The organism is Nonomuraea sp. NPDC047897, assembly GCF_043204415.1.
In the GTDB taxonomy this organism is placed as follows: domain Bacteria; phylum Actinomycetota; class Actinomycetes; order Streptosporangiales; family Streptosporangiaceae; genus Nonomuraea.
In genome coordinates this window covers 1-111243 of the sequence record NZ_JBIDCC010000004.1, presented here as the reverse complement: position 1 = coordinate 111243, position 111243 = coordinate 1, and the positions used below count along the sequence as shown (strand labels likewise).

The window sequence follows — 111243 nt, the reverse complement described above, 5'->3', positions numbered from 1 at the left end:
TTCGCGGTGCCGTTCGCCGAGATCGGCCAGATCCTCGGCAGGTCCGCCGACGCCACCAAGATGATCGCCAGCCGCGCTCGCAGGAAGGTGCGGGCGACCGAGCGACCGGCGACCGTCGGGCGGGAACAACGACAGGCCATCCAAGCCTTCCGCGCGGCCGCGACCCGCGGCGATTTCGAGGCGCTGCTGCGCGTGCTCGACCCGGACGTGAAGCTGACGGTCGACACCCCGGACGGGGTGGTCGTCACCCTCGGCGCCACCGCCGTCGCCGCCGGTGCGCGGATGTTCTCCGGCGCAGTCGCGCGACATCGCGCGGTGCTCGTCAACGGCCTTCCCGGGTACGTGTCGTGGCGCGAGGACGGAACCCCGCTGTCGATCATCTCGTTCACGGTCGCCGACGGCCGGATCGCCGCCATCGCGATCGTGGCCGACCCCGTCAGGCTCGCCTCGATGCGCCTGCCGGACCCTGCTTTAGTCACCACGTCGCGGGCGGAATGACTGTGACAACCCCCGCGCCGCCGAGATCGTGTGCCCGGCAGGCGGAGTACTGACCTTGGCGAGTCGTGATCAGTACGCTGATCGTCATGGGCACCGGAGAGGCATCTTTACGGTTGGCGGACGTGACATCGGCGTTGGAAACGGCTCTCACCGCCTTGCGGGCCGCGGGGTTCGACCCGGAGTACCGCGTGGGTGGCACAGGCGCCGCCCTGCTCCAAGGTGTTCGGCTTCCTGTCGGAGATGTCGATCTCCTGGTGTCCCGGCGGGAGGACGTGGACGCGTTCGCAGCCGCCCTTTCGTCCTTTCCCTGCCTGTACGCGGCCTCCTGGCTCCCCGCAAGTTCGCAGTATTTCGCCAGGTACGAGGTGAACGGGGTCCATCTGGAAATCAGCACGGTCGAGCAGGAGACCGACTCCGACGAGATGGAGTGCATCGGCCGTGGCCCGTGGCGGCACCACGTCATGATCACGTGTGGCTCGCATCGCGTTCCCGTGGTCCGCCTGGAGCTGCGGTTGGCCACAGAGCTCCTGCGCGATCGGCCAGATCGATACGAACCTCTCCTCGACCACCTGGCGGCACGGGGATTCGATGCCGATCTGCTGCGTAGAGCCATGACCGCTCGTGGTCTCTCGACCGAACGACAACGCCTCGTCAACAACCGCCTGACCCACTCCTCTCCCCGCCCCCGGCAGCCGCCACCGCGCGGATCGCGGTGATCGACCCGCTCCGCCACGTCGTCAAGGGCCTGCGACCCGCCTCAGATGGCCGCCCGTACTGCCCGACACCATCAGAACCGGTCCACGGACTGCGGTGACGATCACGCGATCACGCCGCAAGCCGCCGACAGCACGACGATCACGCGCGCGACCTCAGCCGCTGCCACCATGAGGGCTTGACGGTACGGGCCGTGGTTCCGTGCGGCGTCTGACCCGTGACGGCGTACTCGTAGAACGCCGCAAGGTCGTGCCCGGGCCCGTCATGCATGCACTTGGCGACCTTGTTGTGCGGGTAGCCGCGAAGACCCTCGGCGCTCTCGACGGCGGCGGCGTTCTGGTCCGTGCAGTACACCCACGTCCAGTCGCTGTTGCGGACGATCATCTCGCCCAGGTACGCCCCAGCTCCCATGATCACACTGTGGACCGCCTCGGGGGACGGCCGCGAAGCGGTGACCTCCGAGCAGTAGTTGTCAAGGTGATGGATGAACGCCGGATCCCAGTCGAAGGAGTGGCCCTCCTCGCGCGTGTGCTCGACGAAGAGTTCGGCCAGGGAGCGCATGTACTCAGCCGTCTCAGCGTCGCTTGGGCGCGGGTCCTGCCGTGCTTTGCGGCGCAGCATCCATCTAATCCTCTGTCCCGCTCTGGATCGGCATCGCAGCTTCCCACGTCATGCGCGGCAGCGAAAGATCTTCACAACGCATCGCCGGCACGCCGAGGTTCCTGACCACCCGGCCCGCCACGATCGCCCTCAGCCCTCGACGATGGCCACGGGAGTCGTCACGGCGAATCACCCTTGATTACCGGAAATCCAGGTATATCCTGCCCCGCACCTAGGTGAGTGCGACATGGAGGCCTGGCATGGGCGAGTTCGATGGGATAGACGTGAATTTCGCGGCACCTATGGGCGCCGCCGAAGACTCGGCAGCCCTGCGGGCAGGATTCAAGCTGGCCGCCGACGACCTGTCCGTCGCCAAGCTGCCCCCAGTGGGGATGGGGGTGGTCGGTGAGCTGTTCCGCTGGAAATATAATGAGGTGGTCGAATCGGACTTCGATAACGCCTTGCGTGGCCTGCACGCGGCCCACAGGATGGGTGTCACGTTCTACAACAACGGTGTCATCTATATGGACGTCGAGAAGCTCACCGACGCCCGGATAACCAACCTCAAGCGCGGTGTCGGCGAACTATTCGAAACGAACCCGTCCGCCACATACCAACCCGCTGAGCCTTCATGGATCAAGTCGAACCGCCATGAGGGCCATTTCGAGGGAAGAAACCCCTTTCGCACCATGGCCACATCCGCCGCAACCCTCACCCTGATGGACCTGAACAAGATCAAAGGACCGGTGTCACAACTGGCCAGATCGAGCGCAGGAATATACACCTTGGGCACACTCGCCTCGAGGATGACCATGCAAGGCCTCATGATCATGGCACTGGCCGGTCTCTTCGTCGTCCCCTCCGACGAGCCGATCGACAAGGCGCTCTACGCCTACGACGACGCTCGCTCGAAGGTCAAGGGTCTCAGGGATGCCGCGTCGGCGATTCCCGGCCGATTCGAGAGGTGGAAAGGGGCGGCCAGCAGGGCGGCCGGAGATCGTCTGGAGGACTTCAACGTGGCCCTCAAGAGGTTTGAGGCATATCTGATCATGCGCGCCGACACTTTCCGCGTCACGGTCAAGGCGCTGGACACGGCGTATGCCGTGATGCTCGGCCTGGTGGGCGCCCAGGTGCTGCGAATCTTGGCCCTCACCGCTCTCTCGACATACAACCCGACGCTCATTGCGGCGAAGGAGGCGTCCGCCGCGCAACTCGCCGCGTCGCTCGCCGATTTCACTAAGCGGGTGAAGGGGGTGTTCTTGTCCGCAGGGATCGCCATGGGTGCGGCAGGTTCGCTGGGCCTCATGGGAGAGTTCGACACGGAAGTCATCCGTTACGGGGAGCAGCAGCCGCTGCCGGGCCGATAGACACGACGACGCCCCCCGGAGGCGAGTGTCGGCCGCGTAGGACATCCACGCCTGTCCAGGTTCGCCTTCCCCAGGATTCCTGTCACATATCTCGTCGCCCATGCCGTCGCTCACCCGTAGGGTGGAGCCATGGCAGGGCGGCTGGTGGTCGTCATCGGTTTCGACGGCATCGAGCTCGTCGACGTCGCGTGTGTGACGACCGGTTTCGACTACGCCAACCGGCAGGGTGCCGACCCGACGTACCGGGTCGTGTTCGCGACTCCGATGGGCCGGCCCGTACGCTGCGACTCCGGTCTTGAGCTGCCCGGGCAGGGCCGGATCGACACGATGGACGGTCCGATCGACACCCTGATCGTGTCGGGTGGCCAGGGGCACGAGATCGCCGCCGCCAACCGCCGGTTCGTCAGCCAGGTCGTGCGGCTCGCCCGGCTGTCGCGGCGGGTCGCGTCCGTGTGCACCGGGGCGACCGTGCTGGCCGCCGCCGGGTTGCTCGACAACCGCCGGGCCACCACGCACTGGTACGAGGCCGGACGGCTCGCCACCCGTTTCCCGCAGGTGCGGGTCGATCCCGCGCCGATCTTCGTCCGGGACGGCACGGTCGCGACATCAGGCGGGGTCACGGCCTCTCTGGATCTCACGCTGTCGTTCATCGAGGAGGACCACGGGGCCGAGCTCGCCCGTCGGGTGGCCATGGGCATGGTCACCTACCTCAAACGTCCCGGGAACCAGGCGCAGGTGAGCCTGTTCAACCAGATTCCGCACGCCGACCAGGTCCTGGTCCGGCGGGTCATCGACCACGTGGTCAGCCACTTGGACGAGGATCTCGGCGTCACCCGCCTGGCCGCGCTCGCCGGGGTGAGCGAGCGGCATCTGAGCAGGCTGTTCGTCGAGTGTGTCGGCCGGACCCCTTCGCGGCTGGTCCGCGACGCGCGCCTCGAAGCGGCCGCCCAGCTCCTCACCGGGACCCGCGAGCCGGTCGCCGCCATCGCCCGGCGGTGCGGGTTCGCCTCCGCCGAGTCCTTACGGCAGGCGTTCGTGGCCTGGGCCGGGGTCTCGCCGTCACGGTTCCGTGGGCGATCATGACGTTCGCGTTCGTTGTCGCGGACGTCCGGTCGCCTCGTGGTCGCGGTGAACGACACGGAGCGCCGGCCCGGGAGCACCCGGGCCGGCGCCGTCTCCCGCCCGGTGTCAGCCGCCGGCGCTGAAGGACTTCGCGCCGTTACCGAAGACGGTCATGTCCACCCAGGGGTGGGACTCCTGAATGCAACTGAGGTACGGGACAAGGCAGAAGACGCCCTGGGTCCGCTTGCGCCACTGGGTCGATCCCCGGCCGCCGTTGGTCGCCAGCGACTCGTGGTTCTTGAACGTCCAGCCCACCATGTAGACCTCGGGCCACCTGTGGTAGAAGTGCGCACTGGTGATCCGGACGCCGTCGCGGCAGTAGTCCATCCGCTGGAAATACTTCCAGAGCCATTGGCCGGCGCGGTTCTTGCCTCCGCGGTAACCGGTCCAGATCCAGCAGGAACTCGCCATGATCTCGGCCCGTTCCTCCGCGGAGACCATGACGTCGTTCTGGGCGAGCTTCGCGAGATACTCCTCGCTGGAGATGGCGTCCAGCGGTTCCTCGCCGTTCTCCGTGGTGGCCAGTTCGGTGTCCGGATCCGCCGGGGACGACGAGACCCTCAGGGACATCGTGCTCGACGCTCCCGCTGCGGGCGCGAGCGTCAGGCAGGCGAGCGCCGCCGCCAGCAGCACGACAAAAGCATGTCGCACGAGCGGAATACGCCTTCGCAGGCTTCTCATGGCTGTCCTTTTCCGCGATCGCGAAGAATCGCATATCGGCCTGAGCGAATGAACCTTTCACTAGTAGTACGGCCCTGGGCGAGAAGCTCGACAGAATTCATTTCCGATTTCCGGCCGCGCGGCCGACGGCCCGCCGCACGGGGGCCGTCGCACGGCGATAGCGCATCTCGACGGCGGCGGCCGATTCACCGCGCGCGACACCGATCTGCGCCCAGGTGGCGCCCTCCATCCGCAGGCGCAGCAGGCGGTGGATCTCGGGGTCGAGCAGCGCGATCAGGGTTGCCGCACGCCGGGCCTCGTCCCAGTCGGCCACGGCGTCCTCGAAGCCGCTGGGGCGCGGCATCAGCGCCGCGTGGCGGCGTAACACCTGCTCGCGGGTCGTTCGGCGGTGGTGGTCGACCACGAGTCGCGCCGTGACGGTGGCCAGGAAGGGCCACGCCCGCTCCTCCTCCAGGCCGGCGAAGGTGGCGGTGCGCAGGAGCGCGTCCTGGACGACGTCCTCCGCGTCCGCACCCGCCCCCATGCGCGCGGCCAGGGCCAGCAGTCGCGGCCGATGCGCCATCAGGACATGCCAGCGTCGTTCTGTGACATTCATGCCACGGCCCTCTCCGTTTTCGTCCAGGCGATGGAGGCCGAACAAAGTCGCATGCCTCGGCCGCCTCGTTGGATGAGTTCATTCGTGACGGGCGGACCGGGCACCACCAGGAGCGCCGCCGGACATTTCGGAGCCGTCCCGGGAATGGCCGGACAATCGATACCGGTCCGCTTCATCGCACGCGCCGAGTGGTCACCCCTCCGGCCACCGGCTCGCACACCGGACACGCACCGGCGCCCTCGCCGTCGGCCTCCGAGTGGACCAGCGGGCCACCGTCACCTCCCCGACCCGCGGCCCGAGCACACGCCGGCCGTTCCCTCCTCCGTTCAGGACACCGGGCTGCTCCAGATCGGCCTGCACCGCGTTGAGCGCGTCCGCTCTCGGTTCTGATCAGGATCGAAGCAGTTGGAGGCCATCGTCGGAATGAGCCCGGGCGCGCCCTGTCCGGATCCATGGGGTTCCCGTCCGGTTGCCAGGGCACAGGAAGTCGATTTCAGCGACCGAAGAGGCAAGCTCCTTACGTCGGCACGTTCGTACAAGTGCTGCCGTGATCCGCCGGAGCATCCTGGGGACGGACGACGCGTTCCGACGAGAGGAGCACGATGCTCAACCTGTCGATCGTTCTGGAAGACAGCGCCCGCAACGCGCCGGACCGGACCGCCCTGGTCCTCGGTGACCTGCGCCTGTCGTACGCCGTGGTGGACTCCGTCGCCAACCAAGTGGCCAACCTGCTGGTAGCGCGGGGGCTCGGCAGGGGCGACAAGGTGGCGCTGCTCTGCCCGAACCTGCCCTACTTCCCGTTCGTCTACTTCGGCATTCTCAAGGCCGGGGCGACCGTGGTCCCGCTCAGCGTGCTGCTGCCGCCGCGCGAGATCATCTATCACCTGACCGACAGCGACGCCAAGGCACTCTTCTGCTTCGAGGGCACCGATGAGCTGCCCATGGGGGCGCGTGGGCGGGAGGGTTTCGACGGCACGCAGGGCTGTGAGCACTTCTTCGTCCTGCCCGCCACGCCGCTGGCCACCGAGTCGGAGTACGGCGAGTCGTTCTGGGCAGCGCTGGACGGGATGCCCGGGGAATTCGAGACGATACAAACCGGGCCGGAGGACATCGCGGCCATCCTCTACACCTCCGGCACCACCGGCCGGCCCAAGGGCGCCGAGCTCACTCACGCGAACCTCCTGATCAACGCCATGGTCAGCGACCAGATGTTCCCCGCCGATCCCGAGGGTGACGTCACGCTCGCCGTACTGCCTCTCTTCCACTCCTTCGGCCAGACCTCGGTCATGAACGTGAGCCTGCGCCGCCGCGCCACCCTGGTGCTCCTGCCGCGCTTCGAGCCCGGCCAAGCGCTGGAACTCATGCGCAGGGAGAAGGTGACCATGTTCGCCGGGGTGCCCACCATGTACTGGGCGATGCTGTCGAAGATTCACGCGGACGAGGCCGAGGTGCCCCCGACGCTGCAGGTGGCGGTGTCGGGGGCGGCCGCCTGCCCGGTCGGGGTGCTCAAGGACTTCGAGGCCACGTTCGGCACCGCGATCCTGGAGGGTTACGGCCTGTCGGAGACGTCGCCCGCGGCCTGCTTCAACCAGCTCAGCCGACCCACCAAGCCCGGCACCATCGGCTTCCCCCTCTGGGGGGTGGAGATGCGGCTGGTGGACAGCGACTGGAACACCATCCAGGGCGAGGGGCCTGGCGAGATCGCCATCCGCGGTCACAACGTCATGAAGGGCTACCACGGGCGGCCCGAGGAAACCGCAGAGGTCCTGCGAGACGGGTGGTTCCGCACCGGCGACATCGCCACCCGCGACCAGGACGGCTACTACGCCATCGTCGACCGCACCAAGGACATGATCATCCGGGGTGGGTTCAACGTCTACCCGCGCGAGGTGGAGGAGGTGCTGATGACGCATCCGGCGGTCTCGCTGGCGGCGGTGGTCGGCGTGCCGCACGGCTCGTACGGGGAGGAGGTCAAGGCGTACGTCGTCCCGTCGACCGGCGCGACGGCGAGTGAGACCGAGCTCGTCGCCTGGTGCCGGGAGAACATGGCGGCCTACAAGTACCCGCGGACCATCGAGTTCCGTGAGAGCCTGCCGATGACCGCGACCGGCAAGATCCTCAAGCGTGAGCTGCGCTAGGGACGCGCCGGAATCAGGGTAACCAGTCGATCGCGGCGGCGAGCTCGGAGGGCGCGTTGCCGAAGGTGCGCCGGAAGGCCCGGGTGAAGTGCGGGCCGTCGGTGAACCCCGCCGTGTGCGCGGCCGCCGTCAACGTCTCCCCGGCGGCCACCCGGTCGATGGCCCGCCGCAGGCGCAGCCACCCCACGTACGGCCGTAGCGGGATCCCCACGTGCGCGCTGAACACGTGCGCGAGCCGGCTCGGCGACAGGTGGACCGCGTCCGCGACCGCCCGCAGCCTTACGGGTCCTCCTGCCAGGAGCGCGGGAATGACGGAGATCGCCGCCTCCACCGCCGGGTGCGGCGGGACGCCGCTGGTGCCGCCGGGGCCGACGAGGCCGCTCCACGCCTCGACGGCACGCAGCGCGCTCGCAGCCTCGGCCGAGCGCGCGTGACCGACCGGCGGCTCGGTGAACATGAGCGGCCGCGTTCCCACGCGGCTCGCCGGCTGCGAGCTCCCGGCGGCGATCGGCAGAGGGCCCTGACCGGTCCGCGCGGCGGACGGCGACCAGGACGAAGCCCCCGGCCCGGTGCCGGAGCGCGCGAGCAGGGACCGGCCCGGCAGACTGCGCGGATCCAGGTGGGCGAGCAGGGCGTCGCGAGCGCCGGTCAGCACCGTGTGACCGGTGTCGGGCGGGATGACGGCGATGCTCGTGGTCAGCCGCCCGCCGTGGGCGTCAGCCATGGTGAAGGGCTCGGTGGCGACGATGAGCTGGACCGCGTGATGCGCATGCAGGTCGTTGCCGCCGACCGCGCCGCCGTACAACATGAGACCGGGCCGAAGGAGACACCAGCCGCGCCAGGTGTGCGACATCACTCCACCCTTCTTCCCAAGGGTCAGTAGGCTGCGCCCGGCCACCGCCGTACCGCTCGATCTTCCCCTACAAGACGGCTGGCCGGCTACGGGAAGAAATCCCGGGGTCACTCGCGGTACGACTCGATACGCGAGCCCCTGAACTCGAAATGTCGTTTACACGGCTTCCTCATCTTGCCGGCGCGTAGCCGGTAGGTGCCGCCGGGGAAGCTGGCGGTGAGCTCAAGCCGTCCGCCAATGGCCTCCACATAACGGGCCACCACGTCCACTGACGAGACTTCGCCACGCTCGATCTGCGAGACAAGCGCCTTGGTCACACCCATCAGGACGGCAACCTCGCCCTGCGTCAGAGCGACGCTCTTGCGGCGCTGGGCAAGCTGCCAGGCATCGAGGAAATCGTCAATCACGCGCCGGGTCTCCGCAGGGACTCTCCCCCTCCGGCCTGCTCAACGTGCTTGGCGCGGTTCCACTTCTTGAACCGTCAAGCCGTGGTCCGTCGACGAGGCACGGACCTTCCTGGAGTCGGCGCGCGCAACCGCGAAGACCCGATGTACCCGGCCTACGTCCTGGTCCTCGTCCTCGGCCTCCGCCTCGGCGAAGCACTCGGGCTGCGCTGGGAGGACGTCGACCTCGACCAGGCCGAGATGACGATCGGCTGGCAACTCCAGCGGGTCGCCGGCAAGCTGCTACACCGCCGCACCAGGACCGACGCCTCCGACGCCACGCTCCCCTTCCCCGAGATCGTCACGACAGCGCTCCGTACCCGTCAACGGGCACGCGACGCCGCCCGCGAAGCAGCGGGCCAGAACTGGCACGAGACCGGCCTCGTCTTCACCACCGCCAGCGGCCGACCGGTGGAGCCGTCGAACCTCCGGCGCAGCTTCGCGAACGCCTGCGGCAAGGCCGAAGTTCGCAAGGTCCACGTCCACGCGACCCGCAAGACCTGCGCGTCCTTGCTCGTCGCCCTCGACGTCCACCCGCGCGTGGCCATGCAGATCCTCCGCCACTCACAGATCTCCGTGACCATGAACGTGTACAGCGAAGTCTCGACTGTCAACGACACGCGCCAAGCGCTGAAGAAGCTCGGTGATCAGTTGGAGTCTTAGCAGTGTCCAGCACAGACGAAGGTTAAGCAGGCCATTCCCTCGATCACAGGGCATGGCCTTCAACGTGTGAGGAGGACTGAAGGCTTCCCCTGCCACCGCCACACGAGGACGGCTGACGTGCCAATGCTGCTTGTGACTCGTAGCCGGTCCAGCGAAAAAGAAGGACGAGCACGCCGACAAAGGCCGTGGCCACACCAGAGAAAAGGGCAAAGAGCGCCATGCCGAACTCGCCGTCTGGATCACCAACCCCGGAAGGTCGTCCGTCGAGCCAGTTCATCGTGGCCCAAGCCTGCGTTGCGACCATCACGCCGAACGCGGTCGTGATCGCACCCAGGACATAGCCAGGTGTGCGCGTCCACGATCGCGTGGCGGACAGCACGATGCCGACCAGCAACCCAAGCAGAACGGTTACGACCTGCCCAACAACCAGCGCCATCAGGGCTGCGAGCCGTGCGTGCTCGAAGGTGTCGCCACGCTGAATCCAGAAGAAGGGCAGCGCTGCGACTCCGCTGAGAAGGCCTAGCGCCAGCAACCTGAGTAGTGCCACGTACATCATGATCGTGGTTTTGTTTGGCCTTGCGCGACCCCGGCTGAACGCGTAGCTGTACTTCGCTGCTGTACGAGAGCGAAAAGGCCACTTCCCGATCATGGGAAGTGGCCTTTGACCTGCGGTGGAGCCTAGCGGATTCGAACCGCTGACATCCTGCTTGCAAAGCAGGCGCTCTGCCAGCTGAGCTAAGGCCCCTTCGATCGAAGATAGCTTACCCGGCCGGAGCGGTTGTGTGGTGCGGGGCCACGTCGTCGCTGAGGATCAGGCTGGGGAGGTCGGCGATCGAGTCGAGGATGTGGGTGGCGCCGCCTTTGAGGAGGCGTTCGCGGCTGTGGACGCCGGTCAGAACGCCGGCCACGATGGAGGCGCCGGAGCGGCGGCCGCAGAGCATGTCGCTCTCCGAGTCGCCGATGACGGCCACCTGGTGGACGTCCTCGATGCCGAGGCGGAGGACGGCGTGCAGGACCATGTCGGGCCAGGGGCGGCCGCGGCCGCCCGCGTCTTCGGGGGAGATGGCCAGGTCGATCTTGTCGTCCCAGCCGAGGACGCTCAGGACGCGGCTCAGGGTGGTGCGGCTGAAGCCGGTGATGAGGGCGAGCCGGATGCCGGAGCCGCGAAGTTTGTCGAGGACTTCGATGACTCCGGGCATGGCGACGAGACCTGCTCGTTCGAGGGCGCCTTCGTAGGAGCGTTCGAACGTGAGGTTCGCCGCTTGGGCCTGGACCTCGTTGTCGGGGAAGATCCCCCGGAAGACATCGATCTTGGGACAGCCCCGGGACCGGTGCACGTGAACCATCGCACGCGCGTACGCTCCGGTCCCGGGGACTATGCCCTGCGTGGCGATCGCCTCAGCGAACGCGCGCTCGACCATGGCGATGTCACCGACTGTTGTGCCGGCCAGGTCCAGGCACGCCAGCTTGATGGGGACGACGTCACTCATCGCCTCGCCAGGCGGTCAGTTGTCGCTGCCGGTGGCCTCGGTCCAGAGATCGAGCTCGGCGCGATCAGCCTGCACCTTGCGCCAGATCAGCAGCCCCCCGAGGGCGACCAGCGCCAGAACAAGCAGCTTCTTCACGGTGTGACCCCACTTCTCGACGGTCTCACCTGCCGGGGTGAGACCCAACGGTTGACATGCAGCCTAGCAAGGTATGGCTGCGGTCCTTGTGTTGCGCACGAGCCAGATGTACGGAATGTGCAAAGCATGGCCAGGCAGCCGCAGGTGAGAGGTGGTGTGCCCGTCGCCTTCAGGACTTCCATCGGGTCGGGGCGGGCGGGCCCTGCGGCCGGCTTTATACCCTAGGTGGGTACGGTGTAGCCTGGTGTTCTTGGCGTGAGCTGGAAGGAGAGCTTCATGAGCACCGCAACCTACACCGTCAAAGGCATGACCTGCGGCCATTGCGTGAGTTCCGTCAAGGAGGAGGTCTCGGAGGTGGCCGGCGTGACCTCCGTCGAGGTGGATCTGTCCACGGGGCTGCTCACCGTGGCGAGCGACGGGCCGGTCCAGGAGGCCGACGTCGTGGCGGCGGTCGAGGAGGCCGGGTACGAGGTGGTCAGGTAGGGCGGGCCCGACGGACCGCGGGCGCCATGGCGGCTCCGGCCACCAGGAACACCACCCCGACCACCAGCCAGCCGGCCGCGCCCCACCCGATGATCACCGTGGTGAGCGACGCCGGGCCCAGGGCGCGGGCCACGGCGGCTCCGCTGCCGAAGAACCCCTGGTACTGCCCCTGCCGGCCCTCCGACGCCAGGCCGAAGGAGATCTCCCAGGACCCGGCGGCCAGCAGCATCTCGGCCAGCACCTGCGGCACGACGGCGGCCACGATGACCGCGCCGGCGAGCCAGGCGGGCAGGCCGGCCCCCGACACGGCGAACGCCGCGCAGGCCAGCAGCATGAGGGCGCCCGCGCGCCGTACCGACCGGGCGGCGTCCGGCAGGCCGCGTACCCGCCTGGCGACGCGCACCTGGAACAGCAGCACCCCAGCCGTGTTCACCACGAACAGCGCGGAGACCAGCCAGGCCGGCGCCGGCGTGCGCAGCGTGATCCAGAGTGGCACCACCACGCTGAGCAGCGGCAGGTAGCCGAGCAGCACCGTGTTGATCAGCGTGACCAGCACGTACGACCGGTCCCGCAGCACGGCGAGGCGGGGCCCCGTGGCGGCCGGCGCGGAGGTCACGGCCGGCAGCCGGAGCAGGACGAGCCCGGCGAGGAGGAAGCCCGCCACGTCCACGGCGAACACCGCCAGGTACGCCTCCCGGGTGCCGGCGTGCAGCGCCAGCCCGCCCAGGCCGGCGCCCGCGGCGAGGCCGCCGTTCAGTGTGGCCTGCAGCGCGGCCCGTACCCGGGTCCGGCGGGCGGGTTCGACGAGGGCGGCGAGCAGGGCCTGCCGGGCGGCCGACAGGCCGGTCTGCGCGGCGCCGTAGAGGCAGGCCACCACCAGGAACAGGCCGAACGACCGGACGAACACGAACGACCCGACCGCCGTGGCCGTGGCGACGGCGAGCAGCACGGCGACGCCGCGCGGTCCGCGCCGGTCGGCGAGGTGGCCCAGCGGCACGCCGGCGAGCGCCCCCACGGCCCAGCCGAGCGTCAGTCCGAGGCCGATCTGCGTGGGCGGCAGCCCGATCACGTGGTTGAAGTAGAGGGCCGAGGTGACGAGGTAGCCGCCGTCGCCGACGGAGTTCGCGAGCTGGGCGAGGGTGAGGGTCCGTTCCACGCCCGCCGGGACCGCGGGCGGCGCGGTGGCGCCGCTGGGCGCGCCGGACACGGGTCAGGCCTTGTACGACTCGGGGGTCATGCGGGTGGCGACGCCCATCCGGTTCCAGGCGTTGATGGTGGCGACGGCCACGACGAGCGCGGCGAGCCCGGCCTCGTCGAAGTGCTCGGCCGCCTCCCGCCAGATCTCGTCGGTGACGTCGTGGGTGGACAGCCGGGTGGCGGCCTCGGTGAAGGCCAGGGCGGCGCGCTCCTGGGGGGTGAAGAAGGGCGCCTCGCGCCACACGGACACGGCGTGCAACCTGGCGTCGCTCTCGCCGGCCCGCTTGGCGTCGGAGCTGTGCATGTCCACGCAGTAGACGCAGCCGTTGATCTGGCTGGCGCGCAGCCGGACGAGTTCGAGGAGAGGCGCGGGCAGCGCGCTGGCGGCGACGTAACGGTCCAGGCCGGCCATGGCCCGGTAGGCGTCGGCGGCGAGGTCGCCGAGGTTCAGACGTTCGGTCATGGGGGCCAACCTAGGGGGCAATTTGTCCCGTTATAAGCTCCAATTTCCGGCGAAACGATTGGGCCAAGCATGGACGTGCACGTGACCCTGTCCGGGCGCGGCGACCTGGCGGCACAGGTCTACCGGCAACTGCTGGAGGCGATCCTCGACGGGCGGATCCGGTCGGGCGAGCGGCTGCCGCCGACCCGGGAGCTGGCGCGGCGGCTGGAGATCTCCCGCAACACGGTCGCCGTGGCCTACGACCGGCTGGTGGCCGACGGGTTCCTGGTGGGGCGGGCGGGCGCGGGGACGTTCGTGGCCGCCGAGCCGGTACGGGACCGTGCGGCGCCGCGCGGGGTGGTGCAGCCGCGTGCCCTGTGGCGTTCGCTGCCCCCGGCGCAGCCGCCGGGGGCTCCGGCGGCGTACGACTTCCGGGCGGGCGTGCCGGACCCGCTGCTGTTCCCGATGGAGGCGTGGCGCCGGCTGCTCGCCCGCGAGCTGCGGGTGAGCGCGGTGACCGGCGGATACGGCGACCCGGCGGGGCACGAGGGCCTGCGCGAGGCGATCGCCAGGCACGCCGGGGTCAGCCGTTCGGTACGGGCGGGCGCCGGTGACGTGCTCATCACCAGCGGCGCGCAGCAGGCGCTCGACCTGGTGGGGCGGGTGCTGATCGAGCCGGGCGCCTGCGTGGCCGTCGAGGAGCCCGGCTACCCGCCGGCGCGGCTGTTGTTCCGCTCGCTCGGCGCGCGGGTCGCCGGGGTGCCGGTGGACGACGAGGGCATCGACGTCTCCGCCCTGCCGAACGCCGCCCGGCTGGTGTACGTCACGCCGTCCCACCAGTTCCCGCTGGGCACGCCGATGTCGCCGGCGCGCCGGGCGGCGCTGCTGGCCTGGGCCGAGCGGCGGCAGGCGGTGATCGTCGAGGACGACTACGACAGCGAGTTCCGCTTCGGCGCCCGGCCGCTGGAGCCGTTGCAGAGCCTGGACCGGGCCGGCCGGGTGGTCTACGTCGGGTCGTTCTCGAAGACGCTGCTGCCGGCGCTGCGCCTCGGTTTCCTGGTGGCGCCGGCGTCGCTGGCGCCCGCGCTGCGCGCCGCCAAGCAGCTCACTGACTGGCACGGGGTGGTGCCGACGCAGGCGGCCCTGGCCAGGTTCATCGACGAGGGCCTGCTCTCGCGGCACATCAGGAAGGCCACCCGCGAGTACGCCGCCAGGCGCGCGCTGATCAGCGAGACGCTGTCCGAGGACGACCGCCTGCGCCCGGTGCCCTCGGTCGCGGGCCTCCACCTGTGCGCGCACCTGGCTCCCGGCGTGTCCGTACGGCCCGCGCCCGGCCTGGCGGTGGAACCGCTCGCCGCGTACCACGCAGGGACGCCGGCCGGCTCCGGGCTGATCATCGGGTATGGCGCGATCGGGCGGCAGGCGATCCCCGCGGGGCTGCGGCTGCTGCTGGGGTCGCTACGGCTGGGGGTGCCTGCGGCCCCAGAAGCGCCTGGCTCGCTCGCCTGAGTGCTCGGGGTCGTCGGGCGGCGAGGGCTGCCGCACGATGACGAGCGTGGCATTGGCGTGGCGCGCGCAGTACATGCTGGTGGAGGGCAGCAGCAGGCGGCTGAGCAGCCCGCGCCTGCTGCGGCCGAGCACGAGGAGGTCACCCTCGCGGGCCAGGTCCACGAGGTGGTAGCCGGGGTCGCCGACCTTGCCGACCACGACCGTGGTGAGGTCGTCGGGCATTCCGCCCGCCACCTCGTCGAACACGCCCGCGATGATCTCGTTGCAGCGCGCCTCCTCCCCCGCGCGCAGGGCGTTCTGCACGGGCAGCGCCTCGGGGAACGGATGCGCAGGCGCCCTGCTGACGTGCACGGCGACGAGCGGCATGCGGTGCAGCCTGGCGGCTCCGATGGCCCAGGCCAGGGCCCAGCGCGAGGCGGGGGTCTCGTCGACCCCGACGATCAGTCTCGCTCCGCTGGGCAGGTCACGTTCCACGGCACCCTCCTCACAGGGGTACTCGACCATAGTGCTCCTTGCCGCTGGTTACCTGAAGGTGGCAATTTGCGAACTTTGGGATCCCCGAGAGGGGTGACGCGCAGAGTCACCACTTTGCTGGCCGCCGCGGGCGACGGCAACCCCAACGGGCGGATCTTCAGACCAACCTGAGAAGTCCTTCGAACAGCGTCTCACGTTCGTCGCCGCTGAGCCGGTCGTAGGCCTGGGCGGCCCGGCGGTTGGTGTCGTCCTCGATCGCGTCGCGGACCGGGCCCGCCTGCAGGTCCGCGATCGTCCCCGCGGTCAGGCCGGCCGCCGCCCAGGCCGCGGCGTGCGCGTCCGCCCGGTGGTAGCGCAGCACGGCGACCCGGTTGAACAGCAGCACCCCCACGGGCGTGCCCGCCGGCTCGTACGGCGGCGCCATCACCTCCAGGGCTCCCCCCGGATCGCGTCCGGCGCGGTCGAGGACCCGGCCGGCGAGGTCGGCGACGGGCTTCAGGTCGTGGGCGGCCCAGACGCGCCGGGTGGCGGCGGCGTGCGCCGCGTACAGGCCGTCGATGAACGCCAGTCCCCTGGCCGTGACCCGCAGCGTGCCGTCCCCGTCCTCGGCCAGGGTGCCCTGGGCCTGGTGCTCGCGGACCTCGGCGGCCAGCTCGGCGGCGCTGCCGTACCGGTAGACGGCGGACAGCGCGGCTCGGGTGAGCGGGCGCAGCGGCAGAACATAGCGCAGGTCGAGCAGGAGGCCTGGGGTCAGACCGACGGATTCGGCGTGGGCGGTGACCGCCCGGCGGGCCGAGGCGTGCACATTCACGTGGACCGCGTTGATGACCGGAGCGATCGCCGCGGCATACGTCGACAGATCCTGAATTATCGGCATTGTGGGCCATTATGCCCGCGTTTATGCCCGCGTTGCGGGCAATCTCCAGCCGATTCCCGGCGAATCATCACGGACCCGCTCCAGGGTCTTCGAAGGGGAGCTCAACCGGACGGACCGGTCCGGTGTTCCTGCACCGCCGTTCCCTCTTCCCCTGCCTGGAGTACCCCCATGTCACCGAGCCGCTGGTGGGCTCTGCCCGTGGTGCTGGTCGCCGTCTTCATGACCACGCTGGACTTCTTCGTGGCCAACCTGGCGATCCCGTCGATCCGGGCGGAGCTGGCCGCCGGCGGCTCCGACGCGCAGCTCGTGATCGCGGCGTACGGCCTGGCGTACGCGGCCGGGCTCGTGGTCTCGGGCCGGCTGGGCGACCTGTACGGGCCGCGCCGGGTCTTCGTCGCGGGGCTCGCGGTGTTCACGCTGGCCTCGGCCGCGTGCGGGTCCGCCCCGTCGCCGGGGGCGCTGGTGGGGGCGCGGGCCACGCAGGGGCTGGCGGCGGCGTTGCTCGCGCCGCAGGTCCTCACCCTGCTCGGTGCGCTGTACCGGGGCGCGGACCGGCCACGGGCCTTCGGCTGGTACGGCACCGCCGTGGGCCTGGCGGGGGTGGGCGGGCAGGCGATCGGCGGGCTGCTGGTCGCGGCGGACCCGATGGGGCTGGGCTGGCGGGCCTGCTTCCTGGTGAACGTACCCCTCGGGCTGACCGCCCTGGCCCTGACGCCGTGGCTGGTCCCCGCCCCGCCCACCGCCGTACCCGCCCCGCGCACCGCCGTACCCGCTGTACCCGCCGTACCCGCTGTACCCGCCGCGGCCGCCGTGGCCGCCGTGCCCGCCGCGGCCCCGGACAGGACGGCCGGGCCGGGCGAGCGCGGGGACGGCGGGCTCGACGTGGCGGGAGCGGCGCTGGTCGCGGCCGGGCTGGTGGCGCTCGTGCTGCCGCTGGTCCAGGGCCGCGAACACGGCTGGCCGGCGTGGACGTGGCCGTGCCTGGCCGCCTCGGCCCCGCTGCTCGCCGCCTTCACCCGCCGTCAGCGGCGGCTCACGGCCATCGGGCGGCAGCCGCTGCTCGACCTCGACGTCTTCGCTGCGAAGGGGTTCGCGGCGGGGCTGGTGGCCGTGGCGCTGCTGTTCGGCAGCTCGGCGGGCGTGTCGTTCGTGCTGGCGCTCTACCTGCAGGAGGGGCTGCGGCTGGGCCCCCTGGGCGCCGGGCTGGTGTGCACGGCGTTGAACGCGGGATTCTTCGCCGCCTCCCTGCGCACCGGATCGCTGGCGGGGCGGCTCGGGCACCGGTTGCCGCTGGCCGGGGCGGTGACGCTGGTGCTGGGGCTGGCGTCGCTGCACCACGCGGTCGGGAGCGCGGTCGGGAGCGCGGGTGCGGCGCCCTACCGGGTGGCGGGGGCGCTGCTCGTGGCAGGCGCCGGGATGGGGCTGGTGATGTCGCCGCTCATCTCCGCCGTCCTGGCCCGCGTCCAGCCCGCCAGAGCCGGGGCGGCCGCGGGCGTGCTCGGTACCGTGCAGGAGACCGGCGGCGTGCTGGGCGGCACGGTGACGGGGACCGTGCTGCTCGGCTCGCTCGGCACCGGCTGGCCGGCCGGTGCGCAGGCGGCGCTGACCGTGCCCGTCGTCTGCGCGCTGGGCGTGCTGGCCGTCCTCGCCCTGACCAAGCCCGCCCTCTGCCGCGCACCCACCTGCGCGTGAGATCCCGCGACAATCGCGGAACGAAACCTTCCGCAATGCTTCCTACCGTGGGGACATGGCGAACGACGGCGACATCCACCCCTTCCGCATCCACATCCCTCAAGCCGACCTGGACGACCTCAGGTCCCGCCTGACCGGCACGCGCTGGCCCGCCCAGCCGGGTGCGGACGACTGGAGCCGCGGCGTCCCCACCGGCTACCTCAGGAAGCTGGCCGACTACTGGGCCACCGGCTTCGACTGGCGAGCGTGGGAGGCGACGCTGAACGAGGTGCCGCAGTTCACGACGGTCATCGACGGACAGACGATCCACTTCTGCCACGTGCGCTCCCCCGAACCCGGCGCGGTGCCGCTGCTCCTCACCCACGGGTGGCCGAGCTCGCCGGTGGAGTACCTGAAGCTCCTGGGCCCGCTGACCGATCCCGGCGCCCACGGCGGCGACCCCGCAGACGCCTTCCACCTGGTGATTCCCTCGCTGCCGGGCTACGGCTTCTCGAACCCGATCGGCCCCGGCGGCTTCAACCTCTTCGGCGTGGCACGCGCCTGGGCGGAACTGATGCGCCGGCTCGGCTACGACCGGTACGCGGCCCACGGCACCGACGTCGGCTCGGGCGTGACCGGCATGCTGCCGATGGTGGACCCGGGGCGGGTGCTCGGCGCCCACCTGAGCGGCACGGTGGCGGCACATCCGTTCGGCCCGGCGATCGAGCTGGACGGGCTGACGGGCGCCGACCGGGCGCGGGCCGAGCGGTTCAACGCCCTGCGCGAGGACGGCGTCGGCTACCTGGCGATGCAGGCCACCCGGCCGCAGACCCTCGCGTACGGACTGAACGACTCGCCGGCCGGGCAGCTCGCCTGGATCGTGGAGAAGTTCCGGGAGTGGACCGACCCGGCCGCCCCGCTGCCCGAGGACGCGGTCGATCTCGACCAGCTCCTGGCCAACGTCAGCATCTTCTGGTTCACCGGCTCGGGGGCGTCCACCGCGCACGCGGTGTACGAGGGAATGCGGGCCTGGCGCGCCTTCGCCGCCCAGCAGGAGCAGGCGCAACCGGCCGCCGACCCCGGGCAGCGGCAGGGCCCGCCGACCGGGGTGGCCGTCTTCGCCGCGGACACCACGATCCGCTCGATCATGGACCCGGCCGGCCTCGTCACGCACTGGTCGGAGTACGACCGGGGCGGCCACTTCGCCGCCATGGAGACGCCCGACCTGCTCGCCCGCGACATCCGCGCCTTCTTCCGCCGCCTGCGCTGACGCCCGGTCAGGTGACCGACCGGCCCGATCGGCTGCCGGGCGGGGGATCCAGGGGTTCGGCAGGAGGGATGGCGCAAAGCGTGGGATGATGGCGGCACTGTGTCCGCGTCCGTGCCGTTCCGCCTGCTGCGCACCTCGGTGTTCGCCGTGGTGTGTCTCGCGCTTGGTCTGGGGGCGCACCTGTTCGGCGGGGGCACGGTGTCCGCGGGCACCCTGGCCGGTGGGCTGGTGGCGGCGTTCGCGGTGGCGTACCCGCTGTCGGGCCGCGAGCGGGCGTTCGGCGCCATCCTGCCGCTGCTGGGCGGTCTGCAGGTGGTCATGCACGTGGCGTTCTCGCTCGCGCATGCCGCCTCGCCGGTCGAGGTGGTGGCACACGTCCACTCGGGCCTGATGCCGGGGCTCGGCATGCTGGTGGCGCACGCGTGGGCGACCGGGCTGACGGCGTTGTGGCTGGCCCGGGGCGAGGCGTTGTTCTGGGCGGTGCTGCGGCGACTGGCGGTGCGGCTGCTGGTGCTGTTCCGGCCCGTCGCGTTCACGCCCTTCCTGCCCGCCTGTACGGCTGAGCCGCCCGTGCTGCGGTCGGCTGTGCTGCGGTACGTGGTCAGCAGGCGGGGACCGCCTGTGCTCGTCGATTTCGGCTGACATTTCCTGATTTCGACGACATTTGCCCGGACGGGTGGCTTCGCCATGCCCGTACCCGGGTGGAAAGGCATCCCCATGTTCTCCCGTCCCGCTCTGACCCTGGCCGCCGTCCTCGCCCTGGGCGCGTGCGGCGCACAGCCCGCCCAGGACGCCGCCGCGCCGGCCTCCCAGCCGCCCGCCGCCACCACGACCGCCGGAGCCGGCGCGTCCGCCGGAGCCGCCGAAGGGGCGGCTCTCAGCATCACCGACCCGTGGGTGAAGACCGTGCGGAAGGGGATGACCGCCGCCTTCGGCACCCTGGTCAACAACACCGACGCCGACATCGCGGTCGTCGCCGGCACCTCACCCCTGTCGCCGAAGATCGAGCTGCACGAGGTCGTCGAGGCGGACGGCAAGATGGTCATGCGGCCCAAGGAGGGCGGCTTCGTCGTGCCGGCACGAGGCACCCACGAGCTGAAGCCCGGCGGCGATCACATCATGCTGATGGACGTCACCGGCGAGGTGCAGCCGGGAGCCCGCGTCCCGTTCACGCTCACGGTCAAGGACGGCGCACCGCTGGAGTTCACCGCGGTGGGCAAGGACTTCGCCGGGGCGAAGGAGGACTACCAGCCCGGGGCCGGACACTGATGGCGTCCGGGATCAGCAGGCGGGCGCTGCTGGCCGGCGGCGCCGCCGCGCTGCCGCTCACGGTGGCGGGCACGGGCGACCGCGCCTCCGCCACGACGGACGACGCCGCCACGGCCCACAGCCCCACCGTGGAGCCGTTCGACGGCGTCCACCAGGCGGGCATCGCCACCCGGCCACAGGCCCACGCCGTCTTCCTCGGGCTCGACCTGAAGCCGGGCAGCGGCCGCGACGCGATCTCCCGGCTCATGCAGCTGCTCACCGACGACGCCCGCCGCCTCACCCAGGGGCGGCCGGCCCTCGCCGACACCGAGCCCGAGCTGGCCACCGACCCCGCCCGGCTGACCGTGACGTTCGGATTCGGCCCCGGGCTGTTCAGGGCGGCCAAGGTGGACTCGCCGGTGGCGCCGCTGCCGCCGTTCACCGTCGACAAGCTGGACGACCGGTGGAGCGGCGGCGACCTGCTGGTGCAGATCTGCGCCGACGACCCGATCACCGTGGCCCACGCGCTGCGGATGGTGGTCAAGGACGCGCGGTCCTTCACCAGGGTCCGCTGGACCCAGCGCGGCTTCCGGCGGCGGGCGGGCGTGGGCTCCACCGGTGAGACGCAGCGCAACCTGATGGGCCAGCTCGACGGCACGGTCAACCCGACGGACCTCGACCGCGCAGTGTGGATCGGACAGGGACCCGAGGGGATGCGCGGCGGCACCACCATGGTGCTGCGCCGTATCCGGATGAACCTGGAGACCTGGGACGCCGCCGACCGGCCGGCCAGAGAGTTCACCATCGGCCGCCGCCTGAACACCGGTGCCCCGCTGACCGGGAGGGCCGAGCGGGACGAGCCCGACTTCGCCCGGCTGAACACCCTGGGCTTCCCGGTCATCCCCGAGTACGCCCACATCAGGCGGGCGCGGGTGGACGATCCGGGGCAGCGCATCCTGCGAAGGCCGTACAACTACGACGACGGGCTGACGGCCGGCGGGACGTCCGACTCGGGGTTGCTCTTCGCCGCCTACCAGGCGGACGTCGAGCGGCAGTTCGTCCCGGTGCAGCGCAGGATCGCGGAGGGCGACCTGCTCAACGAGTGGATCACGCCGATCGGCTCGGCGGTCTTCGCCATTCCGCCGGGGTGCGCGGCCGACGGCTGGATCGGCGACCGGCTGCTCGGCTGACAGCGAGGGCGGGCGCGTCCGCTCACCCGAACCGCCGGTCCGGCAGGCAGGACGGCGGCCGGTCCGAGGGCGGCCAGACGTAGGGAAGGTCGTCGGGCTCGGGGCCGAAGAGCGGCGTGAAGAGGGGGCCGTAGAAGTCCGGGGCCTTGCGCAGGAGGGCGGAGCGGTGGCTGCGGTGGAGAGCGGCGTCGCCGAGCCAGGGCGGCAGCTCGCCCGCGGCCGCCAGAACGGGCTGGCTGCGGACGGTGTGCCGGTCGCAGCGGGCGGCCAGGTCGCGGGCGATGGTGTCGGCGCAGGTGTCGGAGCGGCCGGTGGAGCACCAGTGGCGGCACACGTCGAGGCCGTAGCAGGCCAGCGCCTCCTCGTAACCCGCCCACATGCGGACGGCCGGGTGGTGGCGCCAGCCGTAGCCGGGGACGGTGAGGGCGCGCAGGATCTGCAGGGCCTCGACCCGCTGCTTACCGAGGCGCAGCGGGTCGAGGGACTCGGCGCAGCGGGTGAAGTCGGAGAAGGGCAGGAATGTTTGCATCGGCTCGCCGTCTCGCCGTCGTGGGGCCGTCCACCGGCAGGTCTCATCCGGGCCCTGCCCGCAGGCCGGGCCCGGATAACGTCCCTGCTCACGGACGCCGTGCCGCCACGCCCCGCGCAGCGGCGTCCGGCCAGGCGCGCGCGGCGCGGCGGTGTCCGGCCAGGCGCGCGCGGCGCGGCGGTGTCCGGCCAGGCGCGCCCGGTGCGGTGGCTGGACGACGCGGCGCGCCCGGTGCGGTGGCTGGACGGCGCGGTCGTCAGGCGCCGAGCAGGGCCGCGACTGCCGCGGCCGCGCCGGGGTGGCGGGACAGCAGTTCGCCGGCCGCGCCGGAGGCGGGCGCCGCCCCGGCGGCACCCCAGCCTTCCTCGCAGCCGAGAAGCGCGGCGACGGCGTCGCACGCGACCGGATGGGCGGCCAGCAGCGTGTTGGCCGGCCCCGTCGTCACGGCCCGGGCCGGGACGGACGCCGGCGCGGACCCCGCCGTCCAGGGCGGGGTCCAGGCGTCGAGGTCGGCCAGCGCGGCGGGGAACGTCCGGCCCGCCTCGCGCACCAGGATGGGCACCAGCTCGGCCGCCTCCTTGCGGAGCGTGGTGATGAGCTTGGGCAGCCACGGCAGCAGCACCGGGTCGGGCAGTCGCGCGAACGCCTTGGAGATCACCTCCACCACGAACGGCCCCAAGGACGGCACCGACTCCAACGCCTGCACGAAACCCGTGATGTAGAGCGGGAACGACGGGATGACCAGCGGGTTGGAGAGCAGCTCGTCGCAGCGGGCACGCAGCTCGGCGAGCGGGAGCAGCCCGAGCTGCGACCGGGCCGCCCACAGCAGCGCCACCTTGGCGGGCGCCTCGGGGTGCGACTGCTGGACGGCCAGTTCGAGCTGGGCGCGATCGCAGCCGAGCGACAGCGCCAGGCCCTCCATCGTGAACAGGAACCCCAGCATGGCGCCCACCTGCCGCACCCCGGTGTCGTCGGCCACGAAAGCGGACGGCAGCAGGGTGCAGTAGTGGGCGTAACCGCCGGTCACGAACGCCTCGCACCAGGCGGGCAGCTCCGGCTCGGTGGCCCGGTAGTGGGCGAGCAGCCGCCGGATGCGGCGCAGCACCTCGGGCGCGTCGTCCACGCTCCGCTCGGCCGCCAGCAGCTCCACGGCCCGCGCGCCCAGCTCGTCGGTGAACCGGCGGCTGCCGAGGAAGAGGATCGAGTCCTCGACGGCCGCCAGCGCGGCGGCCGCGGTCGCCTTCGGGTCCCATACGGCGCGGCGCAGCCGCTGCTCCAGCACCTGTTCGACGGTGACGCCCTCGTAGCCCAGCTCGATCACGGCCCGCTGGTGCTGTCCGATCGTCAGGTCCCAGCTCTCCTGGATGGAACGCTCGCCGAGCCGCCGCGAGCCCATGATGGGCCGCACGGCTCCGTCGGGCAGCAGGTAGCGCAGCATCCACAGCAGGTGGGAGCAGGGCTGGAGGTGGGGGTCGGCGTTGAGGTCGAGCAGCGCCCGCTGGACGGTGCGCTTGCTCAGGTCGAGGCCGAGCGGCTCCAGCCGGTCGTAGACGTTGCGGGCCAGCGGCGGCAGCGCGTCGTAGCCGACCTGGCCGATCCGGTCGCCGCCGAGCAGGATCTCGCACAGGTGACGCACGTCGCGACGGCCGGGGACGCTGTCCTTCTCGATGCAGGTGACGGCCGCGTCCTGGAAGTCGTACGGGGTGGGCCGGACCCGGTTGCGCATGCCGGCGAGCAGGATGGACGTCTCGTACACGGCGATGGCGTCGGCGGTGCTGGCCAGGTAGCCGTTGCGGCGCGCCAGCCGGACGATGTCCACGCACCAGCCGAGCAGCTCGGCCTCGTCGACGCCGTCCAGCTCGGGCGGGCTGGACAGGAAACCCGTCAGCTTGTCGGTGACGGGCCGTGCCGCCGGGGCGGGCGGCGCGGCCTTGGCCTTCTTCTTGCGGCCGCCCTGCTGGCCGTCCAGCCGGTACGGCTGGACGCCGCCGCGGGAGACGGCCTTGGCCCAGGTGGCGGTGGCGATCGACACCGAGCCGGAGGCCAGCCCGAACTGGGCCTCGATGGCCGAGTGGCTGGACGGGATGAGCCCGTACAGCCAGCGGGTGGCCGTGCGCGGGGTGATCTCGTAGCCCGCCGTGCCGGACAGGCCGAACTCCGCCACCCGGCTGGCGGCGTGGAAGGCGCCGCACACGTACAGGCAGTCGGCGGGGTCGGCGCCGGTGGCGGCGAGATGCTCGCGCATGCGGGTCCACATGTGGCGCTCGCGTTCCTCGTCGCGGGCCAGCCGGTCACCCTCGGGCGTCAGGCGCCGGAAGAGGCTGCCGATCAGCACCATGACCTGGCGGTAGGTGTCGTAGTCGGCGCCGGCGAGCGGCTGCTCGACGTACTGGTCCCACCATTCGGACCAGTGGCGGACCTTGCCGTGGTGGAGCAGGTGCTCCTCCAGCTCGGCGAAGCGGGGGCGCAGGTCGCCGATCTCGATGCCGACGGCGTCGCCGTGCAGGCCGGCCTCCTCGCCGGCGGCGCGGGCGGGCTCCTCCTCGCGCGGCCGGCTCTGGAAGACGTGGTCGGACGAGCGGTCCACCAGCACCAGCTCGACGCCCGGCGTCTCAAGGGCGTACGCGATGGCCTGGTATTCGGCCGACGCCTCCGTGATGGGCGCCACCACGCTGAGCGGCCCCCAGCCCGCGGGGAAGCCGTCGAGCTCGGTCGCGAACGCCTGCAACGCCACCGGCAGGCGGCAGTTGCGCAGCTCACCGAGCAGCGGCCCGAGGTCCTCGCACAGCTCAAGGTAGATGACCTTCGGCTGTTTGTCGCGCAGCCGCCTGGCCATGGCCAGGGCCGAGGCGGGCGAGTGGTGGCAGACCGGGAAGATCTCCAGCTCCTCGCGCAGCGCCCGGTCGACGTCGTCCACCAGGCCGGCGAGGATCTCCGGCACGGCGGCGGGGGCGGCGGCGAAGTCGGCCGCCGCGCCGAGGAGCTGTGCGCGCAGGGCGCCGAACGGGCTCATGAGAGCGTGGAGATCGCCTGGCGGCCGCCTTCGAGGAAGCCGGGCCACTCACCGCCGTCCTTCTTGCTGCGGGGCTCGACGACGCCGTGCCAGTACTTGTTGAGGATGGCCAGGTCCTCGGGGCTGCGCCGGGCCAGCGAGCCGACCAGGGAGCCGCCGAGGGTGTGGGCGGTCAGCGCGCGGTCGCCGAAGAACTGGCTGTGCAGGATGGCGTCCTCCAGCACGCCGATCTGCTCGGCGGTGGACAGCGCCGACTCCAGCCGCTCGTCGTCGCTGGAGGCCGAGGCGGACGCGGCCCGCAGGTCGGCGAAGCTCTGCAGCAGGATGTCGAGCAGGGTCGGGGGGACGTCCAGCTCGATGCGGTGACGGCGCAGCAGCTCGGTGGTGCGGAACCGGACGATCTCCGCTTCGCTTCGCTTGTTGGTCACGACGGGGATGCGGACGAAGTTGAAGCGCCGCTTCAGCGCCGACGACAGGTCGTTGACGCCACGGTCGCGGCTGTTGGCGGTGGCGATGATGGAGAAGCCGGGCTGGGCGAAGACGATGTTGTCGTCGTCGAGCTCGGGGATGGAGACGTACTTCTCCGACAGGATGGAGATGAGGGCGTCCTGCACGTCGCTGGTGGAGCGGGTCAGCTCCTCGAACCGGCCGATGACGCCGTTCTCCATCGCCGTCATGATGGGCGAGGGGATCATCGACTCGCGCGACTGCCCCTTGGCGATGACCATGGAGACGTTCCACGAGTACTTGATGTGGTCCTCGGTGGTGCCGGCCGTGCCCTGGACGACGAGGGTGGAGTTGCGGCAGATGGCGGCGGCGAGCAGCTCGGCCAGCCAGCTCTTGCCGGTGCCCGGGTCGCCGATCAGCAGCAGGCCGCGGTCGGAGGCGAGGGTGACGATGCTGCGCTCGACGAAGCTGCGGTCACCGAACCACTTCTGCGGGATCTCCCGGTCGAGCCCGTCGGCACGCTCGGACCCGAGGATGAACAGCCGCACCATGCGGGGGCTGAGCCGCCACGAGAACGGCTTGGGGCCGTCGTCGATCGACTCCAGCCAGTCGAGCTCGTCGGCGTACTTCACCTCTGCGGGGGCACGCAGCATCTCGGTCATTCGCGGGTTCTCCTGGAGTGGTTAGGCGAGGAAGCTCTTGAGCTCGAACACGAGTTTGCGGATGTGGCCGGAGATCACGGGCGTGCCCAGGTCCTTCAGCTTCTGCCGGAACCATGGGTCCACGCTGGCGCCGCCGGAGCTGTTGACCGAGCCGACCGGGATGAACTTCACCCCGGAGCGGTGCACCGCCTCGAAGTCGGTGAGCAGCTCGCGGTTGTCGTAGAAGTCGGAGATCCAGACCAGCACGGTGTTGCGCGGTTCGGCGATCTTGGGCCGGGCGAGCGCCATCGCGACCGTGCCGTCGGTGCCGCCGCCGAGCGTGGTGCGCAGCAGCACCTCGAACGGGTCGCTCACCCACGGGGTCAGGTCGAGCGCCCGGGTGTCGTAGGCGATGAGGTGCACGTCGACCTTGGGCAGGCCGGTGAAGATCGAGGCGAGGATGGTGCAGTTGACCATCGCGTCCACCATCGAGCCCGACTGGTCGACGACCACGATGAGCCGCTGCGGGGTGGTCTTGCGGGCGGTGTGCCGGTAGAAGAGGCGGTCGACGTAGAGCCGCTGGTCGTCGGCGTTCCAGTTGGTGAGGTTCTTCCAGATGGTGCGCTGGACGTCGAGGTTGCGGAAGACGCGCTTGGGCGGTACGGACCGGTCGAGCTTGCCGACGCTGGTCTTCTCGACCTGGGTGCGCAGCACCTCGGCGACCTCGTCGACGAACCGGCGGATCAGCGCCTTGGCGTTGGCCAGCGCGATGCCCGACAGGTTGGCCTTGTCGCGCAGGAGCTGCTCGATGAGCGACATGCTCGGGGTGAGCTGCTTGGCCAGGGCGGGGTCGGCCAGCACCTCGCGCAGCCGCATGCGGCGGACGAGGTCGCCTTCGAGGCCGGCCAGGACGCCGCCGAGCTCGGTGTCGCCGGGGCGGCCGCGCAGCGCGCCGCGCTCGCAGCCGAGCGCCTCCTCGAACCAGCCGGCGTCCTGCTGCCAGCGGGACAGGTCGGTCGCGGTGACGTTGCCGGTGCCGGTGGAGAAGACGTTCAGCAGGAGCTTGGAGACCAGCGCCGCGCGGCGCACCTCGTCGGCGCCGACCTCCGCCGGCCCCTCCTCCTCCTGGGCCTGGTCCTCCTGGGCCTGGTCCTCCTGGGCCTGGTCCTCGGCGAGCAGGCCCCTCAGCTCGGCGCCGAGGTCGGGGAAGCGCTGCACCAGGTTGTCGACGGACACGCCGGGGTCGAGCAGCGCGGGCGGGAGACCCAGGTCGTCGACGACGGCGACGCTGGCCGCCTCCAGGGTGGGCTGCTCGTCGGCGCTGAACAGCCGCGCCATGAGGCGCCAGTAGAGGACCTGGCGGCGGTTGGCGTCGGCGGACACGCCGGAGCCGGTGAGGGAGTCGTCGGTCATTTGCGCAGCAGCCGTCCGGCTCGCTCACGCAGCACGGCCACCACGTCGCCGGCCTTGGCCTCGGCCTTGACCACCTTGGGGTCGGTGGGGCCGAGCGCCCAGTCGCCGGTGTGGGCGGTGACGGGCTTGCGCTTGACCGTCGCCTGGACGGCGAGCGGCTGCACCGACCAGCGGCCGGCGTCCCAGCGCACCAGGCCGACGCACGCCGTGGAGGCCGCCACCAGCTCGGGGGTGAGCGGGCCGCACCCCGGCAGGCGGTCGAGCTCGACGGCGAGCCGGTGGCCGTCGAGGACCAGCCCGTCGCCGTCGACCGTGTAGCCCTCCAGCAGGACGGGCTCGGCAATGCGCGCGGGGTGGCGGTCGAGCGGCGTGACGGCGGGGGCGAGGGCGTCGGCGAGCTGGACGCGGGCGACGGCGAACGGGTCGGCGGGCTCGCCCGCCGACGCCCGGTCGTCGTGCCACAGCAGGTCGCCGCCCGCGAGCAGCGGCATGTCGGTCAGGTCGAGGCTGCGCCGCTCGGCGAGCGCGCCGAGCAGCACGGGATGCGCGTGCAGCAGCCGCCACACGGCCGGGCCGGTGATGGTGTCGACCTTGGCGGCGGAGACGCTCGCGCGGACCAGCCGGGCGACGCCGCCGCCGGTCGGCTCCAGCAGGCCGTGCACCTGGACCTGGACGGCGGTGCCGTGCTCGTGCACGTCGGTGCCGAGGACGAGCAGCCGGCCGGACACCGGCTCGGGGGCGGGCTCGTCGGGCAGGCCCTGTGCCAGCAGGACGGCCCGGCCCCACAGGTCGGCCCACCGGCGGGCCGGCACGCGGGGCGCGGTGGCGATCGGGCAGCACGCGGCCAGCTCGGCGGCCAGGCCGTCGAGCAGGACCGCGACGCGGCGCAGGCGGGGCTCGGCGAGCAGCGCCTCCACGGTCTGGCTGGAGGCGGAGACGAGGTCGTGGTCGACGCCGCGCCAGCCGGCGATGGCCAGCTCGTGCAGCCAGGAGCGGGCGGCGGCGAGCAGGTGGTCGGCGGCGGGCGCCGGAGCGGCCGGCGCCTCCCAGGTGGCCCGGGTGCGGCCGAGCGCGGTGTCGAGCCGGCCGAGCAGCGCGTCGTGCACGGCGCCGAGCAGGGCGGTGCGCGCGCCGGCCAGCGCGGTCAGGTGGTCGCCGGCGACGGACCCGGCGGTGATCTTGTCGGCGGCCTCGCCGGCCCGGTCGCCGAGGGGCGAGGCCGACACGGCGCCGGCCAGGGCGACCAGCGCCGCGGCCCGCTCCTCGCCGAGCCGGGCGAGCCCGTGGGTGAGCGCGTCGTCGAATCCGGTGACCAGGTCGAGCGTCTCGGCGACGCCCGGCGTATCGCCGTCGAGCAGGGCGGCCAGCTGCACTCCGAGCATCAGCGCACCGCCCCCGCCGGGAACCAGTGGAGCTCGGGCAGCGGGGCCGTGGCGCCGGGCAGCTCCAGGTAGGCCAGGTGGCGCAGGAACCTGCTGAACACCATGGCCACCGGCGTGCGCTCGACCCCGCCGCCGAGGGCGCCGATCAGGTCGCCGTCGTCGCCGACGTCGGCCCGCAGGTAGCCGGCGACCCGGTCGAGGCCGTACTGGGTGACCGCCTCGTCCACGAGCAGTCGCAGGTGCTTGCACGGCGCGCCGTACAGGCCGCCGCACGGGCGGTTGTTGTTGGTGCTGCAGTCATAGGTGTGGGTGCCGGCGGCGACGGACGAGACGTAGACCCGCTCGATGTCCGATCCGCTCGACACGACGCCCTGCAGCCGCCCGTCCGCCAGCTCGACGAAGGGCACCTTCGCCAGCTTGCGCGGGCGGACGGGCGACACGACCCGTGCCGTGCTCCGCTGCTCCCACGCGGGTGAGTCCGCGCTCACGACTCTCGACCTCCCCGGCCGGACGGCTCGCGGGACGCCGGAAAAAGGGGTGGCACCAACGCGAACGGCTGATCAATGAGTCGGTAATGTATCCCATCGCTCCGACAGAATCGGGGACGAATTGACGATCTTGCCGGCCCCGCCCGGTCAGCGCAGGTAGCCGTGCAGGAAGGCCCGGACGCCGGACGTCACCGTCTCGTCGAGCTCCCGTTCGTCCGGCACGCCCGTCCGGTGGGCCGGGTTGCCGGCGGAGATCAGCAGCATCAGGTGCAGGGCGGCCCGGTCGGGGTCGTGGACGCGCAGCAGCCCCCGGTCGACCCACTGCCGCAGGTGGCCGGCCAGCTCGCGGCGGACCCGGAGCGGCCCCGTCTCCTGCCAGGCGTCGATCACGGCCTGCGGGATGTGCCCGGCCTCGGCATTGACCTGCCTGACCAGGGCGAAGTGCTCGGCGTGCTCGGCGGTCGTCGGCCTGGCCAGGGCGCGGCCGAACTCGATCAGGTCCGCCTCCAGATCGGTGATCTTGCGCAGGTGGCGGTCGATGACGGCGATCTGGGCCTCGGCTGCACGGCCCGCGCTCTCCTGGATGACGGTCTGGAAGAGCTCCGTCTTGTCGGTGAAGTGGTTGTAGATCGTGCGCGTGGACACGCCCGCGGCGGCGGCGATGGCGTCGATGCCGGCGCGGGTGTAGCCGTCGCGCGCGAACACCGTCAGGGCGCCGGCGAGGATCGCCCGCCGTTTGTCGGCCAGCCCGCCGCGTGGGCGTGCCGTCTTCGTTCTTTCGCTGGTCACCGCGATCCTCCCGGCAGTTTTTACAATGAACGTTTTACTTCTTGCCATGGTCGTTGTACCTTACCGTCCATGACCAGAATCGCTATCATCATCGGAAGCACCCGTCCCCGTCGCAGGTCGGCGGTCGTGGCCCGTTGGGTCGCCGACGTCGCCGCCCGGCACCCCGCCGTCACGGCCGGCGAGGCGTCCTTCGAACTCGTGGACCTGGCCGCGTACGGGCTCCCGGTGCTGGACGAGCCCCTTCCCGCGCTGTTCGGCGACTACCGCAACGAGCACACCGCCGCGTGGGCCGAGACGGTCGCCTCGTTCGACGGGTTCGTCTTCGTCACCCCGGAGTACAACCACTCCGTCCCCGCCGCGCTGAAGAACGCCGTCGACTTCCTGTACGCCGAGTGGAACAACAAGGCGGCCGGGTTCGTCAGCCACGGCGTGCACGGCGGCACCCGGGCCGTGGAGCACCTGCGGCTCGTCATGACCGAGCTGCAGGTCGCCAACGTGCGCACCCAGGTGGCCCTGTCGGCGTACACCGACTTCGAGCTCACCGACCCGGCAGAGCCCGGCGTGATCGCGCCCGGACCGCACCAGGAGCCGACCCTGATGGAGCTGTTCGACGAGGTCATCGCCTGGTCGCGGGCGCTCCGGCCGCTGCGCGACGCCGCCGTCGCCGCCTGACCGTCCGCGAGACGCTCATGAGATATCGGCTGCTGGGCCGCACCGGCCTGCGCGTCTCCGAGGTCTTCCTCGGCTCGATGACCTTCGGCGAGGAAGGCATCGGCGCGTCCGACGAGGACGCCCGCCGCATCCTCGACCTGTACGACGAGGCCGGCGGCAACGTCGTCGACACCGCGAACTTCTACGGCGACGGCCGGAGCGAGAGCATGCTCGGCGAGCTCCTGCGCGGCCGCCGTGACCGGTTCGTCGTCGCCACCAAGTACACCGTCACGCGCGACGGGAGCGATCCGAACGCCGCGGGCAGCCACCGCAAGAACCTCACGCTCTCCCTTGAGCAGAGCCTGCGCCGGCTGCGCACCGACCACCTCGACCTGTACTGGGTCAACCTGTGGGACCGGCACACGCCGATCGAGGAGACGATGCGAGCGCTGGACGACGCCGTGCGCGCCGGGAAGATCCTCTACATCGGCATCTCCGACGCGCCCGCCTGGCTGGTCGCCCAGGCCGACACGCTGGCCGACTGGCGCGGCTGGACCCCGTTCGCCGCGGTGCAGGCCCCCTACAGCGTGCTCGACCGCGACGTCGAACGGGAGCTGCTGCCGATGGCCGAGGCGTTCGGGCTGACGGTCGCCGCGTGGGGGCCGCTCGCCCACGGCGTCCTTTCGGGATCGTTCACCCGTCCAGAAGGCCCCCGGACGCGGACCCGCGTCGCGCCCGAGTCGCTCGGCCCTCGCGAGCGGGCCGCCGCGCGGGCCGTGCAGGCGGTGGCCGACGAGCTGGGCGCCACACCCGCCCAGGTGGCGATCGCCTGGACGCGGGCGCGCTCGCGGGCGGTGCACCCGCTCGTCGGCGCCAGGTCCCCCGAGCAGCTCCACGACACCCTCGGCGCCCTCGACCTGGCGCTCCCGGCCGACGCGGTGCGGCGGCTGGACGAGAGCACCGGCTTCGTCCTGGGCTTCCCCGGCGACTTCCTGGCCCGGACCGGGTCGGTGTTCGGCGAGGTCGCCGCCCTCGTGGACGGCAGGCGGACGTGACCGGACGGCCCGGCACGCCGCCGACGCGCGAGGACGGCGTCGCGATCGAGCACCGCGCCGTGAGGGCGCAGTCGTGATCAGCCGCTCCGCGGGGGCAGGTCCAGGGCGCGGCGCAGGAAGCCGAGCTGGTGGAGCAGCAGGTTCTCGGCGACCGACTCCTGGGACGGCAGGTGCGTGGTGCGGGGCAGCGGCAGCACCTCGTGCGGCCGGCCGGCCTCCAGCAGCGCCTGCGAGAACCTCAGGGTGTGCGCGGGCACCACGTTGTCGTCGGCCAGGCCGTGGATGAGCAGCAGCGGGCGGGTCAGCGACGCGGCCTCCCGGATCGGGGAGCAGCGGTCGTACGCCTCCGGGTGCTCGTCGGGGTGGCCGAGATGGCGTTCGCGCCAGTGGGTGTCGTACAGGCGCTGGTCGGTGACGGGGGCGCCGGCCACGGCAGCGTGGAAGACGTCGGGGCGGCGCAGCACCGCGAGCGCGGCCAGATAGCCGCCGAACGACCAGCCGCGGATCCCCACCCTGCCCAGGTCGAGGACGGGGCGGCGGGCCGCCGCCGCGCGCAGGCCGTCCACCTGGTCGGCCAGCACCGGACCGGCCAGGTCGAGGTGGACCGCGCGTTCCCAGGCCGGGCCGCGGCCGGGGGTGCCGCGGCCGTCCACCGCGAGCACGGCGAAACCCTCCTCGGCGAACCACTGCGAGACGTACGTCCACCACGCCTGCTCGTCCGTCACCTTGCGCAGGGCCGGACCGCCGTACGGGTCCATGAGCACGGGCAGCGGGCCGTGGCCGGGGGTGTGCCAGGACGGCAGGAACAGCGCGGCGCGCAGTTCCCGCGGGCCGAGCGTCAGCAGTTCCACGCGCGGGTCGAGAACGGGTCGTTCGGCGTGGGAGGCGATCTCCAGCGAGCCGACGCGGACCTTCGTGCCGGGGCGGGTCAGCGTGCGGGACTGGAGGATCGTGGTGCCGCCCCGGCGTAGGCCGGTGTGGACGCCGGGCTCGTCGCTCACCCGCCGGAGGCCGCCGGCCGGGTCGTGGGCCCACAGGTGGGTCTGCGTCGACTCGTCCGAGGCGGTGAACAGGACCGTCTCGCCGTCCACCGCGACGACCGCGCCGAGCTGGAGGCCGGGGGGCGTGACCGGCTCGCCGGCCACCAGGAGGCGGCGCGTGTCGTCCAGGTCGGCGCCCGTCAGCAGCCGCCCCGCCGCGTCACGGGCGGGCAGGCCGGGGACCAGCTCGACCCAGGCGTCGTCGCGCTGCTCGGCGAGCACGCGGGTGGCGCCCGTGGCGGGATCGATTCCGAGGACGAGCAGGCGCCGCTGGTCACGGCTCTGCACGGCGGCGTACGGGCCGGCGGCGTCCCAGCCGGCGCGGGTGAGGTACTCGAAGGAGGAGGCGTCCCAGCGGACCCGGACGGCAGGGGCGCCGGGGGCGGCGATCCACAGGCTGACGTCGGCGTTGGGCGTGCCGGCCGCCGGATAGGGGAAGCTCACCGGCGGGGCGGCCGGGTCGGACGGGTCGGCCAGGTGCCAGCGCCGCACCGGGGCCGTGTCCACCCGGGCGACCAGCAGCCGCCGTCCGTCGGGAGCCCACCAGTAGCCGCGGTGGCGACCCATGGACTCGGCGGCGACGTGCTCGGCCAGCCCGTACGTGATCTCCGGGCCGTCGGGCGCGAGCACCACCTCGTCCGTGCCGCCGTCGGCGGTCACCACGCGCAGCGCGCCGCCGCTGACGTAGGCGACGCGCCGGCCGGTGGGGTCGGGGCGGGGGTCGAGCACCGGCTCCGCCGCGGGGATCCGGCGCACGGTCCCGTCGGCGGGCCGGACCGTCCACAGGCGGCCGGACAGCGCGCAGGCGAGCAGCTCGCAGGCGTCGTCGGCGGCGTAGCCGACGATGCCGGAGGACAGCTCGCCGGCGCGCAGGCGGCGGGTCCGTTCCTCGGGCGACAGCTCCTCCTCGGCCTCGGACAGCAGGGTGAGCAGGTCGGCGAGCAGGCGTTCGCGGCCGGAGGCGAGGTCGAGCGACCACAGGCAGGAGACAGGGTCGTCCCCGGCGCGGCTGCGCAGGAAGAAGACGGTCGCGCCGTCGGGCGAGAGCGTGAACGCGCCGGGCGCGCCGAGGGTGAAGCGCCGGGTGCGGGCGAGTTGGCGGGGAAGTGACGTGGTCAAGGCTGCTCCTCGGGTGATACGGCTCCACGAAGCAGCGTGGCCGCCTCCGGAAGCGGAGCGCGGCCTGACCCGAGGGACACTACAGCATCCGTGGCCCGTCGTACCGGCCGGGCTCGGCGCCCCGCGCGGCACCGACCCCGGCCCGGCCGGTGCCCTCGCGCTGCCGGCGGTCGCCCCGGCCGGCGCCGGTGGCGTCAGGACCAGGCGCCCGCCTCGGCGGCGCGGGCCACGTAGGTCTCGAACGCCAGCGGGTCCCGGCCGAGCACCCGGCGGACGCCGTCCACCGGTTCGGCGGTGTGGCCGGCTCGGTGCAGCGCGAACAGGGTGTTGAGCGCGTCGGCCGCGACCTCCGGATACCCGGCGGCGAGCAGTTCGGCGCGGTACGCCTCCGGCGTCAGCTCCTCGTAGGCGACGGCACGGCCCGCCGCCCGCGCGATCGTCTCCACGGCCTCGGCGAACGTCAGCCCGCGCGGTCCCGACAGCTCGTATACCCGGCCGGCGTGCCCGTCGCGGGTGAGCACGGCCGCGGCCACCTCGGCCACGTCCTCCACGTCCACGAACGGCTCCGGCACGGCGCCGATGGGCAGGGCCAGCCGGCCCGACCGCAGCGGCTCGTGCCACAGGTCCTCGTCGAAGTTCTGGTTGAAGTTGTTGGCCCGCAGGATCGTCCACTCCGCCCCGGAGCCGCGCACGGCGTCCTCGGCGGCCGCCATTCCTTCGCCGAAGCCGCTCTGGACGTGCTCCATCCCGCGCCCCGACAGGACCGCGAACCGGCCCACGCCCGCCTCCACCGCCTGCTTGACGAAGTCGTGCACCGGGGTGGGGTCGTCCGGTGCCACCAGGTACACCGCCGAGGCGCCCGTCACGGCCGCCCGCCAGGTGTCCGGGCGGGTCCAGTCGAAGCGCAGTTCGCCGGAGCGGGAGGCGGCCCGCACGGTCTCGCCCGCCGCGCGGAGCCGCGGCACCAGGCGGCGTCCCGTCTTGCCCGTCGCCGCGAGGACCAGGATGTCGTTCGCATGTGTCGTCATGGCTTCGAGTCAACCGGCGGCCCCGCCGCGCGGCCATGGCCGTCCGTTCGCGCTCCATGTCTGATCGTCCGGGGCCTGAGCGGCCGGGGTCCGATCGTCCGGGACCCGAGCCTTCGGGGGTGCGGCTCGCTCGGGTGGGCCGGTGTCCGAGGCGGCGGCCTATCGTGGAGGCGTGGACCCGTTCGACGATCTGTTGCGTGGTGTGCGGGCCGACGGGGCGATCTTCGGCCGGTCGGTGCTGACGCCGCCGTGGGCACTGCGGTTCGCCGACGAGGCGTCCCTGACGTTGTGCGTGCCGTTGCGCGGCGAGGGCTGGATCGTCGGTGAGGGGGGCGGGGAGCCCCGGCGGCTGCGGACGGGCGAGGCGGCGATCGTGCGGGGGCCCGAGCCGTTCGTCTTCTCCACCGAGCCGCCGAGGGCGGGCTCGCCGGTGCGGGACGTCCGCGGCGGCCGGGTGCCCGGTGACGGCGGTGGGCCGGGCGATCACGGCGTGGACCTGGCGGGGCCCACCGTGCTGCTGGCCGGGGCCTACCACATGCGCGGGCAGGTGCCGCGGCGGCTGCTCCGCGTGCTGCCGCCGCTGCTGCTCGTGCCGGACGAGCACGACTGCGCGGCCATGACCGACTACCTGGAGGCCCAGCTCATCGGGGCGCGGCCGGGCCGGCAGGTCGTCCTGGACCGGCTGCTCGACTGGTTGCTGGTGTGCACGCTGCGCGACTGGTTCGATCGGCCGGAGGCGGTGCGTCCGGGGTGGTACCACGCGCTGGGCGACGACGTGGTCGGCCCGGTGCTCCGAGCCATGCACGAGTTCCACGGCCGGCCGTGGACGCTCGCGTCGCTGGCCGCCGAGTCGGGGGTGTCGCGCACCACGCTGGCCAAGCGGTTCACGGAGCTGGTGGGCGAGCCGCCGCTGGCCTACCTGACGGAGTGGCGGATGGCGCTGGCCGCTGACATGCTGGCGGACTCGGCCGAGACGGTGGCGGCGGTGGCCCGCCGGGTGGGCTACGCGGACGCGTTCGGTTTCAGCGCGGCCTTCAAGCGGGTCCAGGGGATGAGCCCGAGCGGGTACCGGCGACACCGGGAGAGCCTGCGGGAGGCTCCGGCCCGGAGTTCGGGGCCGGGAGACGGGCGGTCGGCGTCAGGGTGACGGCCGGGCAGGCCGAGGGGATCACGGGCGGCACGTACCTGGGGTCGTGGTCCGCGGTCGCGGCCGGGATGACGGCGTCAGCTCGGACAGCGCCGCCCCGTCTCCGTGGCTTCCCGTGACGATCCCGTGTGCCCGGCGCTCTCCGTGTTGCCTCGCCGCTGGTGGGGAGCATATCCGTGGACACGGTCGGTGACGCCCGGGCGTGTCGGGGGCCGGTGGAGGATCGAAGGCGGCGGCGATGGGTAGAGGGCCTGATGTCGCCCCCCCCGATCACCACTGAAGGGGACCACCTACGTGACTCCTCCGCTCCCTGAAGGAAGCGGCTTCTCGCTAAGCCGCTTGCGTAGCCTGGCGAAGGGCAAGCCCTGCCCTGAGGATGTTGATCGCCGCGTTCACATCGGCGTGCGCGGTGTGCCCGCACGCCGTACAGGCGAACGCGGCCTGGGTGAGACGGTTCTCCTTCGCCACGTGCCCGCAGCGCGAGCACGTGCGGGAGGTGTTGCGGGGATCGACTGCGATCAGCTCTCGACCGGCGCTTTCAGCCTTGTGCGACAGGATCGTCAGAAACACCCCCCAACCCGCGTCCAGAATGCTCCGGTTCAGGCCGGACTTGGCGGCGACGTTACGGCCGGGCGCCTCGATCGTGCCGGACGCCGAACGGGTCATGTTCGCGATCCGCAGGTCCTCGTGCACGATCACGTCGTAGCCACGGACCAGCGCCAACGCGGCCTTGTGCGCGCCGTCCACCCGCTGGCGGCGGACCTTGGCGTGCAACGCCGCCACCCGGGCCACGGCCTTACGCCGGCGCTTGGACCCGCGCTTCTTCCTGGCGAGATCGCGCTGGGCCGATGCCAGACGGCCGGCGCAGGCGGCCAGGTGCCGCTGGTTGTCGATGCGGTGGCCCTCGCTGGTCGTGACCAGCGAGGCGAGGCCCAGGTCGATCCCCGCGACCAGACCGGTCGCGGGCAGCGGCTGCGCGGGCACGTCGTCACACGACAGCACCACGTACCAGCGGCGGCCTTCACGCTTGACGCTGATCGTCTTCACCCGGCCCTTGACCGGGCGGTGCCGATGCACCCGCACATGGCCGATGCCGAGCAGATAAACCCGTGTCACCGGTTCATGCGGCTGGGAGTCCCAGGTCGCGCCGTTTCTGGTCGCGGGCCACTCGACCGTGTCGAACCAGCCCCGGCCCTTGAACCGCGGGTATCCGGGCTTCGCGCCGTTCTTGATGCGGCGGAAGAACGCGGCGAACGCCTTGTCCAGACGGCGAAGCGTCTGCTGCTGCGAGCCCGCCGACCAGCGGCCCTGACCATCCAGATCGTCGGCGCGGATGTGCTTCAACTCCGCCGACTGATCGCCATAGCGGATCGTGACACCCGCCTTGGCGTAGGCGGTGCGCCGATGCTCCAGCGCGGCGTTGTAGAGCTGCCGGTGATCCTCCAGGCAAGCGGCGAGCGCGGCCGCTTGGCGAGCCGTGGGGCGCAGCAGGAACTTGAACGACCTGCGCACACCCACCTCCCACGCTCGGTAACGACGCGACCACGGTATCGGCAGGCACCGACAAACCCGGAAAGGGGATCTGCGATGCCCAGACCTGGCAGGTCAGAGCACGCTCGGACCTTGGCGGCCCTCCCGCTCCCGATTCCCCCGACGGCCGAAGCCGCCGGTCCCCTCGGGAGGATCTGATGGTTGCCGCCGATCCCTCCGACCCTTCGCCGCGGGCGCTCCGGCCGGGTCGCATGGACCCGCTGGAGGACGCCCTGGAGACGCTGAACCGCGCGTACACCGAGGCCGTCGCCGCGATCACCTCGGTCGCCGACCCGCAGGCGGCCTTCGCGGGCGCCGCCCGCGTGGGCGAGGTGCTGCGGGAGCTGGACGAGGACCTCGCCGCCAGACGGGCCAGGCTGTCCGCGGAGATCCGAATGGGCCTGATCCAGTCGGCGGTGCGGTGAGCGGGGCGTTTTCGGCGGGTGCACACCGGGGACACTGCGCACAGTGACAGAAAGTTACTGTTCGTGACGCAACGGGAAGTGCACCATGATCAAGACAATCCTCGTGCTCGGCGCTGTCGTCGCGGTCGCGACGGCGGTGACGTTCGGCTTCATGACGTTCCGCGAGGGCCCGCGGCCGGCTCACGCGAAGGCCCGCCGCTCCTGACGGCGTCTCGGAAGGCGATCGCGAGGGAGATCCACAGCCCTTCGATCACACCGGCGGGGGCGCGCGGCTTTCGAGTATGGTGACGCTTGCGCGCCCGCGCGGATCTTCCCGTGGGCACCAGGGGCGACTCCGGTGGAGGGGTGTGATGGCAGGGCTTTCTCTCCAGTATCGGGCGTTGGAGGACGGCGAAGCCGCCGCCAACAGGTTGTCGAAGCAGTTCAGGGAGCTGGGGCTGGCCTATCCGGCCGGCACCACCGACTCCTCGGCCTTCGGCGAGCTCGGCGACTCCTCCGCGCTGGCCGGACTCGTCGACGAGATGGAGACCGAGGTCGGCGAGGAGATGGGGGCGGCGCAGAGCAAGCTCTCCGGCGTCGGGTCCGCCTTGGACACGGTGTGGACCTACGTCCACAGAGCCGACACAGCGGACGCCTGATGGACGTCAGCAAGGAACTTGCGGCGTTACCCGGCGGCGACGAGCTGGCCGGCATCCTGAAGAGCGTCAACGGTGATCCGGCGGCCATCCGCGGCGTCGCCAAGCGGTGGCAGGGCACGGCGAAGAGCGTCGGAGAGCACACCGGCACCTTGCGCAGAGCCGTCAAGACCATCGACGCCGCCTGGGAGGGCGGTTCCGCCGACGACTTCGTGTCGCACATGGAGGACTACCACACGGCCGGCGACGGGTTGCGCGACGCGCTGAACAACTCCGCCACCGCCCTGGAGGCGGCGGCCACCGCGCTGGAGACGGCCGAGTCCCGGGTACGCACCCTGTGCGGCAACATCCTGGCCCAGGCCAACGCCTTCCGCCTGAACAATCCCCGCGCGACGCAGAAGCAGTTCGAGGACGCCGTGGCGCCCCTGGTGCGCCAGGCGGTCTCCGAGGCCAAGCTGTCTCTCACGTCGGCGAAAACGGAGGTCGGCAAGGCCAGGACGACGATCAGGTCCCAGCTCGACGGCCGGCGGAAGACCTTCGTGGCCCTCACGCCGCCGCAGGCCGGCCGAGACTGGCAGCCGACGCCCGTCCCCAACTGGTCGAAGACCACGCTGGCGAGCACGAACGGCGGCGGCGGCCGCAACGGCGTCGCCGTCGCGCCGTCCGGTTCCAGCGGCTACTCCGGCTACGCGGGGGCCGGGGGCCCCGGTGGTGACGGCGGCGCGCAGGCCATCCCGTACGTGCAGGGCAACGGCACGGGGGCCGACATCGTCTCGGCCGCCCGCCAGCACATCGGCAAGCCGTACATCTGGGGCGCCAACGGGCCGTCGGCCTTCGACTGCAGCGGCCTGGTCTACTACACGCTGAACCAGGCGGGCATCAAGATCGGCGACACGACCGCGGCCGGCTACCAGAAGAGCGGCCAGCCGGTCACGGACCCGCAGCCCGGCGACATCGTCTTCTTCGGTCAGCCGGCCAGCCACGTCGGCATCTACGTGGGCAACGGGGAGATGATCCACGCGCCGCGCCCGGGAGCCGACGTGACGCTGGCCCGCGTGTCCGGGCAGTCGCCGATCATGTTCCGCCGCTTCACCTGAGCCGCCGCCCTCGGAAGCGCGGGCGCCGCGCGGCACGCGAGCGGCGGACGGCGGCTCTTGGTCGCGCCGGTGCCGCGGAAAGCCACCTCCTCGGGCGCGTCACGCCGGATACGCTCGTGCTGAGGCCGTGCGTTCGGCGCGCGGCCGCGAACCCTTATTTTCCTACCAACTGTGTGGGACACTCAGGTCATGAGTCGGGACGAGAACCGCCCGCGAGGCGAGGCCGCCGAGTCGCCGCTGTCGGCGGCGATCCTGGCCGGCCGGTGGATCAGATCCGCCGCGGTCGACGACGAGCGCGGACGGTGGTGGCAGGCCAACCCCGATCCGCGCGGCAGGTCGGCCGTCACCCCGCAGCCCTGGTCGCTCTACTCCGGAGCCGCCGGGATCGTGCTGTTCTTCCTGGAACTGGCCACCGCGACCGGCCACGAGGCGTACCTCGACGACGCGCGGGCGGGCGCGCGCCGGCTGGCCGCGACCTGGCGGGACCAGCACGACCTGTCCCTCTACCACGGCCTGACCGGCGTCATGATCGCCCTCATGGAGGCCGGCTGGGCACTCGGCGAGGAGTCCTTCGAGGTCGAGGCGCGGGCGATCGCGGACATGATCGTCGCGCGCGGGCACGAGATGGACGGCGGCATCGGCTGGTCGCCCGACCCGGCGCAGCGCGGTGACGGCGGCATCGTGCTCGGCCTGCTGCGCGCCGCCGCCCACCTCGGCGTTCCCGCCTACGAGGAGACCGCCGTGCGGGCGGGCCTGCGCATCGCACGGCTGCCCGTCCCCGGCCACCGCTTCGGCGACTGCGCCGACCTGCCCGTCGACGCGGTCACCCCGGGCTTCCTGGCCGGCACGGCCGGCACGGCGTTCCTGCTGGCCCGCCTGTACGGCCTCACCGGCGATGCGCGTTTCCTGCGGGCGGCGCGCAGCGGCGCCGGCTTCGTAGCCGAGATCAGCACCGTCGCCGGGGCGTGCGCCGTCGTCCCGCACCACGTCCCGCAGGCGCGCACCCTGCACTACCTGGGCTTCTGCTCCGGTTCGGCCGGGGTCGCCCGGATGTTCTACGAGCTGCACCAGGTGGCCGGCGACCCGCGCGACCTCGACTGGGCCGAACGGCTGGCGCGCGGCATCGTCCGGGCGGGCGTGCCGCACCGCCACAGCGAGGGCTTCTGGAACACCGCCTGCCAGTGCTGCGGCACCGCCGGGCTGATCGAGCTGTTCGTCGGCCTGTGGGCGGCCACCGGCCGCGAGAGCCATCTCGACTTCGCCCGCGCCCTGGCCGGGCACCTGGCCGGCCGGGCCAGCGGCCACGACGGGCGCGGCTACCGCTGGTACCAGGCCTACCGGCGGCTACGCCCCGAGGAGGTCAGCGCCGACACCGGCTACATGGTCGGCGCCGCCGGCATCGGCGCCGCGCTGCTCCACCTCGACGCCGCAGGCCGGCCCGACCGACCCCGCCGCGTCATCCTGCTGCCCGACAACCCGTTCCCCGTCATCCCGCTGCCGGCGTCCTCACCGCTCACCCGCTGAACCGGCCACCCGCTGATCGACTACATTGCCGGCATGACCTGTGAATCCGTGCGAGCCGCGATCGCCGGCGAGTTACGCATCCTCGAACCGGCGGTCCGTACCTCGGCCGCACTGCTGGACGAGTTCCTCGACCCCGAGTTCACCGAGATCGGGGCGTCGGGACAGCTGTGGGACCGGCCGTCCATCATCGCCCTGCTCGCCGACGGCCCGCCGCCGGCGCCCGTGACCGTGACCGACATGGCGGGCAGGCTCCTGGCCCCGGGTCTGGTTCACCTGACGTACGTCAGCGACACCGCGGGGCGCCGGGCGCGGCGCAGCTCCCTGTGGCGGTGCACGGAGCAAGGGTGGCGGGTGCTCTTCCACCAGGGCACGCCGTCACCCGGAGGCGACCAGCGCGCGCTCTGAGCCCTGGCCGCCTGACCCGGTGCGCGGGGGAGCGCATGAGGTCGGCTTGGCCGAGAGAGGGGGGCAGGAAACAGGCATTTTAGGCACTGCCACGTGTCGGCCCATGGGGCGAGGGGAGGAATGCCCACGCAGTCCCCCCGACGGAGAGCGGTGCGTCCAGCACCGCGAATGCGGGCGAATCGGGGGAGCCGTGAAGGGGTACGACTTCGAGGGGCCGGCGCTGGAGCTCGGGGCCCTGGTGCGTGAGGGCGGGGTCGCCGACCCCGCGGAGCGGATCCGGATCCCCCTGAGCATGCTCAACCGGCACGGACTGGTGGCCGGCGCCACCGGGACCGGCAAGACCAAAACCCTCCAGCTCATGGCGGAGCAGCTCGCGACCCAGGGGGTCCCGGTCTTCCTCGCCGACATCAAGGGCGACCTGTCGGGGCTGGCCTCTCCGGGCACCGCCTCCGACCGCGTCACCCGGCGGACCGCCGAGGTCGGGCAGGCCTGGGAGCCGATGGCGTGCCCGGCGGAGTTCTACTCCCTGGGCGGACTGGGGTCCGGTGTCCCGATCCGCGCCACGATGACGGCCTTCGGGCCGACCCTGCTGGCCAAGGTCCTCGGTCTCAACGAGACGCAGGAGTCGTCACTCGGGCTGATCTTCTATTTCGCCGACAAGAACGGCATGCCGCTGCTCGACCTCAAGGACCTGATCGCGGTCATCCGGTACCTGACCAGCACCCCCGAGGAGCTCAGCGGGATCGGCGGGCTCTCGGCCGCCACCGCCGGGGTCATCCTGCGTGCGTTGACCAACTTCGAGGCGCAGGGGGCCGACGCGTTCTTCGGCGAACCGGAGTTCGACGTACACGACCTGCTCCGGGTGACGCCGGACGGCCGGGGCATGGTCTCCGTCCTCGAACTGCCCGCCGTGCAGGACCGGCCGCAGCTCTTCTCCACCTTCCTGATGTGGCTGCTCGCCGACCTCTTCCACGAACTCCCCGAAGTGGGCGACGTCGACAGGCCGAAGCTCGTGTTCTTCTTCGACGAGGCGCACCTGCTGTTCGATGACGCGTCCAAGGCGTTCCTGCAGTCGATCGCGCAGACCGTGCGGCTGATCCGGTCGAAGGGCGTGGGCGTGTTCTTCGTCACCCAGACGCCCAACGACGTGCCGGCCGACGTGCTCGCCCAGCTCGGTGCGCGCGTGCAGCACGCCCTGCGCGCCTTCACCCCGCAGGACGCCAAGGCGCTCAGGTCCACCGTCTCCACCTTCCCCACCTCCTCCTACGACCTGGAACGGCTGCTCACCGAGCTCGGCATCGGCGAGGCCGTCGTCACGGTCCTGTCGGAGACGGGCGCGCCCACCCCGGTGGCCTGGACCCGGCTGCGCGCCCCGCGGACGCTCATGGCGCCGTCGAGCCCGGACGTGGTCGCGGGCGTCATCGCCGCCTCACCGCTCCAGCGCAAGTACGGCACTGCGGTCGACCGGGAGTCGGCGTACGAGATGCTGTCGGCGAGGCTGGCGGCCCCACAGCCCGCCGGGACTCCCGCCGCTTCCCCGCCGGAAGCCCCCCGTCGGCCGGAGACGCGCGGGGAGCGGGAGCCGGAACCGAGACCGTCGCTGCTGGAGAGCGTGCTGGAGTCGAAGGAGCTGCGCTCCATGGCACGGTCGGCGGCGTCCGCCTTCGGCCGGGAGATCACCAGATCGCTGTTCGGGACGGCCCGCCGCAGGCGACGCTGACGTGCCGGTCGGTTGACGTTTCCGGCCCGACCGCCGAACCACGGGGGGCGACGCCGCGTATCTCACTCAGACGCGTATCTCCCTCGGAGCGGCCGGTCCTGCGAGAGCCGGCCCTCGGGCGAAAGGGGCCGACATGCTGGGAGCTTCCTGGCGATCGAGCAAGGTCCGGGTGACGGTGGCCGTCGCCGCGCTGTGCGTTCCGCTGGCCGCGGGCTGCGCCACGGCGTCCGGCGAATCCGCCCCCTCGGCGACGACGACCACGGCGGTGGGCGCGGGCGGCGCGGCCGACTACCTGGAGGAGGACGTCCAGTTCTCCCTGCAGATGATCCCGCACCACCGGCAGACGATCGAGCTGGCCGAGCTGACCGACGGCCGCACCTCCAACGCCTACGTGCGGCGGCTCAGCGCCGACCTCGTCGCGGACGAGCAGGCCGACATCACGCTGATGACGTCGTGGCTGACCTCCTGGAACGTGGACCCGCCGCCGGAGCGCACGGGCGGGCACGACATGCCGGGCATGCTCGGCCCCGTGCAGATCGCGGAGCTGAAGCGGCGCTCCGGCGGCGCGTTCGACCGGATGTGGCTGACCTGGCTGGCCAAGCACCTCGACAGCGGCGTGCGGATGGCCGAGTCGGTCCAGGGCAAGGGCCTCCACGGACCGACCGCCGAACTCGCCGGAAAGATCATCAAAAATCAGCGCGAACTGATCGGCGAGATCGTCAAGCAGGTGGCGTGACGCACGCCGTGACCCACTTCACCTGTGGACGTGTGCCGGAGCATACGATGATTCCTGGCGAGTCCCGGAGGAGGCGTGTGAACCTGGTTGAGCGCGGTGACGGTTTCGCCGAGTTCTGGCGGGAGCGGCACCTGTGCACGCTGTCCACCGCCCGGCCCGACGGCTCCCCGCACGTGGTGCCGGTGGGCGCCACCCTCGACCTGGCCGCCGGCATCGCCCGCGTGATCACCTCCGGCACCTCGCAGAAGGCCCGGCTCGCCGCGGCGGCGGGACCCGACGGGGCGAAGGTGGCGCTCTGCCAGGTGGACGGGCGCAGGTGGTCGACGCTGGAAGGGCGGGCCGTGGTCCGCGTCGAGGCCGACCAGGTCGCCGACGCCGAACGCCGCTACGCCGAGCGCTACCGCGAGCCGCGGCCGAACCCCGCCCGGGTCGTCCTGGAGATCCGGGTGACGCGCGTCCTGGGCAACGCGTGATCACGCTCGTCGGATCGGCGCCCACGGCTGGGACGACTCCCCTTACCGCGGCGGCGTGAGCCTGCCGGCCGCTCATGTCGGACGGCCCGGCTGACCGGTGACGGTCAGCCGGTGACGGTCAGGCCCGCGTCGGCGGCCCGGTCGAACTCGTCGTCGACGTGCACCACCGTCCGCCCCGCCCGGGCCAGCAGGGCGGCGGCGGCCGCGGCGCGGTAGCCCGAGCCGCAGTGCACCCACACCGTCCCGGCAGGCACATCGGCCGGCCGGTCCGGCAACTCGGGCAGCGGGACGTTGACGGCTCCCTCGACATGCCCGGCACGCCACTCGCCCGCGAGCCGTACGTCGAGGACGACGTCCGGGGCGGGCAGGTGACGCGGTCCGCGGCCGGCCCGTACGGCGGCCAGGTCGGCGAACGTGGCGAGCGGCCACTCCCCCAGCCGGGTCGCGTCGCCGCCCGCCCAGTCCTCTGGGGCGCCGGTCGCGGCGGCGGCCGGGCGGTCGATGCCGATGCGGGCCAGCTCGCGCTGGGCCGTGGCGACCTGCTCGGCCGTCTCGCCCAGCAGCGTGATGGGCGCACCCCAGGGGGCGAGCCAGCCCACCCAGGTCGCCATCGGCCCGTCCAGTCCGAAGCTGAGCGTCCCGGCCAGATGGCGGTGCGCGAACGCCTTGCGCGAACGCAGGTCCACCACCCACTCACCGGCCGCGATCCGCTCACGCAGCCGCGCGGCGTCGGCGGCCTCGGCCGGGGTGAGGTCGACGAGGCCGGCGCCGGCGGTGTTGCGGGCGCCCATGTGGGCGTAGTACGCGGGGTAGGCGTCCAGCCCGGCCAGCGTCTGGGCGACGAAGTCGCCGGCCTCCAGCCGCAGGGCGGGGTTCGCGTCCCGTTCTCGGCCGATGGTGGAGGCGTCGATGTCGGACTGGCCGGAGGCGCAGAAGCTGCCGAACCCGTGGGTGGGCCAGATCCGCGCGCCGTCGGGCAGCAGCTCGGCCAGCCGCCGCGCCGAGGCGTGCTGGCGGTGGGCCAGGGCGCGGGCGTGCCGGGCGCCCAGCAGATCGGTACGACCGGTGGTGCCGAACAGCAGCGACCCACCGGTGAACACCCCTTCCACCCCGGAAGGGCCGGTCAGGACGTACGACAGATGGTGGAACGTGTGGCCGGGCGTGGCCACGGCCGCCAGGCGCATCGCGTCCGAGACGGCGATCTCGTCGCCGCCCGCCACCGGCAGCCGGTCGAAGTCCACGGCGTCGCCCGCCGCCACCAGGTAGGCGGCGCCGGTCAACCGGGCCAGCGCCAGGCCGCCGGAGACGTAGTCGTTGTGCAGGTGCGTCTCCGCCACGTGCGTGACCCGCACGCCGAGTCGGCCGGCCAGCATCAGGACGCGGTCGATGTCGCGCTGCGGATCGACCACGAGCGCGACCCGCCCGTCGTGCGCCAGGTAGCTGCGGTCGCCGAGCGAGGAGGTCTCCACCACCTCGACGCTGATCGTCGCCACGTCCGCCCGCCCCCCTCGTCTGCACCGGCAAGGGCCGAAGGTCCCGGCTGCCGGGGACCTGAGCCGGTGCCGTCCCGTCCGCCTCTCCCCTAGCGTCTTCCCCGGAAACCCCGAATCCTGCCTCCGCCGCCCGAAGGGAGCGCCTCGTGCCGGCACGGAACGCGCCGCCCCCGCTCCCGGCGCCCTACGACCGGATGCTGTCGGCGTACGCCGCCGCGCTGGCCGGCTCGCGGCTGGCCGGGTCCAGCCGGGTCACGTACCTGTCCCGCACCCGGCGCTTCCTCGCCTGGACGGCCGGGACCGCTGCCGGTGACCCGCGCCCGCTGGCCGAAATGACCACGGCCGTGCGGACGGCCCGCGCCTACCGCCTGCACCTGGAGAGCGGCGGTTACGCCCGGGGCACGATCGACAACCACCTCATCGCGGTCGAGGACTTCTTCGCCCGCACCGGCCTCGGTTCGACCGGTCTGCGGCCGGGCTGACGCGCTGCCCCGGCTGCTGCGGAAAGGACTTTGGTCCCTGTTCCGGACGTCGCACCGGCCACCATCATGTGGAGGTGATATCGACCGACATGGGCAGATCGTCGCGATGACGGCCCGCGATCTCGAAGAACTGTCACCGGCGGAGGCCCTGCGCTTGCTGGCCGGGGCGCCGATAGGCCGCATCGTGTTCACCCGGCACGCGTTGCCCGCCATCCGCCCGGTGAACCACCTCGTCACCGGCGGGCAGATCATCATCCGGTCCAACCCGGGCACCGTGCTCAGCACCGAGGTGGCGCCATCGGGCGCGGTGGTGGCGTTCGAGGCCGACGAGTTGGACGCCGAACGGCGCCTCGGCTGGAGCGTGATCGTCACCGGGGTCGCCCGGCTGGTGTCCGACCTGGAGGAGGCGGCGCGCTACCGGGCGCGGCTGCGTCCGTGGGTGTCGGGGGAGATGGACCAGGTGGTCCGCATCAGCCCCGAGATCGTCACGGGCTTCCGCCTGCGCCCCGCCCCCAGCACGACGATCTGACCCCGCCCCCCGCGCGGCGGGTGTCCCCGTCCTCCGCGAGCAGCCAGCCGGCCGTGGCCGCCAGCGCCGCGCCCGACCCGGTCAGCAGCGCCCCCAGCCCGATGACCAGCGTCGTGACCTGCCACGCCAGGTAGGCGTTGAGCAGCGAGGCGCGCAGCATCTGCCCGGTGAACGCCGTCCGCCGCAGCGCCGCCAGCTTCTCGTCGGCGCCCCCGGCGGCCATGAGGTCGGCGCTGACCTGGGCGTAGGTCCGGCCGCCCGTCGCCGTCCGCAGGTTGCCCTCGATCACCTGCGCGTACCGGCGGGCCTCGGGCCCCGTCAGCACGGCCCGGCCCGCGTCGCCGACCGGCCCCCCGTCCGGAAAGGTGATCGACTGCGCGCGCAGCTCGGCCCGGATCTCGGCCCGCCCTTTCCTGCCCCTGACCACCATGACCGGGCCCGCGACCAGCATCGCGGCACCGGCGCCCCCCAGCACCGCCACCGCCGTCCTCCGGGCAAGGCTCATCTTCCGCTCCTTCCAGCGACCACCGCGAACCCCCTCCGGGGGCCGCCCTCCGAGTCTTCGATCAACGGACGCGCGGCGTGAGGGCCACTGGTCCCCCCGACGGTGCCCGAAGGTCCCGCCCGACGCGGCGGCCAAGGACGTAACCCGGCCGAAGCCGCCCCGGCGAACCGCCGCACGTCATCGAGCGGGATCTCGTCGCCGCCCACAGGCAGGAAGATCAGCACGAGGGATTCTGGACCGTGCTCGGCGGCTCGGCCACGATGAGGGCATGACGAAGAGCGGATCAGCGCAGCCTGCGGCGGCGGGCGGGGGAACGGGCTCGCGCCTGAACTGGCCGGCTGTGAGTGCTCTGGCGGGTGCGGTCGCCGCCGTGGTCGCGCTGATCGCCTACCTGATGCCGCCGCCCCCGATGCCCCCGCCACCTCCGCCGCCCTCCCAGATCCAGGACGACCCGGTCGTCACCACCCCCCGCACGCGGTCACCGTCCCCCGATCCGGTCACCACTCGGCCCGAAGCGCCACCCCCGAGCCCGTCGCCCGAGCCCAGCTCGTCCGAACCACCCGTGCGCAGCTCCACACGAGCGCTTCAGGTTCCGCCCACCCTGCTGCCACCGGTCAGTCCCTCCGGCTGCGAGGAGGCGGCGACGGCGCTGACCGCATACCACCGGAACGCCGGGACCGTCCGCAGCAGCCAGGCAGCCGCGGCTCAGCAGACGTACCAGGACCTGATGGGCGCGGCCATCGACGCGCAAGGAGTGGTGGGAGCGAAGATCAGGCGGCTGGCCGCCGAGTTCCAGGAGCTGAGCTTCCGCCTGACCGGCATGACCGGCGGCGATCCCCGTCAGGTGATCGCCGACATCAATACGGACTTCTCGGAGCTCAGGAGGCTGTGCGAACCCGTCTGACCCGACGACCCGTCACAACGGGGCCCACAAGCGGAAAGAGCCGCTGGGGATCCGACCTGTGAAGCGGCATGTGGCGGATCCGCCCGCCGTCGCCCGTGGGCGTCGCAGGAGGCTCTGAGGCCGGCGAACATTGACTCCACGTGCCCGTGACATTACTCTCCGTAGAGATCACATGAACCGAACGTAGAGGACCGCCATGCGAATCTTCCGCACCCTCTCAGTCGTCGCGGCAGGAGCTCTTACGATCGGCGGCGCGGGCACCGCCCTCTCGTCCGCCGACGCCGCCACGGCCGGATCCCTGCATGGCGCCACATCCACGGCCATGGCCAGGGCGAATGTCACCGTGATCACGGAAGTGCAGAACGCGATGGACTATCCGGCATGGCTCTTCATCGCAGAGAGCAACTCCTGGTTCGGTCCCATCGACGCGCACAGCACAAATCCAGCAACATTCGAGTTCCATGGGTCGGCAACCCGGACGAGATATCGAAGAGCATTCGAGTCTACAAGGATGGTCTTACGTGTCACCCTGGCGAAGGTTGCCGCCCACATAAGTTCCATCTCTACTACATCTTTCAGGATTACTGGCAGCCGAACGACCAGGTCAAGTACACCAGTACCGGCGTCTACGAATTCGCCCCGCCCCTAGCCGGCGCCAGCACCGGAGGCGGTGACAAGCGGCTCGTCATCGCCCACGACCATCCACACATGTAGATTTCCGAGAGGGACTGCAGACTCCGGCTCCGCGCAGCCGAAGGCCGGCATTGACAGCGGCCCGGTTTCAGGCTTTGAGGAAGGCGGTCAGGAGTGGGTTGACGTGTTCGGGGGCGTCTTCGTGGACGTTGTGTCCGGCGCCGGGGACGACCTTCACCGTGGCGCCGGGGATGCGCCTGCCGTACTCTTCCGCGTAGGAGACCGGGAGCCACTGGTCGGCTTGGCCCCAGACCACGAGGGTGCGGGCGCGGAGGCGGGTGAGTCCGGCGTCTGTCGCCTTGTAGTCCTGGGTCCGGACGAGCCGCACGAACGCCTCTCGGTTGTCAGGACGTGACATCCAGTGCCAGGTCTCATCCACGACCTCGGGGGTGACGCGGTCCTGGTGGGCGAAGGCGGTGCGCAGGCTCTTCTCGAAATCGGCGCGGCCCATCAGCTTGACCGCCAGTTCGCCCACGACGGGTATCGAGAACAGCGCCGTCTGCGAGGCGAGCGGCTTGTCCAGGCCGGGTGAGTCGAGCAGCACGAGCCGGTCGACGCGTGCGGGGTTGTGCTCGGCGTAGTACAGCGACCAGGCGCCTCCCCAGGAGTGCCCGACCAGGGAGACCGTGGACAGCCCGGTCGCGTCCAGGAACGCCCCGAGTGCCCGTGCCATGCCGGGGATGCCGTAGCCGAACTCGCCCTTCACGGTGGTGTATCCCTGCCCGGGCAGATCGACGGCGTACACGGTGTGTTCACGCGCGAGCGCCGAGATCGTGTGCCGGTAGGAGTACAGCCACTGCGCCCCGCCCGCCACCAGCACCACGGGCGATCCGCTGCCCGTCTTGCTGTAGTGGAACCGCGCCTGCGGCGTGTCGAGATAGTTGCTTTCGTACGGCGAGCGGTAGCCCTCCACGGCCGCAGGTTGCCAGCCGTACGCACCGAAGAGCATCACGGCCGCCAGCAGCGTGACCACGGCCGCCACCCACAGCGGCCAGCGCCGCCGCTTTCGCCGGCGGGCGGGCCGTTCGGGAGAGATGTGGGGAGTTTCTGCACGGAAAGCCATGATCGCCTCCTGTTGTCGCAAGGTCGCCGCACACTAGACGGGGCAGGTGTCGACCGACGTGACAGGTGCGGGCGGTGACCTGCCTCACGCGGCATCCGGTGCTGATGTGGATGTCGGCGGGCTGCTGTTCGGGTGGCTCCCGGCGACCTGCTGTGGCCAGGCCGGGGGCCGCGACCGTACGGTGGCGGCCCCCGTCACCGTACGGTGGCGGGTCGTCCCGGATCAGTAGTAGGCACGCATCAACTCGGTCGCCCACTCCGGCTGCACCGTCTCGCCCTGCGGGCCGAACTCGGCCATGTAGGGCTTGACGTCCAAGACCGGGCTGCCGTCGATGGCGTCCAGGCCGCGTACGTGGATGTCGAGCCCGTCGACGGCGAGCAGGCGGCAGCGGGAGACGCCCAGCCGGTTCGGACGGTTCTTGCCTCGCTGGGCGAAGATGCCCACCTTGGGCCACGCGGGGTTGTCGCGCGGATGACGGGCAGAGGCGGGGACCGAGGACGGGTCCACGAGGTGGAACTGGAACACCACCTCCAGATGTGAGAACGCGTCCAGCCCGGCCAGCGCGTCCGAGCCGAAACGCGTTCCGTCGATGCGGATCATCGCCTGTTCGGCGCTCCAGCCGTCGTCGATGGCCTCGATTCGACCACCGACGACTCTTCCTACGGGCTTCAGAGTGACGGCCTGCACGACATTCCTCCAGGTTCGCTCGGCTGGTCACGACCGTACGGCCTGGCAGGCCGGGCTGGATCCGTCAGGTGACTGAAGTTCTTCGAGGCTCTCGTCGGCTGGCTAGGCAGGGGCCGGGCAGCATGATCGGGGGCGGCGGTCCCGGCTGCGCCATGGCTCCCGCCGGTCCCGCCTGCGCCGGACATGCGGGCCGTCTCAAAATCAGTATCACTATCTTTAGATTTTGAGATGGCGATAGACGGTCGCCCTCGAAACCTCGAACCGGCTGGCTATCTCCTCGACGCTGAGGCCGTCGACGTACAGGGACCGTGCCTGCGCGACCTGATCCTCGTTGAGAATGGCGCGACGTCCGCCGTTGCGTCCCCGGGCGCGCCCGCGCGCCCGGGGGACGACCGGTTCGTCCAGCAGCGCCCTGGCGCCGTCCAGGATCAGGCTTCGCAGCGGCTCGGCCGGTTCGTCGCGGAACAGCACCACCGGATCGGCCAGGCCGGCGACCACCTGGCAGGCTCGCACCCGCTGCTCAAGCCCGCCGCCCGGACCGGCCACCAGCTCGTTGGCCAGGGCGATCGCGGTGCGGAAACGGTCGGCGATCGGCGACTGCACCAGCAGCGTCATGTCCTTGACCAGCATGGTGAGCGTGTGGCGGTGGCGCAGGTGCACGTCGACATAACCCTCGATCGCCCGCCACCGCACCTCCTCGGCGCTGTCGTGCGACTCGGCCCGGGCCAGCACCGCCTCCAGTTCGTCCAGCAGTGGCAGCGTGAGCCGGCGGAGGATCTCCTCTTTGGACTCGAAGTGGTAGTAGAGGGCGGCCTTGGTGATGCCCACCTCGTCGGCGATGGCCTGCATGGAGGTGGCGCGGTAGCCGCGCGCGGAGAAAAGGGCGCGCGCCGCCTCCAGAATCCGCTCGGAAGTCATGGACCCCACTTACCAACGGTCAGTTCGTTCGCTAATGTGCTTACCGGAAGTCAGTCTATTGCTGCGGAGATGATCTGTATGCGAACCCAAGCGTCCTTCACCTCTGCCGGCGTCCGGTGCGCCGGTTACCTCTACCTGCCCGCCGACTCCGGGCCAGTGCCGTGTGTGGTGCTCTGCCACGGCTTCAGCGGGACGATGGACCGACTCTTCGACTACGCCGAGCGCTTCGCCGCCGCGGGCTTCGCGGCGCTGGTCTTCGACTACCGCAGCTTCGGCGAGAGCGACGGCGAGCCGCGCCAGCTTCCCGACGTCGACGGCCAGCTCGTCGACATCCGCGCCGCCGTGGCCTTCGCCCGCGGGCACGAGCGGGTCGACCCCGGCAGGGTGCTGCTGTGGGGCAACTCGCTGGGCGGCGCGCACGCGATCACGGTGGCCGCGAGCGATCCCCGGATCGGAGCCGTGGTGGCGCAGATCCCGTTCAACGGATTTCCGAAGAAGGTCGAGGGACGGTCGACCGGTGACACGCTGAGGGTGCTGGGCGCGATGCTCTGGGACGCGTTACGGGGCAGGCTGGGCCTGCGACCCTACTACATCCCCATGGTGGGACGGCCGGGAGAAGTCGCCGTGACCACGACGGCCGAAGCTGACCAGCACATCCAGACCCTCACCGGTGGACACGGGACGTCATGGCGCAACAGCGTCGCGCCCAGGGGGCTGCTGCAGATGATGCGCTACCGGCCCGCCGAGGCTGCGGCACGCCTGGCCTGCCCCTTGCTGGTCTGCGTCGCCGCCGAGGACCGGGAGACGCCGCTGGAGACCACCCGGGCGCTGGCCGACCGCGCCCCGCGAGGCGAACTGCGCGTGTACCCCGGCACCCACTTCACCTTCTACACCGACCCCGGATTCCGGGAACGTGTGGTCGCCGACCAGATCGACTTCTTCCGCCGGACATCCGCGACAGTGTGATGGACGATACGTGAGCATCCGCCATCGACAGCTCCCGAGCCCTGCGCACCGACCCCGTGACAGTGGCCCGCCATCTCGACCGAACCCTCGCCACGAAGGAAACCCATGGGCGACACACTGACATTGGCGACGGCGAGCACGAGGAGTGACATGTTGTACGGCCGGGCGGCGGAGCAGACCGTGATCGACCAGTTGCTGCTCGACACGCTCCAGGGCCGTCCCGGCACGCTGGTCGTGCGCGGAGACGCGGGCATCGGCAAGTCGGCCCTGCTCGACTACGCGGCCGCCGGGACCCGTGCCCGGGTCCTGCGGGTGACGGGCGTGGAATCGGAGGCCGAGCTTCCGTTCGCCGCCCTGCACCTGCTGCTCCGACCGGTTCTGGACCGTGTGGAAGCGCTCCCGCCGCAGCAGGCCGAGGCTCTGCTCGGCGCGCTCGGCCTGGGCGGCGCCACCCGGGGCGACCGCTTTCTCGTCGGGCTGGCCACGCTCAGCCTGCTCGTGGAGGTGTCGGCGCAGGGACCGCTGGTCTGCCTGGTCGACGACGCGCAATGGCTGGACGGCGAGTCGGCCGACGCGCTGCTGTTCGCCACGCGCCGCCTGCACGCCGAGCCTGTCACTGTGCTGTTCGCCGCGCGGACCGGTTCCCGCTTCCCCGCCGCGGGCCTGCCCGAGCTCCCGGTGCGAAACCTGGACGCCGAAGCCGCCAGACAGCTCCTCGCCGAGCACGCGGCGACGCTGCCACCCGCGGTACGCGAACAGGTGGTGACCGAGGCCCAGGGAAACCCCCTCGCTCTCGTCGAACTGCCACGCATGCTCAGCCCCGCGGCGACGGGCCCGCTGCCCTTCTGCCTGGGAAACGCGACACCGGTGACCAACCGGGTGCTCGCCGGCTTCCGCGACCGGATCGCCGTGCTACCCGAGAGCACCCGCTCCTGCCTGCTGGTGGCCGCGCTCGGCGACCGGAGCGAGCTGGGCGTGCTCGCCCACGCGCTGGGCCTGCTCGGCACCTCGCTCGACGACGCCGCGCCGGCCGAGCGGGCGGGCCTGATCCGGATCACCCCGGAGGGTGTCACCTTCCACCATCCCCTGGTGCGGGCCGCGGTGCTGCTGGCCACTGACATCGCCGCGCGGATGGCCGCGCACCAGGCCCTGGCCGAGGCGGTCGACGACGACCGGCGGGCCTGGCATCTGGCCGCGGTCACGCTGCGGGCCGACGAGCGGGTGGCCATGGAGCTGGAACGGCTGGCGTTGCGCGCGCAGCGGCGTGGTGGGCAGGCCGCGGTTTCGGCGGCCTACGCTCGTGCCGCCGAGCTGTCGGCCGACGCCGCCGAGGCGACGCGCCGGTACACGGCGGCTGCCCGTGCGGCTGTCGAGGCAGGGCTGGAGCAGCGTGCCGCCGAGCTGGTCGCCCAGGCGCTGCGGAAGGCGGAGCCGGGAACCGTGACCGGGGCCGTCATGGCCGAGCTGGTCTGGGTGCGAGCGCGGCTGGCCTTCGAGGCGGGACGCCCGCTGGAGGCCGCGCGGCTGCTGCTGGAGGGCGTCCAGGCCGGCACGGATCATCTCACCCGGCTGTCACTGCTCAGCCTGGCCGGCTTCTACATCTGGACCAGCGCCGCGCACCCCGACCAGATCGACCTGCTCCGCCGTGTCGAGGAACTGACCCCGACCAAGAAGGGGGTGACCACGGTAGTGAAGGCGATCAACCGGGACTTCCGTACGGTCCTGGAGGGCGGCACCACGGTGAGCGCCACCCACACGGCGCGGGTCGAGCAGGTGCCGTTCGACCTGCGCATGATCATAGCTTTCCAGTCCATCATTCCCGCTGATCGCGATGGGATGCTCGATGCCGTGGCCGAACTCGTCCAGGAATGCCGGGTGGAAGGGCGACTGGGGCGGATGCCGCAGGCGATGACCGTGCTGGCCATCGCCCAGTTGATGGACGGCAGGCACCAGGCCGCCCGCGACACGGTGGCAGAGGGGCTGGCCCTTGCCACGGACGTGGGCCAGCCGGTGTGGCGCAGCTATCTGGTGGGCCTGCACGCCTGGCTGTTGGCGGTCGCCGGCGAGGAGGAGGAGTACGCGGTGAGGGCCGCCGAGGCCTTCCGGCACTCCGAGACCCTGAGGTGGATGCCGAGCCGTTGCTGGGCCGAGTACGCCGGGGTGCTGCTGGAGCTGGGCCGGGGCCGCTACGAGGCGGTGCTCGGCCGGATGGACCGGGCGATGGCGGGCCCGTCGCGCCACGCCTTCATCTGGCGCTACGTCTGGCCCGACTACGTCGAGGCGGCCGTCAGGGCGGGCACCCCCCAGCGGGCGCAGGAGGCGCTGCACCGGCATGCGGCCTGGGCGGGAGCCACCGAACAGCCGGGACCCCTGGCCGTCCAGCACCGGGCCCGGGCGCTGATGGCCCCCGACCACCGCGCCGAGCGGACATTCGAGCGTGCTCTGGAGCTGCACCTGCAGCACGAGCAGCCCTTCGACCAGGCGCGCACCCGGCTGGTGTACGGGGAGTGGCTGCGGCGGCACCAGCGGCGCAGCGAGGCCCGCCCCCACTTGGAGGCCGCCATGGAGGCCTTCGACCGCCTGGGCGCCGCGCCGTGGTCGGCCCGCGCGGCCGGTGAGCTGCGCGCGGCCGGCGTCTCCGTACCCAGCAGCGGCACCGACGACCTGCTGGCCGCGCTCACGCCGCAGGAGCTCCAGGTGGTACGGCTGGCGGTCACGGGAGCGTCCAACCGCGAGATCGCCGCCCAGCTCTTCCTGAGCCCGCGGACGGTCGCTTCCCACCTCTACAAGGCGTTTCCCAAGCTGGGTGTCGCCTCGCGGGCCGAGCTGGCCAGGCTGTGTCACACCCGGCGGTAGATGATCGGCTGCGCGGCGACGCCGTTGGCCTTGAAGTTGGCCAGCACGAAGCTGCGGAAGGTGGGCCGGAAGATCAGGCTGGGCAGGAAGGCGCGCAAGGTCGGCCAACTCGCGTGGTTGATGAGCCCGTAGTCGGCAGGCTCGCCCTCCAGCGGCCGCATCAGCGCGGAGTTGGGCAGCGCGGTCTTCGCCTGGAACCATCCGGCGGTGTACTCCCACACCTTCAGCAGAGTGTCGCGGTCGTCGGCGTAGAAGTAGTTGAACAGGAAGTGATGGTCCTGGCTGTGGTCCACGTCGCCGAGCCGTCCGGCATTGCTCGCGACGACCTCGTGGGTACGGCGAGCGGCCGCGCGCAGCGTCCCGGCGAGCTCCTTGTAGGCGGCGCTCTCGCGCACCGCGAGAGCGGACTCCACGGACGCTGTGCGGATCAGCACGACGACGTCGTAGCGCGCCGGGCGGATGCCCCTGGCGGCCAGGAGCTCGTCGCCCTCGCCGGGAGTGCGGAACAGGGCGCGGAACACGTTGGCCTCGCGGGCCTGGATGTCCGTGGCCAGGGCCTTGAGGTGGGCGGCCAACCGGGTGGGTGCGGACGGGAGAGGGCCGCGCCAGGCGCCGACCTCGCCGGCCAGCACGACGAAACCGTCGCCCGTCGTGGGCAGCGCGCGGGCCTTGACGGCCATGTGCTCGTTGATCAGCCTCATGCCGCCGACGCTAACGCGCGCCCGTCGCCGGCCGCCTCCGTCATCTCACTGATGTGACCACCGTACTCACGTTGATCACTTCCTCGCCCTGAGCGCCGGAGAGGGTGATCGACAGCTCCCAGACGCCGTCCATGCCGAACACGCTCTTCTCCGCCACGAAGCGGCCAGGACCGGCCGGTACGGTGCCGACCGGCGGCGAAGCATGGCCCATGCCCGGCATGACCGCGGCCAGCGTGACCGTTTCGGCCTCGCCCGAGGTCACCCGCACCTCGACGGGATCGGCCGTCAGCACGGTGACGCCGTACCGCTCGCCCGCGGCCCGCACGTCCTCCGGGCCGCCGCCGAACCAACGTGACGTGACGACGAACAGCACACCCGCTACCAGCAGGCAGACAGCCAGGTATCTCATCGATCCACCTCCATGGTGAAGGACCGGGTCACGAGCCGCCCTCCCGTGGCGTACTGGACCCACGCCAGGTACCGGCCCGGAGCGGGGAGAGTGAGCGTGAAACGAAGCGCGGAAGCCGCGTGCGCGTGAGCCAGGTGCGCTCCGTCCTCGCTCCTGACGATCAGATGGCCGGACATGCCCAGCCACGGCTGGAGCCGCCCCTCCGCGCCGAGCTCGACGGTCACCGGGCTTCCGGCGACCGGCGCCGCCGGGGTGAGACGGGGCACGGCGGTCTCCCGGGGTGAGGCCTCCGGCCGGGCCGGACCGACGACCTCGAAGGATCCGGAGACGAGCTGCCCGCCCGACTCCTGCCGCTCGATCTCGGCATAGGCGAGGTAGCGGCCCGGTTGCGGGACGCGCAGCCGTACCGCCAGCACACCCGGCGCGGTCCGCAGCGGGTGCACGTGCCGGAAGACGGCACCGTCCTCGCTGGTGACCACCAGGTGCGCCGGGGCCTCATGGTGGACGGTGAGGTCGTCCACCGGCCGCCCGGTCCCGCCGTCGGTGAGCCGCAGGGTCAGGGTGAACTCGGCGCCCGTGGCGGGCCGGGCGGGGAGTGTCGAGTACCGGCCCTGCGCGTACGGCCGGCCGGCCTCGGCGACGGGTGCGGCCCCCTCCGGCTGGGCGGCGGGCAGGTGCGGCGCCAGCAGCATCAGGGCGACCGCGACCGCCGCGGACGCACTCGCGCCGCCCACGAGGAGCCTGGACCTGCTGCTGGTGAGGACGCCGCCGACCACCAGCAGCCCGGTCACGAGGAAGGCCCCGTCCATCGCCATCGTCCAGGGGGCACTGACGGGCACCAGCACCCGGAAGGGGATCGTCGACGCCTCGTCACCGGCACGCACACGCAGCTCGTACGGGCCCGCATGGCGGGCCGGCAACGCGGCGGGACCCTGACCGACCCGTACCGAACCGGTCGACCTGCTCCCGTCGGCCAGCGAGCGCAGTTCCAGCGCGAACTCCAGGCTCGTGGGGTCCACGGCTTGCACGCTCACCCGCAGCGGCGCCGGTACGGACGAAACCCCCGCGATGACGAACGTGACCTCGCGCGCTCCGAAGGTCTGCGTCACCCGCAGGTCCGCGCCGGCCTCGACGACATGCGCCCGGGCCGGGACGGCCAGTGACAGCACCAGCAGGAACGCGGCAGCCAGGACGCGTGTCATGCCGTCGGCCGGTCATCGATCGCATTCATGCGGCAGGACGCTAGGCCGAGACCCTCACATGTCGCCTCTGTCAGATGACTGGTGTGACCGCGAGACGAACATCAGTCACGCGACGGAGGCGGCGGCCGCCGGGATGTTCATAAGGTCCGGGCCATGACCAGACGACCTGAACCCTACTCGGCGACCGTGATGGCGATCCTGGCCCTGGCCTTCTGCACCTGGGCCCTGCTCACCCTCCCCCTCCAGGGCGCGATGATCCTCGTGCTGGCCAGCGTGCTCGGCTGGAGCGGCTGGATGACCTTCAGCTATGCCCGCCCGGTGAAGTCCAGAAAAGTGATCGCCGTCTACCTGTGCGCGGTGGGCTTCCAGCTCATCCACATGGCAGAGGAGTACACCGGCGGCTTCCCCCACGAGATCGTCGAGCTGTTCGACTCGCCGCGTGACTGGCCGGAGAAGGAGTTCCTGCTCGTGTTCGTCTTCGGTTTCGGCGCCCTCTACTTCTTCGCGGGAGCAGGCGCGCTCTACCGGATCCGCGTGGCCAACTTCTTCCTGTGGTGGTACGCCCTCGGGGCCGGCCTGCTCAACGGCATCGCCCACTTCGTCTTCCCGATCCTCAAAGGCGGCTACTTCCCCGGCCTGTACACCGCCGGCGGGCACCTCATCATGAGCAGCCTGCTGATCTACTTCCTGGTCAAGGAGAACCGCCGGCTTGCGGCCGAGGAGCGGGCGGCTCAGCCGCTGTCGGTCAGATAGCGCTGGAGGGTCGGCGCGAGCCATTCGATCACCTCCTCGTCCGACATATCGACCGCCGGTGGAAATTTCAGGATGTAGCGACACAGGGCCATCCCCAAGATCTGGGAAGCCACGAGTGTCGCCCTGGCAGCGGCTCCGTCCTTCGCGAGCCGGCCCATCGTCGGTGCGAGCTGAGTGGTGAAGACCTCGCGGATGCGCGCGGCCGCGGCGTCGTTCGTCACCCCCGTGCGCAGCAGGACCTGGAGCACGTCATCGGCCTGCCATCGCTGCAGGAAATGCCGGATCACCGTTTCGCCCAGCCGCTCGCGAGGGACCCGGCTCAGGTCGGGCAGGCGCAGGTCGAACTCGGCTGCGCTGGCGAACAGCCCTTCCTTGTTGCCGAAGTAGCGCATCACCATCGCCGGGTCGATGCCGGCGTCGGCGGCGACCGCCCTGATCGTCGCCTTCTCGTAGCCGTCAGCGGCGAAGCGCTGACGGGCCGCGGCCAGGATCGCCGCCTTGGTCTCCGTTGCCGATCTCCTCATATCAACAAGTGTAGGCCAACAGATGTTGACTTGTCCGGGACATTAGGTCAACAATCGTTGGCATACGCGGAAAGGAGCACACCATGTCGAAGACCGTGCTGGTGACCGGCGCTTCCACCGGAATCGGCCGCGCCACCGCCCTGCTGCTGGCCCGCGAGGGCTACACCGTCCACGCCGGAGTACGCAAGGACGCCGACGGCCAGGCGCTCGGCCCCACCGTCAACCCGATCAAACTCGACGTCACCGACCCCGGCCAGATCGCCGACGCCGCCGAGCGCCTCGGCCACCTGGACGCCCTGGTCAACAACGCCGGCATCGGCGTCACCGGCCCGGTCGAGTTCGTCCCTCTGGACGCGCTGCGCCGGCAGTACGAGGTCAACGTCTTCGGCCAGGTCGCCGTCACCCAGGCCATGCTGCCGATGTTGCGCGCCTCGCGGGGCCGGGTGGTCACCGTGGGCTCGGTGGGCAGCTGGATCACCCTGCCCTTCGGAGGCCCGCTCTGCTCCTCCAAGCACGCCATCCGCTCGCTCAACGACGCGCTGCGCATGGAGCTCAAGCCGCACGGCGTCGCCGCCGTCCTCATCGAACCCGGCTCCATCCACACCGACGCCGTCGACAAGCTCGAAGACGAGGTCGAGCCCCGCCTGGCCTCCCTCGGCGAGGAGGGGCGACGGCTGTACGGCGCGGCGTACCGCACCATGACCACCGCCGGCCTCAAGGAAGAACGCACCGGATCCAGCCCCGACGTCGTCGCCCGCGCGGTCCTGCACGCCCTCACCGCGCGCAGGCCACGCTCCCGCTACCCCGTCGGCAAGAAATCCCGCCTGATGAGCACCCTGGGCCGGATCGTCCCCCAATACACCCTCGATGCCCTGCGCATGCGCGCGCTCGGCCTGTCCTGAACGGAGCCCACCACCATGACCCAGCTCGCCGGCGCCGAAGCCCTGTACGCACTCGACCCCGTCCTCGCCCAGTGCGCCGTCGGCGCGGGCCACAACCTCTGGGGCCTGCCCCACCTGACCATGCGCGAGAAGGCCTTCGTCTGCCTGACCGCCGACGTGTGCCACCCCCACCTCGGCCAGCCCCTGGCCATGCACCTGCGGATGGCCCTGGACCAGGGGGTCGACTCCGAGGCGATCCGGGAGCTCTACCGGCACCTCGCGCCCTACGTCGGCTACCCCATTCTGGTCACCGCCTTCCAGCGCCTGACCGAGCTGGGCCTGGCCGACGCGCGGGACGACCAGCCCGTCGAGCCCGCGCCCCTGACCGGACCGCTCGCGCGAACCGTCCACGCCCTGGAAGACATCGACCCGGGCCTGGCCGCCTTCACCGAGGACCAACTGGCTCAGCGCTGGGCCCGCCCGCACATCAGCGTCCGGGAGCGAGCCATAGCCTGCCTGGTGGTGGATGTCTTCTACCAGACGCTCGGCGAATCCCTACACCTGCACGCCGAGCTGGCCAGAGCCGCCGGCGCCACCGACGACACCCTACGCGACCTGCTCCGCGGCGTGGCCGAATTCGGCCTGCCGAAAGCCTGGGCCGCCGCACGAGCCCTCCACCTCTAGCCAGAGACCGTGCTGTCCTCTAGAGACCGTGCTGTCCTCGCACGGGCCGAAGTACGAGGAGGCCCCTCCGCCGGAGACGTGGTTCACGAGGACGACCTCGCCGCATCGGGACGGGTGGCCTTGATGCCGCGCCTGCGCAGGTAACGGCGGTCGCCGCGCGAGCTGTAGGCCATATCGGCCAGCACCCGGTCCGGCCGAGTACGGGGGCGGCCACCTCCCAGACGTGGCACCCCGATGCCCTCCAGCATCGCCATGAATACCAGCCCGACCGTGATCAGAGGTCCGCAACCCGACCCTGAACAGTGCTAGACGGGCGTGGGACGTGAGCGGTTGCGTGCCTCTGTTGCAGTACGCGTCCGCCGAGACCCCTCACTGCCCGAAAGAAGACCGGAGCTGAGCGTTGATCAGGAAGTTGAGCCGGCCTGTCCGGCCACAGTGGTGACCAGACCACGAGTTCCGGCTCCACCCCACGGAGGATGCGCGGCTTCACTTCATCGGGGTTCAGGTCCAGCCACTGCCGTCCGCTAGGTCGCCAAGGGTCGCTCAGGCTTTCCCACACGATGTGAGGGGGCGGCGGCTGCCTACGCTCTCGCGAATCGTCCGGGGCGGTTGTCACCCGGTTGGTCACCCACGCGCACCTCTGAAGCGCCGTCAACGTTCGCTCCATGAATGGCGTCATCCTTGTCGATGACCACTGCCAGCATGATCCCTAACCGACTGAGGGAGTCACGGTGGCCAACCTGCACGAGATGTTCGACTGGCTTGAGGAGTTCTACCACGTCTCCTGCGTGACCTTCGCCCGATCCCTTTCTCCCGCTGAGGCGTTGGTTCGTCTCGGCGCAGACAGCAGCGAGATCAGAGGAGTGACTTTCGAGGAACTACAGGAAAGAACGATGGAGTGCATTGACTCGGATGCGATGCGCACCGGCTACGTGGGTGCACTGGAGATGGCCGGCTGGTCGGTGCTCATACAACTCTGGACGGGATCGATCGCAGTTGACTTTCCCCTGCTGAAGCGGCTTTCCCAGAAGACTCAGGTCGTGTCGATCAACCGCAACGTCCATGCCACGGACTACTTCGTCTATGCGGCTGACGGCGAGCTGGTCACCTGGTTCGACCTGCTGGGTCCCGATGCGCGCGCAGGCAATGAACCGGGCCAGCTTACCGACATGATGCACGAAGTCGGGCTGGACCCCGAGCTGAACGAGGACGGCCCGGATGTGGACGCCGGGTTCCCTCGCGCCTTCGCCTTGGCAAGGAAGATCACCGGATTTCCCTTCTCCAAGGAGATGCTCGACATGCGACTCCTGGGCGCCATGATCAACAGTGGTTGATCACGGCCGGGGACGATACGGCGATGGTTCCCAGACTGTTTGCCTCACCCAACGTAAGGCGCCGACACCCCTCGGAGAAAGTGATCGATCCGGAGACGTTGCGTGTCGTGCATCGGCAGTGTCTTGATCTCCTCCCGGTCGACCCAGCGGACGTCGGTCGACTCGTCGCTGACCGCGAGTGATCCGCCGACGAGTCGGGCGGTGAGGCAGACGTTGAACTGCCGGCGGACCTCTCCGTCGCTGTAGGCGATGATGTGCCGCGCGTCGGTGTAGAGACCGACCAGGCCGGTCACCTCGACGTCATAGCCGGTCTCCTCCCTCACCTCCCGTACGGCGGCCTGCGGCACCGACTCGGTGAGGTCCATCCCGCCCCCGGGCAGTGCCCACAGCCCGGTGTCGACACGCCGTTGCAGCAGGATGCGGTCCCCGTCGTCGACGACCACGGCGGACACCCCCACGACCAGGCTGTTGGGCTCGGGGGCGTCGGGATCGTCGTAGTACTCGGTGCGGGCCACTCACTCATCCTCGCCGGGAAGCTGGAACTGTTCCCACACTGCCTCAAAGCTGGCGGCGTAGGTGTCGAAAAGCCCTTCCTCACGCATGCGACGCAGGTGGTAGATCGGCGCGCCGTAGGCGTTCATGCCGTACACGTGCGCATCTCGCGCTGCTGTTCAGCGATTCGAGTGCGACGTCTCACGTCCACTAACCGAACGTACTCCGCATGCAGCGATCAGTGAAGTTGTGACTTTCCGTCAAGTCACCATGCGTGAGCTTGCCAATACCGCCGCAACCTGCTCGCCGCCGACGATCGCAGCACATCGCCAAGACGGAGGAGGAACCCCATGGCGAAGAAGTGCCAGACCTGCGACGGCAGCGGCTGGATCCCGGCGACGGACCCGAAGACGGGCAAGCCGATCCGAGTGCCGTGTCCCCGGCACACCGGCTAGGGCCGCAGCAGATCATCCAGCCTGCAAGTCACCGCCCGTTCCTCCGAACACCCACAAGAAGGAGGCAGAGATGGACTCGATGATCGACATCTTCGAGGGAGTGCCGCAGGTCGTGCGGCGCTCGCTGGTGGAGCGCTACTCCTACAAGAAGAAGCCGGGCAGCAGCGACACCGCCAAGACGCAGGACGAGATCATCACCTGATGACCGCCGAGGTGCCGGACCCGCCTCGGGGCAGGTCCGGCACCGTCCCCAACCAGGGAGGACCCGTGCTGAGCCTGCACATCCCGCAGACCTCGCGTACCCGTGGCGGTGGGACCCGCCCAGCCGCGCCTATATCGCCGGCCGATCCCATATCGCGCCGTTCTCTCACCCAGCTCTGGAGCACGAGCTGCGCACCGGCCCGGACGGCGCGAGCGTGGTCGTGCGGGGACGCCGCCAGCCCACCGGCAACGCCACCGCCGTCCACGAAGCACCCATGGTGACCATCACCACCGAGCCGAACGGCACGCTGACGCTCACGGCCGGAGCCGTCTGTACCACGCCGCTGTACGCCACCGTCGACCGCGCCGGCGCCCTGCACGCATCGTGGGACCTCACCGAGACCGCCCGCCACGCACCCACCGGACGTCTGCACGAGGTCGAGTTGGCCCGGCTGCTGGCGCTGTGGCTTCGCTACACCCCCGCGACCCTCTACGCCGACGTCGTCCGGCTCACCGAGCGTGCCACACTCACCCTGCACGCCGGTGCCCTCCAGGTGAGCCTGCCCGCCGACGCCGACCACTACGAGCCGCGCCCCCTCCGGCCCGACGCCGACGTGATCACCGCGTTCGAGGACCTGCTGACCGCTGCCATCCGCACGCGCGTCTTCGACCCGAGCGCCTCCGTCGTCGAGGTGTCGGGCGGCTTCGACTCCGCGCAGGTCGCCCTGTCCCTGGCCGGTCTCCATGCGGGCGAGCTCACATCGGCCGCCGTCATGCTCGGCGGCAACCCCGGCGCCCAGCAGGCGCACCGCCGCCGCCAGTTCCTCGGCGGCCGGTTCGCCAGCGACGCCACCGTGCCCGCGATCCCACCGCTCGCCCCAGGCGGCCTGCGCTCCAGCGGCATGACGACCAGCCCGTACGAAGACGCCTACACCGAGGCCACCACCGCCATGCTGCTGCTCGCCACGGCCGGGCGGCCAGCCACCGTCTGGACCGGGATCGGCGGCGACGAACTGCTCGCGCTGACCGCCAGCGAGCGACCCGCCCCGCCGATCGGCCACGATCGCGCCCCGAACCCCTGGCTGTCCAAGCAGACCCTCGCCGCGTTGGAGGCGGCCGACGACGACCTGCCACCCATCACCGTCGTCAACGAGATGACCCTGCTCCAGTTCGGCTACCGGGCCCCCATCATGCTGCGGGCCGGCTGCTGGCCCTTCCACCCCCTGGCAGACCCAGCCCTGATCCGGTTCGGCGAGTGGCTGCCCTCGACGTGGCGGCGCGGCAAACGCCTGGCACGCGCCCGCCTGGAACGCGCCGGGATGGGCACAGAGGTGACCCGCCCCCAACAGGCGGAGAACTTCAGCGACGTCATGCAGCAGGCCATCGTGGAGTACGCGGTGCCGTGGCTGCGTCTCATGCTCACCCAAGGCGGCATCCTCCTCGACGCCGGCTATCTCGACCCGGCCGGACTACACGCCGCCCTGGACCGGATCGACGCCAGCGGCTACACCCCGCGAGACGCCGAACTGTTCGACGTTCTCTGCGTCGAGCAGGCTGCGGCAGCAATCAGTTGAGCGCCAGACCGAGCTCGGGCAGGTGCGGCTGAAGCTCGGCGCGCCGCTCCAGCGCATACGCGGTCACGCCCTGGTGCTGGACGGTCCGGACCACGCTCCAGCCCTGCACATCCCGGTAGTAGCGCACCAGCCCGTCGTAAGGCCCCGTGCCGCGCCGAACCCACATCCGGCCCTGCCGAGCCGCCCGATCCAGCGCCCACCACGCGATCAGACATCCCGGCCGGTGCTCGACGTAGGCCGGATCGGTGACCGTCGTGGCCAGGAAGAACGACGGCTGCTCTCGCTCGGCCTCGTCCGGCCACAGCAGCGGGGAAGCCTGCTCATACACGCTGGTGACGCCGATTACGGCGTCCGAACTGGAGTCGACAAGAACCCACACCGGCAGACCATCTCCCGCTTGCACGGCGAGATCGTCAGCGCCATCGCGCCAACCCTCCCAGCCGGGCATACCGCGTTCGCACATCCACTGCGCGCGGGCACGGATCAGCGCAGCCACCTCAGGGCGGTCGGCCATGCTCGCGGATCGCATCTCGAACACATCGACACCGTAGCTCCCACTCGACGCCCGCAAGGGCAGATCGCTGACTAAGCACTGGCCCGTCGAAGACGTTCTGCCCCGCAGCACAGATGCTCGCGGGGCCGCCCCACCCGGCCCCGCGCCGCGACTCGGGCATGTGGGAAGTTCCGGCCTGAGTCCGGCAGCCGATTGCGGCGACCTGGCTCACCTACTTCCATGAGGGGTCATGACCGTCTCCCGCGAGGAAATCCGCCAGGCCGCCACGCGCTACCTGGACGTTCATCCCGACCACACCCTCGACCTGCTACCGCTGCGCGCCGCCCTCGGCAACGACAGCGATCCCACGTACCGCAGGACCTTCCCACTCCCTGTCACCTGCAGGAGTTCTGGGAGAACGCCGTCGCCGAACGCTTCCGGATCTACCCCTACTCGGCGATCCCGATCCTCGATGCCGAGCTGGCGGGAGGGGACCGCGTCCAAGGTCATCTCCCAGATTTCTCCCAGCGCACGAAAAAGGGCCGCCTCGTGATCCGAGAACGGCCCCTATTTGCTGTAAGTCGAGTGGGGCTACCAGGACTTGAACCTGGGACCTCTTCCTTATCAGGCAACCACGGTAGGAGCGGGACGGTGACCAACTCCTGCTCCTACCTGGGAGAACAGTCCGCTGAGATCCACAGTGGTCCGGGCTGATCCAGCGCGATTGTCACTCAGTTCGTCACTCACTCACCCTGGGGCCTCCACCCTAGGAAGTTCCGGCATGTCAATCGACATGGGAGTGCCGTCCCTCCAGATAATCCCGGAGCTGCCGCCACTGCGTGGGGTGGATGTCGAGATCGGACAAGCTCTCCGGCGCCACCCACCGTACGTCGCTCGCCTCGTCGTTGGCTCCCGGCCGACCACCGACGGGGCGGGCGATCAGCATCACCTCGTACTCCTGTCGGATCTCTCCATCCGTGTACGCCACGATGTGGCCTGGATCGGAGTAGACGCCCAGCAAGCCCACCGGCTCGACCCGGACACCGGTCTCCTCCTCGGTCTCGCGCACGGCGCACTCGGTGGGGGTCTCGCCGATCTCCATCTTGCCCATCGGCAACGCCCACTGTCCCGTGTCGCGTCGGCGCTGCATGAGGATGCGACCCGCCTCGTCCACCGTGACCGTGCCGCACGCGGGCACCAGGCTGTTCGCCTTCGGCGCGTTCGGGTCGTTCCAGTACTCGACTCGTCCCACGGGATGCTCCTCATATCTCCGCGCCGGACCACGGCATCGCCCCGGCCCACACGCGCTCGAATGACGTGATGTAGTGCTCCGCGATCGTGCCTCCGTCGAGTCGACGGAAGTGGAAGGTCGGATTGGCCGAGGCCGGTTCGCCGTACGCATGCGGGTTGACCAGGATGTCATCGTCGTAGCGGAACAACGAGGCGTACAGCGTCGTGGAATGCAGCCGCACGTCACAACCGTCGAGATCGGGCAATGCCCGGTAGTACGTCAGCGACGAACGGATCTTGGCCGTCAGGGTGCCGCCCAAGCCCTCCTCCCGGTCGCGGATGTCCACGGCCTGGGCCGTGGGATCGCCGAAGCACAGCCGAACCGTCACCCCGCGTCCGGCTGCCTCGGCCAGCATCCGCGCCACCTTCGGCTGGGTCTGGGCATAGAACGTCCCGGAGAAGACCAGCAGATCCACGTGCTCCTGGGCCTCGCTGAGCAGTCGTAGCCAGAGCTCACGAGGCACGCTCGCCCGGTCCGGGAAGATCTCGACCAACTCGGACCGGTTCGCCCGGCCCCTACGCTCCTGGCTCGTCTCCAGCACGTCGGGCCACAAGTACGTCTCGTCAGCGGCGAGTAACTTCGCCGCCGCCCACCTGTGCCGGCGATGCGGAACGCGGCCGGTGTTGATCCACCGCTCGACGGTCTTGGGCTCCACCCCGCAGGTCTCGGCCAGATCCTCCAGGGCCACCCCATGGCGCAACATCGCTGTCCGTAGACGCTCGTTCACGGATCCAGTGCACCGAACGTCCCCGGACGTTTCAAGACTCTCTTGGGACGTTTCCTCGTCCGCCAACACGTCCCGACAACGCTCGTCGGCGAAGTTCAAAGGTCCCGTCCACCCGGCTTCACTGAACGTGCCGGTCAACCACGGGCCTCAGGAGGTGGGCGATGACCTCGCAGCTCACGGCGCCACGCCTTGCGCCGTTGAACCCGCTGCTCGCTGCAGAGCAGCTACAGCAGGAGCTGTCTCAGCAGGGCATCGCAAGCGATGTGCACGGCGGCTACCGGCTCGCTCTCGTGTCGGTCAGCGTCGGCCTGGTCGTGTGGTGTGACGGCGCCTGGTTCTGGTGGCGCGTCGGATGGAACGGGCATCGCAGGCGAGTCCTGTATGCCCGGCATCCAGCGGCCGAGCCGGTGCGTGCGGCTCGTCGGGTCGCCTTCCGGTATGCCGATCTCCAGAAGCAGCACGCGCCGTCCACTGTGATCGCCGAGGCCGGATCGTGAGAGATCTCCATCACGCGATTGGTTCTATCGCCACGATCGTGGACATGCTGCACAGCCCCGCGTGCACTCGGGACTTCGCCCCGTGGCTGGTGGGTCGGAGCGGGCGGGTGACGGGCCTGCTGTGCAACGGCACCTATGCCCTGGTCGAACTCGACGGCGAACCCGGTGAACTTCCGGGCGGGGTACGGCGCTGGCCCGTCCACTGGGACGACCTGGAGCTGAGTCAACCGGCACCACGACCCGAGTCGGCCGACGCCTACCGCCTCGGGCTGTCCGGCTCCGGCCGCGATGCGGTGCACCATGCGGTGCCTCAAGGTCGAGAGGCGGGCCTCTGCGGGCAGCGGGCCTACCCTCTGCCGGTCCTGGGGTGGTCCCTGTCGTTCAGCGCGACGGCCACAAGGGCATGTCCGGCCTGTATCCACCTGATCACGACCCATAGACGGGCCAGGGCGGGATCAACGCCCGGCGCTACTGCGTGTGCCGAAAGCCTCCCGGCCTCGCGTCGTCGCCCTCAGCGGCCGGTGCATCCCACGGCCACTCTTCCCCCGCCCCCGATAGCTGCCCGATTGTGTGTCCCGACCGAGGTGTCAACTCCGTCTTCCGATGCCGTCGCCCGTCGACGTTCCACGCGGCCCACACCTCATGCCGCACAGACGGAGTTGACGCCGACCGAGGGACACGAACAATGCGGTATCGGGGGCGGGGGTACGGTCCTCAGCCCGCAAAACCATGTGTGATCGGAGTGGAGCGGCCGGCGCCCATGCGAAGCACCCCACAGGGGCCGCGAAGCGGTGGGGGCCGGCGGCGGAACGGCCATCGTTCTGAGGTCATCGTCGGCATTGTCGTTGCGCCGCCGTGGAGCGGGGGCGGCGCGCGCCGGGACCGGCCCCCAGGCCGCAGCCCGGCGCGCTGGCCGCCCGGAGCGGGCGGCGGCGCGGCGAGCGAAGCGAGCCCTTGAACCAGTAAAGAAACTATGAGCCAGCATTGTCGTCGGTTCCTGCCAAGATCGGCCGTCATGGACATCGACGAGTTCTGGCATCTGATCGAGGAGTCCGCGCGTGAAACCGCAGGGAAGGAGGCACGCGTGCAATGGCTCCATGAGCGATTGGTGAGACGTTCGGTCGAGGACATCATCGATTTCGCCTCATGGATGGAGGTCGCCCGGCGCAAGGTGGACACCTATCTGATGTGGGGCGCGGCGCGCGCCCTACACCTGGTAGGCGGTCTGGACAGCGTCTACTACTTCCACTCGTGGGTCATCAGCCTCGGCCGGGAGACCTTCGAACGGGTCACGAGCGACCCCGACACCCTCATGGACGTCCCAGAGGTCCGACGCTTCAACCTCATACAACTAATCCGCCGTCCTCAAGCGGTCGATCGCCCGCGCTCAGGCCCGAGACAAGGTCAAGCGCAACGTGGTCATGCTGTGCGAGATCCCCAAGGGCACGACAGGCCGGCCTTCCAAGTCCTTGACCCTCGCCCAGGCCGAGGCGGTACTCAAGGCCGCCGAGTCGGCCAATCTGTACGCCTACGTGGTGCTGTCGCTCCTCATCGGTGCACGCACGGAGGAACTACGGGCGCTCACCTGGTCGCACGTGGACCTTGAAGGCAAGCCCGACGCCGCCCCTCCAGTTCCTCCTTCGATCATGGTGTGGCGCTCGGTTCGTGCCGGAGGAGACACCAAGACCCAGAAGTCCCGTCGCACTCTGGCCCTGCCTCGGCGATGCGTGGAGGCGTTACTGCGTCACCGCAACCGACAGACGATCGCGAAAGAGCAGGCAGGGGAGTCGTGGCAGGAGAACGGCCTCGTCTTCGCGAGCAAGCACGGGACCGAACTCGACGCCGCCAATGTCCGCCGGGCACTACGCGTGATCCTCAAGCGGACGGACCTCAACCCGGATGAGTGGACACCGCGAGAACTGCGCCACAGCTTCGTCTCGCTGCTGTCGGACTCCGGTGTCGCGCTGGAGAACATCTCCCGCCTGGTCGGCCACAAGGAGACCGTGGTAACCGAGAAGGTCTACCGGAAGCAGCTCCGTCCCGTACTCCTGGAAGGGGCTGAGGCGATGAACCTGATCTTTCCCGGTGAAGCCAGAAAGGCTCAGTCACTCACTTGGTCACCCGGAAGATCAAAAAGGCCACTTCCCTCGATGGGAAATGGCCTCTGAGCTGGGTGGGGCTACCAGGACTTGAACCTGGGACCTCTTCCTTATCAGGGAAGCGCTCTAACCGACTGAGCTATAGCCCCGCGCACACCGAAACGTATCGCATCCCGCACAGGGGTGCGAACCGGTTGCTCGGACGAGGAAAAGCTTACCGCCTTCCGGACGATGCTTGCGCCGCACTCCTCGGGGAATGCGGCGCAAGCCCGCCGATCCGGACGGCTACTCGGCCTCGCTGAAGGTCACCTCGACGCCGCCCACGAGGTCGGAGGCGACGTTGTAGATGACGGCCCCCAGCGTGGCGAGGGCCGTGATGAGCACCACGTTCACGGCGCCGATGAGTGCCGTGTAGCCCAGGATGCGGACCGGCTCGAACCAGGAGGCGATGTCGATGGGCAGCGCCTGCTGCCCCTGCTCGCCCTTGCCGAGCTGGTTGACCAGGTCCACGAGCGAGTCGAACACGCCCAGAGCGGACAGCACGCCGTACAGGACGGCCACTGCCACGAACAGCACCACGAAGCAGACCAGCGACACCACGAAGCTGAACTTCATGGCCGACCACGGCTCGATGCGGCGCAGGACCAGATGGGCCTTGCGGGGGAGTCGGGCCCCCGACGAGTTTGAGCTCTTCTTCTTCGGGAGCTCGATCTGCGGGGGAGCCTCGGAGGTCAGGGACGGGCGGATGCGGCCGCCGTCCTTGCCGTCCTTGGCTTCGTCCCGCGACGTGCCCTGCGAGGGGGCCGCCGGGGCGGCCGGCACGGGGTGCACGGCCGTGGCGTTGTCCTCGTCGGGCTTGTCGAAGATCTCGGTTTCGGTGGACTTCTTAGGCTGCTGCTTCCCGTTCTCCCGAGCCGCCTTGGTCCTGGCGCTGGCGCTGCCGCCCTGGGCGCTCATGACTTACTCTCCTCCCCCGTCCTCTTCCTCGGTGTCCACCACAGTCTCCATAGACTCGGCGTTGCGGGCGAGGGCCACCACACTGTCGCCATCGGCGAGATTCATCAATCGCACTCCCATGGTCTGGCGGCCGGACTGCTTGATCTCGCCGGCACTCGTCCGGATCACCCCACCGGCGGACGTGATCGCGAAGACCTCGTCCTCTGGGTTGACCATGACGGCTCCGACCAGCTTGCCACGGGAACTGACGATTTTCGCAGTCAGCACGCCCTTGCCGCCCCGACCTTGAATCGGATACTGCTCAACTGGGGTTCGCTTGGCGTACCCCGCCTTCGTGGCGATAAGCACATCTTGTCCGTCTGCGATCCTATTCATGGCGAGAAGTTCATCGCCCTCCAGGAACCGCATCCCGATGACGCCGCTGGTCGCGCGGCCCATGGGTCGCAGTGCCTCGTCGGAGGCAGTGAAGCGGATCGCCTGCGCGCCCTTGGAGACGAGCAGCAGATCGTCCTCCTCGGAGACGAGCCGGGCTCCGATGACCTCGTCGTCGTCGCGCAGGTTGATCGCGATGAGCCCGCCGGACCTGGGGGAGTCGTACTCCGACAGGCGGGTCTTCTTGACCAGGCCGCTGCGGGTGGCGAGCACGAGGTAGGGGGCGACGTTGTAGTCGCGCAGGTCGAGGACCTCCATGACCGTCTCGTCGGGCTGCATCGCCAGCAGGTTGGCCAGGTGCATGCCGCGCGCGTCACGCCCCGAGTCGGGCAGTTCGTACGCCTTGACCCGGTAGACGCGGCCCTTGTTCGTGAAGAACAGCAGCCAGTGATGGGTCGTGGTGACGAAGAAGTGGTCGACGATGTCGTCCTGGCGTAGCTGCGCCCCGCGCACGCCCTTGCCGCCGCGCTTCTGCGCGCGGTAGAGGTCGGTGCGGGTGCGCTTGGCGTAGCCGCCGCGCGTGATGGTGACGACGACGTCCTCTTCGGCGATGAGGTCCTCGATCGACATGTCGCCGTCGTAGGCGGTGATCTCGGTACGCCGGTCCTCGCCGTAGCGGTTGACGACCTCGGTCAGCTCGTCACTGACGATCTGCCGCTGCCGGGGCTCCGAGGACAGGATGTCCTGGTAGTCGGCGATCTGCGCCATGAGCTGGTCGTACTCGTCCTGGATGGCCTGGCGCTCCAGGGCGGCGAGCTTGCGCAGCTGCATGTCGAGGATGGCCTGCGCCTGCACCTCGTCGATGTCGAGCAGCCCCATGAGGCCCTGCTGGGCCGCAGCGGCCGACTCGGACGCGCGGATGAGGGCGATGACCTCGTCGAGCCGGTCGAGCGCCTTGAGCAGCGCGCGCAGGATGTGGGCGCGCTCCTCCGCCTTGCGCAGCAGGTAGCGCGTACGGCGGACGATGACCTCGATCTGGTGGGTCACGTAGTGCGAGATGAACTGGTCGAGCCGCAGCGTCCGCGGCACCCCGTCGACCAGGGCCAGCATGTTCGCGCCGAACGTGTCCTGGAGCTGGGTGTGCTTGTAGAGGTTGTTCAGCACGACCTTGGCGACGGCGTCGCGCTTGAGCACGATCACCAGGCGCTGGCCGACCCGGGAGGACGATTCCTCGCGCACGTCGGCGATGCCGGAGATCTTGCCCTGCTTGACCAGCTCAGCAATCTTGAGAGCGAGGTTGTCCGGGTTGACCTGGTAGGGCAGCTCGGTGACCACGAGGGCGTGCCGGCCCTTGTTGTCCTCCTCGACCTCGACGACCGCCCGCATGGTGACCGAGCCGCGGCCCGTGCGGTAGGCGTCCTCGATGCCCCGGCGGCCCACGATCAGCGCGCGGGTGGGGAAGTCGGGGCCCTTGACCCGCGCCATGGCGGCTTCGAGGAGCTCCTCCTCGGTGGCCTCCGGGTGCTCCAGCGCCCACTTGACGGCCTCGGCCACCTCGCGCAGGTTGTGCGGCGGGATGTTGGTGGCCATGCCGACGGCGATGCCGCCCGAGCCGTTGACCAGCAGGTTGGGGAACCGCGCCGGCAGGACGACCGGCTCCTGGGAACGCCCGTCGTAGTTGGGCTGGAAGTCGACGGTGTCCTTGTCGATGTCGCGCAGCATCTCCATGGCGATGGGCGCGAGCTTGCACTCGGTGTAGCGCATCGCCGCGGGCGCGTCGTTGCCGGGCGAGCCGAAGTTGCCCTGGCCGTCCACCAGCGGGTGGCGCAGTGACCAGGTCTGCGCCAGGCGCACCAGCGTGTCGTAGATCGACGTGTCGCCGTGGGGATGGTAGGACCCCATGACGTCACCGACGACGCGCGAGCACTTGAAGTAGCCGCGGTCGGGGCGGTAGCCGCCGTCGTACATCGCGTAGAGCACCCGGCGGTGGACCGGCTTGAGACCGTCACGCACATCAGGCAGCGCACGCGAGACGATGACCGACATCGCGTAGTCCATGTAACTGCGCTGCATCTCGGTCTGGATGTCGACCGGTTCGATGCGCTCCGGCGACGGTGGAGGCGGAGTGTTCACTTCCGTCACGTGTGTAGATCCTTTTCTGATGTACGGCTGTCGCTACACGTCCAGGAAACGGACATCTCGCGCATTGCGAATGATGAAGGCTCTGCGCGCCTCGACGTCCTCACCCATCAGCACGCTGAACATCTCGTCGGCCTGGGCGGCGTCGTCGAGCGTGGCCTGGAGCAGAATGCGGGTGTCGGGATTCATGGTGGTCTCCCAGAGCTGGTTGGCGTTCATCTCGCCGAGACCCTTGAACCGCTGGACACCGTCGTGGGCGCGCGGGTCGCGCTTGCCACGGGCGATGCCCTCCTGGATGATCGCGTCACGCTCGCGGTCGGAGTAGGCGTAGGAGGCGTCCTCGCCCTTCCGGTCCCACTTGATCTTGTAGAGGGGCGGCTGCGACAGGTAGACGTGACCGCCCTCGATCAGCGGGCGCATGAACCTGAACAGCAGCGTCAGCAGCAGCGTGGTGATGTGCTGGCCGTCGACGTCGGCGTCGGCCATCAGGATCAGCTTGTTGTAGCGCAGCTTGCCGATGTCGAACTCGTCGTGCACGCCGGTGCCGAGCGCCGTGATCAGCGACTGGACCTCGACGTTCTGCAGAACCTTGTCGACGCGGGCCTTCTCCACGTTGAGGATCTTGCCGCGGATGGGCAGGATCGCCTGGAAACGGGAGTCGCGCCCGCCCTTGGCCGAGCCGCCGGCCGAGTTGCCCTCGACGATGAACAGCTCGCACTTGTCGGGGTCGTTCCACTGGCAGTCGGCCAGCTTGCCGGGCAGGCCGCTGCCCGACTCCAGCAGCGACTTGCGGCGCGTCAGGTCACGGGCCTGACGCGCGGCCAGACGTGCCCTGGCGGCCTGCAGCGACTTGTTGATGATGTCCTTGGCCTCGCCGGGGTTGCGCTCGAACCACGCGCGCAGGTGGTCGTTGCAGGCCTTCTGCACGAACGACTTGGCCTCGGTGTTGCCCAGCTTGGTCTTGGTCTGGCCCTCGAACTGCGGGTCGGCCAGCTTGATCGACACGATCGCGGTCAGGCCCTCGCGGACGTCCTCGCCGGAGAGGTTGTCGTCCTTGCCCTCCTTGAGGAACTTCTGCTCGCGCGCGTAGCGGTTGACGATCGAGGTCAGCGCGGCGCGGAAGCCCTCCTCGTGGGTGCCGCCCTCAGCGGTGTTGATCGTGTTGGCGAAGGTGTAGACCGACTCGGTGTAGGAGTTGTTCCACTGCATGGCGATCTCGACCGACACACCCTCGCCGTGCTCCTCGAAGTCGATGACCGACGCGTGCGCCGGCTCCTTCTTGGAGTTGAGGTGGGTGACGAAGTCGGACAGCCCGCCCTCGTAGTGGTATTCGACCTTGACCGGCTCGCCGTTGACGTGGTCGGGCCGCTCGTCGGCCAGCGTGATCGTCAGGCCCTTGTTGAGGAAGGCCATCTCCTGGAACCGGCGCGAGAGCGTCTCGAAGTTCCACGTGGTGGTCTCGAAGATGTCGGCGTCGGGCCAGAACGTGATCGAGGTGCCCGTCTCGTCGGTCTCCTCGCCCTTGGCCAGCGGCGCGGTCGGCCTGGAGTGCTCGAAGCGCTGCCGCCAGTAGTGGCCGTTCTGCTTGACCACCACATCCATGGCCGTCGACAGCGCGTTGACCACCGCGGAGCCGACGCCGTGCAGACCGCCGGAGACCGCGTAGGACTTGCTGTCGAACTTGCCGCCGGCGTGCAGCGTGGTGAGCACGACCTCGACCGCGGAGCGCTTCTCGACGGGGTGGATGCCCGTGGGGATGCCACGCCCGTTGTCGACCACGCGCACGCCGTTGTCGGCGAGGAGCGTGACGTCGATGCGGTCGGCATGGCCGGCGAGGGCCTCGTCGACCGAGTTGTCCACGATCTCGTAGACGAGATGGTGCAGACCGCGCTCACCGGTCGAACCGATATACATACCCGGGCGCTTGCGAACCGCCTCAAGCCCTTCGAGTACGGTGATTGAGCTAGCGTCGTAGGACAAGTGCCAAATCCTCCTGCCGCGGACACGCGGCGGGGAGCTCGTGTGCCGGCTGCCCCTGCCGTGCCCGTCACCGTCGTGAGTGCCCCGTTGCGTGCGTCACCCAGGGGAGTCGGCGTCGCGTTGCGCGCCGGGGGTGACACGCAAGCGGACGTGTCCGGAATCCGCTTTCATTCTACCGGCTCTCAGGCGTCGTGGTGGCATTGAACGCGCCTGAAATGGCCTGTCGCTTGTTTTCCCCCCATGCAAGGCTTCCCCCACGCGGGAGGAGGGTCATCGCGTCTGTGGCTGTCTGATCGGTCCTCGCGTAAGTCCGGCCGCTGGAAGGGTACGCCGCGCGACCGACAGAACGACCGGTCCCCGCGACGGCGGAACGAGGGCCCGCCGAGTCCGGAACCGCACCGCCGCCAGAGCTGCGGAAGACCCCTGAACCACGCACGGGTGAGCGCCGCTCCCCGTACGGGCGCTGTCGTACGGGCGCTGTGGACAGCTCCGCCGCGCGCCAGGAACGGCGCCGGAGCGCCGGGGGATCAGCCGTAGGTGTCGCCGGGGCCCTTGCTGCCCCGCACCCGCAGGCCGTTCGTGCGGGGCCCGTGCTGGGGGCCGCGCACCTTGACCCGGGTCACCGTGCCGTCGCCGAGCTCCTCGTTGAGGCGGCGGACGAGGGTGCGGGCGAGCAGGCGCACCTGGGTGGCCCATGCCGTGGAGTCGGCCGACACGATCACCTCGCCGTCCTCGAACGTCTCCGGCTTCGTGTGCGCGGCCAGGTCGGGGCCGACGATGTCGGCCCAGCGGCCGAACACGCCGCCCATCGCCGCCGACCGTTGCCAGCCCCGGTCGGCCAGCAGGTCCATGATGGCGCGGCCGAACAGCTGGGGGTCGCCGCCCTCGCGGCGCGCCCCCGCCGCCCTGCGCCTCGGCTCGCGGCGGGGGAGCTGACCGCGACGGGCGGCGTCGGCCTTGGCCTGGGCCAGCTTCTCCCTGGCCAGGGCAGCCCCGCGGGCCGTGGGGTTGTCGTCAGCGGACACGGGTCACTCTCCCCTCTGCGACGTCGAACCTGGCCCCGGCCAGCTCGGGGGGCACGTCGTCGGGCACCGCGGCGGTGATGAGCACCTGCTCGGCCGGCGCCACGATCTCGGCGAGGCGGCGGCGGCGCTGGCTGTCGAGCTCGGCGAAGACGTCGTCGAGGATGAGCACCGGGTCGCCGCCGTCGGCACGCAGCAGGTCGTAGGCGGCAAGGCGCAACGCCAGCGCGAACGACCACGACTCGCCGTGGCTGGCGTAACCTCGAGCGGGCAGGTCGCCGAGGCCGAGGATCAGGTCGTCGCGGTGCGGCCCGACGAGCGTGACGCCCCGCTCCAGCTCGGCTGAACGCATCTCCAATAGCCGCTCGCGCAGACGTTCTTCAAGGGTTTTCCCCAAGTCTGTGGATAACGTCTGTGTATCGGAAGATCCCGTCTCACCGGGGGTTTCTTCCTCAGCCGTGTCCCCGCCTGTGGACAACGTGCTCCGGTAGGCGAGGCCGGCGGGGGCGCTCGCGGGGGCCAGCGCGGCGTAGGCTCCGGCGACCAGCGGCCGCAGCGCCTCGACGAGATCGAGGCGGGCCCGCAACAGCTCGGCGCCGTGCCGCGCCAGATGGGCGTCCCAGACCTCCAGAGTGCTCCTCACGTCGCCGGCGCCGGCCGCCGCGAACCCGGAGTCACCCTCGGCCCTCCGGGCGCTCCTGGAGCCTCTGCGGGCCTGGGCGGCGGTGCGCAGGAGGGCGCTGCGCTGTTTGAGCACGCGGTCGTAGTCGGCCCGCACGCCGGCGAACCGGGGAGTCCGCGCCACCAGCAGGTCGTCGAGGAACCGCCGCCGCTCCGACGGGTCGCCCTTGGCCAGCGACAGGTCCTCGGGGGCGAACAGGACCGTGCGCAGCAGGCCGATGACGTCTCGGGGGCGGGAGACGGGGGAGCGGTTGAGCCGCGCGCGGTTGGCCCGGCCGGGGTTGATCTCCAGCTCGATCAGCGCCCGACGGTCGTCGCGCTGGACGGCACAGCGCACGATCGCCCGGCTCGCGCCCTGCCGCACGAGCGGCGCGTCGGTCGCCACCCGATGGCTGGACTGCGTCGCGACGTAGCCGAGGGCCTCGACCAGGTTGGTCTTGCCCTGGCCGTTGGGACCCACGAACGCCGTGACGCCCGGCTCCAGGCCGAGCTCCACGGAGGCGTAGGACCGGAAATCGGTCAGCGACAGGTGGGCGACGTGCACCCCACGAAGGTTAGTCGGCCACGCAGGTCACTGGCGCAACCTACTCGGCCTCGCGCGGCGGGACGACGTCGGCGCCGGGGGAGTCGGCGCCCTTGGCCGTGGAGCCCTCGGCCGCGGCGGTCGCGTGGCCGCCGAACTGGTTGCGCAGCGCGGCCACCACCTTCATCGCGGGCGAGTCGTCCTGGCGCGAGGCGAACCTGGCGTACAGCGCGGCCGTGATCACCGGCAGCGGCACGGCGTGGTCCACGGCCGCCTGGACGGTCCACCGGCCCTCGCCGGAGTCCTGGGCGTAACCGCGCAGCCGTTCGAGGTGCTCGTCGTCGTCCAGCGCGCGCACCAGCAGGTCGAGCAGCCAGGAGCGGATCACGGTGCCGGTGCGCCAGCTGCTGAACGAGCCCTTGACGTCCTTGACGACGTCGGACGCCTCCAGCAGCTCCCAGCCCTCGGCGAAGGCCTGCATCATGCCGTACTCGATGCCGTTGTGGACCATCTTCGCGAAGTGCCCGGCGCCGACGTCTCCGGCGTGGACGAAGCCGTCCTCGCCCTCGGGCTTGAGCGTCTCGAAGATCGGCATCAGGCGGTCCACGGTGGCCTTGTCGCCGCCGCACATGAGCGCGTAGCCGTTCTGCAGGCCCCAGACGCCGCCGCTCACCCCGCAGTCGACGAAGGCGATCCCCTTGTCGGCGAGTTCGGCGGCGTGCCGCTGGTCGTCCACATAGTGCGAGTTGCCGCCGTCGACGACGACGTCGCCCTCGCCCAGCAGCCGCCCGAGCTCGTCAACGGTGTGCTGGGTGGGCTCACCCGCGGGCACCATCACCCAGACAGCGCGCGGCGCCTCAAGCCGTTCGACCAGCTCTTTGAGACTGCCCACGTCGCTGAGTTCCGGGTTGTGGTCGTAGCCCACGACCTCGTGGCCGCCGCGGCGCAGCCGCTCGGCCATGTTGCCGCCCATCTTACCGAGCCCGATCATGCCGATCTGCATGCTGATCTACCCCCTTGAGAGCTGCAAGGTGATCTACCCCCTTGTCAGGCTTCCATCATCTCCGATGGCTTTTTCAGCCTGACAGACGGATCGGCATGATCAGGTAGCGGTAGTCGGGGGCGCCGCCGTCCTCCACAGGCTTGCCCGCGGTGAGGATGGCGGGCTTGGTGGAGGTGGTCATCTGCAGGCGGGCGACGTCGGAGTCGATGGCCCCCAGCCCTTCGAGCAGGAACTGGTGGTTGAAGGCGATGTTCATCTCCTCGCCGTCGTAGTCGACCGGCAGCACCTCGACGGCCTGCGCCTCGTCGCCGCTGCCGGCCTCCAGGACGACCTCGCCGTTCCGGAACGCCAGCCGTACGGGGGTGTTGCGCTCCGCGACCAGGGCGACGCGCTTGACGGCCTCGACGAACGGGCCTGTGGACAGGTCGGCGCGGGCGGAGAACTCCGTGGGGAGCAGCGAGCGGTACTTGGGGAACTCGGGGTCGAGCAGCCGCGTGGTCGTGCGCCGCCCCGCGCTGGAGAAACCGATCATGCCTTCGCCGGTGCCGCCCGCCGAGCTGAGGGCGATCTCCACTTCGGCGCCGGTCGAGCCGAGGGCCTTGGCCGTGTCGGCGAGGGTCTTGCCGGGGATCATCGCGACGGCCGAGAAGTCGGCCTGACCGGGCTGCCAGCGCAGCTCACGCACGGCGAGACGGTAGCGGTCGGTCGCGGCGAGCGTGACCACCTCGCCCTCGATCTCCATCCGTACGCCGGTGAGCATGGGCAGCGTGTCGTCCCGGCCGGCGGCGACGGCGACCTGTCCGACGGCGGAGGCGAAGACGTCGCTGCCCACCCGGCCGGCGGCGGGCGGCATGAGCGGCAGCGACGGGTAGTCCTCCACCGGCATGGTCAGCAGGGTGAAGCGGGCGCTGCCACAGGTGACGACCGCCTTGGCGCCCTCGACGACGAAGTCCACAGGCTGTGCGGGAAGCGCGCGGGTGATCTCGGCGAGCAGCTTGCCCGAGACGAGGACGACCCCGGGCTCACCGGTGTGGAGTTCGAGCGTCACCTCGGCGGAGACCTCGTAGTCGAAGCCGGACAGCTTCAGCCGCTGCTCGTCGGTGACCTCCAGGCGCATGCCGGCGAGGACGGGCACGGACGGGCGGGCAGGCAGGCTGCGTGCCGTCCATGCCACCGCCTCAGCGAGGACGTCTCGCTCGATTCGGAACATCACGGTCATCAGCCTCCTGAGCTCGTTGTCGATTCAAGTTTCGCCCCTCCCGAGCCTCGGGTCCGGGCGAACCCCTCTATGGGTCTTGAGTTCTTTGTAAGAGAGATAAGTGGTCATCACACTAGGTTCTGTGGATACTGTGGATAACCCGTCTTTCCGCAGCTCAGGCCGCCTGTTTTTATCCACCGAGGGTGTGGGTGAGGCCTGGGGACAACTTCGCCGCCTGGGGATGACGATCCGTTGCCCACAGGCCGTCCCCAGATCATGGGTCGTTCATCCACTGGTTATCCACCGGGTTTCAACAGGTTATCCACCGGGTAAACGCCCTCTCCGGCCGCCCTCTGACGACTGTGCACAGGGCATCCACAAGTCATCCACCGGATGTCCCCAGGTTGTCCTCAGGATGTCCCCACCTTTATCCCCAGGCCCTGTGGGCGATATTTCCGGGCATTGTGGGGCGCGAATCGGCCGTCCCGGCGCGTTTTCCCTGGTCCACAGTGTTATCCACAGGCTGTGCATAACGGCTACGACCCGCGAGTTGTCTGCTTGATACGCATTGTCAGCTCGTTGACCTGGTTGTACATCGACCTGCGCTCGGCGATGAGCGACCGGATCTTGCGCTCGGCGTGCATGACAGTGGTGTGGTCGCGGCCGCCGAACTGCTGGCCGATCTTCGGCAGCGACAGCTCGGTCAGCTCCCTCGCGAGGTACATCGCGATCTGCCGGGCGTTGACGAGCGCCCGGCTGCGCGAGCTGCCGCACAGGTCGTCGATGCTGATGCCGAAGTACTCGGCCGTCTTGGCCATGATCGTGGCGATGGTGATCTCCGCGCCCGACTCCGAGGTGATCAGGTCCTTGAGCACGACCTCGGCGAGCTGCAGGTCGACGCCCTGCCGGTTGAGGCTGGCGAACGCCGTCACCCTGATCAGGGCGCCCTCCAGCTCACGGATGTTGGTGGAGATGCGGCTGGCGATGTACTCCAGCACCTCGGGCGGTGCGGCCAGGCCCTCCTGGATGGCCTTCTTGCGCAGGATCGCGATGCGGGTCTCCAGCTCGGGCGGCTGGACGTCGGTGATCAGACCCCACTCGAACCGGTTGCGCAGCCGGTCCTCCAGGGTGATCAGCTGCTTGGGCGCGCGGTCGCTGGAGATGACGATCTGCTTGTTGGCGTTGTGGAGGGTGTTGAAGGTGTGGAAGAACTCCTCCTGCGTCTGCTCCTTACCCTCCAGGAACTGGATGTCGTCCACGAGCAGGATGTCGATCGCGCGGTAGCGGCCGCGGAACCCGTCGGCCTTGTGGTCGCGGATGCTGTTGATGAAGTCGTTGGTGAACTCCTCGGAGCTCACGTATCTCACCCGGGCGCCGTCGTACAGGCTCTGCGCGTAGTGACCGATGGCGTGCAGCAGATGCGTCTTGCCCAGCCCCGAGTCGCCATAGATGAAGAGCGGGTTGTACGCCTTCGCGGGGGATTCGGCCACGGCCACGGCTGCCGCGTGCGCGAAGCGGTTGCTGGCACCGATGACGAATGTCTCAAATGTGTACTTTTGGTTGAGACGGGCCGGTTCGCTTGGTTTGTTGCTCTTCGCTTCCCACCGGTTCGGCACCGACTCCGGTGCCTTCTCCACAGCCGGCTGGGCCTGGTCGAAAGAGAAGCCGGGCTGTGGATATTCGGTGGACGACGAGGCCGGCTCGGCCTGTGGAGAATAGAACTGCGGAGGCTCCGAAGCCTGGAAATGCTGGGACGACGTGGGCTGTGCATAACGCAACTGCTGTTCCGGACCCTGGGGATAACCTTGCCCCACAGGCTGTGGATGAGCATCCGGGGCAGGCTGCTCGGGGGCCGTCGTGTCGATCATCACGGCCAGCCGCATGGCCTTGCCGAGCTCCTGTGACAGCGCGTGGGCGACGAGCGGGCGCAGCTTGCCCTCGATGAGGTCCTTCAGGAAGTCGTTGGGGACGCCCAGCACGATCGTGTCGCCGGCCAGGGCGATGGGCCGGACCATGGACAGCCATGTGCGCTGCTGGACGGGCACGTTCTCGTTGAGGAAGTTGCCCAGCGCCCTCGACCAGACGGCGGCGAGGTCGACAGCGTTCATGGCGCGGCTCCCTTTCCCTTCTTTTTCGCGGCCCCCCGCGATCGTTCATCCACAACCGGGCACTGCCCATGTGTCGATCGGCCCCGCCCGTCCACAGCGTGCCGCCCGGGCGTAGCCCCCACGACATCCACAGGAGATCCACAGGATGTCCACAGCCTGAGATGGCGCCGAAGAGGCCGACAGTAGCCATGTGCACACCTGTGGACAAGGCGTTGTCCACAGCCTAGTGGTAGCCGCGCGCACATACTGTGGACACGGCGGGGGCGGTGGAAAACCCGCATGTGGATACGTGGATAACCGGGTGGACCGGCGTTCGGGACGGCGTTCGGGGAGTGCGCCGGTTTGACCTCGACGGCGCTTGGCCCGTAACGTACGACGGTCGGCTTGCCACGCGACGGCTATTTCGCGTGCCCTCGCTTCCCTGGCAGGCCAGCCCTGTGTGTTGAAGCGCCCCTGGGCGCACCATCAAGCCTGGAGCCCACCCGTGAGCAAGCGTACTTTCCAGCCGAACAACCGTCGCCGCGCGAAGACCCACGGCTTCCGGCTGCGGATGCGCACCCGGGCCGGTCGCGCCATCCTGGCCGCTCGTCGCCGCAAGGGCCGCGAGAAGCTGTCGGCCTGATCGCCCTGCGCCAGATAGCCCCGCCCGTCGGTGAACCTCACCGACGGGCAATAGGCGCATAAGGTGCAATTGCTGTGCTGTCCCGACATTCCCGCATGCGGCGCGGGGAGGAATTTCAGACGGCCATCAAGCGCGGCAAACGCGCAGGCCGTCCTACTTTGGTGGCACATCTCAGCGTTTCCGGAGAGGAGGCGCCCCGAGTCGGATTCGTGGTCAGCCGGGCCGTAGGGGGCGCCGTGGTCCGCAACGAGGTCAAGCGTCGGCTTCGACACCTGATGCGAGACCGTCTCGACCGGCTGCCGCGAGGTAGCCTGCTTGTGGTACGCGCCAATCCACCGGCCGCGTCAGCGCGATCCGAGCATCTTGCCGCCGAGCTCGACCTCGCGTTGGATCGTCTGCTGAGGCGGCGCGAGTCCGCGACGGATGGACACAGATGACGGAGCAACCGCAGGGGATGCCGAGCCTCGCCGCTCGGGCACTCATCGTCCCCATCCGGTTCTACCGGGCCTTCATCAGCCCGATGCTCGGTCCGCGCTGCCGGTTCTACCCGTCGTGCAGTGCCTACGGGCTCGAGGCGATCGCCGTACACGGAGCACTGCGCGGCACCTGGCTGACTGTCCGGCGCATCGGGCGGTGCCACCCATTCCATCCCGGAGGTATAGACCCGGTGCCCCCACGCCCGGTTCGGTCTCACGAATTGCAAGGGAGATAGCTCGGTGGAGCTGTCCTGGCTCAGCTGGCTCTATGCAGCCGTCGCCCAAGTCATCATCTGGATCCATACCGGCTTCAGCACGTTCCTGAACCCGGACGGCGGGCTCACCTGGGCGCTGACGATCATCACGCTGACCGCGTTCATGCGGATCCTCATCTTCCCGCTGTTCCTCAAGCAGATGCGCTCGTCGCGGAAGATGCAGGAACTGGCCCCCAAGGTCGCGGAGCTGCGCAAGCGCTACAAGAACGACAAGCAGCGCATGAACCAGGAGGTCATGGCGCTGTACCAGGGCGCGGGCGCCAACCCCCTCGGCGGGTGCCTGCCCATCGTGGCACAGTTCCCGATCTTCATCTCGATGTTCACCGTGCTGCAGGCGATGGCCAACGGCCAGGCCAAGTGGGGGATGACGCAGGAGCTCGTCGACAGCGCCCGCAAGGCGCACATCTTCGGCGCACCGCTCCCGGCCAACTTCTTCATGTCGTCGGCCGACATCGAGGGCTTCGACGCCAGCGTCGTGCAGACGAAGATCGTGCTGGCCATCTTCGTGGCCGTCAGCTCGCTGACGACGTTCCTCACCGTCCGGCAGAGCGTCACGCGTTCGATGGCCCAGATGCCGGACAACCCCATGGCGCAGCAGCAGAAGATCCTCATGTACATCTCTCCGCTGTTCGCCTTCTTCAGCCTGAACTTCCCGCTCGGTCTGATCCTCTACTGGGTGACCACGAACGTGTGGACGCTCGGCCAGCAGCACTGGTTCTACAGCCGCCACCCGATGCCGCAGTACGACGCCAAGGGCAACGTGATCCCCGCCAAGCCCAAGCAGGGTCTGCTGGCCAAGATGCGCGGCACCACGCCCGAGGAGCAGGCGCCTCCCCCTCCGCCGGAGCCTAAGATCATCAGGCAGCAGCCCAGCCGCCAGCCCCGCAGCAAGCGCACCGGCAGCAAGAAGTCGTGAACACGAAGGAGAGGCCGGCCATGACCGAGGCCGAGCAGGACAAGGCTCCTGATCTCACCGCACTTGAGCAGGAGGGCGAGATCGCGGCCGACTACGTCGAGGGGCTTCTCGACATCGCCGACATCGACGGCGACATCGACATGGACGTCGAGGGCGACCGCGCGCTCGTCTCCGTCGTGGGTGTCAAGGGCAACGCGCTGGTCGGCCCCGGCGGCGAGGTGCTGGAGGCGCTCCAGGAGCTGACCCGGCTGGCCGTCCACCGGCAGACGGGGGAGCGGTCGCGGCTCATGCTCGACGTCGCGGGCTACCGCGAACGGCGGCGCGCCGAGCTGACCAAGCTCGGCACCGAGGTCGCCAACCAGGTCCGCGACGAGGGCGAGCCCCAGTCGCTCAAGCCCATGACCCCCTTTGAGCGCAAGATCGTCCATGACGCGGTGGCCGCCGCCGGGCTCCGGAGCGAGTCCGAGGGCGAGGAGCCGCAGCGTTATGTGGTGGTCCTCCCCGCCTGACCACCTGCTTGGTGTTCCGCGAACGGCCGTCAGCCCCGGTGCCCGGGACTGGCGGCCGTTTTCGTACGGTACGGATTGATCCGGCCACGGGATGCTCCCGGCGACGGACGCGGACGGACGGCACCCGTTGGTCGTCCGTCGCGGTCCCACGCCCTAGCCTTGAGTGGGACACCGTCCCAGACCGGCGCGGCCCTGCAGCCTCGGCCGACCCGCCCCGACCCGCTCAGTCCCGTGCCGGCGAGCACCACCCAGCGAACCACGAACCCGAGAAAGGCCATCGACCAGTGAGCGACGAGCTACCTGCTCCGCCGGACATCGCCAGAGACGTCTTCACCGGCGAGGCATGGGAGCGAGCGAACGCCTTCGCCGGGATCCTCGCCGGAGCCGGGGTCGTCCGCGGACTGCTGGGTCCGCGGGAGGTGCCCCGCATCTGGGACCGCCACCTGCTCAACTGCGCCGTCGTCGCCGAGGCGATCCCCCCGGACGTGCGCCTCGTCGACATCGGCTCGGGCGCCGGCCTGCCCGGCCTCGTGCTGGCGATCGTCCGGCCGGACATCACGGTCACGCTGCTGGAGCCGCTGCTTCGCCGTACCGTGTTCCTGGAGGAATGCGTAGACGTGCTCAAGCTGGACAACGTCGAGGTGCTGCGCGGCCGGGCGGAGGAGCTGGCGGGCAAGCGCGAGTTCGACGTCGCCAGCGCGCGCGCCGTGGCCCCGCTCGACCGGTTGCTCACCTGGGCCATGCCGTTGCTCCGCGAGGGCGGCGAGCTGATCGCCATGAAGGGGGAGCGCGCCGCGGAGGAACTGGCCGAGGCCGGACCCCAGCTCCGCGCGAGCGGAGCCAAGACGGCCGAGCTTGTCACCGTCGGGCGCGGTAAGGTCGAGCCGCCCGCAACATTGGTTCGGGTGGTAGCGGGTCGCGCGCCGGAGACCGGTAGGCGGCGACGAAGGAGGTGACGGTTGTGCCAGTCGCGTCAAGCGGTCTTGGCTGGCCTGGCGAGCCTCCGTCCGAGAGTCCCTCGGGGGTTGGCTGGCCTGAAAAGGGCGTGTCGCGACGGCCACTTCCCGACCCCGGCATGCCTCTGGTTGAAAGGATGGCGATCGTGACCCAGACCCCACTGAACCCCGGCGATTCTCCCTTGGTACGAGAGGCACTCAGCTCTGTGGTTTCACGTGAAACATCTGCGACTCAGGCGGGCGACGCGGTGGGGGAGACCTCAAGAGGCGCCGAGGGAGGCTGGCCGCGGCCGGCCAAGTGCCGAGTGATCGCCGTGGCCAACCAGAAGGGCGGCGTGGGCAAGACCACCACCTCCGTCAACATCGCCGCCGCCCTCTCGATGAACGGCCAACGGGTGCTGGTGGTCGACCTCGACCCGCAGGGCAACGCCTCCACCGCACTGGCCACCGAGCACCGTGGTGACGTGCCGGACGTCTACCAGGTGCTGGTGGATGACCTCCCCTTGGCCGACATCGTGAAGCAGGTGCCCGACATGCCGGGCCTCTACTGCGCTCCCGCCACGATCGACCTGGCCGGCGCGGAGATCGAACTGGTCTCTCTCGTCGCCCGCGAGGCGCGGCTGCGCCGGGCGCTCACCGCGTACAGCGCCGAACTCGACTACATCATCATCGACTGCCCGCCGTCGCTCGGGCTGCTCACGGTCAACGCGCTGGTGGCGGCGGACGAGGTCATGATCCCCATCCAGTGCGAGTACTACGCGCTGGAGGGGCTGGGTCAGCTCCTGCGCAACGTCGATCTCATCAAGGTGCACCTGAACCCGACGCTCCGCCTGTCCACGATCGTCCTCACCATGTACGACGGCCGCACCCGGCTGGCGTCCCAGGTCGCCGAAGAGGTGCGGGCGCACTTCGGCGAAACCGTGCTGAAGACGGTGATCCCGCGGAGCGTGCGCCTGTCGGAGGCGCCCAGCTACGGGCAGTCGGTCATGACGTACGACCCGGGTTCGAGCGGCGCGATGGCGTACATGGACGCGGCCCGGGAGATCGCGCACCGCGCCCTCGTCTGAGCGACCCCGTCCGGCCGGCCCGGCGTAGGCCCGTACCGGGCAGGATTCCTCGGCACGCCGGTGTCGCTGCGGGAGGCGCGGGCGGTCGACGTCCTCAGCGGTCTCATGTCCGGGCGGACCGCGTCGGCCGCCGAACCCTGCGGGCTCATGTCCGGGGGACCGCGTCGGCCGCCGAACCCTGCGGCCCGACAACTCCGTCGCTCACCGTCCGAAGACGGTGGGAACGGCGCGTGCGGGATGTGGCCAGGCCGTCGTGGTGTAAATCCGCACAAGCCCGTGTGGCGAGGCGGCACCCGGTTGCGTTCACGACGGTAACCTTCCCTGAAGTGACCGGAATCGGCCGGGTGGATGAGGAGACGCAGTGAGTCAGCAGCGGCGGGGATTGGGCAAGGGGCTCGGAGCACTCATCCCGACCGGTCCCACTGACGGCAACGGCACGGCGGCCCCCGCCGAGGGCACGACCACGGACACCGGCCCCAAGCCGATCGCCGGGGCGTACTTCATGGAGGTCCCGCTCGCCGCCATCGTGCCGAACCCGCGCCAGCCGCGTGACATCTTCGACGGCGAGCGTCTGGACGAGCTCGCCGCGTCCATCCGCGAGGTCGGCCTGTTGCAGCCGATCGTGGTACGCCCGGTCGGCGGCGGCAACTACGAGCTGATCATGGGGGAGCGGCGCTGGCGAGCGTGCAAGCAGGCCGGACTGGACGCCGTACCGGCGATCGTCCGCAACACCCAGGACGACGCCCTCCTCCTCGACGCCCTCATCGAGAACCTCCAGCGCGAGCAGCTCAACCCCCTGGAAGAGGCCGCCGCCTACCAGCAACTGCTCGACGACTTCCAGGCCACCCATGATCAGCTCGCCCGGAAGGTCGGCCGCTCCCGCTCGCACATCACCAACACCCTCCGGCTGCTCAACCTGCCGCCCGAGGTCCAGACTTCCGTCGCCGCCGGCACCGTGAGCGCCGGCCACGCCCGCGCCATCCTCCGGCTCGACGACCCGGAGGAGCAGATCCAGCTCGCCAAGCGCGTCGTCGCCGAACTCCTGTCGGTCCGAGCCGTCGAGGAGATCGTCGCCCTCGGCAGCGCCCAGGCGGCGGCTGCCCCGAAGCCGCCCCGTGAGCGTCGGCTCAACAAGCCCACCGCCCCCGGCCTCACCCACCTCGCGGACCGCCTGTCCGACCACTTCGAGACCAAGGTGAAGGTGGACCTGGGCCGGCGCAAGGGACGCATCGTGGTGGAGTTCGCCACCATCGACGACCTGGAGCGCATCATCGGCACCATGGCCCCGGAGGCCGCCAGGGCCATGCGCGACCGCGTGGAGTAACCGCCGATGTTTCACGTGAAACCGCACCACTGCGGCTCGTTTGTTGCCCGTGAAGCTGTGGAGCCGCCGAGGCCTGATTGTTTCACGTGAAACATCGCCCGGCCGGAGACGTCCAACGTTGCCCTGCGTTCTGACACCGCCAGCCGCCCGTCACCACCGCCCGTCACCACCGCCTGTCGGCCACAGCTTGTCGGCCACAGCTTGTCGGTCACAGCCATCAGCCGTCGCCAGGACCACCGCCTCGTCGGCCACCGGTCGTGGGTCGCCGCCTCGTCGGCCACTGGCCACTGGCCGTGGGCCCTCGGCCATCCGCCGCCGCCATCCGCCAGCCACCTACGCCCGTCCGTCGCAGTCGCCCGCCAGCCTGCCATGGGCCGTCTGTCACGCTTGCCTGTCGGGCCTCGCTGTCACGACCGTCATGGCTCGCCGCTCGCCAGGCATCACTCTGCCTGTCAAGGATCGCCTTCACCTGCCATCCGGCGTGTGCCGCCGTCAGCGTTGCTTGCCGCCTGCCGGTAATGGGTGTCGCCGGCGAAGTGTCACCCGCTTCCGCGCCCGCTTCCGCGCCCGCTTCCGCGCCCGCTTCCGCGCCCGCTTCCGCGCCCGCTTCCGCGCCCGCTTCCGCGCCCGCGCCCGCTTCCGCGCCCGCTTCCGCGCCCGCGCCCGCTTCCGCGCCCGCTTCCGCGCCCGCTTCCGCGCCCGCTTCCGCGCCCGCTTCCGCGCCCGCGCCCGTCGTCCGCGCCCGCTTCCGCGCCCGCGCCCGCGTGTCGCCCGTCGTCCGCGCCCCGTCGGCTGTCGTCGGGAACGGGTGGCTGCCGTCGGCGTCCGGCGGGCACGGGCGATGTTTCACGTGAAACCTTGGCCGGGCAGGCCGTCAGGCGGCGGCTGTCCGAAGGGTACCCAGCAGGTCGTCCACGTGTTCCGGTGTCGTGTCGAAGGCCGTCATCCACCGGACCACACAGGCCGCTTCGTCCCAGTAGTGGAACAGGTATCGCTCACTCAGTGCCGCGGCCACGCCGGGCGGCAGAGCGAGGAACACGGCGTTCGACTCGACGGGATGAGCGATCCGGACGCCCGGCACGTCGGCGGCGCCCGCCGCGAGACGCGCGGCCATGGCGTTGGCGTGGGCGGCGTTGCGTCGCCAGAGGTCGTCGGTGAGCAGGGTGGTGAGCTGAGCCGAGACGAACCGCATCTTCGAGGCGAGTTGCAGGGACTGCCTGCGCAGGAAGGGCGTGCCCGTCACGAGCGAGGCGTCGAGGACGACCACTGCCTCTGCGGCCAGCGCGCCGTTCTTGGTGCCACCGAAGCTGAACACGTCCACGCCCACGTCCGTGGTGATCGCGCGCAGGTCGCACGACAGGTGCGCCGCGGCGTTGGCCAGCCGGGCGCCGTCCACGTGCAGTCGCATCCCGGCGTCGTGGGCCGCCTGGGCGAGTGCGGCCAGTTCGGCGGGGGAGTAGCAGGTACCCAGCTCGGTCACCTGTGACACCGAGACGACGCGCGGCTGCGACTCGTGGTGCTTGCCCAGCGTGCCCAGCCGGCTGGTGATGTCGCCCGGCCGCAGCTTCCCGTCCTCGGTGGGGACGGTGATGAGCTTGACGCCGAGCAGCCGCTCGGCCGCTCCGGTCTCGTGGGTGGCGATGTGCGCGGTGTCGGGACAGATGACGGCGTCGTACCGGCCGAGCATGAGCGCCAGGCCGACCATGTTCGCCCCGGCTCCGTTGAACACCGCGAAGCCCTCCGCCGCCCCTCCGAACACGTCCTTGGTGCGGCGCTCGAAGTCCGCGGTCCACCTGTCGTCCCCGTACGCCGGGGCGTCACCGTGGTTGGCCGCCGTCATGGCGGCGAGGACGTCCGGGTGTACGCCCGCGTGGTTGTCGCTGGCGAAGCTCTTGGGGTACATGGATTCGTTCAGCACACGGTCACGCTACCGAGCCGCCGACCACACGAGGTCCCCGCCGGAGCCTGCGCGGCCGGCCTGTGTATGCCAGGAGGGCGCGTCAGAGGGCGGCGCGAGAGGCGGCGTTGCGCAGGAGGGCGCGGCAGACGTCGCCGAGGTCCAGGCCGGCCGACTCCACCGCCATCGGCAGGAGGCTCGTCTCGGTCATGCCCGGCGCCACGTTCACCTCCAGGAAGTGCGGCTGCCCCTCGCCGTCCACGATGAGGTCGGTGCGGGAGACGTCGCGCAACCGTAGCGCGGTGTGCGCCTCGACCGCGGTCTGCGCGCAGGCGGCCGCGGCCTCGGGGGAAAGGCGAGCCGGTGCGAAGAACTCGGTGTGCCCGGCCGTGTAGCGGGCGGCGTAGTCGTACACGCCCTCGTCCGGCACGATCTCGACGGCGGGCAGTGCGACCGGCCCGTTGCCGAGATCGACGACGGACACCGCTACCTCCACGCCTTCGACGTACCGCTCGATCAGTGCCGTGTCACCGTACGCGAAACAGCCGACCATGGCGGCTGGGAGCTCCTCGGCGGTGCGGACGATCGAGGCGCCCAGGGCGGAGCCGCCCTGGGCGGGCTTGACGAAGAGGGGCAGTCCGAGCTGATCCACGATGCGCCCGAGGACGACGGTGGCTCCCAGGTCGTGGAAGGTCTCCTTGGGCAGCGTCACGGAACGCGGGGTGCGCAGGCCGACCGAGCGGACGACGGCCTTGGCGGTGGGCTTGTCGAACGCCACCCGGCACGCGTCGGGGTCGGCGCCGACATAGGGCACGTTGAGCAGCTCCAGCACCGACCGGATCGCCCCGTCCTCGCCCGCGCCGCCGTGAAGGGTGACGAAGACGGCGTCCGGCGGGTCGGCCAGGATCGACGGCACGAGTGACGCGTCCGTGTCACGGGTCTCCACGTCGATGCCCGCCGCCCGTAGCACCTCGCTCACCCGGCGGCCGGAGCGCAGGGACACCTCCCGCTCGTAGGAGAGGCCTCCTGCCAGCACGAGCACGTGCCCCACATCGCTCATCACATCTCCTCCGCCGATCGAACGCTGTCCAACGGTACCGGCGTACGGGGGGAAGGGTGTACGCCAGCCCTGCGTCGGGGCGCCGCGAGTCGGGAACGCCGGCACGCTCGGCCCGTCTCGGTGGCGGCCGTACGCACGCGTCCGGAACGGCGGGACATGGGCGCGGTCACGGACGGAGCGCGAGGCGGCTTGAACACCGCCACCGGCAGGGCCGAGCGCCCGTGCCCGCACGGCGACCGGCGGTCCGGCAGACGAGACGGCCGGCGTCCCTGAGCGGGGACGCCGGCCGTGCGATCCGGAGGGACGCCGGCCGTGCCGGCCGAAGGGAGGAGGGTTGCTCGGTTTCGACGGCGGGTTGCCGCGCGCCCTGCGGCCGGAGCGCGCTCTGAGGGCGCGCCGACGGCGTCGTCAGGCCAGGTCGGGGCCCGGGGTGTCCACCCCGATGTGGCCGCGCGTGCTGCCCGTGCCGAACGTGTCGCGGAGCTGGATCTCCTGTTCGATCACCCCGGCCAGGCGGCGCACGCCCTCGCGGATGCGGTCGGGCTCCGGATAGCAGTAGGACAGCCGCATCTGCCGGGCCCCGCTCCCGTCGGAGAAGAACCCGGTGCCGGGCACGAACGCCACCCGCTCGGCGACCGCCCGCGGCAGGATGGCCTTCGAGTCGAGCCCTTCGGGCAGGGTGGCCCAGACGAAGAACCCGCCTCCGGGGCGGGTCCAGGTGACCTCGGGCGGCATCAGCGCGGTCAGGGCTTCCAGCATCGCGTCACGGCGCTCGCGGTAGAGCTCCCGGAACGTCTTGATCTGCTCCTGCCACGGCTGCGTGGCGAGGTAGGCGCCCACGGCGAGCTGGGTGAACGACGAGTGCGACAGCACGGCCGACTCCATGGCCAGCACCAGCTTGTCGCGGACGGCGTGCGGGGCGAGCGCCCAGCCGACGCGGAACCCGGGAGCGAGCGTCTTGGAGAACGACCCCAGGTAGACGACGCCGTCGGGGTTGTCGGCCCGCAGGGCGCGCATCGGCTCGCCGTCGAAGCCGAGCAGTCCGTACGGGTTGTCCTCGACGATGAGCACGCCGGCCCGCTGGCAGATGTCGAGCACCTGCTGGCGGCGGGCGAGGTTGAGCGTGACTCCGGCGGGGTTCTGGAAGGTTGGGATCGTGTAGAGGAACTTGATCGGCGCCCCGGCGGTCTCCAGGGCGTAGATGGTCTGGGCCAGGGACTCGGGCACGATGCCCTGCTCGTCCATGGCGACATGCACGACTTTGGCCTGATAGGCGGAGAAGGTGCCCAAGGCGCCCACGTACGAGGGCCCCTCGGCCAGCACCACGTCACCGGGGTCGATGAAGATCCGGGTGATGAGGTCGAGCGCCTGCTGGGACCCCACCGTGACGACGACGTCGTTGGCCCCGGCGTTGATCCCCTCCATCCGCATGACCTCGCAGATCTGCTCGCGCAGGTGCGGATCACCCTGCCCTGAGCCGTACTGGAGCGCGACCGGGCCGCGCCTGGTCACCAGGTCGGAGACGAGCTCGCCGACCATGTCGAGGGGAAGTGCGGTGACGTACGGCATGCCGCCGGCGAGCGAGACCACCTCGGGCCTCGACGCGACGGCGAACAGAGCTCGGACCTCGGAGGCGACCATCCCGGTAGCTCGCGCGGCGTACCGATCGACGTAGGCGTCGATGCGCGACCCGTGAATCGCGGGCGTCTGACCGTGATCCTGCTCATCCGTCACGGTCCACCTCCTAGGTGTCATGGAGACCTGGAATATCAGGTTACGCCAGTCGGACATGTCGCCCGTGACCGGGCTGGCGGCCGTGGTGCCCGCTGGCGGCGCCGTCACTGGGCTACGATGCCAGCTGGGGACGCGGTTTTCCCGCGCTTTTCGAGTCGACGATAGGGGCCGTAGTTGTCGCGCCGGCTGGTCAATATCACCCTGGACAACCTTGACGATCTTCCGCGCCGCTGCCGCCGGTGCGTCTTCTGGGAGCTCGACCCCGTCAACGGGGAGCGGGCGGTCGAGTCGGGCGACCCTGGCCTGGAGAAGGAGGCGTGGATCTCCGCCACGCTGCTCGAATGGGGCAGCTGCGGAAAGATCGTCTACGTCGATGGGGTGCCGGCCGGGTTCGTGCTGTACGCGCCGCCGCTCTACACGCCGCGCTCGGTGGCGTTCCCCACCTCGCCGGTCAGCGCCGACGCGGTGCTGCTCATGACGGCGCACGTCATCCCGGAGTTCTCCGGTGGCGGGCTGGGGCGCATGCTCATCCAGGGGGTGGCCAAGGATCTCACCCGGCGCGGGGTCAAGGCGATCGAGGCGTTCGGGGACCTCAAGTGGGAGGAGCCGAGCTGCGTGGTGCCGGCCGAGTACCTCCTTTCGGTCGGGTTCAAGACCGTACGGCCGCATCTGCGCTTTCCGCGGCTGCGGCTGGAGCTCAAGACGGCCGTGTCGTGGCGTGAGGACGTCGAGGTGGCCCTGGAACGCCTCCTGGGCTCCATGAGCCCCGAGCGCGCCCTGCGTCCCGTCTAGCCGTCCTGCGGGCGCGCGAGGTCACGGGCTCCAGACCATCGTCCGCTGGTGCATCCGCCTGCCCTCGTGCCGGATGCCGGGGACCAGCGGCGTCGGGCCGTGCGGGGCGAAGCCCATGCGGGCGAAGAACCGCACCGCCCGGGTGTTCTCGACCAGGGTCTGCAGGTGACAGCCGGGCGACCCGGCCGTCCTGAGCTGGTCGAGCCAGCCGCGCATCAGCGCGTCGGCGGCGCCGGTGCCCCGTGCTTCGCGTGCGACGTTGATGTGCAGGTGCGCGGGCCACCGGCGATCGTCGAAGTCTCCCGCGGTGGGCTCCTTCCTGAGCCTGGCCCGCACCGCGTCGGCCAGGGCGCGGGCAAAGAAGGCCACGGGGCGGGCCCGGAACATCAGCCGGTGCTGCCTGACCGCCCGCTCCATGCGCTCGCTCTCGCGCGGGAACGCCGAGGTGTCGAGGCAGCCCGCCAGGTAGCCGACCAGCGCCCCGTCGGCCACGGCGAGGAAGAGAGACTGGGGGGCCAGGTCCATGTACGGCTCCAGGTACACCGCCGCCTCGGATTCCACGTGCCCCCACAGCGACGCGGTCGGGGCGCCTTCGCCCACGCGGGCGAACAGCTCACGCAACTCGGCGCGGTCGCTCTCCTGGAACGTCCGGATCTCCATCGGATCCCCTTACTGTGTATTATCTACTGTGTAGAACGTACAGCATTAATGAGGAGTCCGATGACCGAGCTGCCGCCGGTCGTGGCCCGGATGTGGGGGCGCGAGCCCGGGACACGCCGGGGTCCGCGACCGCGCCTCGACCTGGCGACGATCACGGCCGCGGCGATCGAGATCGCCGACGCCGACGGGCTGGCCGGGGTCTCCATGAGCGGGGTCGCAGCACGCGTGGGCGTCGCCCCGATGGCGCTGTACCGGTACGTCGGCAGCAAGGACGAGCTGCTGACCATCATGGCCGACGGCGCCGTCCCCCCACCGCCCGAGCGGGACGGCCGGTCCTGGCGCGACTACCTGGTCGCCTGGACCCGGGCGAACCGTGACCTGCTGCTGCGGCGCCCGTGGCTGCTGTCCCTGCCGGGCCTCGACCCGCCCATGGGGCCGCGACGGCTGCGCTGGCTCGACCGGGCCCTGGACGCGCTCGGCGACACCCCGCTCGGCGACGGCGAGAGGTTCAACGTGGTCACCGCCCTCACCGGATACGCGCTGACCGACGCCACACTCACGCACCGGATGCGCACCGGGGGCCGGGGACTCGACGACGCGAGGATCACCGGGGCCGCCGACTACGGCGCGGTGCTCGCCGAGGTGCTCGACCCGCAGGCCTACCCCGCGCTGTCGGCCATGATGCGGGCCGGGCTGCTCCGGGAGTCCGAGGGGTGGACGGCGGACGCCGACTTCCGGTTCGGCCTCGATCTGCTGCTCGACGGCGTGGAGGCGCTGATCGCCCGGCGGGCGGCCCGCCCCGGCGCTTGAGCGCGCCGGGCGATGCCCGGACACGCGCAGAGCCCCCCACGCGGACGCGGGAGGCTCTCACGGACGGCCTGACGGCTCAGGCCCGGTCGCTCAGGCGCGAAGTGAACAAGCGGGACCGAACGTGCCCGGGTGAACGGCCTAGATGATGCCGTCGAGCTCGCGCAGCAGCATCGCCTTCGGCTTGGCGCCGATGATCTGCTTGACGACCTCGCCGCCCTTGAAGACGTTCATCGTCGGGATCTGCAGGACCCCGTAGTCGCGCGGGACCTGCGGGTTCTCGTCGATGTTGAGCTTGACGATCTCCAGCTTGTCGCCGTGGTCGCGGGCGATCTCCTCAAGGATGGGCGCGACCTGACGGCACGGGCCGCACCACTCGGCCCAGAAGTCGACCAGAACGGGCTTGTCGCTCTTGAGGACCTCGGCCTCGAACGTGGCGTCGGTTACTGCCTTCACGGTGCGCTCCTAACTTTCCTGGGCGGCGAGCCAGCGCTCGGAGTCGAGGGACGCCGAGCAGCCGGTGCCGGCCGCGGTGATGGCCTGACGGTAGGTGTGGTCGACGACGTCGCCGGCGGCGAACACGCCCTCGATGTTGGTGGCGGTCGATGGGGAGGCGACCTTGACGTAGCCCTCGTCGTCCAGCTCGATCTGCCCCTTGACCAGCTCGGTACGCGGGTCGTGGCCGATCGCCAGGAACAGGGCGTCGGTGGCCAGCTCGCACTCCTCGCCCGTCTTGACGTTGCGCAGCTTCACGGCCTCCACCCGGCTCTCGCCGAGGACGTCGACCACCTCGCTGTCCCAGACGAAACGGATCTTGTCGTTCGCGAACGCCCGCTCCTGCATGATCTTGCTGGCCCGGAGCTCGTCACGCCGGTGCACGACCGTGACCATGCGCGCGAACCGGGTCAGGAACGTGGCCTCCTCCATCGCCGTGTCGCCGCCGCCGACGACCACGATGTCCTTGTTGCGGAAGAAGAAGCCGTCGCACGTGGCACACCACGACACGCCGCGGCCGGAGAGCCGCTTCTCGTTCTCCAGGCCGAGCTCGCGGTAGCCGGAGCCCATCGCCAGGATGACGGACTTGGCGTAGTAGGTGTCGGTGTAGGTCTTGACGACCTTGGGGTTGGCCTCCAGGTCCACCTCGACGACGTCGTCCGCGACCAGCTCGGCACCGAACCGCTCGGCCTGCTTGCGCAGGTTGTCCATCAGGTCGGGGCCCATGATGCCGTCGGGGAATCCGGGGAAGTTCTCCACGTCGGTGGTGTTCATCAGCGCACCGCCCGCCGTGACGGAGCCCTCGAAGACCAGCGGCTTCAGCTCGGCGCGCGCGGAGTAGACCGCCGCGGTGTAACCAGCGGGGCCCGACCCGATGATGATCACGTTACGAACGTCGCTCAACGCTCCCACGCTGCCTTCCTCGTCTGCTGTTGCCAGTGGCGTCAACAGATCCTAGGCCGCCGCCATTCCCGACCCTCACCCGCGACACCGCCATGAACCGAAAGAGCCCGCCGAAGCGGGCTCTGACGTGGGAAAGGAGGCTACCAGCGGCCGATGGTCGGCTTGCGGAGGTTCTTGCAGCGGAACGGATCGACGATGTCGAGCCGGATCTTCTTGGCGTTCTCGCTCTTGCGCGACGCCATGATGACCGCCTCCTGGCCGTTGTACTGGCCCTGGTCCACCGCGAAGATGGTGAGCTTCGTCCGGCTGGACACCCGCTCCACGCACTTGGCCACCTGGGCGGCGTCCTCCGAACCCCCGTTGAAGATGGGGGCCGGACCGAAGACGCCTTCGAGGGGCTGGCGCAGCTCGGCGTCGCTGTAGTTGTGGCCGCTGTCGGTCAGCGCGTACGGCCTGGCGGGGCGCTCCAGCCCCCTGGCGGGCGCGCGGGTGGGTGTGGACGGCTGGGCGACGACCTGTTGCCGTCCCGCGCCTCCCGAACCCGTGCCCGAAGCGAGCATCCCCGTCGAGACCACCGCCGTGCCCACCACGGCGGCCGCGGCGGCCGCGGCCACGGCGGGCATCGCCCACCGGCGCCGCCGGGACGCGCGCCGCCCGGTCAGCGCGGCCGGGACGACGGAGCCGTCGTCGGCGACCACTCCCAGGCGCACCGGCTCGGGGACCCGCTCGGACTCCTCGGCCGCGGGCTCCGCCGCGGCGGGCTCCTGAACGGCTGGCTCGGCGGCGCGTCCGAACGCCGGCTCGTACACGGCCGCCGTCCGCTCCCACGGGGCGTCCCGCATGAGCTCGTCCCAGTCAGGTGTTTCCGCGAGGCCCACACCTCCCTTCCGGGACTCGGCCTCGGCGGCGAGCGCCTTGTCGATGCGCAGTGCGACCCCCATCGGCATGGCCGGTGTCGGAGTCGCCGCGAGCACCTCGCGAACACCCGCTAGGTCGGCCAGGAGCTCCCCACATGGGTCGCATACCGCGAGATGGTCGCGGACCTGGCGAGCCTTGCCGGCGTCCAGGAGACCCTCGGCCAGATCGGCCAGGGTGTCCAGATCGTAGTGCGTATCACCCGTCACGAAGTTCTGCTCCCTTCGCGGATGAGACGCGAGTGAAGTCGGAACGGTTCCGTAGATGCGAAAGAATTGGGGCGAGTTTGGCTCTTCCCCGAGCGCAGCGGCTCTTCACCGTGCCGCTCGGCACTTCCAGCACCTGAGCCGCGTCCTCGACCGAGTAGCCCATCATGTCGACGAGGACCAGGGCCGCGCGCTGGTCGGCGGGCAGGCGCTTCAGCGCGGCCGAGACCTCCATGGAGACCTCGCGCTCGCCCGTCTGGTCGGGCAGCGGCGTGTCGCGCTCGGCGGCCTCGATCAGCTCGTCGTCGGCGACCGGCCGGATGGACTTGCGGCGCATCCGGTCGAGGCAGGCGTTGACGACGATCCGGTGCAGCCAGGTGGTGACGGCCGCCTCACCCCGGAAGGTGCCGGCCTTGCGGTAGGCGGAGACGAAGGCGTCCTGCACGGCGTCGGCGGCCTCGTCGGGGTCGCCGAGCGTGCGCAGGGCGACGGCCCACATGCGGTCGCGGTGCCTCTTGACGATCTCGCTGAACGCGTGGGGATCCCCGTTGATGTGCGCGGTCAGCAGCTCGGCGTCGCTGACCGCCGGCCGTTCCGCGGATGAGGGTGTCTCGGGTGGGGAGTTCACAAGAGGGGTTCCTGATTATGCCGATCCGGGGGAATGCACCACTACTTCATAGATGGTGCCACGGTACCCGTCCGACTCCGCTGGAAGTTTCGTAAACCAGATCAAAACGTATTGACCGCTTGCGGCTTCGTCGGGCGTCAGTGTGATCTTGCCAGAAGCGTCCTTGGCGCGGGCAACGGTTTTCAATGCCGACAGCTCGGCCCTGTCGCCGACCCTGAGCTCGACCGTGCCTCCCGGCGCCTTCGACAGCGTCGCCGCCACGTCGCTGATCTGCATGGACTTGCCCATGTCGAGCAGCAGGCCCACGCCGTCCTTGAGGTTGCCGAACTCGGCGTTGGAGTAGGTGTCGGTCTTCCACAACGTGCTCGGCTTGCCGTCGAGGGTCAGCTCGGCGCCTTCGTTCTCCTCGTTGTCGCCGGGCGGAGGGTCGAAGGCCGCGGCCTTCTTCGGCTTGACCGCCTGGGGCGCCGCCTTGGGCGTGGCGGACCCGGCCGTCGGTGAGGTCTGCGCCTCCGGTGTGCTCGGGCTGCCCAGGCTCCGCCCGATCGTCCACGCGCCCACGCCCACCGCGGCGATGACCAGCAGCACCACGACGGTCATCAGCACCCGGTTGACCGTGCCGCCGTGCTGGACGGGGGCCGGGCGCTGCAGGGCGGGGCGGTGCTGCCGCACCGCGGTGTGCCGGTCGGTGCCCGGCCCTTCGGACGGTGACGCCGACGTGACCGAGGGCGGCGTCGAGTGGTAGGGCAGCGGGATCGGCATGGGCCTGGCCACGCCCGCCAGCGCCTCGGCGACGTCGGCCGGGCCGGCCAGCGCCGGTTGGCCCCGGCGCGACTCCGGCAGGCAGGCCCGCACGGTGACCGTGTCGAGATAGCTCGGCACCCCGGCGGTGACCTGGCGGGGCGTGCAGAAATGCCCGTCGTCCATGGGGGCGACGGGCAGGCCGTCCTCCTCCTCGTCGCCGGGCCAGTGGCCGGTCAGCCCGGCGTAGAGCAGCCGCCCGAGCCCTTCGGCGTCGTCGAGCGCCGGCTGGTCGGTGGTGAGCCCGGACAGCGCCGCGTCGACGGCGACGCCGAGCACCTTGACGGTGTTGCCGGTCGTCCAGATCAGGTGGGACGGGCGCAGGCACAGGTGGTGGAGGTTGGCCTCGTGGGCGTGCGCGAGGGCCTCGGCCGCCTCGGCGACCAGCCCGGCCGCCCGCTCCGGCTCCAGCGGCCCGGCGGCGATCAGGTCGGCGAAGGTGTCACCGGTGACCCACTCGCTGACCACGTAGGAGTGGTCGTCGTCCTCGGCGGCGTCGAACACCTGCGTCAGGCGCGGGTCGGTGAGCCGGCTGGCGGCCCGGGCGGCCGTGACGACCTCGTGGACGCGCGGGAAGTCGGGGGAGAAGGTGAGGACGGCGACGGGGCGGGCGAGGATCTCGTCGATGGCCTTCCACAGGGTCGCGCCCTCGGACTCCGCGACGCGGTCCTCGAGCCGGAAGCGCTCGGCGAGACGGGTGCCGGGTTCGACCGCCGACGTGCTCACTGACCTACTCCGCTCGTGGGCGTGCTCATGACTCGTCTCACCTGCGTGGTGGTGTCCCACGTAGGCACGCTATGCCGGGTGGATCCGCCCACGCCCCTCCTGCTTCCATTCGCGCGTGTGGGCACCATGCTAGTGCCGCGCCGGTTCCGCCCGTGTTCTTTACCGGCCTACCCGTCCGGCAACCGTCCCGACGATCGAGTTGACCTCCGGGATGCGCATCCGGTGGGCGACACCCAGGTACAGCAGCATGCCGAGCCCGCCGCCGACCGCCAGGACGATCAGCGAGCTGACGAACCCGAGCCCGCCGAAGATCAGTTGTACCGCCCAGACCGAGGCCAGCGCCAGCGCGGCCGTGGGCAGCGCGGCGAGGTACATCCGGGTCAATGCCCAGCCGATCTGCCAGCCGCCGAGCCCCTGGACGCGGCGGCTCGCCAGCCACCAGGCGCCCACAGCGCCGAGAGCATAGGCGACCGCGTAGGCGAAAGCCAGGCCCATCACGGTGTAGGCGAACGGCAGCAACTGGTACATGATCCACATGAGCAGCGCGTTCACCGCCGTCGTGGCCGCTCCGACGTACACCGGAGTCCGCGTGTCGCCGAAGGCGTAGAAGACCCGCAGCAGCAACTGGAAGATCGCGAACGGCACCAGCGCCAGGCCGTACACCTGCAGCACGTTGCCGATGTAGACGGCGTCCTGCACGGTGGTGACGCCGTGCGCGTAGATCGGCACGGTGATCGCCGGCCCGAGCACCATGAGCAGCAGCGACACCGGCACCATGATGGACGCGATCAGCCGCACGCTGGACCCGAACTCGCCGCGCACGTCGCCGAAGCGCTGCTCGGTGACGGCCCGGCTCATCCGCGGCAGCATGGCGGTGATCACCGAGACGCCGATGACGCCGTACGGGAGCTGGAAGAGCTGGAAGGCGAACGTGTAGGGCGTGATGCCGTGGCCGTGCACCGCGTCACCGGCGGCGCTGGCCAGGTTGGTGGTCAGCATGAAGCCGAGCTGGGTGACGATCACGTAGCCGATCGTCCAGACGCCGGCCCTGCCCATCTCGCCGAGCCGCGCGTTGCGCGCGTCGAAGCGGGGGGTGAAGACGAACCCGGTCCGCTTCAGCGCGACGACCAGGACGGCCGCCTGGGCCACGATGCCCGCCGTGGTGCCGAGGCCGAGCAGAGCGAGCTGGCCGTCGGTGACGCGGGAGACGTCGCCGTTCACCTCACCGGCCACCATCGCGAAGACGAGCAGCACGCCGATGACCACGATGTTGTTGAGCACCGGAGCCCACATGGGCGCGGCGAACCGGTCGCGGGTGTTGAGGATGGCGCCGGCGACCGCGCCGACGCCGAAGAACGCGAGCTGCGGCAGGATCAGCCTGGCCAGCAGCACCGCGACCTCGTACTTGCGGCTGCCCGGCTCCCAGCCGGTGGTGTAGAGGTCGATGAGCAGCGGGGCGGCGAGCACCGCGAGCAGGGCGACGACGGCCAGCGCCACCGCGGAGAGCGTCAGCAGGCGCTGCTCGTAGGCCCGGCCGCCGTCGGCGTCCTCCTTCTGCGCCCGCACGATCATCGGCACCACGACGCTGCTGAGCACGCCGAGCAGGAGCAGGTCGAGGATGCTGTAGGGGATGGCGTAGGCCACGTTGTAGGCGTCGCCCAGCGCGAAGGTGCCGATCGCGTACGCCAGCACCATGGTCCGCACGAAGCCGGTGACCCTCGACACCATGGTGCCCGCGGCCATGACGGCGCTGGCCCGCAGCATGCGGCTCATACGGTCTCACTTTCCCGTGTCCTGGCGGCCCGCGCGAGCCGTCGCTGCGATCTACGCCTGAGCACCCGCGTGACCACCGCCGCCAGCATCACCGTCAGCGCCGCCCCCACGATCACCAGGGCGATCCCGGTGTAGCCGGTGGTCCGGATGGTCAGCTTGACGGGCTTGCCGTACGCCCGGCCGTCGGACGTCTTGAGCTGCACGGTCACCGTGGCGTCGCCGCTGCCGCTCGGCGAGGCCGTCAGCGGGACCTGCAGGGTGCCGCTCTGCCCGTCGCCGCCGATCACCAGCCGGTCGGACGGTTGGGGCTCCACCCGCAGCAGCCTCGGGTTGTTGGAGGTGACCTCGACGTCGACCGTGACCTGGGCCGGCATGGTGTTCTTGACGCTGATGGGGACCACGCCGTTGGAGCCGGCCAGAGTGCGCGGCCGGTCGGGGTCCGCGCCCGTGATCGACACCTTGTTCATGGTGGCCTGCACCTTGCCGTCGACCAGTTTGGTCACCGCGCGCCCGGCCCGGGTCTGGTTGCGCCAGGCCGAGGAGGCCAGCCGGAGCACGGCGGAGTCGAAGGACGAGACCCGCTTCTCGGTCGTGATGAGCGAGGTGAGCTGCGCCTTCTCCCAGGCGGCCTTGACCGGGCCGAGGTACTTGCCGCCGAGCTCCTCCTTGCGGTCGGCGTCGGTGTAGGTCAGGCCGGCCCGCGGCGTCGGCGTCTTGGCGGGCTTGATCGAGTCGAGCGGGGTGAGCGTCAGCCACGGCAGGGTGCCCGCCGTCTTGAGCAGGGAGGAGACGAGGGTGGGGTTGGGGTCCCAGCGCCGGGACGGCGCCACCACGAGCGAGCGCGGCGCCGTCTGGCCGGGCTCGGCGGCGATCGTCGCGGTCTCGGCGATGAACCGCTGCTTGCCGAGCACCGTCGAGGACGACTCGCCGGGCTCGAACGTACGGCTCAGCCCGGAGTCGGCGACGAGCGCGGTGACGGGGCCGTTGACGGTGTCGAGCGTCGTGGCGGCGTCGGGGGTGACCGCGGGGGGCGTGGCCGGCGTGGCGGGGGTGGCGGGGGTGGTGGCGGCGGCCGCCTGGGGCGGCAGGTTGGTCGAGTTGAGCAGGACCTTGCGCACCTGGGCGGAGCCCTTGCCGACGGCGAGCGCGTCGAGCGCGTCGGCGTCGATCAGGCCGTTCGCCGGCCAGTTGACGGACGCCTGCACGCCGGGCTTGAGCAGCTCACCCGCCTTCTGGGCGCCGAGCTCCAGCGCCCGGCCGGTCAGCGCGTCGAGCCCCTGGTGGACGAGGGCGGTGACGTCGGGGTCGGCGTACGGCGTCGCCACGACGGGGGAGGCGGCGAGGGCCGTGCGCATGTCGGCCAGCCACTGCGACGCCTCGGCGCTGGCCGGCCTGCTCGCCTCGCCGTTCTTGGCGCTGGTGACGCGGTAGCCCTTGACCATGGCGTTCACGTCGTCGAGCAGCGACGGCTCGACGAACCAGGTGACGGCCTTGGGCGCCGTCGCGGCGATGCGCGCCAGGTCGGCGAGCCGTCCCTTGCCGGCCAGTGCGGCGCTCAGCTTGTCGTCGGTGAAGGTGCCGTCGTCGGCGCGGTGCGGCTGGTCGATGACCGGCAGGACGACGGCGAGCCGGTTGCGGGGCAGCTTGGGCTGGGTCGGCGGCGCGTAGGTGAGGAACGTGCGCTGCACGGCGAGCCGGCGCCAGCCCTGCTGCATGACCTCGACCGCGATGGGATAGGCGCCGAACGAGGCGAGCTGGAGCTGCGCCGGCGTGAGGGTGAACTCCCACGGCATGGAGGCGCCGGCGGCCAGCGTCACGAAGGACACGCTCGACTGGGTGGACACCCTGCCCGGGAGTGTCGCGTCGGTCTGGTCGGCCTGATAGGTCTCCAGCGCCGCCCGGTCGGCGAAGCGCTGCGGGAAGTAGCGCAGGCGGACCGTGAGCTGTGGCAGTTCGGCGCCGGTGTCGTTGCGGATCGTGCCCGAGACCTTCACCACATCGGCCTGGCCCTTGGCCCACTCGGGCGTGATGGCCGACACCGTGAGGCTGAGCCCCTGGCGGGCGCTCGCGGCGGTGCTCGTACGGGTCGTCGCGGCAGCCGCACCAGGCGTCGTCGCGACCATGGGCGCGAGCAACGCGGTGGACAGAACGGCGAGCAGCGTGGCCTTCCGGATCACGCGTCCGCCCGGGCAGGAGTACGGCGCACGCCCGCAATGGTACGGGTTCAGTGCCGCGACGCGACCGCCACGCGTGGTCCCCCGGCGCGGGGGATCCTCAGGTCCACGGTCTTGCCGCGCAGGACGGACAGCAGGTCGAGGGCACGGATGCGGAGGGCGGTGTGTCGCTCGCCGGTGGCCGTGAAGATCGGCTCGATGTCGGGCTGGAGGCGGTCGTCGATCAGGACGCGGAGCTCGGCGGGCAGCAGGAGCGGGCAGACCAGCCCGGCGGCGTAGTCGGTGGCGGAGTTGACCGTGAAGGCGGAGGCGGGGCGTACCCTGCGCACGCCCAGCAGCCCTCCGACGACCCCGGGCAGCGGCGGTGCCGCCACGGTGGAGACGACGGCGACGACCTGCTCGTCCATCGCCGTGGCGACCTCGAACGCCGTCACGGCCACGCACCTGCCGGGGGGTGCGGAGATCGCCTCGGGCAGCTCGTCCGCGCCTGTGATGGGACGCGGAAGGCGTACGATCTCATGGTGGACCTGGTGTGCGAGGAGCCAGCGGTGGATCGCGAGGGCGTCCTTCATAACACGCTCCTTCGTTCCTTGGCCCCCGACGGTCCTGTTTGACCGACGGTAACCCGGACCTCACATGGCCCGGGGGATATGTTCCGGAATCGAAGGACCTACCCAGCTTGTCCGATTCAAATCTGACCGACAACCAGCAGCGGGCCATGACTGACCTGTTCCGAAAGATCGCCCCCGTGGCCGACGAGCTCGGCCGGCTCTTCGCCGACCACGGCCACGAGCTCGCCCTCGTCGGCGGTCCCGTGCGCGACATCCTCCTCGGCCGCGCCGGCAACGACCTCGACCTGACGACCGACGCCCGCCCCGAGCGGGTGCTCGAACTCGTCCGCGACTGGGCCGACTCGGTGTGGACGATAGGCATCGACTTCGGCACGGTCGGGGTGCGCAAGGGGAGCTGGCAGATCGAGATCACCACCTACCGGAGCGAGTCGTACGACCCCAAGTCGCGCAAGCCCGAGGTGATGTACGGCGAGACGCTGGAGGCCGATCTGGAGCGGCGCGACTTCGCGGTCAACGCGATGGCCGTGCGCCTGCCCGGCCACGAGTTCGCCGACCCCTACGGCGGCCTGCGCGACCTCGCCGCCCGGCGGCTGCGCACGCCCGGCACCCCCGAGCAGTCCTTCGGCGACGACCCGCTGCGCATGCTGCGCGCCGCCCGGTTCGCCTCCCAGCTCGGGTTCTCGGTGGACCCTGCCGTGGTCGAGGCGATGACCGCGATGGCCGAGCGCATCGAGATCGTCTCCGCCGAGCGGATCCGCGACGAGCTCGACAAGCTGATCTGCGGCGCCTACCCGCGCGAGGGCCTGCGCCTGCTCGTCGACACCGGCCTGGCCGCCCACGTGCTGCCCGAGCTGCCCAAGCTGCGCCTGGAGATCGACGAGCACCACCGGCACAAGGACGTCTACGAGCACACCCTGACCGTGCTCGACCAGGCCATCGCCCAGGAGGAGGACGGCATCGCCGACCGGGTCCTGCGCTGGGCCGCGCTGATGCACGACATCGGCAAGCCCAAGACGCGGCGGCACGAGCCGGGCGGGCGCGTCTCCTTCCACCACCACGAGGTGGTCGGCGCGCAGATGACCAAGAAGCGCATGACGGAGCTGCGCTTCCCCAAGGACGTCGTGGCCGACGTGTCGCGGCTGGTGGAGCTGCACCTGCGCTTCCACGGCTACGGCACGGGCGAGTGGACCGACAGCGCGGTGCGCCGCTACGTGCGCGACGCCGGCCACCTGCTCAGCCGCCTGCACAAGCTCACCCGGGCCGACTGCACCACCCGCAACAAGCGCAAGGCCGCCGCCCTGTCGCGCACCTACGACCAGTTGGAGCAGCGCATCGCCCGGCTGGCCGATGAGGAGGAGCTGGCCAAGATCCGGCCGGAGCTCGACGGCAACGAGATCCAGCGGGTCCTCGGCGTCGGGCCGGGCCCGATCGTCGGCAAGGCGTACAAGTTCCTGCTCGACCTGCGCCTCGACAAGGGCGTCATCGGCAAGGACGCCGCCACGGAGGCGCTGCTCGGCTGGGCGCGCGACAACGGCGTACCGGCCTCCTGAGGGCCGCCCGGCGCCCGGTCGACGGGCGCCGCCAAGTCGGCGGGGTCAGGCCGGCGGGGTCAGGCCGGCGCCGTCATGCCGGCGGGGTCAGGCCGAGGGAACGCGGGGCCTGGTGATCATCCGGTAGACCAACGCCGCCGTCGGATAACCCACCGCGATGATCGCCACGGCCAGGTAGGACCTGCCGTCGGCCGGCAGGATCGCCGCCGACAGGGCCGCCGCCAGCACGTACATGCCGTTGAACAGCATGTCGTAGATCGAGAAGGCGCGGCCCAGGTAGGCGTCCTCCACGTCGCGCTGCACGGTGGTGTCGGCGCAGATCTTCACGCTCTGCCCGGCGACGCCCAGCACGAAGCCGGCCGCGGGCAGCCCCCACTCCTGGAACGGCATCACCAGCACGCCGGTCAGCACGCCGGCCGAGGCGAGCGCGATCGGCACCCACCGCTCGATCGTGAACCGTTCGGTCGCCCACGGCGTGATCAGCACCGCGACGAAGTAGCCGACGCCGGAGGTGGCCACCACCACGCTGATCCCGCGCAGCGCCGCGTCGGCGTCGCCGTCGGTGAAGTAGTAGCGGTAGAGGATGATGCCGAGGGCCGTCGCCATGCCGTACAGGAACCGGTGCGCGGCCATCGCGCCCATCGTGGCGGCGGCGACGCGGTGGCCGGCCAGGTGCCTGGCGCCGTCGGCCAGGCCGACCACGACGTTGTGCAGCGCCTCGCGCGCCTGCGGCCGGTCGGGGTCGGCGGAGGGGCCGAGCAGCGAGCGTGGCATCGTGCGGGCGATCAGCGCGCTCAGCCCGAACACCACGCCGGAGACGACCAGCAGCACCGCCGTGCCCGCGTCGTCGCCGCCGAGCACCTCGCGCATCCCGATCGCCACGCCCGCACCCACGAACGTCAGGACGGTGCCCGACGTCGGGACGACGGCGTTGGCCGCCATCAACCGGTCCGCCGGCACCACGTGCGGCAGCGACGCGCCGAGCGCGGCCAGGAAGAACCGGTTGACCGCCAGCACGCCCAGCGCCGCGGCGTAGAAGAACGCGTCGGGCGTGTCGGCCGCCACGAGCGCGGCGGCCACCAGCAGCAACGCCCCGCGCACGATCGGCGCGACCACCAGGATCTGCCGCCGCGACCAGCGGTCGATGAACACCCCGACGAACGGCCCCAGGATGCTGTAGGGCATCAGCAGCACGGCCAGCCCGGCGGCCACCGCCAGGGCGGTCGTCTGCTTCTCGGGGCTGAAGAACGCGAACCCCGTCACCCCGAACTGGAAGATCCCGTCGGAGAACTGGGACACCAGCCGGGTGCCGAACAACCGGCGGAAGTCCCGGCCTCGCAGGACCACGCGGAGATCGGCGACGAACGACACGCAGCCAGCCTAACCGGGCGTCCGCGCGGTGCGGCTCGCCCGATGCCGGCAGCGCGCGGGGGGCGGCCCGCGAGAGGATGTCGGCCGCGTGCGGGGCGCGGCCGGCGAGAGGTTGGCGCCTCAGGTCGCCGTTCGCGGTCCGGAACACACACATGATCACGTACGCTTCGTAGCGTGACGTCTGATGAACTCGTGGTGCTCGTCGACGATGACGGCCACGCGATCGGCACCGCGCCCAAGGCCTCGGTGCACGGTCGGGAGACTCCGCTCCACCTGGCGTTCTCCAGCTATGTCTTCGACCGCGACGGGCGGGTCCTGCTGACCAGGCGGGCCGCCCACAAGGTCACCTGGCCCGGCGTGCTCACCAACAGCTGCTGCGGCCATCCCCTGCCCGGCGAGCCGCTCGACCACGCGGTCAGCCGCCGGCTCTCCTACGAGCTGGGCCTGCCGCCGGCGCCCGCCGACCTCATCCTGCCGACCTTCGCCTACCGCGCGGTCATGGGCAACGGCATCGTCGAGCACGAGCTGTGCCCCGTCTACCGGGTCACGGTGGACGAGCCGGCGGTGCCCAACCCGGAGGAGGTGGGCGAGACGCTGTGGATGCCGTGGAAGGAGTTCGCCGACGGGGTCCTCAGCGGTGAGCTGGCCATCTCGCCGTGGTGCGCGAAGCAGGTGCCGCTCCTCGTGGAGCTGGGCCCCGATCCCATGGACTGGGCTCCGGCCAGGGAGGCCGACCTGCCTCCTGCCGCCCGCGCGGCCTCCTAGCGGCACGTCCGGCCGGCCCCCCACGGGGGAGGGGGCCGGTCACGGTCAGCAGCCGGTCAGCGCTCCACCTCGCCGCGGATGAACTTCTCGACGTAGTCGCGCGCCTCGTCGTCGGAGTACTGGATGGGCGGCGACTTCATGAAGTAGGACGACGCGCTGAGGATCGGGCCGCCGATGCCCCGGTCGAGGGCGATCTTCGCGGCGCGGACGGCGTCGATGATGATGCCGGCCGAGTTGGGCGAGTCCCACACCTCAAGCTTGTACTCCAGGTTGAGCGGCGTGTCGCCGAACGAGCGCCCCTCCAGGCGGACGTAGGCCCACTTGCGGTCGTCGAGCCACGGGACGTGGTCCGACGGGCCGATGTGCACGTCTGCCTTGCGCATCTCGTGCGGGATCTGCGAGGTGACCGACTGCGTCTTGGAGACCTTCTTCGACTGGAGGCGGGTGCGCTCCAGCATGTTCATGAAGTCCATGTTGCCGCCGAAGTTGAGCTGGTAGGTGCGCAGCAGCTCGACCCCGCGGTCCTCGAACAGCTTGGCCAGCACGCGGTGCGTGATCGTGGCGCCGACCTGCGACTTGATGTCGTCGCCGACGATCGGCACGCCGGCCTCGGTGAACTTCTCGGCCCACTCGGGGTCGGAGGCGATGAAGACCGGCAGCGCGTTGACGAACGCCACCTTGGCGTCGATGGCGCACTGGGCGTAGAAGCGGTCGGCCTCCTCCGAGCCCACCGGCAGGTAGGAGACGAGGACGTCGGCGCCGGTCTCGCGCAGCACCTTGACGACGTCGACGGGCTGCTCGTCGGACTCCTCGATGATCTCGCGGTAGTACTCGCCCAGACCGTCGAAGGTGTGTCCGCGCTGGACGGTCACCCCGGTGGGCGGCACATCGGTGATCTTGACGGTGTTGTTCTCGCTGGCGACGATCGCCTCCGAGAGGTCACGGCCGACCTTCTTGGCGTCCACGTCGAAGGCGGCGACGAACTCGACGTCGCCCACGTGGTAATCACCGAACCGCACGTGCATCAGGCCCGGCACCCGTACGTCCGGGTCGGCGTCCTTGTAGTAGTGCACGCCCTGGACCAGCGACGCCGCGCAGTTGCCGACACCGACAATGGCCACGCGAACCGAACCCATCGCACTTGCTCCCTTACTCATCAGTTGACGTGGTCTTCCCATCGGGCTCTTGCGAGGCCCGTCTCTCCGTCGCGATCAGCTCGTTCAGCCAACGCACCTCGCGTTCGACCGATTCGAGGCCGTGACGTTGCAGTTCGAGCGTGTAGCTGTCGAGGCGCTCCCGGGTGCGCGCCAGAGCGGTGCGCACGCTGTCGAGCCGCTCCTCCAGCCGGCTGCGGCGGCCTTCGAGGATGCGCAGCCGCACCTCGGCCTCCGTGTGCCGGAAGAACGCGAAGTGGACGCCGAAGCTCTCGTCCTCCCATGCGGACGGCCCGGCCTGGGTGAGCAGCTCCTGCAGGCGCTCCTTGCCCTCGGCGGTCAGCTTGTAGACGATCTTCGATCGGCCGCCGACGATCGTCGTGGGAGCCGGCTGTTCCTCGGCGATGAGGCCCTGTGCGAGCAGTGATCGCAGGCAGGGGTACAGCGACCCGTACGAGAACGCCCGGAACATCCCCAGCAGGGCGTTGAGTCGTTTGCGCAGCTCGTAGCCGTGAAGTGGCGTCTCGTGCAGCGACCCGAGCACGGCCAGCTCCAGCACTCTGCCCTGCCCGCCGGCCACCGGAACCGCCTCCTCTCGCGTCGATGTATCGGACTGATACATCCTGAGGATACATCGGCTCGCTATATCACCGCAATCAGCGACTTCGCCAAGTCGTTGGGAGCAGTGGGCAAAAAGCCGTAGTCTGGCGCTCATGTGGTCACAGAGAAAGGTGGTGGACGTCGCCCTCGCGAAGATCGCGACGGCCCGCGGCCCGCGTGTCCGGCACGCGGACGTCTGTGACGCACAGCTCATCCTTTCCGGGCGCCTCCCTGGGGCGGTCTCCGGGGCGTCGCGCCCCAGCGGCGCGCCGCCCGCACGCCTATGCCCCAGGCGCGCGCTCGCGAACGCCCCGGACGGCGTCAATGTCCGCGGGCGATGGTCAGCCCGCCATGCCGGTCCGGCAAAGGTCGCGTCAGAGCCCGTCAAGATGGTTCATGATTACGACGAGCACCGTGTGTGCGCCGTCGAGGTCTGCCAAGGTCGCTCCAACGACCATCTGACGGTCTCGTTCGTCCTCGGGAACGGACCGCCGGACCTCGCCGGCCGAGTGTGAAGACCCGAGGACGGCGGGGCGTCTCACGCCCAATCCGCCGTGCTATCCGACGACGATGCGAGGACGTGTGAGTTACAGCAGCAACGAAGGGACGGCCCGCCCGGGGAGGCGCCGTCGCTCAGGCTCATCCCGTTCCGTTCCCTACGGGGACGCACCGCAAACCGCCGACAACGGCTGGAGCGCGTCGGCCGGCCCGCCGCGTCGTCCGGAGGCCGCCTACGAGGAGACCGGCGCGATGGTCGCGCAGGCGTACGAGCCGGAGCCCGCCCCGCCGACCGCCCCAGCGCCGGCCGCCGCGCCGGCCCCGCCCACCGGACGCCAGCGCCCCCAGCGGCGGCGCGGCGAGCAGGACCCGCGCGCCCGCGGTGACCAGGAGACCGTCGTGAGCGAGATGCCGCGCCGGGCTCGCGGACGCAGAGCGGGCAGTGACCCCGGCGGACCCGGCGGCCCGGGCGGCCCCGGCGGGCCGGATCGCCCGCGCGGCAGGGGTGGCAAGGACGGCGGCGACGGCGACAAGCCGAAGTGGCGCCGGTTCCTGCCGAGCTGGAAACTCGTCATGGCCGGTGTCGTGGTGTTCGCGGCGGGCATCTTCGGCATGATCGCCGTGGCCTACGCGAACATGCCGGTGCCCACGCAGGACCAGACCCAGGACTCGGT

General features: G+C 70.8%; 109 protein-coding genes, 2 tRNA genes and 3 pseudogenes (1 of these 114 only partly in view). 52 read left to right on the top strand and 62 right to left on the bottom strand.

The window, feature by feature from the left end; genetic code table 11:
• Both ACGF0J_RS10415 and ACGF0J_RS10410 read left to right on the top strand, forming a co-directional pair.
• Positions 1 to 498: the 3' portion of a sigma-70 family RNA polymerase sigma factor gene (locus tag ACGF0J_RS10415; RefSeq protein ID WP_393144128.1), read on the top strand. Its footprint begins 405 nt before the window's first position; 498 of the gene's 903 nt are visible here — the last part of the coding sequence; its start codon lies off the left edge, out of view; the stop codon is at positions 496 to 498.
• 65 nt (positions 499 to 563) lie between these two features.
• Positions 564 to 1214 (top strand): hypothetical protein, encoded by a 651-nt coding sequence (locus ACGF0J_RS10410; RefSeq protein WP_393144126.1) that lies wholly within the window; start codon positions 564 to 566, stop codon positions 1212 to 1214.
• A gap of 139 nt (positions 1215 to 1353) precedes the next feature.
• Here ACGF0J_RS10410 and ACGF0J_RS10405 read toward each other — a convergent pair whose 3' ends face one another.
• Positions 1354 to 1833: a hypothetical protein gene (locus ACGF0J_RS10405; protein WP_393144124.1), complete on the bottom strand. Its 480-nt coding sequence runs from the start codon at positions 1831 to 1833 to the stop codon at positions 1354 to 1356.
• A gap of 239 nt (positions 1834 to 2072) precedes the next feature.
• Here ACGF0J_RS10405 and ACGF0J_RS10400 point away from each other — a divergent pair, with 239 nt between their 5' ends.
• Entirely contained in the window at positions 2073 to 3179 is a 1107-nt protein-coding gene (locus ACGF0J_RS10400; protein WP_393144122.1) for a hypothetical protein, read from the top strand.
• 129 nt (positions 3180 to 3308) lie between these two features.
• Entirely contained in the window at positions 3309 to 4262 is a 954-nt protein-coding gene (locus ACGF0J_RS10395; protein ID WP_393144120.1) for a GlxA family transcriptional regulator, read from the top strand.
• Between the two features lie 105 nt (positions 4263 to 4367).
• Here the strand turns inward: ACGF0J_RS10395 and ACGF0J_RS10390 are convergent, their stop codons facing one another.
• Together ACGF0J_RS10390 and ACGF0J_RS10385 are read right to left on the bottom strand one after the other, a co-directional pair.
• Positions 4368 to 4952, bottom strand: a complete 585-nt coding sequence (locus ACGF0J_RS10390; protein WP_393144118.1) for a hypothetical protein — start codon at positions 4950 to 4952, stop codon at positions 4368 to 4370.
• Positions 4953 to 5079: 127 nt separating this feature from the next.
• Positions 5080 to 5544, bottom strand: a complete 465-nt coding sequence (locus tag ACGF0J_RS10385; RefSeq protein WP_393144116.1) for an RNA polymerase sigma factor — start codon at positions 5542 to 5544, stop codon at positions 5080 to 5082.
• 635 nt (positions 5545 to 6179) lie between these two features.
• Between ACGF0J_RS10385 and ACGF0J_RS10380 the strand changes: the two genes are divergently transcribed.
• Positions 6180 to 7715 carry a long-chain fatty acid--CoA ligase gene (locus ACGF0J_RS10380; protein ID WP_393144114.1) on the top strand — a complete coding sequence of 512 codons (1536 nt, stop codon included), beginning with the start codon at positions 6180 to 6182 and terminating at the stop codon, positions 7713 to 7715.
• A 13-nt stretch (positions 7716 to 7728) separates the two neighbouring features.
• Here ACGF0J_RS10380 and ACGF0J_RS10375 read toward each other — a convergent pair whose 3' ends face one another.
• Complete coding sequence (locus ACGF0J_RS10375; RefSeq protein ID WP_393144112.1) at positions 7729 to 8568, bottom strand: helix-turn-helix transcriptional regulator; 840 nt, start codon at positions 8566 to 8568, stop codon at positions 7729 to 7731.
• Between the two features lie 107 nt (positions 8569 to 8675).
• On the bottom strand, positions 8676 to 8975 hold the full coding sequence (locus tag ACGF0J_RS10370; protein WP_393144110.1) for a helix-turn-helix domain-containing protein: 300 nt from the start codon (positions 8973 to 8975) through the stop codon (positions 8676 to 8678).
• An 81-nt stretch (positions 8976 to 9056) separates the two neighbouring features.
• Between ACGF0J_RS10370 and ACGF0J_RS10365 the strand changes: the two genes are divergently transcribed.
• Positions 9057 to 9674 (top strand): site-specific integrase, encoded by a 618-nt coding sequence (locus tag ACGF0J_RS10365; RefSeq protein WP_393144108.1) that lies wholly within the window; start codon positions 9057 to 9059, stop codon positions 9672 to 9674.
• Between the two features lie 43 nt (positions 9675 to 9717).
• On the opposite strand, the gene ACGF0J_RS10360 is transcribed toward ACGF0J_RS10365, so the two are convergent.
• The 4 genes from ACGF0J_RS10360 to ACGF0J_RS10345 form a co-directional block, all read right to left on the bottom strand.
• The gene (locus tag ACGF0J_RS10360) at positions 9718 to 10230 is read right to left on the bottom strand and encodes a hypothetical protein (protein WP_393144106.1); all 513 of its coding nucleotides are present in this window, start codon (positions 10228 to 10230) and stop codon (positions 9718 to 9720) included.
• 116 nt (positions 10231 to 10346) lie between these two features.
• A tRNA-Ala gene (locus ACGF0J_RS10355) sits at positions 10347 to 10419 on the bottom strand.
• A gap of 16 nt (positions 10420 to 10435) precedes the next feature.
• The gene (locus ACGF0J_RS10350) at positions 10436 to 11164 is read right to left on the bottom strand and encodes an HAD-IA family hydrolase (protein ID WP_393144104.1); all 729 of its coding nucleotides are present in this window, start codon (positions 11162 to 11164) and stop codon (positions 10436 to 10438) included.
• A 15-nt stretch (positions 11165 to 11179) separates the two neighbouring features.
• Complete coding sequence (locus ACGF0J_RS10345; protein WP_240197081.1) at positions 11180 to 11299, bottom strand: DLW-39 family protein; 120 nt, start codon at positions 11297 to 11299, stop codon at positions 11180 to 11182.
• A 276-nt stretch (positions 11300 to 11575) separates the two neighbouring features.
• Here ACGF0J_RS10345 and ACGF0J_RS10340 point away from each other — a divergent pair, with 276 nt between their 5' ends.
• The gene (locus ACGF0J_RS10340) at positions 11576 to 11782 is read left to right on the top strand and encodes a heavy-metal-associated domain-containing protein (RefSeq protein ID WP_393144102.1); all 207 of its coding nucleotides are present in this window, start codon (positions 11576 to 11578) and stop codon (positions 11780 to 11782) included.
• Here ACGF0J_RS10340 and ACGF0J_RS10335 read toward each other — a convergent pair.
• Together ACGF0J_RS10335 and ACGF0J_RS10330 are read right to left on the bottom strand one after the other, a co-directional pair.
• Positions 11775 to 12989, bottom strand: a complete 1215-nt coding sequence (locus tag ACGF0J_RS10335) for an MFS transporter (RefSeq protein WP_393144100.1) — start codon at positions 12987 to 12989, stop codon at positions 11775 to 11777. The genes ACGF0J_RS10340 and ACGF0J_RS10335 overlap by 8 nt on opposite strands.
• Positions 12990 to 12992: 3 nt before the next feature.
• Positions 12993 to 13442 (bottom strand): carboxymuconolactone decarboxylase family protein, encoded by a 450-nt coding sequence (locus ACGF0J_RS10330; protein ID WP_393144098.1) that lies wholly within the window; start codon positions 13440 to 13442, stop codon positions 12993 to 12995.
• A gap of 69 nt (positions 13443 to 13511) precedes the next feature.
• Here ACGF0J_RS10330 and ACGF0J_RS10325 point away from each other — a divergent pair, with 69 nt between their 5' ends.
• Complete coding sequence (locus ACGF0J_RS10325) at positions 13512 to 14930, top strand: PLP-dependent aminotransferase family protein (protein WP_393144096.1); 1419 nt, start codon at positions 13512 to 13514, stop codon at positions 14928 to 14930.
• Here the strand turns inward: ACGF0J_RS10325 and ACGF0J_RS10320 are convergent.
• Positions 14880 to 15404, bottom strand: coding sequence for a universal stress protein (locus ACGF0J_RS10320; protein WP_393144094.1), 525 nt, complete (start codon positions 15402 to 15404; stop codon positions 14880 to 14882). The genes ACGF0J_RS10325 and ACGF0J_RS10320 overlap by 51 nt on opposite strands.
• Before the next feature lie 157 nt (positions 15405 to 15561).
• Complete coding sequence (locus ACGF0J_RS10315) at positions 15562 to 16281, bottom strand: hypothetical protein (RefSeq protein WP_393144092.1); 720 nt, start codon at positions 16279 to 16281, stop codon at positions 15562 to 15564.
• Positions 16282 to 16449: 168 nt separating this feature from the next.
• Here ACGF0J_RS10315 and ACGF0J_RS10310 point away from each other — a divergent pair, with 168 nt between their 5' ends.
• The 5 genes from ACGF0J_RS10310 to ACGF0J_RS10290 all read left to right on the top strand — a co-directional run bounded on the left by ACGF0J_RS10310 (position 16450) and on the right by ACGF0J_RS10290 (position 21660).
• Positions 16450 to 17973 carry an MFS transporter gene (locus tag ACGF0J_RS10310; protein ID WP_393144090.1) on the top strand — a complete coding sequence of 508 codons (1524 nt, stop codon included), beginning with the start codon at positions 16450 to 16452 and terminating at the stop codon, positions 17971 to 17973.
• Positions 17974 to 18028: 55 nt separating this feature from the next.
• The gene (locus tag ACGF0J_RS10305; protein ID WP_393144088.1) at positions 18029 to 19222 is read left to right on the top strand and encodes an epoxide hydrolase family protein; all 1194 of its coding nucleotides are present in this window, start codon (positions 18029 to 18031) and stop codon (positions 19220 to 19222) included.
• A 99-nt stretch (positions 19223 to 19321) separates the two neighbouring features.
• Entirely contained in the window at positions 19322 to 19864 is a 543-nt protein-coding gene (locus ACGF0J_RS10300; protein WP_393144086.1) for an MFS transporter, read from the top strand.
• 75 nt (positions 19865 to 19939) lie between these two features.
• Positions 19940 to 20491 carry a copper chaperone PCu(A)C gene (locus ACGF0J_RS10295; protein ID WP_393144084.1) on the top strand — a complete coding sequence of 184 codons (552 nt, stop codon included), beginning with the start codon at positions 19940 to 19942 and terminating at the stop codon, positions 20489 to 20491.
• Entirely contained in the window at positions 20491 to 21660 is a 1170-nt protein-coding gene (locus tag ACGF0J_RS10290; RefSeq protein WP_393144082.1) for a Dyp-type peroxidase, read from the top strand. Before ACGF0J_RS10295 ends, ACGF0J_RS10290 begins: the two co-directional genes overlap by 1 nt.
• A gap of 22 nt (positions 21661 to 21682) precedes the next feature.
• Here the strand turns inward: ACGF0J_RS10290 and ACGF0J_RS10285 are convergent, their stop codons facing one another.
• The 7 genes from ACGF0J_RS10285 to ACGF0J_RS10255 all read right to left on the bottom strand — a co-directional run bounded on the left by ACGF0J_RS10285 (position 21683) and on the right by ACGF0J_RS10255 (position 30362).
• The gene (locus ACGF0J_RS10285) at positions 21683 to 22189 is read right to left on the bottom strand and encodes an MSMEG_6728 family protein (RefSeq protein WP_393144080.1); all 507 of its coding nucleotides are present in this window, start codon (positions 22187 to 22189) and stop codon (positions 21683 to 21685) included.
• Between the two features lie 256 nt (positions 22190 to 22445).
• Entirely contained in the window at positions 22446 to 25202 is a 2757-nt protein-coding gene (locus ACGF0J_RS10280) for a DUF5682 family protein (protein WP_393144078.1), read from the bottom strand.
• The gene (locus ACGF0J_RS10275; protein WP_393144076.1) at positions 25199 to 26311 is read right to left on the bottom strand and encodes an AAA family ATPase; all 1113 of its coding nucleotides are present in this window, start codon (positions 26309 to 26311) and stop codon (positions 25199 to 25201) included. Before ACGF0J_RS10275 ends, ACGF0J_RS10280 begins: the two co-directional genes overlap by 4 nt.
• Positions 26312 to 26332: 21 nt before the next feature.
• Positions 26333 to 27703, bottom strand: coding sequence for a VWA domain-containing protein (locus ACGF0J_RS10270; RefSeq protein WP_393144074.1), 1371 nt, complete (start codon positions 27701 to 27703; stop codon positions 26333 to 26335).
• Positions 27700 to 29085 carry a hypothetical protein gene (locus ACGF0J_RS10265; RefSeq protein ID WP_393144072.1) on the bottom strand — a complete coding sequence of 462 codons (1386 nt, stop codon included), beginning with the start codon at positions 29083 to 29085 and terminating at the stop codon, positions 27700 to 27702. The genes ACGF0J_RS10270 and ACGF0J_RS10265 overlap by 4 nt, the downstream gene beginning before the upstream one ends.
• Positions 29085 to 29573 (bottom strand): hypothetical protein, encoded by a 489-nt coding sequence (locus ACGF0J_RS10260; RefSeq protein ID WP_393144070.1) that lies wholly within the window; start codon positions 29571 to 29573, stop codon positions 29085 to 29087. Before ACGF0J_RS10260 ends, ACGF0J_RS10265 begins: the two co-directional genes overlap by 1 nt.
• Positions 29574 to 29720: 147 nt before the next feature.
• Positions 29721 to 30362 (bottom strand): TetR/AcrR family transcriptional regulator C-terminal domain-containing protein, encoded by a 642-nt coding sequence (locus ACGF0J_RS10255; protein ID WP_393144068.1) that lies wholly within the window; start codon positions 30360 to 30362, stop codon positions 29721 to 29723.
• A gap of 69 nt (positions 30363 to 30431) precedes the next feature.
• Here ACGF0J_RS10255 and ACGF0J_RS10250 point away from each other — a divergent pair, with 69 nt between their 5' ends.
• A complete protein-coding gene (locus ACGF0J_RS10250) occupies positions 30432 to 31034 on the top strand; it encodes an NADPH-dependent FMN reductase (protein WP_393144066.1) in 603 nt (200 codons plus the stop codon).
• A 17-nt stretch (positions 31035 to 31051) separates the two neighbouring features.
• Positions 31052 to 32068, top strand: coding sequence for an aldo/keto reductase (locus ACGF0J_RS10245; protein ID WP_393144064.1), 1017 nt, complete (start codon positions 31052 to 31054; stop codon positions 32066 to 32068).
• Between the two features lie 77 nt (positions 32069 to 32145).
• Here the strand turns inward: ACGF0J_RS10245 and ACGF0J_RS10240 are convergent, their stop codons facing one another.
• Both ACGF0J_RS10240 and ACGF0J_RS10235 read right to left on the bottom strand, forming a co-directional pair.
• Entirely contained in the window at positions 32146 to 34227 is a 2082-nt protein-coding gene (locus ACGF0J_RS10240) for a prolyl oligopeptidase family serine peptidase (protein WP_393144062.1), read from the bottom strand.
• A 194-nt stretch (positions 34228 to 34421) separates the two neighbouring features.
• Positions 34422 to 35255, bottom strand: a complete 834-nt coding sequence (locus ACGF0J_RS10235; protein WP_393144060.1) for an NAD(P)H-binding protein — start codon at positions 35253 to 35255, stop codon at positions 34422 to 34424.
• A gap of 172 nt (positions 35256 to 35427) precedes the next feature.
• Between ACGF0J_RS10235 and ACGF0J_RS10230 the strand changes: the two genes are divergently transcribed.
• Positions 35428 to 36402, top strand: coding sequence for an AraC family transcriptional regulator (locus ACGF0J_RS10230; RefSeq protein WP_393144058.1), 975 nt, complete (start codon positions 35428 to 35430; stop codon positions 36400 to 36402).
• 330 nt (positions 36403 to 36732) lie between these two features.
• Here the strand turns inward: ACGF0J_RS10230 and ACGF0J_RS10225 are convergent, their stop codons facing one another.
• Positions 36733 to 37914, bottom strand: a complete 1182-nt coding sequence (locus ACGF0J_RS10225) for an RNA-guided endonuclease InsQ/TnpB family protein (RefSeq protein ID WP_393144056.1) — start codon at positions 37912 to 37914, stop codon at positions 36733 to 36735.
• Between the two features lie 176 nt (positions 37915 to 38090).
• Between ACGF0J_RS10225 and ACGF0J_RS10220 the strand changes: the two genes are divergently transcribed.
• From ACGF0J_RS10220 to ACGF0J_RS10185, 8 genes are all read left to right on the top strand, one after another.
• Positions 38091 to 38357: a hypothetical protein gene (locus ACGF0J_RS10220; RefSeq protein WP_393144054.1), complete on the top strand. Its 267-nt coding sequence runs from the start codon at positions 38091 to 38093 to the stop codon at positions 38355 to 38357.
• A 350-nt stretch (positions 38358 to 38707) separates the two neighbouring features.
• Positions 38708 to 38995, top strand: coding sequence for a hypothetical protein (locus ACGF0J_RS10215; RefSeq protein WP_393144052.1), 288 nt, complete (start codon positions 38708 to 38710; stop codon positions 38993 to 38995).
• Complete coding sequence (locus tag ACGF0J_RS10210; protein ID WP_393144050.1) at positions 38995 to 40089, top strand: WXG100 family type VII secretion target; 1095 nt, start codon at positions 38995 to 38997, stop codon at positions 40087 to 40089. The genes ACGF0J_RS10215 and ACGF0J_RS10210 overlap by 1 nt, the downstream gene beginning before the upstream one ends.
• A gap of 189 nt (positions 40090 to 40278) precedes the next feature.
• On the top strand, positions 40279 to 41613 hold the full coding sequence (locus ACGF0J_RS10205; protein ID WP_393144048.1) for a lanthionine synthetase LanC family protein: 1335 nt from the start codon (positions 40279 to 40281) through the stop codon (positions 41611 to 41613).
• Positions 41614 to 41646: 33 nt separating this feature from the next.
• Complete coding sequence (locus ACGF0J_RS10200) at positions 41647 to 42018, top strand: DUF4440 domain-containing protein (protein ID WP_393144046.1); 372 nt, start codon at positions 41647 to 41649, stop codon at positions 42016 to 42018.
• A 190-nt stretch (positions 42019 to 42208) separates the two neighbouring features.
• A complete protein-coding gene (locus tag ACGF0J_RS10195) occupies positions 42209 to 43738 on the top strand; it encodes a helicase HerA-like domain-containing protein (RefSeq protein WP_393144044.1) in 1530 nt (509 codons plus the stop codon).
• 133 nt (positions 43739 to 43871) lie between these two features.
• Positions 43872 to 44474 (top strand): DUF305 domain-containing protein, encoded by a 603-nt coding sequence (locus ACGF0J_RS10190; protein ID WP_393144042.1) that lies wholly within the window; start codon positions 43872 to 43874, stop codon positions 44472 to 44474.
• Between the two features lie 47 nt (positions 44475 to 44521).
• Entirely contained in the window at positions 44522 to 44947 is a 426-nt protein-coding gene (locus tag ACGF0J_RS10185; RefSeq protein WP_393144040.1) for a TIGR03618 family F420-dependent PPOX class oxidoreductase, read from the top strand.
• A 104-nt stretch (positions 44948 to 45051) separates the two neighbouring features.
• Here ACGF0J_RS10185 and ACGF0J_RS10180 read toward each other — a convergent pair whose 3' ends face one another.
• Entirely contained in the window at positions 45052 to 46440 is a 1389-nt protein-coding gene (locus ACGF0J_RS10180) for a rhodanese-like domain-containing protein (protein ID WP_393144038.1), read from the bottom strand.
• Between the two features lie 146 nt (positions 46441 to 46586).
• Here ACGF0J_RS10180 and ACGF0J_RS10175 point away from each other — a divergent pair, with 146 nt between their 5' ends.
• Entirely contained in the window at positions 46587 to 46922 is a 336-nt protein-coding gene (locus ACGF0J_RS10175) for a hypothetical protein (RefSeq protein ID WP_393144036.1), read from the top strand.
• Positions 46923 to 47028: 106 nt separating this feature from the next.
• Positions 47029 to 47451 carry a pyridoxamine 5'-phosphate oxidase family protein gene (locus tag ACGF0J_RS10170; protein ID WP_393144034.1) on the top strand — a complete coding sequence of 141 codons (423 nt, stop codon included), beginning with the start codon at positions 47029 to 47031 and terminating at the stop codon, positions 47449 to 47451.
• On the opposite strand, the gene ACGF0J_RS10165 is transcribed toward ACGF0J_RS10170, so the two are convergent.
• A complete protein-coding gene (locus ACGF0J_RS10165; protein WP_393144032.1) occupies positions 47408 to 47956 on the bottom strand; it encodes a hypothetical protein in 549 nt (182 codons plus the stop codon). The genes ACGF0J_RS10170 and ACGF0J_RS10165 overlap by 44 nt on opposite strands.
• Before the next feature lie 340 nt (positions 47957 to 48296).
• Between ACGF0J_RS10165 and ACGF0J_RS10160 the strand changes: the two genes are divergently transcribed.
• Positions 48297 to 48860, top strand: coding sequence for a hypothetical protein (locus ACGF0J_RS10160; RefSeq protein WP_393144030.1), 564 nt, complete (start codon positions 48297 to 48299; stop codon positions 48858 to 48860).
• Positions 48861 to 49641: 781 nt separating this feature from the next.
• On the opposite strand, the gene ACGF0J_RS10155 is transcribed toward ACGF0J_RS10160, so the two are convergent.
• The 3 genes from ACGF0J_RS10155 to ACGF0J_RS10145 form a co-directional block, all read right to left on the bottom strand.
• Positions 49642 to 50616, bottom strand: coding sequence for an alpha/beta fold hydrolase (locus ACGF0J_RS10155; protein ID WP_393144028.1), 975 nt, complete (start codon positions 50614 to 50616; stop codon positions 49642 to 49644).
• A 222-nt stretch (positions 50617 to 50838) separates the two neighbouring features.
• On the bottom strand, positions 50839 to 51303 hold the full coding sequence (locus ACGF0J_RS10150; protein WP_393144026.1) for an SAM-dependent methyltransferase: 465 nt from the start codon (positions 51301 to 51303) through the stop codon (positions 50839 to 50841).
• Positions 51304 to 51519: 216 nt separating this feature from the next.
• Complete coding sequence (locus tag ACGF0J_RS10145; RefSeq protein ID WP_393144024.1) at positions 51520 to 52221, bottom strand: TetR family transcriptional regulator; 702 nt, start codon at positions 52219 to 52221, stop codon at positions 51520 to 51522.
• A 78-nt stretch (positions 52222 to 52299) separates the two neighbouring features.
• On the opposite strand from ACGF0J_RS10145, the gene ACGF0J_RS10140 reads away from it, so the two are divergent.
• Both ACGF0J_RS10140 and ACGF0J_RS10135 read left to right on the top strand, forming a co-directional pair.
• A complete protein-coding gene (locus tag ACGF0J_RS10140; protein WP_393144022.1) occupies positions 52300 to 53187 on the top strand; it encodes an alpha/beta hydrolase in 888 nt (295 codons plus the stop codon).
• Between the two features lie 150 nt (positions 53188 to 53337).
• On the top strand, positions 53338 to 56043 hold the full coding sequence (locus ACGF0J_RS10135) for an ATP-binding protein (protein WP_393144020.1): 2706 nt from the start codon (positions 53338 to 53340) through the stop codon (positions 56041 to 56043).
• Here ACGF0J_RS10135 and ACGF0J_RS10130 read toward each other — a convergent pair.
• From ACGF0J_RS10130 to ACGF0J_RS10120, 3 genes are read right to left on the bottom strand one after another with little or no spacing between them, the layout of a single operon-like run.
• The gene (locus ACGF0J_RS10130; protein WP_393144017.1) at positions 56028 to 56744 is read right to left on the bottom strand and encodes a hypothetical protein; all 717 of its coding nucleotides are present in this window, start codon (positions 56742 to 56744) and stop codon (positions 56028 to 56030) included. The genes ACGF0J_RS10135 and ACGF0J_RS10130 overlap by 16 nt on opposite strands.
• A 40-nt stretch (positions 56745 to 56784) precedes the next feature.
• On the bottom strand, positions 56785 to 57153 hold the full coding sequence (locus tag ACGF0J_RS10125; RefSeq protein WP_393144015.1) for a hypothetical protein: 369 nt from the start codon (positions 57151 to 57153) through the stop codon (positions 56785 to 56787).
• The gene (locus ACGF0J_RS10120) at positions 57150 to 58355 is read right to left on the bottom strand and encodes a hypothetical protein (RefSeq protein WP_393144013.1); all 1206 of its coding nucleotides are present in this window, start codon (positions 58353 to 58355) and stop codon (positions 57150 to 57152) included. Before ACGF0J_RS10120 ends, ACGF0J_RS10125 begins: the two co-directional genes overlap by 4 nt.
• A 153-nt stretch (positions 58356 to 58508) precedes the next feature.
• Here ACGF0J_RS10120 and ACGF0J_RS10115 point away from each other — a divergent pair, with 153 nt between their 5' ends.
• On the top strand, positions 58509 to 59108 hold the full coding sequence (locus tag ACGF0J_RS10115) for an HXXEE domain-containing protein (protein ID WP_393144011.1): 600 nt from the start codon (positions 58509 to 58511) through the stop codon (positions 59106 to 59108).
• Here ACGF0J_RS10115 and ACGF0J_RS10110 read toward each other — a convergent pair.
• Positions 59087 to 59632 carry a TetR family transcriptional regulator gene (locus tag ACGF0J_RS10110; protein WP_393144009.1) on the bottom strand — a complete coding sequence of 182 codons (546 nt, stop codon included), beginning with the start codon at positions 59630 to 59632 and terminating at the stop codon, positions 59087 to 59089. The two genes, ACGF0J_RS10115 and ACGF0J_RS10110, sit on opposite strands and share 22 nt — an antisense overlap.
• 83 nt (positions 59633 to 59715) lie before the next feature.
• Here ACGF0J_RS10110 and ACGF0J_RS10105 point away from each other — a divergent pair, with 83 nt between their 5' ends.
• Both ACGF0J_RS10105 and ACGF0J_RS10100 read left to right on the top strand, forming a co-directional pair.
• Positions 59716 to 60534 (top strand): SDR family oxidoreductase, encoded by an 819-nt coding sequence (locus ACGF0J_RS10105; RefSeq protein ID WP_393144007.1) that lies wholly within the window; start codon positions 59716 to 59718, stop codon positions 60532 to 60534.
• A gap of 15 nt (positions 60535 to 60549) precedes the next feature.
• Complete coding sequence (locus ACGF0J_RS10100) at positions 60550 to 61197, top strand: carboxymuconolactone decarboxylase family protein (protein ID WP_393144005.1); 648 nt, start codon at positions 60550 to 60552, stop codon at positions 61195 to 61197.
• A gap of 104 nt (positions 61198 to 61301) precedes the next feature.
• On the opposite strand, the pseudogene ACGF0J_RS10095 reads toward ACGF0J_RS10100, so the two are convergent.
• Positions 61302 to 61421, bottom strand: a pseudogene (locus ACGF0J_RS10095) (IS5/IS1182 family transposase); the annotation flags it as partial.
• A gap of 507 nt (positions 61422 to 61928) precedes the next feature.
• On the opposite strand from ACGF0J_RS10095, the gene ACGF0J_RS10090 reads away from it, so the two are divergent.
• Complete coding sequence (locus ACGF0J_RS10090; RefSeq protein ID WP_393144003.1) at positions 61929 to 62531, top strand: DUF6461 domain-containing protein; 603 nt, start codon at positions 61929 to 61931, stop codon at positions 62529 to 62531.
• A gap of 44 nt (positions 62532 to 62575) precedes the next feature.
• Here ACGF0J_RS10090 and ACGF0J_RS10085 read toward each other — a convergent pair whose 3' ends face one another.
• Both ACGF0J_RS10085 and ACGF0J_RS10080 read right to left on the bottom strand, forming a co-directional pair.
• The gene (locus ACGF0J_RS10085; protein WP_393144001.1) at positions 62576 to 63046 is read right to left on the bottom strand and encodes an NUDIX hydrolase; all 471 of its coding nucleotides are present in this window, start codon (positions 63044 to 63046) and stop codon (positions 62576 to 62578) included.
• Positions 63047 to 63181: a hypothetical protein gene (locus ACGF0J_RS10080; protein ID WP_393143999.1), complete on the bottom strand. Its 135-nt coding sequence runs from the start codon at positions 63179 to 63181 to the stop codon at positions 63047 to 63049.
• A gap of 367 nt (positions 63182 to 63548) precedes the next feature.
• Between ACGF0J_RS10080 and ACGF0J_RS10075 the strand changes: the two genes are divergently transcribed.
• Together ACGF0J_RS10075 and ACGF0J_RS10070 are read left to right on the top strand one after the other, a co-directional pair.
• Entirely contained in the window at positions 63549 to 63680 is a 132-nt protein-coding gene (locus ACGF0J_RS10075) for a hypothetical protein (RefSeq protein WP_393143997.1), read from the top strand.
• Between the two features lie 214 nt (positions 63681 to 63894).
• Positions 63895 to 65253 (top strand): asparagine synthase, encoded by a 1359-nt coding sequence (locus ACGF0J_RS10070; RefSeq protein WP_393143995.1) that lies wholly within the window; start codon positions 63895 to 63897, stop codon positions 65251 to 65253.
• Here ACGF0J_RS10070 and ACGF0J_RS10065 read toward each other — a convergent pair.
• From ACGF0J_RS10065 to ACGF0J_RS10055, 3 genes are all read right to left on the bottom strand, one after another.
• Positions 65246 to 65782, bottom strand: a complete 537-nt coding sequence (locus tag ACGF0J_RS10065) for a GNAT family N-acetyltransferase (RefSeq protein ID WP_393144967.1) — start codon at positions 65780 to 65782, stop codon at positions 65246 to 65248. The two genes, ACGF0J_RS10070 and ACGF0J_RS10065, sit on opposite strands and share 8 nt — an antisense overlap.
• Positions 65783 to 66530: 748 nt before the next feature.
• The gene (locus tag ACGF0J_RS10060) at positions 66531 to 66998 is read right to left on the bottom strand and encodes an NUDIX hydrolase (protein WP_393143993.1); all 468 of its coding nucleotides are present in this window, start codon (positions 66996 to 66998) and stop codon (positions 66531 to 66533) included.
• A 10-nt stretch (positions 66999 to 67008) separates the two neighbouring features.
• A complete protein-coding gene (locus tag ACGF0J_RS10055) occupies positions 67009 to 67725 on the bottom strand; it encodes an XRE family transcriptional regulator (protein ID WP_393143991.1) in 717 nt (238 codons plus the stop codon).
• A 200-nt stretch (positions 67726 to 67925) separates the two neighbouring features.
• Here ACGF0J_RS10055 and ACGF0J_RS10050 point away from each other — a divergent pair, with 200 nt between their 5' ends.
• From ACGF0J_RS10050 to ACGF0J_RS10040, 3 genes and pseudogenes are all read left to right on the top strand, one after another.
• Positions 67926 to 68261 carry a hypothetical protein gene (locus ACGF0J_RS10050; protein WP_393143989.1) on the top strand — a complete coding sequence of 112 codons (336 nt, stop codon included), beginning with the start codon at positions 67926 to 67928 and terminating at the stop codon, positions 68259 to 68261.
• Positions 68262 to 69234: 973 nt separating this feature from the next.
• Positions 69235 to 69582, top strand: a pseudogene (locus tag ACGF0J_RS10045) (DUF4240 domain-containing protein); the annotation flags it as partial.
• Positions 69583 to 69682: 100 nt separating this feature from the next.
• Positions 69683 to 70429 carry a site-specific integrase gene (locus ACGF0J_RS10040; protein ID WP_393143987.1) on the top strand — a complete coding sequence of 249 codons (747 nt, stop codon included), beginning with the start codon at positions 69683 to 69685 and terminating at the stop codon, positions 70427 to 70429.
• Positions 70430 to 70435: 6 nt separating this feature from the next.
• Here the strand turns inward: ACGF0J_RS10040 and ACGF0J_RS10035 are convergent.
• From ACGF0J_RS10035 to dnaA, 9 genes are all read right to left on the bottom strand, one after another.
• A tRNA-Ile gene (locus ACGF0J_RS10035) sits at positions 70436 to 70509 on the bottom strand.
• 136 nt (positions 70510 to 70645) lie between these two features.
• Positions 70646 to 71317, bottom strand: coding sequence for a DUF3566 domain-containing protein (locus ACGF0J_RS10030; RefSeq protein ID WP_393143985.1), 672 nt, complete (start codon positions 71315 to 71317; stop codon positions 70646 to 70648).
• Positions 71318 to 71320: 3 nt separating this feature from the next.
• Entirely contained in the window at positions 71321 to 73831 is a 2511-nt protein-coding gene (gene gyrA, locus ACGF0J_RS10025) for a DNA gyrase subunit A (RefSeq protein WP_393143983.1), read from the bottom strand.
• A gap of 33 nt (positions 73832 to 73864) precedes the next feature.
• A complete protein-coding gene (gene gyrB, locus ACGF0J_RS10020) occupies positions 73865 to 75787 on the bottom strand; it encodes a DNA topoisomerase (ATP-hydrolyzing) subunit B (RefSeq protein WP_393144965.1) in 1923 nt (640 codons plus the stop codon).
• Positions 75788 to 76335: 548 nt separating this feature from the next.
• The gene (locus ACGF0J_RS10015) at positions 76336 to 76833 is read right to left on the bottom strand and encodes a DUF721 domain-containing protein (RefSeq protein ID WP_393143981.1); all 498 of its coding nucleotides are present in this window, start codon (positions 76831 to 76833) and stop codon (positions 76336 to 76338) included.
• Complete coding sequence (recF, locus tag ACGF0J_RS10010; protein ID WP_393143979.1) at positions 76823 to 78055, bottom strand: DNA replication/repair protein RecF; 1233 nt, start codon at positions 78053 to 78055, stop codon at positions 76823 to 76825. Before recF ends, ACGF0J_RS10015 begins: the two co-directional genes overlap by 11 nt.
• Positions 78056 to 78095: 40 nt before the next feature.
• On the bottom strand, positions 78096 to 79037 hold the full coding sequence (gene gnd, locus ACGF0J_RS10005) for a phosphogluconate dehydrogenase (NAD(+)-dependent, decarboxylating) (RefSeq protein WP_393143977.1): 942 nt from the start codon (positions 79035 to 79037) through the stop codon (positions 78096 to 78098).
• 73 nt (positions 79038 to 79110) lie between these two features.
• On the bottom strand, positions 79111 to 80250 hold the full coding sequence (gene dnaN, locus ACGF0J_RS10000; RefSeq protein WP_393144963.1) for a DNA polymerase III subunit beta: 1140 nt from the start codon (positions 80248 to 80250) through the stop codon (positions 79111 to 79113).
• A gap of 521 nt (positions 80251 to 80771) precedes the next feature.
• On the bottom strand, positions 80772 to 82343 hold the full coding sequence (dnaA, locus tag ACGF0J_RS09995) for a chromosomal replication initiator protein DnaA (RefSeq protein ID WP_393143975.1): 1572 nt from the start codon (positions 82341 to 82343) through the stop codon (positions 80772 to 80774).
• Between the two features lie 484 nt (positions 82344 to 82827).
• Between dnaA and rpmH the strand changes: the two genes are divergently transcribed.
• The 8 genes from rpmH to ACGF0J_RS09955 all read left to right on the top strand — a co-directional run bounded on the left by rpmH (position 82828) and on the right by ACGF0J_RS09955 (position 88488).
• Positions 82828 to 82965, top strand: coding sequence for a 50S ribosomal protein L34 (rpmH, locus tag ACGF0J_RS09990; protein ID WP_043614899.1), 138 nt, complete (start codon positions 82828 to 82830; stop codon positions 82963 to 82965).
• 95 nt (positions 82966 to 83060) lie between these two features.
• On the top strand, positions 83061 to 83402 hold the full coding sequence (gene rnpA, locus ACGF0J_RS09985) for a ribonuclease P protein component (RefSeq protein WP_393144961.1): 342 nt from the start codon (positions 83061 to 83063) through the stop codon (positions 83400 to 83402).
• A 17-nt stretch (positions 83403 to 83419) separates the two neighbouring features.
• On the top strand, positions 83420 to 83677 hold the full coding sequence (gene yidD, locus ACGF0J_RS09980) for a membrane protein insertion efficiency factor YidD (RefSeq protein ID WP_185084778.1): 258 nt from the start codon (positions 83420 to 83422) through the stop codon (positions 83675 to 83677).
• A 4-nt stretch (positions 83678 to 83681) separates the two neighbouring features.
• Positions 83682 to 84632 (top strand): membrane protein insertase YidC, encoded by a 951-nt coding sequence (gene yidC, locus ACGF0J_RS09975; RefSeq protein WP_393143973.1) that lies wholly within the window; start codon positions 83682 to 83684, stop codon positions 84630 to 84632.
• 20 nt (positions 84633 to 84652) lie between these two features.
• Positions 84653 to 85141, top strand: a complete 489-nt coding sequence (locus tag ACGF0J_RS09970) for a protein jag (RefSeq protein ID WP_393144959.1) — start codon at positions 84653 to 84655, stop codon at positions 85139 to 85141.
• A gap of 284 nt (positions 85142 to 85425) precedes the next feature.
• Positions 85426 to 86097, top strand: a complete 672-nt coding sequence (gene rsmG / locus ACGF0J_RS09965) for a 16S rRNA (guanine(527)-N(7))-methyltransferase RsmG (protein ID WP_393143971.1) — start codon at positions 85426 to 85428, stop codon at positions 86095 to 86097.
• Positions 86098 to 86234: 137 nt separating this feature from the next.
• Entirely contained in the window at positions 86235 to 87164 is a 930-nt protein-coding gene (locus ACGF0J_RS09960) for a ParA family protein (protein ID WP_393143969.1), read from the top strand.
• Positions 87165 to 87525: 361 nt separating this feature from the next.
• Positions 87526 to 88488, top strand: a complete 963-nt coding sequence (locus ACGF0J_RS09955) for a ParB/RepB/Spo0J family partition protein (RefSeq protein WP_393143967.1) — start codon at positions 87526 to 87528, stop codon at positions 88486 to 88488.
• Positions 88489 to 89362: 874 nt separating this feature from the next.
• Here ACGF0J_RS09955 and ACGF0J_RS09950 read toward each other — a convergent pair.
• From ACGF0J_RS09950 to ACGF0J_RS09940, 3 genes are all read right to left on the bottom strand, one after another.
• Positions 89363 to 90406: a threonine aldolase family protein gene (locus ACGF0J_RS09950; RefSeq protein WP_393143965.1), complete on the bottom strand. Its 1044-nt coding sequence runs from the start codon at positions 90404 to 90406 to the stop codon at positions 89363 to 89365.
• A gap of 82 nt (positions 90407 to 90488) precedes the next feature.
• Positions 90489 to 91445: a D-alanine--D-alanine ligase gene (locus tag ACGF0J_RS09945; RefSeq protein WP_393143963.1), complete on the bottom strand. Its 957-nt coding sequence runs from the start codon at positions 91443 to 91445 to the stop codon at positions 90489 to 90491.
• Positions 91446 to 91853: 408 nt separating this feature from the next.
• Complete coding sequence (locus ACGF0J_RS09940) at positions 91854 to 93200, bottom strand: PLP-dependent aminotransferase family protein (protein ID WP_393143961.1); 1347 nt, start codon at positions 93198 to 93200, stop codon at positions 91854 to 91856.
• Between the two features lie 153 nt (positions 93201 to 93353).
• On the opposite strand from ACGF0J_RS09940, the gene ACGF0J_RS09935 reads away from it, so the two are divergent.
• Complete coding sequence (locus tag ACGF0J_RS09935) at positions 93354 to 93971, top strand: GNAT family N-acetyltransferase (protein ID WP_393143959.1); 618 nt, start codon at positions 93354 to 93356, stop codon at positions 93969 to 93971.
• 21 nt (positions 93972 to 93992) lie between these two features.
• Here the strand turns inward: ACGF0J_RS09935 and ACGF0J_RS09930 are convergent, their stop codons facing one another.
• Complete coding sequence (locus tag ACGF0J_RS09930; protein WP_393143957.1) at positions 93993 to 94631, bottom strand: GNAT family N-acetyltransferase; 639 nt, start codon at positions 94629 to 94631, stop codon at positions 93993 to 93995.
• 60 nt (positions 94632 to 94691) lie between these two features.
• Here ACGF0J_RS09930 and ACGF0J_RS09925 point away from each other — a divergent pair, with 60 nt between their 5' ends.
• Entirely contained in the window at positions 94692 to 95441 is a 750-nt protein-coding gene (locus ACGF0J_RS09925) for a TetR/AcrR family transcriptional regulator (RefSeq protein WP_393143955.1), read from the top strand.
• A 138-nt stretch (positions 95442 to 95579) separates the two neighbouring features.
• Here ACGF0J_RS09925 and trxA read toward each other — a convergent pair whose 3' ends face one another.
• The 8 genes from trxA to ACGF0J_RS09885 all read right to left on the bottom strand — a co-directional run bounded on the left by trxA (position 95580) and on the right by ACGF0J_RS09885 (position 104631).
• Positions 95580 to 95894, bottom strand: a complete 315-nt coding sequence (trxA, locus tag ACGF0J_RS09920; RefSeq protein WP_185083921.1) for a thioredoxin — start codon at positions 95892 to 95894, stop codon at positions 95580 to 95582.
• A gap of 9 nt (positions 95895 to 95903) precedes the next feature.
• The gene (gene trxB / locus ACGF0J_RS09915) at positions 95904 to 96836 is read right to left on the bottom strand and encodes a thioredoxin-disulfide reductase (RefSeq protein WP_393143953.1); all 933 of its coding nucleotides are present in this window, start codon (positions 96834 to 96836) and stop codon (positions 95904 to 95906) included.
• A 140-nt stretch (positions 96837 to 96976) separates the two neighbouring features.
• On the bottom strand, positions 96977 to 97960 hold the full coding sequence (locus ACGF0J_RS09910; RefSeq protein WP_393143951.1) for an anti-sigma factor family protein: 984 nt from the start codon (positions 97958 to 97960) through the stop codon (positions 96977 to 96979).
• Positions 97950 to 98585, bottom strand: coding sequence for an RNA polymerase sigma factor SigM (sigM, locus tag ACGF0J_RS09905; RefSeq protein WP_393143949.1), 636 nt, complete (start codon positions 98583 to 98585; stop codon positions 97950 to 97952). The genes ACGF0J_RS09910 and sigM overlap by 11 nt, the downstream gene beginning before the upstream one ends.
• Positions 98586 to 98600: 15 nt before the next feature.
• A complete protein-coding gene (locus ACGF0J_RS09900) occupies positions 98601 to 100112 on the bottom strand; it encodes a protein kinase family protein (protein ID WP_393143947.1) in 1512 nt (503 codons plus the stop codon).
• Positions 100113 to 100271: 159 nt separating this feature from the next.
• Positions 100272 to 101885 carry a murein biosynthesis integral membrane protein MurJ gene (gene murJ / locus ACGF0J_RS09895; protein WP_393143945.1) on the bottom strand — a complete coding sequence of 538 codons (1614 nt, stop codon included), beginning with the start codon at positions 101883 to 101885 and terminating at the stop codon, positions 100272 to 100274.
• Positions 101882 to 104062 (bottom strand): DUF6049 family protein, encoded by a 2181-nt coding sequence (locus tag ACGF0J_RS09890; protein WP_393143943.1) that lies wholly within the window; start codon positions 104060 to 104062, stop codon positions 101882 to 101884. The genes murJ and ACGF0J_RS09890 overlap by 4 nt, the downstream gene beginning before the upstream one ends.
• A gap of 47 nt (positions 104063 to 104109) precedes the next feature.
• Positions 104110 to 104631: an aminoacyl-tRNA deacylase gene (locus ACGF0J_RS09885; protein WP_393143941.1), complete on the bottom strand. Its 522-nt coding sequence runs from the start codon at positions 104629 to 104631 to the stop codon at positions 104110 to 104112.
• 146 nt (positions 104632 to 104777) lie between these two features.
• Here ACGF0J_RS09885 and ACGF0J_RS09880 point away from each other — a divergent pair, with 146 nt between their 5' ends.
• A complete protein-coding gene (locus tag ACGF0J_RS09880; RefSeq protein WP_393143939.1) occupies positions 104778 to 106181 on the top strand; it encodes a CCA tRNA nucleotidyltransferase in 1404 nt (467 codons plus the stop codon).
• An 87-nt stretch (positions 106182 to 106268) separates the two neighbouring features.
• On the opposite strand, the gene ACGF0J_RS09875 is transcribed toward ACGF0J_RS09880, so the two are convergent.
• Positions 106269 to 107552 (bottom strand): MFS transporter, encoded by a 1284-nt coding sequence (locus ACGF0J_RS09875; protein ID WP_393143937.1) that lies wholly within the window; start codon positions 107550 to 107552, stop codon positions 106269 to 106271.
• Between the two features lie 174 nt (positions 107553 to 107726).
• Here ACGF0J_RS09875 and idi point away from each other — a divergent pair, with 174 nt between their 5' ends.
• A complete protein-coding gene (gene idi / locus ACGF0J_RS09870; RefSeq protein ID WP_393143935.1) occupies positions 107727 to 108317 on the top strand; it encodes an isopentenyl-diphosphate Delta-isomerase in 591 nt (196 codons plus the stop codon).
• Between the two features lie 56 nt (positions 108318 to 108373).
• Here idi and ACGF0J_RS09865 read toward each other — a convergent pair whose 3' ends face one another.
• Together ACGF0J_RS09865 and ACGF0J_RS09860 are read right to left on the bottom strand one after the other, a co-directional pair.
• Complete coding sequence (locus ACGF0J_RS09865; protein ID WP_393143933.1) at positions 108374 to 109453, bottom strand: inositol-3-phosphate synthase; 1080 nt, start codon at positions 109451 to 109453, stop codon at positions 108374 to 108376.
• Positions 109454 to 109466: 13 nt separating this feature from the next.
• The gene (locus ACGF0J_RS09860; RefSeq protein WP_393143931.1) at positions 109467 to 110051 is read right to left on the bottom strand and encodes a helix-turn-helix transcriptional regulator; all 585 of its coding nucleotides are present in this window, start codon (positions 110049 to 110051) and stop codon (positions 109467 to 109469) included.
• A gap of 133 nt (positions 110052 to 110184) precedes the next feature.
• Between ACGF0J_RS09860 and ACGF0J_RS09855 the strand changes: the two genes are divergently transcribed.
• On the top strand, positions 110185 to 110586 hold the full coding sequence (locus tag ACGF0J_RS09855) for a DUF5318 family protein (RefSeq protein WP_393143929.1): 402 nt from the start codon (positions 110185 to 110187) through the stop codon (positions 110584 to 110586).
• Between the two features lie 235 nt (positions 110587 to 110821).
• Positions 110822 to 111243 (top strand): annotated as a pseudogene (locus tag ACGF0J_RS09850) (hypothetical protein); the annotation flags it as partial.

What these genes read in the sequence shown, in the direction of transcription:
- ACGF0J_RS10405 (WP_393144124.1), bottom strand. Translation starts at nt 1,833, where the DNA reads ATGCTGCGCCGCAAAGCACGGCAGGACCCGCGCCCAAGCGACGCTGAG.
- ACGF0J_RS10400 (WP_393144122.1), top strand. Translation starts at nt 2,073, where the DNA reads ATGGGCGAGTTCGATGGGATAGACGTGAATTTCGCGGCACCTATGGGC.
- ACGF0J_RS10395 (WP_393144120.1), top strand. Translation starts at nt 3,309, where the DNA reads ATGGCAGGGCGGCTGGTGGTCGTCATCGGTTTCGACGGCATCGAGCTC.
- ACGF0J_RS10385 (WP_393144116.1), bottom strand. Translation starts at nt 5,544, where the DNA reads ATGGCGCATCGGCCGCGACTGCTGGCCCTGGCCGCGCGCATGGGGGCG.
- ACGF0J_RS10380 (WP_393144114.1), top strand. Translation starts at nt 6,180, where the DNA reads ATGCTCAACCTGTCGATCGTTCTGGAAGACAGCGCCCGCAACGCGCCG.
- ACGF0J_RS10375 (WP_393144112.1), bottom strand. Translation starts at nt 8,568, where the DNA reads ATGTCGCACACCTGGCGCGGCTGGTGTCTCCTTCGGCCCGGTCTCATG.
- ACGF0J_RS10360 (WP_393144106.1), bottom strand. Translation starts at nt 10,230, where the DNA reads ATGATGTACGTGGCACTACTCAGGTTGCTGGCGCTAGGCCTTCTCAGC.
- ACGF0J_RS10350 (WP_393144104.1), bottom strand. Translation starts at nt 11,164, where the DNA reads ATGAGTGACGTCGTCCCCATCAAGCTGGCGTGCCTGGACCTGGCCGGC.
- ACGF0J_RS10340 (WP_393144102.1), top strand. Translation starts at nt 11,576, where the DNA reads ATGAGCACCGCAACCTACACCGTCAAAGGCATGACCTGCGGCCATTGC.
- ACGF0J_RS10330 (WP_393144098.1), bottom strand. Translation starts at nt 13,442, where the DNA reads ATGACCGAACGTCTGAACCTCGGCGACCTCGCCGCCGACGCCTACCGG.
- ACGF0J_RS10325 (WP_393144096.1), top strand. Translation starts at nt 13,512, where the DNA reads ATGGACGTGCACGTGACCCTGTCCGGGCGCGGCGACCTGGCGGCACAG.
- ACGF0J_RS10315 (WP_393144092.1), bottom strand. Translation starts at nt 16,281, where the DNA reads ATGCCGATAATTCAGGATCTGTCGACGTATGCCGCGGCGATCGCTCCG.
- ACGF0J_RS10310 (WP_393144090.1), top strand. Translation starts at nt 16,450, where the DNA reads ATGTCACCGAGCCGCTGGTGGGCTCTGCCCGTGGTGCTGGTCGCCGTC.
- ACGF0J_RS10305 (WP_393144088.1), top strand. Translation starts at nt 18,029, where the DNA reads ATGGCGAACGACGGCGACATCCACCCCTTCCGCATCCACATCCCTCAA.
- ACGF0J_RS10295 (WP_393144084.1), top strand. Translation starts at nt 19,940, where the DNA reads ATGTTCTCCCGTCCCGCTCTGACCCTGGCCGCCGTCCTCGCCCTGGGC.
- ACGF0J_RS10290 (WP_393144082.1), top strand. Translation starts at nt 20,491, where the DNA reads ATGGCGTCCGGGATCAGCAGGCGGGCGCTGCTGGCCGGCGGCGCCGCC.
- ACGF0J_RS10285 (WP_393144080.1), bottom strand. Translation starts at nt 22,189, where the DNA reads ATGCAAACATTCCTGCCCTTCTCCGACTTCACCCGCTGCGCCGAGTCC.
- ACGF0J_RS10280 (WP_393144078.1), bottom strand. Translation starts at nt 25,202, where the DNA reads ATGAGCCCGTTCGGCGCCCTGCGCGCACAGCTCCTCGGCGCGGCGGCC.
- ACGF0J_RS10275 (WP_393144076.1), bottom strand. Translation starts at nt 26,311, where the DNA reads ATGACCGAGATGCTGCGTGCCCCCGCAGAGGTGAAGTACGCCGACGAG.
- ACGF0J_RS10270 (WP_393144074.1), bottom strand. Translation starts at nt 27,703, where the DNA reads ATGACCGACGACTCCCTCACCGGCTCCGGCGTGTCCGCCGACGCCAAC.
- ACGF0J_RS10265 (WP_393144072.1), bottom strand. Translation starts at nt 29,085, where the DNA reads ATGCTCGGAGTGCAGCTGGCCGCCCTGCTCGACGGCGATACGCCGGGC.
- ACGF0J_RS10250 (WP_393144066.1), top strand. Translation starts at nt 30,432, where the DNA reads ATGACCAGAATCGCTATCATCATCGGAAGCACCCGTCCCCGTCGCAGG.
- ACGF0J_RS10245 (WP_393144064.1), top strand. Translation starts at nt 31,052, where the DNA reads ATGAGATATCGGCTGCTGGGCCGCACCGGCCTGCGCGTCTCCGAGGTC.
- ACGF0J_RS10235 (WP_393144060.1), bottom strand. Translation starts at nt 35,255, where the DNA reads ATGACGACACATGCGAACGACATCCTGGTCCTCGCGGCGACGGGCAAG.
- ACGF0J_RS10220 (WP_393144054.1), top strand. Translation starts at nt 38,091, where the DNA reads ATGGTTGCCGCCGATCCCTCCGACCCTTCGCCGCGGGCGCTCCGGCCG.
- ACGF0J_RS10215 (WP_393144052.1), top strand. Translation starts at nt 38,708, where the DNA reads ATGGCAGGGCTTTCTCTCCAGTATCGGGCGTTGGAGGACGGCGAAGCC.
- ACGF0J_RS10210 (WP_393144050.1), top strand. Translation starts at nt 38,995, where the DNA reads ATGGACGTCAGCAAGGAACTTGCGGCGTTACCCGGCGGCGACGAGCTG.
- ACGF0J_RS10205 (WP_393144048.1), top strand. Translation starts at nt 40,279, where the DNA reads ATGAGTCGGGACGAGAACCGCCCGCGAGGCGAGGCCGCCGAGTCGCCG.
- ACGF0J_RS10200 (WP_393144046.1), top strand. Translation starts at nt 41,647, where the DNA reads ATGACCTGTGAATCCGTGCGAGCCGCGATCGCCGGCGAGTTACGCATC.
- ACGF0J_RS10190 (WP_393144042.1), top strand. Translation starts at nt 43,872, where the DNA reads ATGCTGGGAGCTTCCTGGCGATCGAGCAAGGTCCGGGTGACGGTGGCC.
- ACGF0J_RS10185 (WP_393144040.1), top strand. Translation starts at nt 44,522, where the DNA reads ATGATTCCTGGCGAGTCCCGGAGGAGGCGTGTGAACCTGGTTGAGCGC.
- ACGF0J_RS10170 (WP_393144034.1), top strand. Translation starts at nt 47,029, where the DNA reads ATGACGGCCCGCGATCTCGAAGAACTGTCACCGGCGGAGGCCCTGCGC.
- ACGF0J_RS10165 (WP_393144032.1), bottom strand. Translation starts at nt 47,956, where the DNA reads ATGAGCCTTGCCCGGAGGACGGCGGTGGCGGTGCTGGGGGGCGCCGGT.
- ACGF0J_RS10155 (WP_393144028.1), bottom strand. Translation starts at nt 50,616, where the DNA reads ATGGCTTTCCGTGCAGAAACTCCCCACATCTCTCCCGAACGGCCCGCC.
- ACGF0J_RS10145 (WP_393144024.1), bottom strand. Translation starts at nt 52,221, where the DNA reads ATGACTTCCGAGCGGATTCTGGAGGCGGCGCGCGCCCTTTTCTCCGCG.
- ACGF0J_RS10140 (WP_393144022.1), top strand. Translation starts at nt 52,300, where the DNA reads ATGCGAACCCAAGCGTCCTTCACCTCTGCCGGCGTCCGGTGCGCCGGT.
- ACGF0J_RS10135 (WP_393144020.1), top strand. Translation starts at nt 53,338, where the DNA reads ATGTTGTACGGCCGGGCGGCGGAGCAGACCGTGATCGACCAGTTGCTG.
- ACGF0J_RS10130 (WP_393144017.1), bottom strand. Translation starts at nt 56,744, where the DNA reads ATGAGGCTGATCAACGAGCACATGGCCGTCAAGGCCCGCGCGCTGCCC.
- ACGF0J_RS10125 (WP_393144015.1), bottom strand. Translation starts at nt 57,153, where the DNA reads ATGAGATACCTGGCTGTCTGCCTGCTGGTAGCGGGTGTGCTGTTCGTC.
- ACGF0J_RS10120 (WP_393144013.1), bottom strand. Translation starts at nt 58,355, where the DNA reads ATGACACGCGTCCTGGCTGCCGCGTTCCTGCTGGTGCTGTCACTGGCC.
- ACGF0J_RS10115 (WP_393144011.1), top strand. Translation starts at nt 58,509, where the DNA reads ATGACCAGACGACCTGAACCCTACTCGGCGACCGTGATGGCGATCCTG.
- ACGF0J_RS10110 (WP_393144009.1), bottom strand. Translation starts at nt 59,632, where the DNA reads ATGAGGAGATCGGCAACGGAGACCAAGGCGGCGATCCTGGCCGCGGCC.
- ACGF0J_RS10105 (WP_393144007.1), top strand. Translation starts at nt 59,716, where the DNA reads ATGTCGAAGACCGTGCTGGTGACCGGCGCTTCCACCGGAATCGGCCGC.
- ACGF0J_RS10100 (WP_393144005.1), top strand. Translation starts at nt 60,550, where the DNA reads ATGACCCAGCTCGCCGGCGCCGAAGCCCTGTACGCACTCGACCCCGTC.
- ACGF0J_RS10075 (WP_393143997.1), top strand. Translation starts at nt 63,549, where the DNA reads ATGGACTCGATGATCGACATCTTCGAGGGAGTGCCGCAGGTCGTGCGG.
- ACGF0J_RS10065 (WP_393144967.1), bottom strand. Translation starts at nt 65,782, where the DNA reads ATGCGATCCGCGAGCATGGCCGACCGCCCTGAGGTGGCTGCGCTGATC.
- ACGF0J_RS10050 (WP_393143989.1), top strand. Translation starts at nt 67,926, where the DNA reads ATGACCTCGCAGCTCACGGCGCCACGCCTTGCGCCGTTGAACCCGCTG.
- ACGF0J_RS10040 (WP_393143987.1), top strand. Translation starts at nt 69,683, where the DNA reads ATGCTGTGCGAGATCCCCAAGGGCACGACAGGCCGGCCTTCCAAGTCC.
- ACGF0J_RS10030 (WP_393143985.1), bottom strand. Translation starts at nt 71,317, where the DNA reads ATGAGCGCCCAGGGCGGCAGCGCCAGCGCCAGGACCAAGGCGGCTCGG.
- gnd (WP_393143977.1), bottom strand. Translation starts at nt 79,037, where the DNA reads ATGCAGATCGGCATGATCGGGCTCGGTAAGATGGGCGGCAACATGGCC.
- dnaA (WP_393143975.1), bottom strand. Translation starts at nt 82,343, where the DNA reads ATGAACGCTGTCGACCTCGCCGCCGTCTGGTCGAGGGCGCTGGGCAAC.
- rnpA (WP_393144961.1), top strand. Translation starts at nt 83,061, where the DNA reads ATGCGGCGCGGGGAGGAATTTCAGACGGCCATCAAGCGCGGCAAACGC.
- yidD (WP_185084778.1), top strand. Translation starts at nt 83,420, where the DNA reads ATGCCGAGCCTCGCCGCTCGGGCACTCATCGTCCCCATCCGGTTCTAC.
- ACGF0J_RS09970 (WP_393144959.1), top strand. Translation starts at nt 84,653, where the DNA reads ATGACCGAGGCCGAGCAGGACAAGGCTCCTGATCTCACCGCACTTGAG.
- ACGF0J_RS09960 (WP_393143969.1), top strand. Translation starts at nt 86,235, where the DNA reads ATGGCGATCGTGACCCAGACCCCACTGAACCCCGGCGATTCTCCCTTG.
- ACGF0J_RS09945 (WP_393143963.1), bottom strand. Translation starts at nt 91,445, where the DNA reads ATGAGCGATGTGGGGCACGTGCTCGTGCTGGCAGGAGGCCTCTCCTAC.
- ACGF0J_RS09940 (WP_393143961.1), bottom strand. Translation starts at nt 93,200, where the DNA reads ATGACACCTAGGAGGTGGACCGTGACGGATGAGCAGGATCACGGTCAG.
- ACGF0J_RS09930 (WP_393143957.1), bottom strand. Translation starts at nt 94,631, where the DNA reads ATGGAGATCCGGACGTTCCAGGAGAGCGACCGCGCCGAGTTGCGTGAG.
- ACGF0J_RS09925 (WP_393143955.1), top strand. Translation starts at nt 94,692, where the DNA reads ATGACCGAGCTGCCGCCGGTCGTGGCCCGGATGTGGGGGCGCGAGCCC.
- murJ (WP_393143945.1), bottom strand. Translation starts at nt 101,885, where the DNA reads ATGAGCCGCATGCTGCGGGCCAGCGCCGTCATGGCCGCGGGCACCATG.
- ACGF0J_RS09885 (WP_393143941.1), bottom strand. Translation starts at nt 104,631, where the DNA reads ATGAAGGACGCCCTCGCGATCCACCGCTGGCTCCTCGCACACCAGGTC.
- ACGF0J_RS09880 (WP_393143939.1), top strand. Translation starts at nt 104,778, where the DNA reads ATGACTGACCTGTTCCGAAAGATCGCCCCCGTGGCCGACGAGCTCGGC.
- ACGF0J_RS09865 (WP_393143933.1), bottom strand. Translation starts at nt 109,453, where the DNA reads ATGGGTTCGGTTCGCGTGGCCATTGTCGGTGTCGGCAACTGCGCGGCG.
- ACGF0J_RS09855 (WP_393143929.1), top strand. Translation starts at nt 110,185, where the DNA reads ATGTGGTCACAGAGAAAGGTGGTGGACGTCGCCCTCGCGAAGATCGCG.